Source organism: Burkholderia sp. E168m22, from assembly GCF_001319805.1.
Classification (GTDB): Bacteria; Pseudomonadota; Gammaproteobacteria; order Burkholderiales; family Burkholderiaceae; genus Burkholderia; species Burkholderia orbicola.
The window spans coordinates 1-106,380 of sequence record NZ_BBSK01000019.1 but is presented as its reverse complement, the minus strand read 5'-3'; the positions used below and the strand labels follow the sequence as shown (position 1 = coordinate 106,380).

At 64.6% G+C, this 106,380-nt stretch carries 132 protein-coding genes, 5 tRNA genes and 1 pseudogene (1 of these 138 only partly in view); 51 read left to right on the top strand and 87 right to left on the bottom strand.

Annotated elements, in window-relative coordinates:
- A protein-coding gene (locus tag AP428_RS05545) for a LysR family transcriptional regulator (RefSeq protein WP_054927814.1) crosses the window boundary here: on the bottom strand, positions 1 to 412 show its 5' end (the start). Its footprint begins 542 nt before the window's first position; only the first 412 of its 954 coding nucleotides appear in the window; it begins with the start codon at positions 410 to 412; its stop codon lies off the left edge, out of view.
- A gap of 163 nt (positions 413 to 575) precedes the next feature.
- Between AP428_RS05545 and AP428_RS05540 the strand changes: the two genes are divergently transcribed.
- Both AP428_RS05540 and AP428_RS05535 read left to right on the top strand, forming a co-directional pair.
- Complete coding sequence (locus tag AP428_RS05540) at positions 576 to 1,997, top strand: M20 family metallopeptidase (RefSeq protein ID WP_054927793.1); 1,422 nt, start codon at positions 576 to 578, stop codon at positions 1,995 to 1,997.
- Between the two features lie 36 nt (positions 1,998 to 2,033).
- Positions 2,034 to 3,320, top strand: coding sequence for an MFS transporter (locus tag AP428_RS05535; RefSeq protein WP_054927792.1), 1,287 nt, complete (start codon positions 2,034 to 2,036; stop codon positions 3,318 to 3,320).
- A 97-nt stretch (positions 3,321 to 3,417) separates the two neighbouring features.
- Here the strand turns inward: AP428_RS05535 and AP428_RS05530 are convergent, their stop codons facing one another.
- From AP428_RS05530 to AP428_RS05520, 3 genes are all read right to left on the bottom strand, one after another.
- Positions 3,418 to 4,470, bottom strand: a complete 1,053-nt coding sequence (locus tag AP428_RS05530) for an NADP(H)-dependent aldo-keto reductase (protein WP_054927791.1) — start codon at positions 4,468 to 4,470, stop codon at positions 3,418 to 3,420.
- A 148-nt stretch (positions 4,471 to 4,618) separates the two neighbouring features.
- Entirely contained in the window at positions 4,619 to 5,056 is a 438-nt protein-coding gene (locus tag AP428_RS05525; RefSeq protein WP_011545334.1) for a PaaI family thioesterase, read from the bottom strand.
- 204 nt (positions 5,057 to 5,260) lie between these two features.
- Positions 5,261 to 6,313 carry an RNA-guided endonuclease TnpB family protein gene (locus AP428_RS05520; RefSeq protein WP_054927790.1) on the bottom strand — a complete coding sequence of 351 codons (1,053 nt, stop codon included), beginning with the start codon at positions 6,311 to 6,313 and terminating at the stop codon, positions 5,261 to 5,263.
- Positions 6,314 to 6,405: 92 nt separating this feature from the next.
- Here AP428_RS05520 and AP428_RS05515 point away from each other — a divergent pair, with 92 nt between their 5' ends.
- Entirely contained in the window at positions 6,406 to 6,894 is a 489-nt protein-coding gene (locus tag AP428_RS05515; protein WP_054927789.1) for a helix-turn-helix domain-containing protein, read from the top strand.
- 331 nt (positions 6,895 to 7,225) lie between these two features.
- Positions 7,226 to 7,849, top strand: coding sequence for a phospholipase D family protein (locus tag AP428_RS05510; protein ID WP_054927788.1), 624 nt, complete (start codon positions 7,226 to 7,228; stop codon positions 7,847 to 7,849).
- Between the two features lie 144 nt (positions 7,850 to 7,993).
- Here AP428_RS05510 and AP428_RS05505 read toward each other — a convergent pair whose 3' ends face one another.
- The 5 genes from AP428_RS05505 to AP428_RS05490 form a co-directional block, all read right to left on the bottom strand.
- Positions 7,994 to 8,221 (bottom strand): hypothetical protein, encoded by a 228-nt coding sequence (locus AP428_RS05505; protein ID WP_011545331.1) that lies wholly within the window; start codon positions 8,219 to 8,221, stop codon positions 7,994 to 7,996.
- Between the two features lie 444 nt (positions 8,222 to 8,665).
- Positions 8,666 to 9,139 (bottom strand): VOC family protein, encoded by a 474-nt coding sequence (locus tag AP428_RS05500; protein WP_054927787.1) that lies wholly within the window; start codon positions 9,137 to 9,139, stop codon positions 8,666 to 8,668.
- 160 nt (positions 9,140 to 9,299) lie between these two features.
- Positions 9,300 to 9,842, bottom strand: a complete 543-nt coding sequence (locus AP428_RS05495) for a hypothetical protein (protein WP_054927786.1) — start codon at positions 9,840 to 9,842, stop codon at positions 9,300 to 9,302.
- 103 nt (positions 9,843 to 9,945) lie between these two features.
- Positions 9,946 to 10,194, bottom strand: coding sequence for a hypothetical protein (locus tag AP428_RS34720; protein ID WP_082409318.1), 249 nt, complete (start codon positions 10,192 to 10,194; stop codon positions 9,946 to 9,948).
- Between the two features lie 40 nt (positions 10,195 to 10,234).
- Entirely contained in the window at positions 10,235 to 10,543 is a 309-nt protein-coding gene (locus AP428_RS05490) for a hypothetical protein (protein WP_011545327.1), read from the bottom strand.
- A gap of 190 nt (positions 10,544 to 10,733) precedes the next feature.
- Here AP428_RS05490 and AP428_RS05485 point away from each other — a divergent pair, with 190 nt between their 5' ends.
- Positions 10,734 to 11,477 (top strand): DUF695 domain-containing protein, encoded by a 744-nt coding sequence (locus tag AP428_RS05485; RefSeq protein WP_011545326.1) that lies wholly within the window; start codon positions 10,734 to 10,736, stop codon positions 11,475 to 11,477.
- A gap of 768 nt (positions 11,478 to 12,245) precedes the next feature.
- Here the strand turns inward: AP428_RS05485 and AP428_RS05480 are convergent.
- Positions 12,246 to 12,641, bottom strand: a complete 396-nt coding sequence (locus AP428_RS05480) for a hypothetical protein (RefSeq protein ID WP_054927785.1) — start codon at positions 12,639 to 12,641, stop codon at positions 12,246 to 12,248.
- A gap of 301 nt (positions 12,642 to 12,942) precedes the next feature.
- Between AP428_RS05480 and AP428_RS05475 the strand changes: the two genes are divergently transcribed.
- Complete coding sequence (locus tag AP428_RS05475; RefSeq protein ID WP_054927784.1) at positions 12,943 to 13,407, top strand: hypothetical protein; 465 nt, start codon at positions 12,943 to 12,945, stop codon at positions 13,405 to 13,407.
- Positions 13,408 to 13,499: 92 nt separating this feature from the next.
- Here the strand turns inward: AP428_RS05475 and AP428_RS05470 are convergent, their stop codons facing one another.
- Positions 13,500 to 14,015 carry a GNAT family N-acetyltransferase gene (locus AP428_RS05470; RefSeq protein WP_054927783.1) on the bottom strand — a complete coding sequence of 172 codons (516 nt, stop codon included), beginning with the start codon at positions 14,013 to 14,015 and terminating at the stop codon, positions 13,500 to 13,502.
- A gap of 1,205 nt (positions 14,016 to 15,220) precedes the next feature.
- On the opposite strand from AP428_RS05470, the gene AP428_RS36630 reads away from it, so the two are divergent.
- On the top strand, positions 15,221 to 16,381 hold the full coding sequence (locus tag AP428_RS36630; protein ID WP_156349307.1) for a hypothetical protein: 1,161 nt from the start codon (positions 15,221 to 15,223) through the stop codon (positions 16,379 to 16,381).
- Between the two features lie 31 nt (positions 16,382 to 16,412).
- Here AP428_RS36630 and AP428_RS05460 read toward each other — a convergent pair whose 3' ends face one another.
- Positions 16,413 to 17,102, bottom strand: a complete 690-nt coding sequence (locus AP428_RS05460; RefSeq protein WP_054927781.1) for an SOS response-associated peptidase family protein — start codon at positions 17,100 to 17,102, stop codon at positions 16,413 to 16,415.
- Positions 17,103 to 17,154: 52 nt separating this feature from the next.
- Here AP428_RS05460 and AP428_RS05455 point away from each other — a divergent pair, with 52 nt between their 5' ends.
- On the top strand, positions 17,155 to 17,646 hold the full coding sequence (locus AP428_RS05455; RefSeq protein WP_054927780.1) for a hypothetical protein: 492 nt from the start codon (positions 17,155 to 17,157) through the stop codon (positions 17,644 to 17,646).
- A gap of 83 nt (positions 17,647 to 17,729) precedes the next feature.
- Complete coding sequence (locus AP428_RS05450) at positions 17,730 to 18,119, top strand: hypothetical protein (RefSeq protein ID WP_054927779.1); 390 nt, start codon at positions 17,730 to 17,732, stop codon at positions 18,117 to 18,119.
- 28 nt (positions 18,120 to 18,147) lie between these two features.
- On the opposite strand, the gene AP428_RS05445 is transcribed toward AP428_RS05450, so the two are convergent.
- From AP428_RS05445 to AP428_RS05380, 14 genes are all read right to left on the bottom strand, one after another.
- Positions 18,148 to 18,348 carry a hypothetical protein gene (locus AP428_RS05445; RefSeq protein ID WP_054927778.1) on the bottom strand — a complete coding sequence of 67 codons (201 nt, stop codon included), beginning with the start codon at positions 18,346 to 18,348 and terminating at the stop codon, positions 18,148 to 18,150.
- A 52-nt stretch (positions 18,349 to 18,400) separates the two neighbouring features.
- Positions 18,401 to 19,027, bottom strand: coding sequence for an alpha/beta fold hydrolase (locus AP428_RS05440; RefSeq protein WP_054927777.1), 627 nt, complete (start codon positions 19,025 to 19,027; stop codon positions 18,401 to 18,403).
- Positions 19,024 to 19,488: a hypothetical protein gene (locus tag AP428_RS05435; protein WP_054927776.1), complete on the bottom strand. Its 465-nt coding sequence runs from the start codon at positions 19,486 to 19,488 to the stop codon at positions 19,024 to 19,026. Before AP428_RS05435 ends, AP428_RS05440 begins: the two co-directional genes overlap by 4 nt.
- A 42-nt stretch (positions 19,489 to 19,530) precedes the next feature.
- Positions 19,531 to 19,725 carry a hypothetical protein gene (locus AP428_RS05430; protein WP_054927775.1) on the bottom strand — a complete coding sequence of 65 codons (195 nt, stop codon included), beginning with the start codon at positions 19,723 to 19,725 and terminating at the stop codon, positions 19,531 to 19,533.
- A 2-nt stretch (positions 19,726 to 19,727) separates the two neighbouring features.
- The gene (locus AP428_RS05425) at positions 19,728 to 20,360 is read right to left on the bottom strand and encodes a hypothetical protein (protein ID WP_054927774.1); all 633 of its coding nucleotides are present in this window, start codon (positions 20,358 to 20,360) and stop codon (positions 19,728 to 19,730) included.
- A 77-nt stretch (positions 20,361 to 20,437) separates the two neighbouring features.
- Positions 20,438 to 21,004, bottom strand: coding sequence for a lysozyme (locus tag AP428_RS05420; RefSeq protein ID WP_054927773.1), 567 nt, complete (start codon positions 21,002 to 21,004; stop codon positions 20,438 to 20,440).
- 2 nt (positions 21,005 to 21,006) lie between these two features.
- Positions 21,007 to 21,435 (bottom strand): hypothetical protein, encoded by a 429-nt coding sequence (locus AP428_RS37115; protein WP_054927772.1) that lies wholly within the window; start codon positions 21,433 to 21,435, stop codon positions 21,007 to 21,009.
- A gap of 61 nt (positions 21,436 to 21,496) precedes the next feature.
- The gene (locus AP428_RS05410; RefSeq protein ID WP_054927771.1) at positions 21,497 to 23,341 is read right to left on the bottom strand and encodes a hypothetical protein; all 1,845 of its coding nucleotides are present in this window, start codon (positions 23,339 to 23,341) and stop codon (positions 21,497 to 21,499) included.
- A 7-nt stretch (positions 23,342 to 23,348) separates the two neighbouring features.
- The gene (locus tag AP428_RS05405; RefSeq protein ID WP_054927770.1) at positions 23,349 to 23,894 is read right to left on the bottom strand and encodes a DUF4376 domain-containing protein; all 546 of its coding nucleotides are present in this window, start codon (positions 23,892 to 23,894) and stop codon (positions 23,349 to 23,351) included.
- An 8-nt stretch (positions 23,895 to 23,902) separates the two neighbouring features.
- Positions 23,903 to 25,000 (bottom strand): hypothetical protein, encoded by a 1,098-nt coding sequence (locus AP428_RS37110; protein WP_054927769.1) that lies wholly within the window; start codon positions 24,998 to 25,000, stop codon positions 23,903 to 23,905.
- A 21-nt stretch (positions 25,001 to 25,021) separates the two neighbouring features.
- Positions 25,022 to 25,738 carry a DUF2612 domain-containing protein gene (locus AP428_RS05395; protein WP_054927768.1) on the bottom strand — a complete coding sequence of 239 codons (717 nt, stop codon included), beginning with the start codon at positions 25,736 to 25,738 and terminating at the stop codon, positions 25,022 to 25,024.
- 2 nt (positions 25,739 to 25,740) lie between these two features.
- Complete coding sequence (locus tag AP428_RS05390) at positions 25,741 to 26,928, bottom strand: baseplate J/gp47 family protein (RefSeq protein ID WP_054927767.1); 1,188 nt, start codon at positions 26,926 to 26,928, stop codon at positions 25,741 to 25,743.
- Entirely contained in the window at positions 26,925 to 27,275 is a 351-nt protein-coding gene (locus AP428_RS05385) for a hypothetical protein (RefSeq protein WP_054927766.1), read from the bottom strand. Before AP428_RS05385 ends, AP428_RS05390 begins: the two co-directional genes overlap by 4 nt.
- A gap of 7 nt (positions 27,276 to 27,282) precedes the next feature.
- Positions 27,283 to 28,014 (bottom strand): Gp138 family membrane-puncturing spike protein, encoded by a 732-nt coding sequence (locus AP428_RS05380; RefSeq protein ID WP_054927765.1) that lies wholly within the window; start codon positions 28,012 to 28,014, stop codon positions 27,283 to 27,285.
- Between the two features lie 14 nt (positions 28,015 to 28,028).
- Here AP428_RS05380 and AP428_RS36620 point away from each other — a divergent pair, with 14 nt between their 5' ends.
- Positions 28,029 to 28,394 carry a hypothetical protein gene (locus AP428_RS36620; protein WP_156349305.1) on the top strand — a complete coding sequence of 122 codons (366 nt, stop codon included), beginning with the start codon at positions 28,029 to 28,031 and terminating at the stop codon, positions 28,392 to 28,394.
- Here AP428_RS36620 and AP428_RS05375 read toward each other — a convergent pair.
- The 23 genes and pseudogenes from AP428_RS05375 to AP428_RS05270 form a co-directional block, all read right to left on the bottom strand.
- Positions 28,391 to 29,356 carry a hypothetical protein gene (locus AP428_RS05375; protein WP_054927764.1) on the bottom strand — a complete coding sequence of 322 codons (966 nt, stop codon included), beginning with the start codon at positions 29,354 to 29,356 and terminating at the stop codon, positions 28,391 to 28,393. The two genes, AP428_RS36620 and AP428_RS05375, sit on opposite strands and share 4 nt — an antisense overlap.
- A 180-nt stretch (positions 29,357 to 29,536) precedes the next feature.
- The gene (locus AP428_RS05370) at positions 29,537 to 30,052 is read right to left on the bottom strand and encodes a hypothetical protein (RefSeq protein ID WP_054927763.1); all 516 of its coding nucleotides are present in this window, start codon (positions 30,050 to 30,052) and stop codon (positions 29,537 to 29,539) included.
- A 12-nt stretch (positions 30,053 to 30,064) separates the two neighbouring features.
- On the bottom strand, positions 30,065 to 30,379 hold the full coding sequence (locus AP428_RS05365; RefSeq protein WP_054927762.1) for a hypothetical protein: 315 nt from the start codon (positions 30,377 to 30,379) through the stop codon (positions 30,065 to 30,067).
- 4 nt (positions 30,380 to 30,383) lie between these two features.
- The gene (locus AP428_RS05360) at positions 30,384 to 30,983 is read right to left on the bottom strand and encodes a phage baseplate protein (RefSeq protein WP_054927761.1); all 600 of its coding nucleotides are present in this window, start codon (positions 30,981 to 30,983) and stop codon (positions 30,384 to 30,386) included.
- The gene (locus tag AP428_RS05355) at positions 30,980 to 32,779 is read right to left on the bottom strand and encodes a glycoside hydrolase family 73 protein (protein WP_054927760.1); all 1,800 of its coding nucleotides are present in this window, start codon (positions 32,777 to 32,779) and stop codon (positions 30,980 to 30,982) included. Before AP428_RS05355 ends, AP428_RS05360 begins: the two co-directional genes overlap by 4 nt.
- Positions 32,772 to 32,903 (bottom strand): hypothetical protein, encoded by a 132-nt coding sequence (locus AP428_RS37645; protein ID WP_269434007.1) that lies wholly within the window; start codon positions 32,901 to 32,903, stop codon positions 32,772 to 32,774. Before AP428_RS37645 ends, AP428_RS05355 begins: the two co-directional genes overlap by 8 nt.
- Positions 32,904 to 32,953: 50 nt before the next feature.
- On the bottom strand, positions 32,954 to 33,406 hold the full coding sequence (locus tag AP428_RS05350) for a phage tail assembly chaperone (protein ID WP_054927759.1): 453 nt from the start codon (positions 33,404 to 33,406) through the stop codon (positions 32,954 to 32,956).
- A gap of 2 nt (positions 33,407 to 33,408) precedes the next feature.
- Positions 33,409 to 33,835, bottom strand: a pseudogene (locus tag AP428_RS05345) (phage protein).
- A gap of 15 nt (positions 33,836 to 33,850) precedes the next feature.
- Positions 33,851 to 35,662, bottom strand: coding sequence for a DUF3383 domain-containing protein (locus tag AP428_RS05340; protein WP_054927758.1), 1,812 nt, complete (start codon positions 35,660 to 35,662; stop codon positions 33,851 to 33,853).
- Between the two features lie 9 nt (positions 35,663 to 35,671).
- Positions 35,672 to 36,262 carry an LIC_12616 family protein gene (locus tag AP428_RS05335; RefSeq protein ID WP_054927757.1) on the bottom strand — a complete coding sequence of 197 codons (591 nt, stop codon included), beginning with the start codon at positions 36,260 to 36,262 and terminating at the stop codon, positions 35,672 to 35,674.
- Between the two features lie 4 nt (positions 36,263 to 36,266).
- Positions 36,267 to 36,638: a hypothetical protein gene (locus AP428_RS05330; RefSeq protein ID WP_054927756.1), complete on the bottom strand. Its 372-nt coding sequence runs from the start codon at positions 36,636 to 36,638 to the stop codon at positions 36,267 to 36,269.
- A 58-nt stretch (positions 36,639 to 36,696) separates the two neighbouring features.
- On the bottom strand, positions 36,697 to 37,281 hold the full coding sequence (locus AP428_RS05325) for a hypothetical protein (RefSeq protein WP_054927755.1): 585 nt from the start codon (positions 37,279 to 37,281) through the stop codon (positions 36,697 to 36,699).
- Positions 37,282 to 37,302: 21 nt separating this feature from the next.
- Positions 37,303 to 37,686, bottom strand: a complete 384-nt coding sequence (locus AP428_RS05320; RefSeq protein ID WP_054927754.1) for a DUF4054 domain-containing protein — start codon at positions 37,684 to 37,686, stop codon at positions 37,303 to 37,305.
- Between the two features lie 62 nt (positions 37,687 to 37,748).
- On the bottom strand, positions 37,749 to 38,234 hold the full coding sequence (locus tag AP428_RS05315) for a hypothetical protein (protein WP_054927753.1): 486 nt from the start codon (positions 38,232 to 38,234) through the stop codon (positions 37,749 to 37,751).
- Between the two features lies 1 nt (position 38,235).
- Entirely contained in the window at positions 38,236 to 39,336 is a 1,101-nt protein-coding gene (locus AP428_RS05310) for a DUF2184 domain-containing protein (protein ID WP_054927752.1), read from the bottom strand.
- Positions 39,337 to 39,407: 71 nt separating this feature from the next.
- Complete coding sequence (locus AP428_RS05305; protein ID WP_054927751.1) at positions 39,408 to 39,914, bottom strand: hypothetical protein; 507 nt, start codon at positions 39,912 to 39,914, stop codon at positions 39,408 to 39,410.
- Positions 39,915 to 39,923: 9 nt separating this feature from the next.
- The gene (locus tag AP428_RS05300) at positions 39,924 to 41,393 is read right to left on the bottom strand and encodes a DUF2213 domain-containing protein (RefSeq protein ID WP_054927750.1); all 1,470 of its coding nucleotides are present in this window, start codon (positions 41,391 to 41,393) and stop codon (positions 39,924 to 39,926) included.
- Positions 41,394 to 41,407: 14 nt separating this feature from the next.
- The gene (locus AP428_RS05295) at positions 41,408 to 41,701 is read right to left on the bottom strand and encodes a DUF6527 family protein (RefSeq protein WP_054927749.1); all 294 of its coding nucleotides are present in this window, start codon (positions 41,699 to 41,701) and stop codon (positions 41,408 to 41,410) included.
- 2 nt (positions 41,702 to 41,703) lie between these two features.
- Entirely contained in the window at positions 41,704 to 42,459 is a 756-nt protein-coding gene (locus AP428_RS05290) for a phage minor head protein (protein ID WP_054927748.1), read from the bottom strand.
- A complete protein-coding gene (locus AP428_RS05285; RefSeq protein ID WP_054927747.1) occupies positions 42,456 to 43,931 on the bottom strand; it encodes a DUF1073 domain-containing protein in 1,476 nt (491 codons plus the stop codon). Before AP428_RS05285 ends, AP428_RS05290 begins: the two co-directional genes overlap by 4 nt.
- A gap of 21 nt (positions 43,932 to 43,952) precedes the next feature.
- Positions 43,953 to 45,506, bottom strand: a complete 1,554-nt coding sequence (gene terL, locus AP428_RS05280; RefSeq protein WP_054927746.1) for a phage terminase large subunit — start codon at positions 45,504 to 45,506, stop codon at positions 43,953 to 43,955.
- A complete protein-coding gene (locus AP428_RS05275; protein ID WP_054927745.1) occupies positions 45,457 to 45,936 on the bottom strand; it encodes a DUF2280 domain-containing protein in 480 nt (159 codons plus the stop codon). Before AP428_RS05275 ends, terL begins: the two co-directional genes overlap by 50 nt.
- Before the next feature lie 18 nt (positions 45,937 to 45,954).
- Positions 45,955 to 46,614, bottom strand: coding sequence for a putative metallopeptidase (locus tag AP428_RS05270; protein WP_054927744.1), 660 nt, complete (start codon positions 46,612 to 46,614; stop codon positions 45,955 to 45,957).
- 195 nt (positions 46,615 to 46,809) lie between these two features.
- On the opposite strand from AP428_RS05270, the gene AP428_RS36615 reads away from it, so the two are divergent.
- Entirely contained in the window at positions 46,810 to 46,992 is a 183-nt protein-coding gene (locus AP428_RS36615) for a hypothetical protein (RefSeq protein WP_156349303.1), read from the top strand.
- A gap of 152 nt (positions 46,993 to 47,144) precedes the next feature.
- On the opposite strand, the gene AP428_RS05265 is transcribed toward AP428_RS36615, so the two are convergent.
- From AP428_RS05265 to AP428_RS05220, 10 genes are read right to left on the bottom strand one after another with little or no spacing between them, the layout of a single operon-like run.
- Entirely contained in the window at positions 47,145 to 47,753 is a 609-nt protein-coding gene (locus AP428_RS05265; protein ID WP_156349302.1) for a hypothetical protein, read from the bottom strand.
- A 47-nt stretch (positions 47,754 to 47,800) separates the two neighbouring features.
- Positions 47,801 to 48,127, bottom strand: coding sequence for a hypothetical protein (locus AP428_RS05260; protein ID WP_054927742.1), 327 nt, complete (start codon positions 48,125 to 48,127; stop codon positions 47,801 to 47,803).
- 11 nt (positions 48,128 to 48,138) lie between these two features.
- Entirely contained in the window at positions 48,139 to 48,609 is a 471-nt protein-coding gene (locus AP428_RS05255; protein WP_054927741.1) for a RusA family crossover junction endodeoxyribonuclease, read from the bottom strand.
- A complete protein-coding gene (locus AP428_RS36610; RefSeq protein ID WP_156349301.1) occupies positions 48,606 to 48,914 on the bottom strand; it encodes a hypothetical protein in 309 nt (102 codons plus the stop codon). Before AP428_RS36610 ends, AP428_RS05255 begins: the two co-directional genes overlap by 4 nt.
- Positions 48,911 to 49,171, bottom strand: a complete 261-nt coding sequence (locus tag AP428_RS05245) for a hypothetical protein (RefSeq protein WP_054927739.1) — start codon at positions 49,169 to 49,171, stop codon at positions 48,911 to 48,913. Before AP428_RS05245 ends, AP428_RS36610 begins: the two co-directional genes overlap by 4 nt.
- Entirely contained in the window at positions 49,168 to 50,268 is a 1,101-nt protein-coding gene (locus AP428_RS37105) for a DUF1376 domain-containing protein (RefSeq protein WP_197285584.1), read from the bottom strand. The genes AP428_RS05245 and AP428_RS37105 overlap by 4 nt, the downstream gene beginning before the upstream one ends.
- Positions 50,265 to 51,239 (bottom strand): phosphoadenosine phosphosulfate reductase family protein, encoded by a 975-nt coding sequence (locus tag AP428_RS05235; RefSeq protein WP_197285583.1) that lies wholly within the window; start codon positions 51,237 to 51,239, stop codon positions 50,265 to 50,267. Before AP428_RS05235 ends, AP428_RS37105 begins: the two co-directional genes overlap by 4 nt.
- A complete protein-coding gene (locus tag AP428_RS05230) occupies positions 51,236 to 51,706 on the bottom strand; it encodes an XF1762 family protein (protein ID WP_054927737.1) in 471 nt (156 codons plus the stop codon). Before AP428_RS05230 ends, AP428_RS05235 begins: the two co-directional genes overlap by 4 nt.
- Positions 51,706 to 52,563, bottom strand: a complete 858-nt coding sequence (locus AP428_RS05225) for a DNA adenine methylase (protein ID WP_054927736.1) — start codon at positions 52,561 to 52,563, stop codon at positions 51,706 to 51,708. The genes AP428_RS05230 and AP428_RS05225 overlap by 1 nt, the downstream gene beginning before the upstream one ends.
- A complete protein-coding gene (locus AP428_RS05220) occupies positions 52,563 to 53,432 on the bottom strand; it encodes a hypothetical protein (RefSeq protein WP_054927735.1) in 870 nt (289 codons plus the stop codon). Before AP428_RS05220 ends, AP428_RS05225 begins: the two co-directional genes overlap by 1 nt.
- Positions 53,433 to 53,473: 41 nt before the next feature.
- On the opposite strand from AP428_RS05220, the gene AP428_RS05215 reads away from it, so the two are divergent.
- Positions 53,474 to 53,995, top strand: a complete 522-nt coding sequence (locus AP428_RS05215) for a hypothetical protein (RefSeq protein ID WP_054927734.1) — start codon at positions 53,474 to 53,476, stop codon at positions 53,993 to 53,995.
- A gap of 116 nt (positions 53,996 to 54,111) precedes the next feature.
- Here the strand turns inward: AP428_RS05215 and AP428_RS05210 are convergent, their stop codons facing one another.
- A complete protein-coding gene (locus tag AP428_RS05210; RefSeq protein WP_082409314.1) occupies positions 54,112 to 54,336 on the bottom strand; it encodes a hypothetical protein in 225 nt (74 codons plus the stop codon).
- Positions 54,333 to 54,707, bottom strand: coding sequence for a hypothetical protein (locus tag AP428_RS05205; protein ID WP_054927733.1), 375 nt, complete (start codon positions 54,705 to 54,707; stop codon positions 54,333 to 54,335). The genes AP428_RS05210 and AP428_RS05205 overlap by 4 nt, the downstream gene beginning before the upstream one ends.
- Before the next feature lie 166 nt (positions 54,708 to 54,873).
- On the opposite strand from AP428_RS05205, the gene AP428_RS05200 reads away from it, so the two are divergent.
- Positions 54,874 to 55,104 carry a hypothetical protein gene (locus AP428_RS05200; RefSeq protein ID WP_054927732.1) on the top strand — a complete coding sequence of 77 codons (231 nt, stop codon included), beginning with the start codon at positions 54,874 to 54,876 and terminating at the stop codon, positions 55,102 to 55,104.
- 195 nt (positions 55,105 to 55,299) lie between these two features.
- On the opposite strand, the gene AP428_RS05195 is transcribed toward AP428_RS05200, so the two are convergent.
- Positions 55,300 to 55,542, bottom strand: coding sequence for a YdaS family helix-turn-helix protein (locus AP428_RS05195; protein ID WP_054927731.1), 243 nt, complete (start codon positions 55,540 to 55,542; stop codon positions 55,300 to 55,302).
- 85 nt (positions 55,543 to 55,627) lie between these two features.
- Between AP428_RS05195 and AP428_RS05190 the strand changes: the two genes are divergently transcribed.
- The 11 genes from AP428_RS05190 to AP428_RS05145 all read left to right on the top strand — a co-directional run bounded on the left by AP428_RS05190 (position 55,628) and on the right by AP428_RS05145 (position 64,724).
- The gene (locus AP428_RS05190) at positions 55,628 to 56,344 is read left to right on the top strand and encodes a hypothetical protein (RefSeq protein ID WP_156349300.1); all 717 of its coding nucleotides are present in this window, start codon (positions 55,628 to 55,630) and stop codon (positions 56,342 to 56,344) included.
- Between the two features lie 873 nt (positions 56,345 to 57,217).
- Positions 57,218 to 57,655: a hypothetical protein gene (locus AP428_RS05185; protein WP_231691680.1), complete on the top strand. Its 438-nt coding sequence runs from the start codon at positions 57,218 to 57,220 to the stop codon at positions 57,653 to 57,655.
- Positions 57,656 to 57,781: 126 nt separating this feature from the next.
- Positions 57,782 to 58,096, top strand: coding sequence for a hypothetical protein (locus AP428_RS34705; RefSeq protein ID WP_082409312.1), 315 nt, complete (start codon positions 57,782 to 57,784; stop codon positions 58,094 to 58,096).
- A complete protein-coding gene (locus AP428_RS05175; protein ID WP_054927810.1) occupies positions 58,096 to 58,278 on the top strand; it encodes a hypothetical protein in 183 nt (60 codons plus the stop codon). Before AP428_RS34705 ends, AP428_RS05175 begins: the two co-directional genes overlap by 1 nt.
- 261 nt (positions 58,279 to 58,539) lie before the next feature.
- Positions 58,540 to 58,839, top strand: coding sequence for a KTSC domain-containing protein (locus tag AP428_RS05170; RefSeq protein ID WP_054927729.1), 300 nt, complete (start codon positions 58,540 to 58,542; stop codon positions 58,837 to 58,839).
- A complete protein-coding gene (locus AP428_RS05165; protein WP_054927728.1) occupies positions 58,836 to 59,645 on the top strand; it encodes a PD-(D/E)XK nuclease family protein in 810 nt (269 codons plus the stop codon). The genes AP428_RS05170 and AP428_RS05165 overlap by 4 nt, the downstream gene beginning before the upstream one ends.
- A gap of 6 nt (positions 59,646 to 59,651) precedes the next feature.
- A complete protein-coding gene (locus AP428_RS34700) occupies positions 59,652 to 60,131 on the top strand; it encodes an HNH endonuclease (RefSeq protein WP_082409310.1) in 480 nt (159 codons plus the stop codon).
- A 20-nt stretch (positions 60,132 to 60,151) separates the two neighbouring features.
- A complete protein-coding gene (locus tag AP428_RS05160) occupies positions 60,152 to 61,429 on the top strand; it encodes a hypothetical protein (RefSeq protein ID WP_054927727.1) in 1,278 nt (425 codons plus the stop codon).
- Positions 61,430 to 61,459: 30 nt separating this feature from the next.
- Positions 61,460 to 62,341 carry a DNA translocase FtsK gene (locus tag AP428_RS05155; protein WP_054927726.1) on the top strand — a complete coding sequence of 294 codons (882 nt, stop codon included), beginning with the start codon at positions 61,460 to 61,462 and terminating at the stop codon, positions 62,339 to 62,341.
- Complete coding sequence (locus tag AP428_RS05150; RefSeq protein ID WP_054927725.1) at positions 62,338 to 64,104, top strand: AAA family ATPase; 1,767 nt, start codon at positions 62,338 to 62,340, stop codon at positions 64,102 to 64,104. Before AP428_RS05155 ends, AP428_RS05150 begins: the two co-directional genes overlap by 4 nt.
- 53 nt (positions 64,105 to 64,157) lie before the next feature.
- On the top strand, positions 64,158 to 64,724 hold the full coding sequence (locus AP428_RS05145) for a 1-pyrroline-5-carboxylate dehydrogenase (RefSeq protein ID WP_231691679.1): 567 nt from the start codon (positions 64,158 to 64,160) through the stop codon (positions 64,722 to 64,724).
- Positions 64,725 to 64,837: 113 nt separating this feature from the next.
- Here AP428_RS05145 and AP428_RS05140 read toward each other — a convergent pair whose 3' ends face one another.
- Positions 64,838 to 65,458, bottom strand: a complete 621-nt coding sequence (locus AP428_RS05140; protein ID WP_054927723.1) for a hypothetical protein — start codon at positions 65,456 to 65,458, stop codon at positions 64,838 to 64,840.
- 169 nt (positions 65,459 to 65,627) lie between these two features.
- Complete coding sequence (locus AP428_RS05135) at positions 65,628 to 65,963, bottom strand: hypothetical protein (protein ID WP_054927722.1); 336 nt, start codon at positions 65,961 to 65,963, stop codon at positions 65,628 to 65,630.
- 163 nt (positions 65,964 to 66,126) lie between these two features.
- On the opposite strand from AP428_RS05135, the gene AP428_RS05130 reads away from it, so the two are divergent.
- Positions 66,127 to 68,028 carry a DNA cytosine methyltransferase gene (locus AP428_RS05130; protein ID WP_054927721.1) on the top strand — a complete coding sequence of 634 codons (1,902 nt, stop codon included), beginning with the start codon at positions 66,127 to 66,129 and terminating at the stop codon, positions 68,026 to 68,028.
- Between the two features lie 282 nt (positions 68,029 to 68,310).
- Here the strand turns inward: AP428_RS05130 and AP428_RS05125 are convergent, their stop codons facing one another.
- Positions 68,311 to 68,547 (bottom strand): hypothetical protein, encoded by a 237-nt coding sequence (locus AP428_RS05125; RefSeq protein WP_054927720.1) that lies wholly within the window; start codon positions 68,545 to 68,547, stop codon positions 68,311 to 68,313.
- A gap of 74 nt (positions 68,548 to 68,621) precedes the next feature.
- Here AP428_RS05125 and AP428_RS37370 point away from each other — a divergent pair, with 74 nt between their 5' ends.
- From AP428_RS37370 to AP428_RS05100, 5 genes are read left to right on the top strand one after another with little or no spacing between them, the layout of a single operon-like run.
- Entirely contained in the window at positions 68,622 to 69,872 is a 1,251-nt protein-coding gene (locus AP428_RS37370) for a hypothetical protein (RefSeq protein ID WP_231691678.1), read from the top strand.
- Entirely contained in the window at positions 69,862 to 70,179 is a 318-nt protein-coding gene (locus AP428_RS05115; protein WP_054927719.1) for a hypothetical protein, read from the top strand. The genes AP428_RS37370 and AP428_RS05115 overlap by 11 nt, the downstream gene beginning before the upstream one ends.
- Positions 70,179 to 70,412 carry a hypothetical protein gene (locus AP428_RS05110; RefSeq protein ID WP_054927718.1) on the top strand — a complete coding sequence of 78 codons (234 nt, stop codon included), beginning with the start codon at positions 70,179 to 70,181 and terminating at the stop codon, positions 70,410 to 70,412. Before AP428_RS05115 ends, AP428_RS05110 begins: the two co-directional genes overlap by 1 nt.
- Positions 70,406 to 70,591: a hypothetical protein gene (locus AP428_RS05105; RefSeq protein ID WP_054927717.1), complete on the top strand. Its 186-nt coding sequence runs from the start codon at positions 70,406 to 70,408 to the stop codon at positions 70,589 to 70,591. Before AP428_RS05110 ends, AP428_RS05105 begins: the two co-directional genes overlap by 7 nt.
- A complete protein-coding gene (locus AP428_RS05100; protein ID WP_054927716.1) occupies positions 70,588 to 70,827 on the top strand; it encodes a hypothetical protein in 240 nt (79 codons plus the stop codon). Before AP428_RS05105 ends, AP428_RS05100 begins: the two co-directional genes overlap by 4 nt.
- 42 nt (positions 70,828 to 70,869) lie before the next feature.
- On the opposite strand, the gene AP428_RS37780 is transcribed toward AP428_RS05100, so the two are convergent.
- Both AP428_RS37780 and AP428_RS05095 read right to left on the bottom strand, forming a co-directional pair.
- A complete protein-coding gene (locus tag AP428_RS37780) occupies positions 70,870 to 71,103 on the bottom strand; it encodes a DUF6566 family protein (protein ID WP_374105017.1) in 234 nt (77 codons plus the stop codon).
- 48 nt (positions 71,104 to 71,151) lie between these two features.
- Positions 71,152 to 71,361, bottom strand: a complete 210-nt coding sequence (locus tag AP428_RS05095; RefSeq protein WP_023474754.1) for a hypothetical protein — start codon at positions 71,359 to 71,361, stop codon at positions 71,152 to 71,154.
- A gap of 35 nt (positions 71,362 to 71,396) precedes the next feature.
- Between AP428_RS05095 and AP428_RS05090 the strand changes: the two genes are divergently transcribed.
- The 4 genes from AP428_RS05090 to AP428_RS05075 are packed head-to-tail and all read left to right on the top strand — an operon-like array spanning position 71,397 to position 74,486.
- The gene (locus AP428_RS05090) at positions 71,397 to 72,431 is read left to right on the top strand and encodes a phage Gp37/Gp68 family protein (RefSeq protein WP_054927715.1); all 1,035 of its coding nucleotides are present in this window, start codon (positions 71,397 to 71,399) and stop codon (positions 72,429 to 72,431) included.
- On the top strand, positions 72,428 to 73,126 hold the full coding sequence (locus AP428_RS05085; RefSeq protein WP_054927714.1) for a hypothetical protein: 699 nt from the start codon (positions 72,428 to 72,430) through the stop codon (positions 73,124 to 73,126). Before AP428_RS05090 ends, AP428_RS05085 begins: the two co-directional genes overlap by 4 nt.
- The gene (locus AP428_RS05080) at positions 73,123 to 73,362 is read left to right on the top strand and encodes a DUF4224 domain-containing protein (protein ID WP_054927713.1); all 240 of its coding nucleotides are present in this window, start codon (positions 73,123 to 73,125) and stop codon (positions 73,360 to 73,362) included. The genes AP428_RS05085 and AP428_RS05080 overlap by 4 nt, the downstream gene beginning before the upstream one ends.
- Positions 73,363 to 73,364: 2 nt before the next feature.
- Positions 73,365 to 74,486, top strand: coding sequence for a hypothetical protein (locus tag AP428_RS05075; protein ID WP_054927712.1), 1,122 nt, complete (start codon positions 73,365 to 73,367; stop codon positions 74,484 to 74,486).
- 27 nt (positions 74,487 to 74,513) lie between these two features.
- On the opposite strand, the gene AP428_RS36595 is transcribed toward AP428_RS05075, so the two are convergent.
- The 11 genes from AP428_RS36595 to ssuD all read right to left on the bottom strand — a co-directional run bounded on the left by AP428_RS36595 (position 74,514) and on the right by ssuD (position 82,239).
- Positions 74,514 to 75,299, bottom strand: a complete 786-nt coding sequence (locus AP428_RS36595) for a hypothetical protein (RefSeq protein WP_156349299.1) — start codon at positions 75,297 to 75,299, stop codon at positions 74,514 to 74,516.
- Complete coding sequence (locus AP428_RS05065; RefSeq protein WP_146123782.1) at positions 75,283 to 75,612, bottom strand: hypothetical protein; 330 nt, start codon at positions 75,610 to 75,612, stop codon at positions 75,283 to 75,285. The genes AP428_RS36595 and AP428_RS05065 overlap by 17 nt, the downstream gene beginning before the upstream one ends.
- Positions 75,590 to 76,783, bottom strand: a complete 1,194-nt coding sequence (locus AP428_RS05060) for a hypothetical protein (RefSeq protein WP_054927709.1) — start codon at positions 76,781 to 76,783, stop codon at positions 75,590 to 75,592. Before AP428_RS05060 ends, AP428_RS05065 begins: the two co-directional genes overlap by 23 nt.
- A gap of 355 nt (positions 76,784 to 77,138) precedes the next feature.
- Positions 77,139 to 77,214: transfer RNA gene (locus AP428_RS05055), tRNA-His, on the bottom strand.
- A gap of 54 nt (positions 77,215 to 77,268) precedes the next feature.
- The gene (dusA, locus tag AP428_RS05050) at positions 77,269 to 78,255 is read right to left on the bottom strand and encodes a tRNA dihydrouridine(20/20a) synthase DusA (protein ID WP_054927708.1); all 987 of its coding nucleotides are present in this window, start codon (positions 78,253 to 78,255) and stop codon (positions 77,269 to 77,271) included.
- 128 nt (positions 78,256 to 78,383) lie between these two features.
- Entirely contained in the window at positions 78,384 to 78,629 is a 246-nt protein-coding gene (locus AP428_RS05045) for a hypothetical protein (protein WP_054927707.1), read from the bottom strand.
- A gap of 53 nt (positions 78,630 to 78,682) precedes the next feature.
- Positions 78,683 to 78,880 (bottom strand): hypothetical protein, encoded by a 198-nt coding sequence (locus AP428_RS05040; protein WP_011545313.1) that lies wholly within the window; start codon positions 78,878 to 78,880, stop codon positions 78,683 to 78,685.
- 143 nt (positions 78,881 to 79,023) lie between these two features.
- Positions 79,024 to 79,239, bottom strand: a complete 216-nt coding sequence (locus tag AP428_RS05035) for a molybdopterin-binding protein (protein ID WP_006476104.1) — start codon at positions 79,237 to 79,239, stop codon at positions 79,024 to 79,026.
- Between the two features lie 57 nt (positions 79,240 to 79,296).
- On the bottom strand, positions 79,297 to 80,256 hold the full coding sequence (locus tag AP428_RS05030; protein WP_054927706.1) for an ATP-binding cassette domain-containing protein: 960 nt from the start codon (positions 80,254 to 80,256) through the stop codon (positions 79,297 to 79,299).
- Positions 80,253 to 81,065, bottom strand: coding sequence for an aliphatic sulfonate ABC transporter permease SsuC (ssuC, locus tag AP428_RS05025; protein ID WP_012328410.1), 813 nt, complete (start codon positions 81,063 to 81,065; stop codon positions 80,253 to 80,255). Before ssuC ends, AP428_RS05030 begins: the two co-directional genes overlap by 4 nt.
- Before the next feature lie 16 nt (positions 81,066 to 81,081).
- Complete coding sequence (gene ssuD, locus AP428_RS05020) at positions 81,082 to 82,239, bottom strand: FMNH2-dependent alkanesulfonate monooxygenase (RefSeq protein WP_012328409.1); 1,158 nt, start codon at positions 82,237 to 82,239, stop codon at positions 81,082 to 81,084.
- Positions 82,240 to 82,580: 341 nt separating this feature from the next.
- On the opposite strand from ssuD, the gene AP428_RS05015 reads away from it, so the two are divergent.
- Positions 82,581 to 83,009: a hypothetical protein gene (locus AP428_RS05015; RefSeq protein WP_006484223.1), complete on the top strand. Its 429-nt coding sequence runs from the start codon at positions 82,581 to 82,583 to the stop codon at positions 83,007 to 83,009.
- A gap of 134 nt (positions 83,010 to 83,143) precedes the next feature.
- On the opposite strand, the gene AP428_RS05010 is transcribed toward AP428_RS05015, so the two are convergent.
- Genes AP428_RS05010 through AP428_RS05000 form a run of 3 tightly spaced genes read right to left on the bottom strand, consistent with a single transcriptional unit; the run spans position 83,144 to position 85,160 of the window.
- Positions 83,144 to 84,289 carry an enoyl-CoA hydratase/isomerase family protein gene (locus AP428_RS05010; RefSeq protein ID WP_054927809.1) on the bottom strand — a complete coding sequence of 382 codons (1,146 nt, stop codon included), beginning with the start codon at positions 84,287 to 84,289 and terminating at the stop codon, positions 83,144 to 83,146.
- A gap of 31 nt (positions 84,290 to 84,320) precedes the next feature.
- Complete coding sequence (locus AP428_RS05005) at positions 84,321 to 84,653, bottom strand: multidrug efflux SMR transporter (protein WP_372237126.1); 333 nt, start codon at positions 84,651 to 84,653, stop codon at positions 84,321 to 84,323.
- A 9-nt stretch (positions 84,654 to 84,662) separates the two neighbouring features.
- Positions 84,663 to 85,160: a heme-degrading domain-containing protein gene (locus AP428_RS05000; RefSeq protein WP_054927705.1), complete on the bottom strand. Its 498-nt coding sequence runs from the start codon at positions 85,158 to 85,160 to the stop codon at positions 84,663 to 84,665.
- 197 nt (positions 85,161 to 85,357) lie between these two features.
- On the opposite strand from AP428_RS05000, the gene AP428_RS04995 reads away from it, so the two are divergent.
- The 7 genes from AP428_RS04995 to AP428_RS04965 all read left to right on the top strand — a co-directional run bounded on the left by AP428_RS04995 (position 85,358) and on the right by AP428_RS04965 (position 90,658).
- Positions 85,358 to 85,434: transfer RNA gene (locus AP428_RS04995), tRNA-Met, on the top strand.
- A 194-nt stretch (positions 85,435 to 85,628) separates the two neighbouring features.
- Positions 85,629 to 86,174 (top strand): NUDIX hydrolase, encoded by a 546-nt coding sequence (locus tag AP428_RS04990; RefSeq protein ID WP_006476111.1) that lies wholly within the window; start codon positions 85,629 to 85,631, stop codon positions 86,172 to 86,174.
- Positions 86,175 to 86,185: 11 nt separating this feature from the next.
- Complete coding sequence (gene aat / locus AP428_RS04985; protein WP_006476112.1) at positions 86,186 to 86,950, top strand: leucyl/phenylalanyl-tRNA--protein transferase; 765 nt, start codon at positions 86,186 to 86,188, stop codon at positions 86,948 to 86,950.
- A 33-nt stretch (positions 86,951 to 86,983) separates the two neighbouring features.
- A complete protein-coding gene (locus AP428_RS04980) occupies positions 86,984 to 87,814 on the top strand; it encodes an arginyltransferase (RefSeq protein WP_006476113.1) in 831 nt (276 codons plus the stop codon).
- Between the two features lie 98 nt (positions 87,815 to 87,912).
- Positions 87,913 to 88,950, top strand: a complete 1,038-nt coding sequence (locus AP428_RS04975; protein WP_027807358.1) for a quinone-dependent dihydroorotate dehydrogenase — start codon at positions 87,913 to 87,915, stop codon at positions 88,948 to 88,950.
- Between the two features lie 98 nt (positions 88,951 to 89,048).
- Positions 89,049 to 89,843, top strand: coding sequence for a cystine ABC transporter substrate-binding protein (locus AP428_RS04970; protein ID WP_006476115.1), 795 nt, complete (start codon positions 89,049 to 89,051; stop codon positions 89,841 to 89,843).
- A 122-nt stretch (positions 89,844 to 89,965) separates the two neighbouring features.
- Entirely contained in the window at positions 89,966 to 90,658 is a 693-nt protein-coding gene (locus AP428_RS04965; RefSeq protein WP_012328406.1) for an amino acid ABC transporter permease, read from the top strand.
- Between the two features lie 55 nt (positions 90,659 to 90,713).
- Here AP428_RS04965 and AP428_RS04960 read toward each other — a convergent pair whose 3' ends face one another.
- The 6 genes from AP428_RS04960 to rnr all read right to left on the bottom strand — a co-directional run bounded on the left by AP428_RS04960 (position 90,714) and on the right by rnr (position 97,976).
- Positions 90,714 to 91,700: a Gfo/Idh/MocA family protein gene (locus AP428_RS04960; RefSeq protein ID WP_054927704.1), complete on the bottom strand. Its 987-nt coding sequence runs from the start codon at positions 91,698 to 91,700 to the stop codon at positions 90,714 to 90,716.
- A gap of 101 nt (positions 91,701 to 91,801) precedes the next feature.
- Positions 91,802 to 92,518, bottom strand: a complete 717-nt coding sequence (locus tag AP428_RS04955; protein ID WP_006476118.1) for a FadR/GntR family transcriptional regulator — start codon at positions 92,516 to 92,518, stop codon at positions 91,802 to 91,804.
- A 282-nt stretch (positions 92,519 to 92,800) separates the two neighbouring features.
- A complete protein-coding gene (gene rpiA, locus AP428_RS04950; RefSeq protein WP_006476119.1) occupies positions 92,801 to 93,496 on the bottom strand; it encodes a ribose-5-phosphate isomerase RpiA in 696 nt (231 codons plus the stop codon).
- A 92-nt stretch (positions 93,497 to 93,588) separates the two neighbouring features.
- A complete protein-coding gene (locus tag AP428_RS04945) occupies positions 93,589 to 94,461 on the bottom strand; it encodes an N-acetylmuramoyl-L-alanine amidase (protein WP_054927703.1) in 873 nt (290 codons plus the stop codon).
- 133 nt (positions 94,462 to 94,594) lie between these two features.
- On the bottom strand, positions 94,595 to 95,338 hold the full coding sequence (gene rlmB, locus AP428_RS04940) for a 23S rRNA (guanosine(2251)-2'-O)-methyltransferase RlmB (RefSeq protein ID WP_023474772.1): 744 nt from the start codon (positions 95,336 to 95,338) through the stop codon (positions 94,595 to 94,597).
- A gap of 148 nt (positions 95,339 to 95,486) precedes the next feature.
- The gene (gene rnr / locus AP428_RS04935; RefSeq protein ID WP_054927702.1) at positions 95,487 to 97,976 is read right to left on the bottom strand and encodes a ribonuclease R; all 2,490 of its coding nucleotides are present in this window, start codon (positions 97,974 to 97,976) and stop codon (positions 95,487 to 95,489) included.
- A gap of 249 nt (positions 97,977 to 98,225) precedes the next feature.
- Between rnr and AP428_RS04930 the strand changes: the two genes are divergently transcribed.
- The 9 genes from AP428_RS04930 to AP428_RS04890 form a co-directional block, all read left to right on the top strand.
- Positions 98,226 to 98,312 (top strand) — tRNA-Leu (locus AP428_RS04930).
- Positions 98,313 to 98,499: 187 nt separating this feature from the next.
- Positions 98,500 to 99,489: an aliphatic sulfonate ABC transporter substrate-binding protein gene (locus tag AP428_RS04925; protein ID WP_011545299.1), complete on the top strand. Its 990-nt coding sequence runs from the start codon at positions 98,500 to 98,502 to the stop codon at positions 99,487 to 99,489.
- Positions 99,490 to 99,600: 111 nt separating this feature from the next.
- Positions 99,601 to 99,687, top strand: a tRNA-Leu gene (locus tag AP428_RS04920).
- 262 nt (positions 99,688 to 99,949) lie between these two features.
- A tRNA-Leu gene (locus AP428_RS04915) sits at positions 99,950 to 100,036 on the top strand.
- Positions 100,037 to 100,483: 447 nt separating this feature from the next.
- The gene (locus AP428_RS04910; protein WP_054927808.1) at positions 100,484 to 101,731 is read left to right on the top strand and encodes an ROK family protein; all 1,248 of its coding nucleotides are present in this window, start codon (positions 100,484 to 100,486) and stop codon (positions 101,729 to 101,731) included.
- Positions 101,718 to 103,271 carry a sugar ABC transporter ATP-binding protein gene (locus AP428_RS04905; RefSeq protein WP_054927701.1) on the top strand — a complete coding sequence of 518 codons (1,554 nt, stop codon included), beginning with the start codon at positions 101,718 to 101,720 and terminating at the stop codon, positions 103,269 to 103,271. Before AP428_RS04910 ends, AP428_RS04905 begins: the two co-directional genes overlap by 14 nt.
- 43 nt (positions 103,272 to 103,314) lie before the next feature.
- On the top strand, positions 103,315 to 104,352 hold the full coding sequence (locus AP428_RS04900) for a ribose ABC transporter permease (protein WP_054927700.1): 1,038 nt from the start codon (positions 103,315 to 103,317) through the stop codon (positions 104,350 to 104,352).
- A gap of 86 nt (positions 104,353 to 104,438) precedes the next feature.
- Positions 104,439 to 105,383 carry an ABC transporter substrate-binding protein gene (locus AP428_RS04895; protein ID WP_023474777.1) on the top strand — a complete coding sequence of 315 codons (945 nt, stop codon included), beginning with the start codon at positions 104,439 to 104,441 and terminating at the stop codon, positions 105,381 to 105,383.
- A 133-nt stretch (positions 105,384 to 105,516) separates the two neighbouring features.
- On the top strand, positions 105,517 to 106,380 hold an 864-nt coding region (locus AP428_RS04890), incomplete at its 3' end, for a carbohydrate kinase (RefSeq protein WP_054927807.1).

The window sequence follows — 106,380 nt, the reverse complement described above, 5'->3', positions numbered from 1 at the left end:
GGGTCGCGTCCGCTGGCGACACGACCCACACGATGAAATCGACGCCCGGGTGGCGGGCCTTGAAGCTCCCGAGCACGCCGGGCAGGAAATCGATCGCGAACCCTTCCGAGCACGCGATCTTCAGCAGGCTGCCGTGCAGCGCGTCGAGCCCGCCGATGTCCTTCATCACGTGCTCGGCCTCCAGCAGGCTGCGCTGCGCGAACGCCAGCAATCGCTCGCCGGCTTCAGACAACGCCATCCCGCGCGGGCGCCGCTCGAACAGCGGCGCGCCGAGCTCGCTCTCCAGCTTCGCGATCTGGCGGCTGATCGCCGACACGGCCACGTGCAGCCGCGCCGACGCGTCGCTGATCGAGCCGGTACGCGCCACCTCGACGAAATACCGCAGTGCCAGGCCATGCAGGAAAGCCGCCATCGTCGTGTCTCCGCGCCGCATCCGGCCGCGCTGCTTTGCCTTTTTGGCAAAGAAAGGTTCGAAATTCGATCATTGTGACAAAAAAACCGGCTTTCTAGAATCGATCGCACTTCACGTTGCCTGCGCGGCCCGCGCACGGCGAACCCGACCGAGGAGACCCGATTTGAGCCGTACCGCCGCCATCCAGCACGCGCTGAACCAGTTCGAGTCCGGTGCGTTCTTCACGACCCTGAGCCGCCGCGTCGGCCTGCGCACCGAAAGCCAGGACCGCGGCAACGAAGCCGCGCTGCGCGCCTACCTGACCGACGAGATCGCGCCGGAGGCCGGCCGCCTCGGTTTCACGTCGCGCATCGTCGACAACCCCGTCGACGGCGGCGGGCCGTTCCTGCTCGCATCGCGCCACGAAGACGACGCGCTGCCGACCGTGCTGATCTACGGCCACGGCGACGTCGTGCGCGGCTACGACGCGCAGTGGCGCGCGCCGCTGTCGCCGTGGACGCTGACGGCCGACGGCGACCGCTGGTACGGCCGCGGCAGCGCCGACAACAAGGGCCAGCACACGATCAACCTGGCCGCGCTGGCGAGCGTGCTTCACGCACGCGGCGGCCGGCTCGGCTTCAACGCGAAGCTGCTGATCGAGATGGGCGAGGAAACCGGCTCGCCGGGCCTCGACGCGCTGTGCCGCCGGGAGCGCGACGCGCTCGCGGCCGACGTGCTGATCGCGTCCGACGGCCCGCGCATCGCCGCCACGCGCCCCACGGTATTCCTCGGCTCGCGCGGCGCGGTCAACTTCAAGCTGAGCCTGCGCGCCCGCGACGGCGCGCATCACTCCGGCAACTGGGGCGGACTGCTGCGCAACCCGGCGATCGTGCTCGCGCATGCGCTCGCGAGCCTCGTCGACGCGCGCGGCGCGATTCGCGTCGCGGGGCTGCGCCCGCCGCCGATCCCGGCCGCGGTGCGCGACGCGCTCGCCGATCTGTCGGTCGGCGGCGGCCCCGGCGACCCGGCGCTCGACGCCGACTGGGGCGAGCCCGGCCTGTCCGCGGCCGAGCGCGTGTTCGGCTGGAATACGCTCGAGATCCTCGCGTTCAAGGCCGGCAATCCGGAGCATCCCGTCAACGCCATCCCGCCCGCCGCGTATGCGCACTGCCAGTTGCGCTTCGTCGTCGGCACCGACTGGGAAGCGCTGCAGGCGCACCTGCGCGCGCACCTCGATGCGCACGGCTTCGCCGACGTCGAGATCGACGTCGAACGCGGCGCACCGGCGACGCGCGTGCCGCCGGACGATCCGTGGGTGCGCTGGGCCGTCGCGTCGCTCGCGCGCACCACCGGCAAGAAGCCCGCGATCCTGCCGAATCTCGGCGGCACGCTGCCGAACGACGTGTTCGCCGACACGCTCGGGCTGCCGACGCTGTGGGTGCCGCACTCGTACCCGGCGTGCTCGCAGCACGCGCCCGACGAGCACCTGCTCGCGAGCGTCGTCAGCGAGGGGCTGCAGATGATGGCCGGCCTCTTCTGGGATCTCGGCGACGACGCGCCGCCCGTTCGCCGCGCGGCATCCGCCGCGGCCGGCGCCGCCCTGTAACGCGCTTCGCCCCTTTTCACGGGACCTGCACACACGATGAATACGACCACCCTGACCTCGCAGGACGCCGCGCGCCCCAGCGCCGCGAAGATCCGGCGCATCATCTTCGCGGCGTCGATCGGCAACGCACTCGAATGGTTCGACCTGATCGTCTACGGCTTCTTCGCGGTGACGATCGCCAAGCTGTTCTTCCCGGCCACGAGCGAAGCGACGTCGCTGATGCTGACGCTCGGCACGTTCGGCCTGTCCTACCTGATCCGGCCGATCGGCGGCTTCGTGCTCGGCGCGTACGCGGACCGCGCGGGCCGCAAGGCGTCGCTGCTGCTGTCGATCGCGATGATGATGGCCGGCACGCTGCTGATCGCGCTGATGCCGACCTACGCATCGATCGGCATTCTCGCGCCGCTCGGGATCATGCTGTCGCGGCTGATGCAGGGCTTTTCCGCCGGCGGCGAATTCGCGAGTTCGACCGCGTTTCTCGTCGAGCACGCGCCGCAGCGGCGCGGCTTCATGTCGAGCTGGCAGTTCGCGAGCCAGGGCCTCGCGACGTTGCTCGCGTCGGGCTTCGGCGCGCTGCTGACGGCCACGCTGACCACCGCGCAACTCGAAAGCTGGGGCTGGCGCGTGCCGTTCCTGTTCGGCCTCGCGATCGGCCCTGTCGGGCTGTACATCCGTCGCTACGTCGACGAAGGCGTCGAGTTCAAGACGCAGGCGCGCTCCGAAGCGCCGGTGCGCGAACTGTTCGCGGATCAGAAGATGCGGCTGCTGCTGTCGGTCGGCGCGCTCGTGATCTCGACCGCGATCAACTACATGATCCTGTATATGCCGACCTACGCGATCAAGCAGCTCGGGCTGCCCGCATCGACCGGTTTCGCGGCGACGCTCGCGACCGGCTTCGTGCTGACGCTCGTCACGCCGGTCGTCGGCCATCTGTCCGACAGCACCGGGCGAATCCGCATGATGGCGGTCGCGGCCGTGCTGATGCTCCTGACCGTGTGGCCGACGTTCGCCTGGCTCACGCGCCACGCGTCGTTCGCGACGATGCTCGCCGCACTGGTCTGGATCGGCGCGCTGAAGGCGATGTACTGCGGCGCGCTGCCGGCGCTGATGGCCGAACTGTTCCCGTCGCAGACGCGCGCCACCGGGCTCGCGGTCAGCTACAACACCGGCGTCACGCTGTTCGGCGGCTTCGCGCCGTTCGTCATCACCTGGCTGATCAGCACGACCGGCAACCGGCTGTCGCCGGCGCTCTATCTGATGGGATGTGCGCTACTGAGCCTCGCCGCGCTGTTCGTCGCGCGCACGCGGCTGAAAATGCGCTGACGCGAGAAACGGCGGCGCAGCAAGGCGCCGCCGAAACCGCCGGACTCGGTGCGACTCGGCCCGTCGCGGCATCGCTGCCGCGCGGGCCGCGCGCCGTTTACGGCGCCGGGTTCGGCTGCCGTTCGTGCAATGCGTCGATCTCGGCAAGGATCTCGTCGGACAGCGTCACGTCGACGCTGCCGATGTTTTCCTTCAACTGCTCGAGCGACGTCGCGCCGACCAGGTTGCTGCGCACGAACGGGCGGCTGTTGACGAACGCGAGCGCCAGTTGCGCGGGCGACAGCCCGTGACGCTGCGCGAGTGCGACGTAACGCGACGTCGCCTCGACGGCCTGCGGCTTGCTGTAGCGCTGGAAGCGCTCGAACAGCGTGATCCGCGCGCCGGCCGGACGCGCGCCGTTCTCGTATTTGCCCGACAGCCAGCCAAATGCGAGCGGCGAATACGCGAGCAGGCCGACGCCGTCGCGATGCGTGAACTCCGACAGCCCGTTCTCGAACGTGCGGTTCAGCAGGCTGTACGGATTCTGGATGCTCGCGATACGCGGCAGCCCGAGCCGCTCGGTCGCGCGCAGGAACTGCGCGACACCCCATGGCGTTTCGTTCGACACGCCGATCGCGCGCACCTTGCCGGCCTTCACGAATTCCGCGAGCACACCGAGCGTTTCCTCGATCGGCACCGTGTACGCGTCGTCGACCCACGGATACGCGGGACGGCCGAAGGTGGTCGTGCTGCGATCGGGCCAATGCAGCTGGTAAAGATCGACGTAGTCGGTCTGCAGGCGCTTGAGGCTGCCGTCGAGCGCTTCGGTCAGGTTCTTGCGGTCGAACTGGTTGCCCTCGCCGCGAATATGACGCGGATTGTGCGGCTGCCGCGCCGGCCCGGCGATCTTCGTCGCGAGCACGATGCGGTCGCGCTGCGCGCGATGCTGCGCGATCCAGGTGCCGATGTACTGCTCGGTGCGGCCCTGCGTGTCGGGCTTCGGCGGCACCGGATACATCTCCGCGGCATCGATCAGCGTCACGCCGTGTCCGAGCGCGTAGTCGATCTGCTCGTGCGCGTCGCGCTCCGAATTCTGCTCGCCCCACGTCATCGTGCCGAGACCGATCAGGCTGACCTCGATGCCCGAATCGCCGAGTGTGCGGTATTCCATGCTGTTCCTGTCGCGTCAGTGGAAAGCAGGAACGCTATCACATTGAAGCCACTGCTTCAGATGGGCCCCGCGCACGCTTACAAGCGGCCTTCGGCGCTGCTCCCCACGCTCACGCGCCCGCCCGGACGGGGGGTGTCGCCTCCTCCCGTCACTGCGGCCGCTGGATGAAGCAGGTCGCCGACGCGTGCGCGACGATCTTGTCGTCCGGCGTCTTCAGCGTGCCCTCCGCGACGCCCAGCGAACGCGACAGGTGAATTACGCGCCCTTCCGCGATCAGCTCGACGTCGCGCGGCACGGGCCGCAGCATCTTCACGTGCAGATCGACGGTGCCGTAACCGACGCCCGCGTCGAGCATCGAATGCACCGCGCACCCGGTGACCGAATCGAGCACCGTCGCGGCGAACCCGCCGTGCACACCGCCCAACGGGTTCAGGTGCCGGCCGTCCGCCCGCGCCGAAAACTTCACGTAACCGAGCTCGACGTCGAGCGGACGCATCGGGATCGTCTCGGAAATCGATGCCAAGGGCGCGTCGCCCGACACGGCGGCACGCAGCAGGTCGAGGCCAGACAGGGAAAGCGGGTTCATCGGGTTGTCTCCGGGTTGAAAGCGCGTCGCCGCGCGAGTAAGTTCTAAATTGGAACTCATTATTGTCAGCGATGCCGGCCGTTGTCAACGCGGCCGCGCCCGTTGCGACCGAAGGCGGGTTCTATAATCGAACCCGCTATTTCGCTGAACCGCCGCACGACCGCCGCAAGAGGCAAGAGACTCGACGTTGACGTCCTCCTCTTCCTAAAGGGAGAGGATTCCCACACCTGGCGATGCACGTCCGCATCGGAGAATGTTCAACGCAGCGTTGATATCACGATCATGCTCGACACCACAGTCACTGCAGGCCCATTCGCTTACTCGCAGTCCCGCGATACCTTTCGGCCGCGTCGTGCTGTCTTTCGATCCGCACGCCGAACAGGACTGGGTAGAACCGCTTTCGTCGACTTCCTCGAACGTCGCTCCGTGCGCGATCGCTTTGTAGCGGAGCGTGTTTCGGAAGGACGACCAGGACGCGTCGTAGACACTTTTCGCCATCCTGGTTCTGGCAAGTTTTGCGGCCGACACGTTGCCGACCGCGATGTAATCGAAACGCCGCACCAGATCGAGCGCGAGCTTATGCTGGAAGTCGGCGCGGGCATTCGCGATCTTGGCGTGCAGCTTCGCGATATGCCGCTTGTGCTTTCGCGCCCGTTGCGCTTTCGCCAGCTTTTCCGCCGCTCGTCGGCCGAATCGGTCATTGGGCAGCTTTTCTCCGGTCGAAAGTGTGGCGAAGTCTTTCAGGCCGAGATCGATGCCGACGCCGGAACGGATCGGGCGGACCTGCACATCGGGCATCTCGATCACGATGTTGAGAAACCAGTTGCCGCGTGCATCCTGCGCAAAGTTGGTGCCGTCCTTGATCTTGCCTTCGGGAAGCGGTCGACTGTTGAACACGCGAAACGTGTTGCCGGCGAAACGGAACGCGTCCCCCTCGCGCTTCAGGTCACGCCCCTTCAGCGGCACCCAGCCGAGCGACTTCCTGCCGCGATAACGCAGGTAAGGGCGTCGGCGCTGACTGCGCGACTTCGCATATTGCTCGCACGTCGCGTTGATCGTGCCGGAGTGAATACCGAGTTCCTTGCTGCTCCCCGTCGTCAGCACGTTCAGGTCGAATCCCGTCGGCCACTTCTTGCTCCACTTCAGCGCGTGCTTCTGCGTGTCGTTGCAGAAGTTCCAGACGTAGTTCACCGCGCGGCTCTGCTTGTTAAGCAGTCCGTTGAGCGACTTCACCCGGTAGCGGTAGACAAGAATCATGCCGGTGATCCTAACCCGTGGAAGAAGCTGCCTGTCAACAGCGGCGCTCCTTTCCTCCCCGTCCTGAACGACTGGGTTTCTCGGAGCAACTGATGAAATGGGATGACATCGGCACGCTGAACTGTTCGGTCGCACGCACGCTCGCCGTGCTCGGCGACCGCTGGACCATGCTGATCCTGCGCAACGCATTCCTCGGCTGCCGCCGCTTCGACGCGTTCCAGGCCCAGCTTGGCCTGACGCGCCACGTGCTGGCCGAACGGCTCGCGCGGCTCGTCGACGAAGGCGTGCTCGTCAAGCGCGCGTATCAGGAACGCCCGCCGCGCTTCGAGTACCGGCTGACGGAAAAGGGCCTCGACCTCTATCCGGCCCTGCTCGCGCTGATGGCATGGGGCGATCGCTGGAAGGACGACGGCCAAGGGCCGCCGGTGCAATTGCGCCACCGGGCCTGCGGGCAACTGATGCACGCGGTCACCGTATGCTCGGCGTGCGGCGAACCGCTCGACGCACGCGACGTGCAGCCCGAGCCGGGGCCCGGATGGATTGCGTCCGACGGGACCGAGGTGTCCGCATCCACGGATTGACGATACGTTGCGCGCGGATGTCGTTCGGACGCGCCTGCTAGAGATACGTTTGGGCCACGAGCCGCATCGAGTGGCAGTCCGCCCGCCGGGGCACGCATCGTTCGCACGTCCGTGCGCTGCAACGGCAAACGCAATCGCCTGCCATCGCCGGCACTATCGCTGTGCGTTGATCGCCCGCTCGCCCGCACCGGCTGCATAACGCAACTTTGCGTCACCCTGTCCACCGCTGCCAATCCCTGCGCACGCCCTCGCTTCGCATCCACACGTGACCGGGCCGCCACGCGTGCGTTACACTCACGGCCCGCTGTCTCGAAATTATTCGCTGTCCAAGATGTTGTCGCGCAATCGCCTCGCTGCCGCCTGTCTCGCCGCTTCCCTGCTCGCCACCCCGTTCGCCGCCTTCGGCAAGACGCAAAGCGAATCGCTGCTCCAGCAAGCGATCGATCTCGTGTCGCGATGGCTGCCGGCTCCCACTCACGAAGCACCTGCGACCCAGGCCGTCGAATCGGCCTTCTCGCCGGACGGCGGCGCCGAGGCGCTCGTACTGAAAGCGATCGGCGCGGCGCGCAGCTCGATCCGGGTTGCCGCCTACTCGTTCACGTCGCCGCCCGTCACGCGTGCATTGCTTGCCGCCAAGCGCCGCGGCGTCAATGTCGCGGTGGTCGTCGACGACAAGGGCAACCGCGCGAAGAACAGCAAGCAGGCACTGAACCTGCTCGTCAACGCGGGCATTCCGACGCGCACGATCGACACCTATGCGATCCATCACGACAAGTACCTCGTGATCGACGCCGAGCACGTCGAAACGGGTTCGTTCAACTACAGCGCGTCGGCAGCCAGCCGCAATTCCGAGAACGTCGTCGTGGTCTGGAACAATCCGCAACTCGCGTCGCGCTACCTCACGCACTGGCAAAGCCGCTTCGACCAAGGCACGCCGTACCGCTCCAGCTACTGACGCGCGACACGCGCTCGCCGACCCACCGCTCACATTCGCGTCACCGTGTTGCAGATGATCGGCGAGCATGGCGCGATGTTCAATTCGGCCGAATGGCCAGTGCGCCGCGTCGCGAAGCGACCGTCACGCGCGACGACGCCGCGTTCAATGAATGTCAGGCACCCGCCCCGTTGCTGCGCCGGCATGCGCGCTCGACACACAGCGGTTCGCGTGCCCGCCCACACCGCTGGCCGAATTCGCCGACGAGCCTTGGTCGCCCATCGGCAGCACGCTGCGCACGCAATCGGTGCTGAACATCAGCGTGTTCTGAACCAGCGGGTAAATGAGATACAGCGCAAACGCGAGATAGCCCGCGTACAGAATTCGAACCATGGTGCGATGGGAGGCGATGAATGATTGGTCTCGTCCTGTTTACGGCGTGGCGACGCGCACCTTGAGGTATCGGCTGCCCGATTCCGCATCGGGACGAAACACGGGCCGATGACACCCGCTTCTTACCGCATCTTCAACGACGCTCACGAACCCGATCGCCGCCGCGGCGGGACGTGCAGCGAGGCGACGCATCGAGCCATGCGCAACACTGTTCGACGTACGAACCATGACCAACCTGGCCGATGGGACAAGAGACAAGGCTCACGCAAATCGCACCGAAACCGGCCGACGACGCGGCTCGGTCGGGCACGTTGCCGATGATCCCGCACGCCATCGCACCGTCGCCGACCGGCTAACATCGGCGATCGCCGGATGGGCGAACACAGGCCGCGCGGCAGGACGGCCGGCGCATGGCCCGCGGACGAGCCAGGCCGGCGCGCCGGATCAACTGCCGCAGGGCGGCGCGCTGGCCATTGCGTCCGCGATCTGCTCGGGCGTCAGGTCGCGCTGATGCGTCGCCAGCGACCAGCGATGCCCGAACGGATCCTCGACCTGCCCGTAACGGTCGCCCCAGAACATGTCGGCGGCCGGAATCGTGACCGTCGCGCCGGCTTCGACCGCCTTCGCGATCGCCGCATCGGTGTCCGGCACGTACAGATGCAGGCAGACGGGCGTGCCTTTCAGCGCCTTCGGCCCCAGCGCACCGTGCTCCGGCATTTCGTCCACCAGCATCAGCGTCGAATCGCCAATCGCGAGGCACGCATGCGCGAGCCGGCCGTCGGGCATCGCGAGGCGAAACTGTTCGATCGCATTGAATGCACGCTTATAGAAATCAATGGCCGCGGTTGCACCCGCACAGATCAGATGTGGGGTCAGCGTGCGCATCCCTTCCGGAATCGGCTTGACGGACGTGGGCATGGTGTCGCTCCTTCAGTCGGTTGTCGTATCGAAAATCGGGACGGACGCGCGATGCGCACGCCTCCGATGCTACGACGGACGACGCCGACGGAAATCGACACGGTGCCCAGGATTTTTTTGTTCGCCTGACTGATGAGGGCGCAGGACGCCGCATCGGGCGTCATCGGCCCGTTCGGTCGGCCGGTTCGTCCGGCAGGCCGAATTGACGGCGGCAGGCTTCCAGCAACGCGGCCACCGCGTCGAGCGGAAGATCGGCAAATCGCGCGATCGGCAGCATCACGCCGCCCGGCACCTTCGTGCGCGACGAATAGGTAGAGAACTGATAGCCGATGTAACGATTACCGGCGATGCTGACGATCCGGAATTCCGTGACCTCACGCCATGGCGTGACGGGTTTTTCGCGCGCGGAGCCGATCAGCCGGAAGCCCGTCTCGTCGACCTGCAGCGCGAGCTTGCGCCGCGACGAGACGAACAACGCGGCACTGGCCAGCGCCAGCAACACGGCCAGCGCCGCTACCGGCCAGAGCGTCGGGGCGGCCACATAACCGCACACGGTCGCTGCGGCCAGCCCAGCACACACGACCGCTCTGTTTTTCAGGCTCCGGCTGTCGACTGCCAGCGTGACCGGCAACGAACCGGTGACCGTTCCCGCGACCGGATCGACGTGCCAGCCGGAATCCGTCATTTCGTGTGCGTCGTTCATTTCACGCGGGCTCGTGTCGACGGCCGTCGGTTCCTCAATGTGGGCACGATGTCGGGATGCCAATCCCGATGTCGCGAATCACGCGCCGTTGCGCCGACGTCGGTCAATTGCATACCTTGACGGTACCGTTGGTCGTGCATTGCCCGATGGCCCAGTGGCTCTGCCCAGCCAGACGAGGCGCGACGCCCATACCGCGAATCGGCGCGGCCGGCGGCGACGAGGCGGGAACGGTCGCCGACGCGGTCTCGGGCGACGGTTGCACGGGCGACGGCCCGGACGCGGTCTGGCAGGCGCCAAGCGTCAGACAGAGCGCAAATGCCAGCGGGGCGATGGCGAATCTGGAGAGAATCATGGGTACGCTCGCGCGATTCGTTTTGAGTAACGGCCCGCAGTCAGATCTGCGGCAGATCGCGCAACGTGCGCGACTCACTCGTTGCATCGATGTCGAGTTCGATGCCTTCGGACGCATCGCGATACAGCACGCGTTTCAGCCTGGGGCCGATTGCGGTGGTGTCCGATGCCGAGAAGATCGCGCGGACATCGTTACCGGACGCGAGCGCGCGCGCCACGTCCGCCACCGGGGCCTCGCGGGGCGTCGCCGCCCACGAGCGATCGGCCGGGTTCACGGCCGCCCAGCGCACGTGCGTCACGCGCGCGCTGAGCGGATCGATTCGGACACCATTCACCGCAAACGTCGACATCGGCATCTCCCTTGAATTTTTGCGGCCGGCCGCATGCATGCGGCGCGCGGCGCGCTGCGACCAACCCGGATCTCGCCCGCGCGGCGCGCACGGCCTGCGATCGCGTGCGCTGCTTCGGCCAACGCGATTTTCGATGATACATTGGGACGCTTTGCAACCGTCAACAGACGATCGTGTACGGGAGAAACACATGAGCGACGCCTGGGGAACCTTCCCTGCCAGAATGGGCGACCATCAGGCTTTCATCAGCTTCAACCACGGCTTCGCGGAAATCGCCGAAGGAGATCCGCGCACGTCGCTGCTCAGCGTGCGGGTCCCCTTTGCGCATCCGTCGCCTGAAGGGCTGCCGACCGGCGACGAATTCGCCGATCTCGCGAAGATCGAGGATCTGCTCGACGCCGCGATCATCGCGAAAGGCGGCGTGCAGGTCGGCCGCATCACCGTCGACGGCAACCGGGATTTTCTTTTCTACGTGCCGTTCGACGAAGAGGCAGCCGCGGAAATCGTCGACTCGCTGGCCGACCAGACGACCTATGCGCTCCAGTACGCCCACCAGGACGATCCGGACAAGACGACATACTGGCAGACGCTCTACCCGACCGACGACGACTGGCAGATCATGCGCGACATGCGCACGCTGGATGCGCTGCGGCAGCAAGGCGACGCACCGGACGTGAGCCGGCGCGTGATGCACTGGGCATACTTCCCCGACCCGAGCGACGCGCACCAGTTCGCGGACTGGGCCGAAGCGAAAGGCTATCCGGTCGAATCGGTCGCGCCAACCGAAGACGGCAAGTCGGCGGTGCGGTTTTCGCACGAAGGCACGCTCGCGCTCGCCGACATCACGCGCCATACGGTCGCGCTCAGTCGCGAGGTACGCGCGCTCGGCGGGAACTACGACGGATGGGAAACCAGCGTCGAACAGGCAGGTTGAGCGGAGTGCGTGCCGGTTGCGCGTGATGTGACGTCACGCATGCGACGCAAAAAACATCCCGGCAGCGTTGTTACGCGCCGCCGGGATCAAGGCATCGCCGGCAACAACCGGCGATGGGCCTGAGGGTTCGCTCAGGCACGAGGAAAGCAATTCGTACGGATCGGGCGAACGGATGTCGGGGTGCGAACGAGTGCCGTCGCGCAGCCCGCCGAACGCCTGTCCGGTTCCGCCGACGCAACCTTCCGGCGTCGAGGGGCAAAAAGCCCCCGCTCCTGCGCGAGCGAGCGGGGAAATGGTTGACCGGGCCGGGGAAGAACGGTCAACCGGTCAAATTGTGATCGCGGGTCGCGCGACGGTCTGTGCGGCAACTCACCCTTTAGTGACAACGTGACGGCAACCGGCAGGCTCGCGTCCCGGCGCATATCGTCATGATTCAAGCCCGACGCGTTGCCTGTCGGTCTCGTTGACGAGGAACCGGTCGCGAGTTTCTTCGTATCCGCCGTCTTCGGACCGCATCGCAGTACAACCTGTCAGGCCGGCGGCAGTCGTCATTGCGACGGCCATCGACAGCGTTCTTTTTTCATTTCTGGTGTTTTATTTTGTATTAATTCAAGTGGAATTTTCAGGCCCGGGCGCAGTTTCCGGTAAGTCGCGAGTATTGTCAAAGCAGGATTATTCTATTTTTTCATACCAGGCGATTTCCACTCCGTTTTTTGTGCAGAATTTCGCGCACACAATGATCTGCGTCACGAAAACGCGCATTCTTCGCTACGACGAGCCACTGCAAAACCAGTCGGCAACCCAAGCGATCCAGTCGAGATTGCTGACGATTTCAATGGCGGCATCGCCGACGATTCCGGCTGTCGACGAATCTGTCGCCACCGTCCCGGTTACCATCGCGCTCGCCGTCGCAATTCCGGTCGATACGACGGGCCTCGGATCGGCAAGCTGCTCCAGCCACGCGACGATATTGGCGCGTGCGTCTTCTTCATCGGCGAAATCATTGCGCGCCAGAAACCGATCGGACACGATCCACGCGAGCGTCTTGCTTCGCGTCTCGGATTCGAGCTGCCTGTCGACAACGACGGTACGACCGGACTCCGTGATTTCGAGCGTCGCGGTGAAACGGTAATCGAGATATTCGATCTCGAGTTTCGACGACATGGTTTCTCCGCTCAATCCGCCCTCTCAATTTTTATGATACCCGGCGCCTGACGCGCTTCGCGACACTGTGTGAATCTTGTGTGAATTTCACTCGGGGCGCCATTCTCGCTGGCGTTATCGCGATATTCTCGCGAATTGTCGATATGGCCGGTCGACGTATGACCGCCCTCATTTTTTGCCACCCTTTCGATGGCGCCGTCAGCCGCTCCGTTTTCCTGTTTCCGGTATCGACCTGCTCCGCAGTCGTCATCGCGCTGCTAAACTCGAATCACAAAGACCGCTTGCGCCACCAGAGGAAATCATGACGCTCGCTCACGCACGACAAAGCGGCGTAGATATCTGGATCGTCCAGCTTCCCGGACACGCTCCCTATGCCTACACGCACCTCAAGCGGGTATTCTCGTCCGACGACTCTCGACATCGGGTCGTGACGATCGACCTGAAGAAACTGCTGGCCTGCGCCGACCGCGACACCACCGACTATGTGCTGCCGTCGGTTCAGTACTGGGCGCCTGGAAAGGCCGCGGGCATTCGCGAATTCCTCGATCCGAGCCGGGAGCGGATTCCAGACATGCCGTTCATCACGTTTCGCGAGACGAGAACGCGGACATTGCTCGGCATTCCCGGCCTGTCGAAAATCGGCGTCGCATCGTTCCGTAACGGCCAGCATCGCGCGCGCTATCTCGCGCATGCCGGTGCGACGATCTTGCCCGTCGAAATCCACGAGACCGAAGCCGATTTGCTTGTGCGGTATTGCGGCGAGTGACGGCAAAGTCCGGGCGGCTTTCACCTACCGCTTCCATTGCGGCCAGGCGCAGGCGCACTCGCTTGCCGTCGCTACATCGAACCGGCAAGCATTCAAGCCTGGATCGCATAAATCCGGTCGCTGACTTCCGTCTGGCCGATGCGGCTGGTTTCGACACCGGCCAATTGCCAGCCGTTGTGTTCGTAGAACCCGATCGCACGCACGTTGCCCTCCAGCACCTGCAGATGGACCTTGTCCACGCCGATCGACCGGGCCCACGCGCGAACGGCTTCGATCATGCGCTTGCCCGTGCCGCCGCCGTGATGCGAAGGATGGACGTGCAGGCAGTCGAGCAACGCACCAAGCGCCGGGTCGACGGGGCGTTCGGCGCTGACGAAGCCGACCGGCTCGCCATTCGACTCGGCAATCAGTACGAGGCCCCACTCGTTCGCGTTTCTATCGAAGTATTTGCGCCACCGGACCGCATGTTCCGTCGGCACCTCGTCGGACAGATAGCTGGCCGGAAGGATATGGCTATAGGCGGTTTGCCAGCTCAGCGTGTGCAGGCGAGCGATGTGGTTCGCGTCGTGGGGCGTGGCCGCGCGCAGTGTGGTCCGGGTGTCCGGCATCGGTTGCAACTCCTTCTGCGGGTTCTCTTGATCGACAGGTGTCGTCGCAAAATATACCGTGCTTTGCGAGATGCATTTCGCAGGGGCTCGTTGCTGGGAGGTCGGTACGCGGGCAAAAAAAATCCCGACACCTTCTCCGGTCGTCGGGATCGAACGGCCCTGCAAAGCATGAGGGCACGAGGAAGGTCACACATTACACGCATGCAAGACTGTTGCGCTTTGTCGGTTTGTGCCAAACCTCTGTTCGATTCCGCCAATCAATCTGTTATGAACGGGCGTAAACGAAAAAAGCCTGCCCGCGTTTTGCGCGAGCAGGCAAGAAAACGGATCAGCATTCGAGGCACGAGGGCTGTCCAGGAAAGATAACGGCACGGCGCAGGGGAACCTTAGGCGGGAAAGGAAGCGTTGCGGGTAAACTGGTACGAACGTTGTCGGCGCAACGACAAGGAAACGCGAAACGAAGCAGGCCTAGGCCTTCTTCGGCATCACATTGCAGATGCCGGACAAGCGGTGGTATCGGCCGATACCACCGCACGAACACGCGCCCGATTTCGACACCCGCCCTCGTTGCTTCGTCTGATTTCCGATATTCGGTATCGAAGTCATATCGCCACGGCGACTCGATTCCGTCTTTACTAACCAGAACGTTCGGCGTCCACATGCTGCCCGACACCGGCTGCACGGACTCGACGATGATTTCGTAACCATCGAATTCCTCGCCATTGCATTTGATTCTCTTGTGCAGAGGGTGTCCCCTTACATGCACTTGATGTTGCTGTCGCGCAGCGCGCTTTACGCAATCGCTCTTTTGAAGCGCAAGGCCAAAATGGCATCGCGATTGTTTCGTTGAATACGGGGATGCCACTTCGTTAAAAACGCCGTGACCAAGACACACGACAGCTGTGTCCAAACGCCAGAAAGCAAAAAGCCCGGTTCATCGAACCGGGCTTTTTGCTTGAATTTGTTGGGGTGGCTGATGGGACTCGAACCCACGACGACAGGAATCACAATCCTTATACATTTTTGTTATATTTCATGGGGTTGCAGAGGAACATTGGAACATATGACGCCGTGAGCACCTTCTCTGGCGTAGCGCGACTTCCTCATCTTCCAGAGAAATTTCCCTCATACCGAGGTTGCGGACTCTGCGGTCATTTTTTCTGTAGGGTACAGTGGCAGCATCCAGTGCCACCGAGAAGTAGAAAATGACTTTAATTGTCGGCCGCGTGCACGACGGACAAGCTTACATGTTGGGTGACACCGCGTTAACGTGTTCCAGGGGTTCGAACGCCAATCCGATACTTCAGGGTTGTCTAAAACAATATATCGTCTCGGACACCATCGCCATAGGATTCGCCGGAAATCAGCCACAATTCGAAGAAGATGTGCGCCGCTATTTGGAGTGCAGCAAGGTAGACGCGATAGTTTCAATCGCCACGGAGAGCCAGCGCGCGGGAAAAGACTATGAGTTGATGGTCATCGAGATCGGCCGCCCCCATCTTTACTTGGTCAAAGATGGTCAGGTAACGGAATCACCCGCGGGGTTCGTTGGGGACCCGGTAGCGTTCAAGGCATTCCAGGCGGCATTTCACGCCCGGGAGACAAGTACAGAGGTGCTTGAGCCCAATAAAGCGACCATGCAGTTTCTCAGATTGCCTGAGCCCGTCCAAGGTGACCTTTATTCACGTCTGTTCGACTCACTGCGCAGCGTCATAACTGATCCGAAAATTCCCAGCGTAGGCGGCATCGTCGTTCCACTGTGTTCAGACAGCGGAAATTTTCGCTATATTAATTACGCGGACGTTACTTCAGACCCGCTATATCTCGAAGAGTGGGGTCCAGAACCGAAACCAATCGGATTCGGCACCGATAAGGGGGGCGGTTACGCGATGGAGTTCGGGGATGATCGACCAAGAGGAGGCACGGGGCGCAACATAGGCATTTATTTTCTGCAGGGCGGATTCGGCGCGGCTTTTCCGGACACGTCGAGTCGACTTCGGTCACCCCACCTCGTAAGGGCCCCGAATCCAGCCTATTGGACATTGAATACCGAACGTTTGCTCGGGCAGGGCATCGCGTCCAGCTTTTTGACCAGTGACCACTGCGGATTCGCCGGAGAAGAGCTACTCCAACTAGAGCGCTGGCAGGACGCTGACTTTGTCTATCAACTTCGCGACAATCTCAGCGATTTCGCTGAGCGCCCTGAGCTCCTGGAACGTTATGTTGTCGGGCGTTGCATTGCAAAGTTTAACAATGACAAACAAATTCTAGCCATTACCGAACTGGCTGAATTCACGAAAACGCATATGCCCTCTGCGCTCGCACAACAACACCTAGAGCGAATGCTGGCGGCACGTGTGGGCTAGTTCACCGGTGGGTTTACCGCGCATCATTTCGCTAAGTAAGCGTAATTTTCTGTAGCGCCTCGGCTACCATTTCCTCGGACGGATAAAGCTGCAGCATCGCCCGCGCAGCCTCAACGTTCGACGTCGTCAGCCATTCTTCCCAATCGGCCGGCCGTAGGATCACGACCGACCGTTTCTCGTCGCCGGGCCGATGCATGTGCTTCATGATCGGGTGGTCGTCACCGTTGACCGTGATCATCGCCATGGTGTGCTGCTCAGTGCCGCCCGGGCGCTGCAGCGTGCGCCAGATGCCGGCGACGCATAGCGGCCGCCAGCCGGCCAGCCCGATCCGGTATCGGATGTGCTTGCCCGTCTCCCAGTTCGGTTCATAGATCCATTTCGCCGGAATCAGGCAGCGGCGCCCAGCACGCCACGCCGGCCCGTACAGCGGCGACTTCCCGAGGTTGTCGTCGCGCACGTTCATCGTGCTACGGATGATCGGCGGCTTACGGCCCTGCTCCTTCGCCTTCTCGACGTTGGCCTTCTGGAGCGCGCGCGGCCAGAAGCCGAAGTTGGCGATCAGCGGCTTGAGCTGCCCATCGACGAAGCCCACGATGGGCGCGTCGTAGTCCTGGTAGATCTCGGGCTTCCACGGCGTCCAGCGGTATAGATCGCGGAAGTGGTCGATTTTGAGCTCGCTCAGGCCCGGATCTTCGCCCGGCGCGACGTAGTTCGTGCACATCGCCGTCCCCTATTTTCGATCTTGACGGCCCCATCTTACCTCGGGATACACTGTGTTTTTATACAGTATTTCTGCCGTGATCAAGCCACAGTGGGCCTACATCTGGGAGTACGGATTCCAAGGCGAGAAGAACCGCCTGAGGACCCCGGTCGAGCTCACCAAACGCGAATTTGAGCACTGGATCGACGAAGACCCGCGATCGGTGTTCCTCGGTACATCCGCACCGATCGAGGCGACCAGGATCGATCGCAACCGCGTTCCCCTGACGGATCCACGATTCAAGCTGCGACCGGAGGTGCCCGAATTCGATGCCCCGACCGACGCCGAGCTGCGCACTCTGTGGCGCGAGTACACGGACCTTCAGGTGCGGTGGTTAATCCTCGAAATCCGTGCGCTGAGGAAGTCACTCGAGCGCATCGAGGACTGGTACCTCTACACCGACAAGAACGTCGCGAACAAAGGCGACCTTGCCGGCGCGCAGGGCCAGTTGTATCGGCTGATGCATCTGCTGCGCGACGAGATGCGGCGGGCCAGGATGCGGTAGTGCGGGGCTTTACGGGGCTCGGACGATCGCGCGATAGCGACGCACCTGTGGCATTCTGAACGTTCGTCGCACTGGAGGCCGACATGCGCACAATTGCGGAAGAATTCAGCGATTCCGACGACGACTGGTTTGGCATCGCCTCAGCGCAAGACCGGAAGGACGGCCATTCGCTGCGGGCGTACCTGCTGCGTTACGCGGACCGCATCCCGGAACACCATGTCGTCGTGAACGTCGAGCTAGTGCTACGAACGCAGTACCCGCCTCGCGGCGTTCGTCCCCCGTACCTGATCGTCACCCACTTCGATCCGGGGCACTCGACTGACGTGCGGCTTACATGGAAGCGCAACGTCGAGGAACTCCGGTTCGATTCCAAGACCACGTACGTCGAATGCGGATACGACATTTTCGACTCGTTCAGCGACGTCACGATGGACCTGACCGCGCGCGGATTCTACCTCGAGCCGATCAACTAGCCCCTACCGCTCCCGGCACCGCCTGCGGTCACGTTGGCCGCTCGACCAAGCTCACCCGCCAGTCCCCGCCGAATTCGAACATCGGGGCCTCAACCATATCGACGCCCCAGAAGTTCGTGAACGGCTTGATGTCCGGCATGCAATACCAGTGCGCACGTCCGTCGGCATCCATGGCCCACCAGCGAGCGGTCTTCGGGGCCACTTTCCAGTCGATCTCAGGTTTGTCCATGACAGCCTCCGTCACCCAGACGACGGAAGTCTAGTAGATCAACCTATCGGCGTCAGCGCGTCGTAGTCGCGCTCGCATTGTCGGTCGGTGATTCGATTTCGGCGAGCGCTGTAATTACTCGCGCGACCGCGTGATCGATCACATTCGGGAAAGGCAGCGCCGCACGACCGATCGGCCGAATCGCGCCGGCGTGATGCCAGTCCGGCGGCAGGTCCGGCACGATGTCGTTCCCGTTCTTGTAAAGGCAGAGCTGCACCTGCGCGAGGAGTGCCGCGACACTGCCGTTCGTGCTCACCCGCGGCGGCTCGAAGCCGTAGACCGCCGCCGGCGGGTTGCCGCCGACCACCATCGCCGACGCGGCCATGATCGCGATCGCGGCGCCGAGCGAGTGCCCGACGAGCGTCACCGGCCGGCCATCGATCGCCGCAAGCACGTCGACGGCGATTGCGCCCCACGCCTTCCAGAATCCGTGATGCACCTGGCCGATGCCGATCACGTCGATCGGGTGGGCATCCAAGTCGGCCGCCACACAATCGAGGTTGTCGGTTCCCGGAAAGGCGACGACCAGGCCGCCGGCGGTCTGCCGCACGATCGCGCGCGACGCGCTGTCCGCTTTGCCGATGTCTGGCTTCGCGGAATACGCCTCCTGGGCGAGCAGCGCGTAGTCGCGTGGGGTCATTGCAGAGGCGCGCCCGCGAGAGGCGTCGACGCGGCGGCCGGCGCAGGCGCCGCCGGGGTGCTGTAGACCGCCAGCCAGTTCGACAGCGCGATCGACGCAGCGCCGAGCGCGAGGCGAATCGATGCCTGCGCGGCGGGATCGATCGGCAGCATGCCGACCAGGCCGATCGCTTGCGGGATCAGCGTGTTCACGAGCGACTGTGCGCTCGTCGGGTCGAGCGCCTTCGCGGCCGAACAGATCTCACCGTTGTCCGCGGCGAGCTGCTTCAGGTTCGCATCGTTCGGCAGAGACGCGCTCAGGTCGAGTAGCGTCGGCTGCACGACCGCGCAGGCCTGCGCGACCTGCACCTTGGCGTTCGCCGCCAGATCGGCAAGTTTTTGTTGCTGGGCCGTCGTGCAGCCGGCGGCGACGATGAGGGCGGACGCAACGATACCTGCCGCGAGCGGCATGAGCTTTTTCATGGGGCTTCCTTCGGGAGTGGTGCCGCGGTGCGCGGCTGGCGGTTACTGCTGAGTGGTGGCTTGCGGGAAGAAGCGATTGACGATGGCATGACCCAGCGTGATCAAACCGGCCGCGAGCTGCAGCTGCGCGTCGAGCGGGATCTTCACGCCCATCGCCGATGCAGCCCAATCGATGAGCGGGACGAACGACGATGCGGTGAACGTGACAGCACCGGTTTGCAGAATGGATTTCGGCATGACTACTCCTTCTGGTCTTGGACGAGCTCGTCCGGGGTGAAGACGAACCCGGCCTTGCGCGGGAACGCCTGGAACACGAAGGTCGGGAATGACCGGTGATGGATACCGTGCGTCGGCGACCGGTGGAACTTGGCCGAGAGCGGCAGCATGTTCGTCATCGCGTCGACGAAGGTTTCGGGCTTCGCGGGATCGAATGCATGCCAGTCGAAGCCGCGCAGCTCGACGAGCTTGCAGACGAGCCACAGGAACGATTCCTCGACCGGATACAGTTCTTTCGTCGGCCTGTCGGTCGCCGGGTCAAGTACGGGCAGCTCCTTGACGTCGCCCAGCGCGACGCCGCGCACGATGACCCAGTCGATCGCGTCGGAGTCCGCCCACTCGCAGAACAGGTGGTGATATTCCGGGTCAGGCTGGCCGCTGATCGAGCAGCGCAGGCCGGCCGCGTGGCCTTCCTTCTTCGTGCGCCGGAACGTCGCAGATTCGGTGCGCGGCGGATGGTCCGGGTAGTACTCGATTTCGACGTCCGTCACACGCACGGCGTGCTCACCGGCGATCTTCGGAAGGCTGGCGAGGCCCTCGGCCGTGCACTTCTCGCAGCGGTGCTCGAGCGCAACGCCATGGCTGCATCTGGTCATGTCTGGTCCGGAAACGAAAAAGCCCGGCGCGCGGCCGGGCTGGATTGCGAAATTTCGAAAAATCGAAAACTGGTACGTCAGACCACGCCGAGCGCCTTCTTGCACGACCCCCAGAGCGCCAGCCGGTCGGCTATTCCGTTCGGCGTGGCCGCCGAGCGCGGATTGCCGAGGTTGATCGCTCGAGTGATCGACAGAAAGTCGCCGGCGTCGGCGAATGCGCTCAACGCGTTGTCGGCCCAGAATTGCGCCGACACTTCGGCCGCGACGCTGGGCTGCGAGATCTGATCGGGGTTACCCTCGAGGTCGACGCCGATCTTCTGTCCCATCACGCGGAAGTTGTAGCGGCCGGTGATACCAATCAGACCGCCTGCGCGAAAATTGAACCCGTCGCCAGGCTGCGTATTGCCGAGGGCTTTCGCCTTCGCGGAGGGCGGCTCGTACGTGAGCTGTGTGGGTGTCGGCCCCCAGATCTCGCGTAGCCATTGAAACCGGCCGGATTCATGCCCGCACTGCGCCAGAAACGCGGCCTGCCGCGCGGGTGAATCGATCGCATACAGCGCCATCGCGGCCGACAGCGGGTCGGCCCACAGCGTCGCGCGCGCGAGCGGAATCTGCAGCGCAGCGGAAAGAGTTTGTGGTGTCATGGTCATCCCAGAAGCAGTTTCACGACGGCGCTCGCCCAATCGGGGATGGGTTCGTGTCGGATGTAGCGAAAGACGATCACACCGACCGTGCCGAACGCGAGCGTCGGGCCGGCGACGTGTCTCACGAGAAATCGCCAGGCATCGGCGAGGCGGCACAACGCACGCACCACGCGCGCGCCGCCCTCCCATGTGTCAACCATGGATTGCGTATTCGCCTGGATCGATTTCGTATCCGCTCGAAGGTCAGCCATCTCGGCGACGAGCGTATCGATCTTCTCGTCCTGCTGTTGAAGGTGCACATCCTGCTGTTGCAGGTGAGCCTTCACCTGTTCGTCGCTCGCGTCGATACGCCGCTCAAGCCGTGAGAAACGCTTCTCTCCTGCACGGAAGCGCTCTTCGACGCGCGCGTTCCCCGATACGTTGTCGGTCATTCATCCCCCGGAAAAGAAAAAGGCCGCCTCGAGGGCGACCATTGGCTCTGAGCAGGTTGTGCTAATTCCCCGCGCACATGTAATAGATCGAATCGTTTGCCGATCCGGTAAGCGCGAACTGCGATCCCGAGGTGTTAGAAATCTTCACGGGATTCGCGCCGGTCGAATCATTTGCCGAGCACACATAGCTCGTCGCAGAGCTGAAAACAGCAGATCCGCTGAGCGTTACCGTTGCACTTCCAGAACTCAGCGTCGATGTGCCGTTGACCATGTGCGGGGCATTCACTGCAGCGCCCGAGCTGGTATAGAGAGGCATGGCGCCCGTCGTCGATGCGGTGATGGAACCGTTCACGGCAAGACCATCGTTGATGTTGACGAGACCGCTCGACCGCACGATCCCGATCGGGCTATCGATGAACACCCCCGAGTCAGAATATCGAGATATGCTGAAATTCGTTCCAGCATTTCCTCCTGTCTCAGCCTGAGAAGTTCCGTACGCGGCCCAGCGATTCGACCCGTTCGTCTGAAAGTACACCGGCCGCGACGCGCCGGCCGCCGCGCTGATATTCGCAACCGGTGTCGTGACCTGGCCCGGCAACGTGGTCTGAGAGAACGTGTTGAGCGTCCCGATGCCGACGCTTCCGTTGAAAAAATTGGACAGCGTCGGCGTGCCGCTGGGATAGGCCAGCGTCCCAGGGCTGATGATCGTGTTGTCGTGACCAGCCGACGCGGCAAATGCGTAGCTCGTGCCGGGGGTATAGACGAACGTGCCACCGATCCACGTATTTCCCCATGCATTGGCCGTGTCGATTTTTACGTTGGCGACCGCGTTCACTTCATGGTCGATCCCCATGAAGATGTTGCCCGAGATCGTGCCGGTGCCGGCGCCTCCTGCCGTCAGATGGTAGCCATTGTCAGCATAGGTGCCGGAACCGCCAGCCCATACATTGAAGGCCCCTGCGTTTATCTGCCACGCGTCCCCGTGCCCGTTGTTCGCGGCGATGACGGCGAAGAAGTGCGTGTTCAGTACATAGTTGACCTGAATCGCGTTGGCGAGCGCCGACGTGCTGTTGTTTCCGACCCAGATGTTTCGGAATTCGAATTCATTCAACGCATCGCTGAAATCGGTCTTTCCCAGCTGAAGCGCAGTCCCAGCAAGGTTTGTCTTGATGCCGAAATTGCAGAATGTCGAATAGAATGCGCCGCCGCCGGCGTTGCCCGTGTCGATGATCTGAAGCGCCGGCGAGGTCGTGACCGAGGTCATATCCAGCATTGCTGAATACTGGCCGGCACCGCAGATATAGATTCCCTTCGGGGAAATCGAGGCAAGATCGATCGTCTGCGGCGACGTGATCTTGTATGTGCCAGCGGGGATCTCGCCGCGCTTGCCCGTCATCTTGACGGCGGCAACGAAGTTCGTCCACGCCGTGGTGCTATCGAGCGTGTTGGTAGGGTCCGCGCCGAAGTCCAACAGGCTGATCGTGTCCTGCAACTTCGACGCGAGCGAGCGCGCGACACTGCCGGTAGACCCCTGCAAATACTGCAGGCTGCCAGTGGCGCCGACAGCACTCGTCGCCCCCGTGCCACCGCTCGAGAACCCCAGGGGCGCTGAAAACGACGGCGCAGTCGTCACGGTCAAGCCGTTGAGGGTGGCAGATCCCGTGGTACTGAGCGTCGCAAACGAGCCCGTGCTGGCGGACACCGCATTGGTCGCCGTGACGCTCGGCACGGTCAACGGTCCGGTCATGCTGCCGCCCGTCAGCGGCAACATGCTCTGGAAGGCGTTGTTCAGTTGGGCTGCGGTCAGGACCTGTCCGGGGATAAAACCCGGAACCTGCGCGAAGGAAGGCGCAGCCGCGACCGCGAACAGCACGATCAGTCGCATCACCGCGTAGAAGATCTTCATGCCGATTTCACCAAATGATCGATTGGACATCTTCAACGGTAGCCGCTTCGTCGATCTGCGACTTGAGGGCCTCCTTCTTCTGGAAGGCGGCCCACCCTTGGGAAAGCATTGCTTGATACAGCCCGCGCAGATCGCCCAGGGTGAAGGGCACCTTCGTGTTGCTGGCCGATACCCAATAGAAACCCGCCGGAACATCGCCGGCCAGGCCATAGCCCTGCGTCGCCTGCATCAGCGTATTCTGGCTTGCGCCATCGGCGTCGAACATATCCGTCACGCCACCAGACGTTTCGAACGAAACGGGCTGCTGAACAAACGCGTTGTACGAGGCCTTGATCAGTGACTGTTGCGCGGCCTTCGCGTTTTCGAGCGACAACACCGGGGCTGCGTTCGGCAGGACGTCGGTACCGTTCCAGATCGCGCCATACGGCGCCGCGACCGCCGCACGGTACTGATCCTCTGTGACCTCGATGGCGCCCTTCGGCGCCTCTTCCCACGACGGAAATGCAAGGCAGCCGGCGATAATGCCGTCAGATTCGACCAGGTAGTAATTCATCTAGATCCTCAATTTGCCGAAAGGACAGCCTGCACGTTGAGCGTCGCCTGCGTGACGACGCCGTTCCACGAGCCGCCCGCCTGGTTGACCGATTGCGTCAACGTGATCGCCTGTCCAGCCGAATACGGTCCCATGATCAGCATGTCGTCGAAGCTTTGCGTGGTGCCCGTCGAATTGACGCCCGAGCCGAGCCACCCCGCCGCCGCGACAGTCGAAGTCCCGTCGTTGATTTGACTCGCGAAGTTCTGGAACCCCGTCGAAGCAGACTGCTGCTGAACCACAAAATGCGAGCGCACGATCAGCCGATACTTTGCACCCGGGTTCCCGGCCGGAAGAGAAACGTTGACCGACTGAATGTTGGAAGTGGAATTGTTGGTGAGGCCAACGCTCAGCGACGGGCTGTAGGTCGACCAGTAACCGCCCGACGCACGCACTTTGTTCATCGAGTGCGCGGAGCCACCTACAACGTCCCATTCCTGGTTCGTGGGAGTGCCGCGCCACAAAACCTTGAGGCTCTCGCCGGGCTGAATCACGAAAGGCTGAACCTGCCCATTGGCGGCAATGTAGTCGCCGCCTTGGGTCGCGATCGTGAGCGTCGAGCCGCCGTCGTTGTAGAGGTCGAGAATTTGCCCGACCTTCATCGTAGAACCGAGCGGAAGCGTGAACGTCACAGCCCCGGTCGCATAGTTTTGAACTGCGAAGTTCGCCACCGCATTCGTGAGGACCTGGCTGGCGTTGTACGCAACGAAACCGGCATAGCCGCCCACCTGCGCCAACTGAGCTGCGTGGCTCGGTTGAGTCGCGGCCGCGACGCTGAAGGTTTGCGTGTTGTCGCCATTCAGGGCCGCCGACGACTTCAGCAAATTCGCGAGCAGCGTGGCGGTTGTTCCGTCATCGATGGCGTCCTGTCCGGTCCGCGCGTTGATGAACGCGCCGAGGACTGCTGCCATGACACTGGACTGCCGCCACGCCTTGTTGCATGCGGCCGACTGAGCCGTTCCAGACTGGAAGCCCTGGGCGATCGCAGCCAGCGCAGCATATGCCGCCTGGGAGAGGACATTGGCCCCCGCGCCGGAAGCGAACGGAAGAAAATCGTTCTGAGGCATGTAATCTCCAATGGGAATTTTTTATGCGAGACCAGACTGGTCCGTGATGAAGGTGTAATCGAGAAGGTTTTGAGCAGTCAGCGTCGGCGCCGACCACGAGCCAACATCGAATCCGGACACGTACTGATTCTCGACGTCGAACCCAAAAATTGGCGTTCCATCCAACGACGAGAAGGCATAGTTCACGCGCACCGCCTCGGGCTTCAACGACAGAAAGCCCTTTTGCAGAAGCGCCGCATACAGTGCTGACGGTTGCTTGCCTGCGACGCAAATCGTGATCGACATGTCGCAGTTGTCTTGGATGAACACGAACGTCCCCGGCGGGGCGAGAGATTCCAGAATCTCACCTGCGCTGTCGGGCGTGCTATCCCAATGATTCGCAGCGATCTTCGCGCGAAGCACCATGAGGTACGTTTCGTCGTCCAGCGAAACGAGCCCAGTATCAGGATCGTATGGACCTTTCCATACACCCTGATCGAACCCCAGACCATCGACGTCGAACGAAAAATACACACCGATCAGCGGCGTGTTGATCTGCCGGGCGATGCCTATCCACTCGCCATCGACGTCGAGCTGGTCGCCAACAGCCGAGTCGAGATCGAACAATGCAGGCATGCCGCCGAGCACGTTCATCAGATCGACCAGCGGCGCCGACAGCATCTCGATCATGGCCACGAACTTCGGCTTGTCACTATGCTCGGACGTGATCAGCGCCGTGTAATCGTCCAGTTTGGCCATGCTTACCCCGTCGTGATCATTACCTGGTCGGCCGTGCACGAGGCCGATTCGTTGAACAGGAGCGCGACATCGGGCGCGCCAACGCCGCGCGGGCCGGTCAGGGTCAAACTCTCGATCCTGAACGTGCTGCCCCCCGGAATCGACTTCGCCGCGGCAATGCAGTTGTCCCATTCGACAGCCTGCGCATCACCGCCGCCGATCGCCACGCCAGTGATATACGCGGCGATCGCCGCCTGCATCGCGGCGCCGATCGAGCTCGTATATCCGGTCAGAGCTCGAATCGCCACGACGGCCGAGATCGGCGCGTCGGTCGGCCGGAAGAAGTGAATGGGGACCGGCATCCCGTAGCGGTTCGTCGTGACGATCGTCGTCGTTCCGAACGTGCCGCCGCCGGGCGTCTTCTTCACCGCGATCGCGTTCGCAATCGCCGTTGCGTCGCCGCCCTCGACGACCAGCGAAATCGAGTGCGACGGGATGCCGTTCGCATCGGTCCAGCTCGTGTCGTTCTCGTACGGCGCGTAGCGCGTCACGCCCGGCAGGTTTGCGACTGCGCCGACGATCCCATCGAGCACCGTTTGCGACGGGAGCGCCGTCGATACGGTCTGGCGCTGCCGAAGCGCGGCATCGGGTTCGACCGGCGCGCCGACGGCGGCGTCGGCCGGGTTCGTCACCGTCTGCCAGCCGCGCGTCGGTGTGCCGATCTGGTCGATCGTGCCGGCCAGCGCGGCGATCGCGCCGATCGTCGTGCACGTCGCCGTAACCGTGATCACGCCGGCCGGCGGAATCGTTACGGTAGCCGGAAGCGCCCACTGGTTGTTGTTGCCGTCCTTCACGATCCCGTTCGTGATCGTCGTGCCAGCCTGGCCGCTCAGCGTCACATCGGCACTCGAATACGACGCTGCTTCGCGCTGGATCCCGTTGATCTTGACGTTGCTCGACAGCGCGGCGCCGACCGCCTTGGCCGGGCTGAACGAGTTATAAATCCCGATCGACACCGCGTTGCAGTCGGCGATCGCCTGAGCGAACACGGCGAGCAGCTGACCGTCCTGGCTGTCCGGATCGATGTAGACGTCCGTCCCATAGATCGCCTGGTACTTCGCCTGGAAGTACGCGTAGATGTCCGCATAAGTCGGCGCAGTTATGCCGCTCGCGCTGATGGTCGGCGCGACAGTGGTGAGCGTCGTCGTCACAGGGTCGTCTCGAAGGTGATGGGGCCGTAGATCGTCGTGATCGTCGCGGTGACGGTCAGCTTGCGGGTCGTGCTGTCCAGCGAGCTCGCATACGCGGTAATCTCGGTGACCCCAGTCGTGCCGAGGATGCATGCGCGGATCGCCGCGTCGGCGGTGCCCTGCGTGTTCTTCCCGATCACGGCCGGCCAATCCATGCCAACCGTCGTATCGAGGAACCACTCGCCACGAATCAGTCGCAGACGCGTGATCACGGCCTGCGCGACGGCGTCCGGCGAGTTCACGAGGAAGTCGTTCGCCGACCCGCCGAAGACGTAGTCGTCGTCAGCGTCGAGTTTTCGGTATCGCATGGGTGTCTCAGTTGACCGGTCCGGTATTGCCGCCCTGTGCGTCCGGGTGCGTGTGGGTATCGTCGACGCGCTTGCCGTTCGCGGTGATCTGGCCGATCACGTTGATGACGCCGTTGAATGCCGCGGCCGCGGCGCTTCCGACCATGCCGCCGACGAAGGTCAGAAGGCCCGTAATCGACACGGCCGCCGAGAACGTCGAGAGCGGCGCGACGACGTCGAAGCCGCCCGGCGCGACGATCCTGACCTTCTGCAACGTCGGGTTCAGATCGATGTACGTCGCGCCATCGTCGCTGCGCAGCTGCGCGGACGTCGCGCTGATGCCCGGGAGCGCGCGCGGGCGCGAGCGCACGCCGACCAGCGCGAATCCGTCAGCGAGCGAATGCGTCCGCGATTCAGCCTGCTCCTGCACGCCGCCCGACTGCCACCAGGCATCGATGCAGCGCGAGGCGAACACCACTAGGCACTCGTCGCCGGCGGCGATCGGGAACGTCGCCGTGACGCCGCCGCCGCCCTGCCAGACGACTGGGCAATCGGTCAGCAACGGAAACGGCGACGTGCTTATCGTCCCATCCTCGTTCCGAATCGAGTCCTTCGTGCCCAGTTGTACGGATACCGTCATCGCGGTCGGGTCTAACGATTCGACCGTTCCAGGAAGCGCTGTCCAGACTTCGGTTAATCTTGCACCGATGGCATGCTTCAACGCCTCCAACTCGTCGTCGGTTCGTTCGCGTCTATCCATGGGGAATCAAAAAAATGAAGAAGCTCGTTTTGCTGGCGATGCTGGTATCCGTAACTGCATCAGCCCGCGAGGCATATATCCAGCTTCCGTGGGATACGGAGGTTGGCGCAGTTGTGGAAGTGAAATATGGAGAGATTCTCTATACAAAGGAAAAATGCACACTTCCCTTGGTTCACGCAAAAACAATGCACCGCTACGAATATCTCGGGGGTGCTGAACACGACATTGGGTGTTGGGCTAACACATTGAGCGGAAAGGCTTTGATCGTGACATCGGACGGCGAGACCAGCGACAGCACCGTACCCACCCTCTTCCTCGTTGATATTCGCCCGGACAATTCTGCGAAGGTTCTAGCAAAACCAACACTGAAAAGGTACTAACCGAATCTTTTTATTGCATCTTCTGGAGCAACACGCAGATTGTTGGTAATCGATTTGGCGATCGATGTAGCGTCAGCGGCCAAACATAGGGCATCGCTATACCAATCTTTCCCGCGCGTGTCACCGCGATGATTTACCGACATCAGATAGTAGAAGCCATCCGAATCGATCTTGTTTTCTAACTGCGCTCGTGTTTGAGCCGGCTGGTCGTTGATGTTCAGGCTGTACTGATACTGCTGAATACTGGCATTGTTGAGGTGCACCAGACCGCCGATCTTCAGGCTCGGGTTCAGTAGCGTCTGGAAACTGATGCCGTTGATCATCTGCACCGGCCAGCCCACCATGCCGGTCTTCGAGTTGATCTCAGGGATGTCGTACGGCGCGTACGACGTTTCCGGGATCATGATCACCTTGCCGTCCTGGATGCTCCAAACTGTTTGCGTCGCGCGCGCGACACCGCGCAACACGTCCCGAGCTAAGCTGAAAATCGGTTTCCCGCGCGGCAATGGGTTGCTCGGCAGCGGCGCGATGTAACCTGCCGTGACGCCATACGGCGCCATCGCCTGCAGCGCAACATTGACCTGATCCTGATATGTCGAGCCAGCCGCGAGCGTCTGGATCACCTTCGCGAAGCAGTAGGCCGAATCACCGTCCGCCGCGAGCACGTTCAGGAATGTGTCGGTCGGATTATCTCGGCCGCGCCACACCTGCTTGATCTGTCCATCGAAGATGATCGAGAAGTTACCGGGGTAGCCGGCCTGAATCACCATGCGCGTGAACTCGTTCTTGACGCGCTTCGATGTGTTGTCGGACAGATTGTAGATCTGGACGAGCGCTGAATTCGGTGTTTCCCGATCACCTCGCTTGATGTCGAACTTGACTCGCAGGTCCGAGAAGTTGAGCGAGTCGCCCGAGTCATGACCGATAATGAGCGAAAACTTCCGTCCGAACTGTTCAGCCATCGCGTCCACCAACAAAAAAGCCCCGCCGAAGCGGGGCCCTTCCCAACTCTGGTATGTTTACTGGCTCCTACACCTTAACCACACCAGAGACCATGGCTACATCGAACAACAAGCAGCCGGTACCTCGACCACAACCGGAGCCGATTTACAAAGGCCCGCATCCAACCCGGGACGGCGCAATCAAGCAGCCGCCGCGAAACATTCCCACACCTTCCACGCCATCGAAGCCGCGATAAAGACCGCCGGACTGAAGATCGCGAACTTCCGTGCCCGATTCAGCCGTTCGGCGTATTGGGCATTTCTTTTTGCGGTCCGCGAGATTCGCTCCTGCAGGCTGAGCAGCTCGCACTGCCGCAGATATTCGAATGTGTCGTCGGGCGCATCCAGATTTTTCGGATCGTTGTAGACCTGGTCAATCGTGGACACCATCAGGCATTTCGTCGTGATGTACCAGCTCGTGAATAGCAACCACGCGGTAAAAGCACTCGCTCCTACGGGAAGCCACGACCAGTGGTGAGCGTCGATCGCTTTGGCGGCATAAGCGAGTCCGCCGCCCATTCCCGCCAATGTAATCGTCAAGGTCGTTGACGCCTCCTTGATGAGGTAATCCGCGCAGGCATGCTGCGTCTTCATATTCTCAATGCCGGCTTTTTCGATCCAGTCGAGTCGGTCTTTCAGGTCGGTATCGTCGCTCATTCAGGTTCTGCCTCAATCGGTGACCCAATATACCTTACTACCTACACCCAGATCGTCGAACGTCGGAATTTCGTCCGGATCTGCCGCGCCCTGCACCCATAGGCGGCCACCGAAACCGAGATACGCATACTGTCCGAGTAGGTCGGTTCCCGTCACCAATGGGATGCCGCTGACCAGAGGATTGCCGCTCGCATCCGCGACGTCGAGGATCCAGCCAGCGCCCCAAGCCTCGCGGTACTGGATCGTCATCTGGTAGTCGATGCCGCTCAGCGTCAGCGTGAACGTCTGCGGATCTGGCGTCAGCGGAATTTCGAGATAGGTCGTCATCAGTTCACCATGATCCGGCGGGAACCGATCCTCCCGGGGCCGGCGTTGCCGGCGCGGCGGACTTCACTCCGGCATTCTGCGTCTCGGCAGTGGCTGCGGGATTCGCCTGGTTGTCGCGCGGCGGCAGCTTCGTCGCCTGCGTGCTCACGATGGTCACCTGCTTCAGCGTCGCCGTGACCATCAGGGCGGCGCTCGTCTTCCGATCGGTGACGGTCGATAGCCCCTGGATCAGCATGTTCGAGTACTTCCGGCGCGTTGTGACGACGTCGATCCGCTCGCGGTTCGCCTGCATCTGCAGCAGCTTGCTGTAAATCGCGTCGACATACGTGCCGGTCGCCATCGTGTTCGCGCCCTTCGGATCGAACGAGACGACCGCGGCCCCGAGCAATGCCGAGTAGTCGGCGTTGCTCCAGCCGCATTTGATGATGAGCTCGCGCGGCCGCATGTACGCATGATCGTTGATCGGTGCGCCATCCTCGACCGGCTGCTCGGTGATCATGAGGTTGTCGCTGTACACCTCCTCGACGATGGCCGAGATCGTGATGCTGCCGATCTTCTTGCTGCCGACCAGCGTGACATCGAGGATGTCAGAGATGCTTGTCATCCTCCCAGCCCTCCCGCATATCGGATCGTCTCGTTGGCCACGTTCTGCTGCTCACGCGCCACCGACCGGGCGGTAGCATCCGGGTCGGCGTTGCCGCGCACCTCGATCCGTACATCCTGCTTCACCTCGATGTGCGTCTGGCGATCACGATCGCCGGGCGAAAGCGGTGTCCACTGCGAACCCTGCAGCATGCCTCGCATGATCCTCTTCAGATTCTCGCCGTACTTCGAATCCGTCGCATACACGCCCGTCAGCGCATCAGCGAATGCGAATGGGTCGTCGAGGTGCGCGCGTGCTTTCGAGTACGGCTTGCCCTTCGCCAGCAAGTTCGCGTGTGCCGTGAAAGCGTCTGCCATGGACTCATAGTCTGCGAAGCGCTGCACCATCTTCACGCGCTTCCCGTTCACCTCCTCATGCGTGACAACGTCGGTGCCCGCTTCGCCCTTTCTCGCCTTGATGCCGAACGGGTTGTTCTTCCCGGACATCTTCTTGCCCCAGCCGCTCTCCTGAGCCCACTGTGCGAACGTAACGAGCGCGGGAATACCCGATCGGGCTTCGGATTCCTTCGACGCGGCGATCGCGTCAGCAATGCGCTGCGCCGCTGTGCTCGGCGGGGCGTTAGCGGCCGCCGGTTGACCAGCTGCGATAGGAGGCGACGCCCGTGTCGCGTCACCGGCAGACGTAGCCTGCCCCTGTTTCGATCCAGGTCCATCGATCGTTGGACCAAGCGCTTGCCGTCGCTTCAGCTCTTCGTCCTCACCTCGGTTCAGCCCTTCGCTGTGGAACAGCAGACCGAGTGCGCCGGCCCGTCCGAGTAGTCGGCCGCCCCACGGCAACAACCGTGCCAGTAGGCCGGCGCGCCCCGCCACCGCCGCGCCTGTAGCTGCAGCGCCGACCTCCGCAGCGGCTCCCGTCGCGGCCGTGTCGGCTGCGGTTGCGGCAGCGGACTCTGCGGCCGCTGCCGCGGCTGTTGCGGCCGCCTTCTCGACGCCGACGCCCAGCGCGCGCCCGACTGCCGCCTGCACGATCTTCTTCGTGGCCAACGCGGTCAGGAGGCCTCCACCCAGCGTCGCGCCCGTCTCAATGCCGAAGGTGCCGACGGTACCGAACGTCCCTTCCATGCCGCTCTGGAGATGGCGCAGCGCGCTCATCAGGCTGTGCCCGCCGTTGTTCGCCGTGTCGACGCCGCTCCGCGCGTAATCCCCCTTCGCTCGATCGTACGATTGCTGGTATGCCTGATCGCGCATACCCAGCATGTAATTTTCGTCGATGCCGAGCTGCTGCGCGTACTGCGCGCCCAACCACACCGGCTTCTTCGCCATCGCCTTGCCGATGTCGTTGACGATATCGACGGTATCGCGAAGTTGCCCGTTCGCATCGCGAGTCTGCACGCCGAGCGAGCCGATATAGCTCTCTCCGGCCGGGTTGTTGCGCATGAAGCGAGCAACGTTCTCGATACTGCTCTGCGCCTGGTCAGCGCTCACGCCAACGTCCTGAGCTGCGTTCGCGACAGCCTTCAGGCTGCTCGCCGCGGCGCCGGTCCGGCGCGACGCGAAGTGCAGATTCTCCAGCTTCTGGGCGAAATCGACCGTGCGCGCGGCCACAAACGCGGTCGCGCCGACGAACGCCGCGGCCATCGTGATCGCCGACTTCCCAGCTTTCACCTGGGCCTTGTCGAGTTCCTCCGTTTTCTTGGTCGCGCCCTCGACGCCGTCCCGGAATTTCTTCTCCTGATCGACGTCGATCTTGAAGCCCAGTCCGACCAGAAATTCGCGGATGACGGATGACTCAGCCATTCTTGCTTTCCTGTCTGCGGCGCGCGGCCGCCTCATTGTCCGCCCGAACGGCGAGCGAGTCGTTCATCAGGGCGATGTCGGCCAGGCCGAGTTTCCCGTCGAGCAGCGACTCGTATAGACACATCTGCGCATGCACGGGCGCCAGTAACCAGTCCTCGCCGCCGGGCAGCGACTTTATCCAGCTGGTGTCGCCTCGCGAGGGCTGCTCGCCAGACCGGTAAGCAGCCCTTGAATAAAAGGCCCGAGGTTCTCCATGATCACGTAGCCGGTGAGCGTCAGCATCGTGCCCACGTCGATGTCATCGAACATGCAGACGTCCTGCGTCGGCGACCAGACGCGGGCCCAGCCCGCGCCATGATGCCGCTCGACGACACGCATGCAGGCGCCGACGACGTATTCCGCGTCGTCGTCCTTCATACGCGACAGCGCGTCCATCACCGGCTCGATCGATGACGCGAGCAGCTTCAGGTTCTTCGTGAGCGGCACGTCGGACGATTGCATGTCGAGGTACGACCGGATCAGCGGCGGCAGCACGGTCGCGATGCGGCGGCTCACGTGGAACTGCTGCATCGCGTTCATGCGGCCGAGCTGATACCGCTGGCCGCCAACTTCCTTTTCCGTTGCCATGGTCAGTACGTCCCGAGCAGGCTGTCGATCTTGATCGAATCGAAGATCCATTCGACGATGTCGCCGTCCTTCGCGTAGCGCAGGTCCGGCGCCTTCTTGAACGCGCAGCTGCGCGCCGTGATGACGTCGCCGGCGGCCGTCTGCGAGACCTCGATCAGGTTCTTGCCCCAGAGGGCGCTCGACAGCGACTGCGCGTCGTACATCGCCATCAGCTTGGCGTTGACGGGCGCAGTCTTCAGGTAACGCAGCGTCACCTGGCCGGACTTGTCGGCGTGCAGGCTCGTCGGAACCGATCGTCATCGTGTTCTTGTCGCCAGCGCGCGTGATCACGATGCCTTCCTCGGCCGTAGCTTCGCCGTAGCCGAGCGAGAACACGCCCGTCGGCCCGACGATCGTCGCCGTGACGTCCACAAAGCTATAGGTGCTCATGGTGTTTTTCTTCCTTTACCGGTTGACGGTGAGCGCGATGTCGACGTCGCCGATCGCGCCCGCCTCCTTCGCCGCGACCTGGAACGACACGGACTTGCGGGCCTCGCGATCCGCCTGCGATTGCGACGAAATGGGCGGTGCGTACACGTAGTAGCCCTTCGACAGCGTCTGCCCCTGCACGATGGCGCCGAAGCCGGCCGAGTTCCAGACGCCCGGCGCGAGGTAGCCGTTCGTCACGGCCTGATCGCACACCGACGAGATCGCGCCGGCGATCAGCGCGTTGCCCGCGTCCGTCTGCGGAATCTTCGTGGGGCTCTGGTACTGCAGGTTGTAGACCTCCGTCTGCACCGCGTTCTTGAACCAGATCGCGTTGTAGATCGAGTCGACGAAGATGCCGCTGGGCGTGACGCCGTACTGCACGATCGCGGTGTTGTTCTGGTACGCCGCGAAGACGTTGCAGTTCTTCGCCTGCAGCGCGTTGGCCTGCGACGTCGACAGCGTTTCGGCGACGATGCCCGGCTCCTGCTTGTAGTCCATCGTGATCGTCGTGCTGTTGCCGTTGAAATCGACGGTCAGCAGACGGCCGAGGAACGAGCTGATCGCGTACGGGCTCGCGCTCGAGTACTGGATCACCGAATACTGGTAGTCGAGCGCCTTCAGGCGACTCGCCAGATCGGTCGTCACCGTCGAGTCCAGCGTCTGCGGGTTCTGGGTCGTGATCCCGTAGATATGTGCCTGATCGGCCTCGATCATCGCTGCAACCGCGACATGCTGATCGTCCGTCACCGCGGTGTCCGCGAACTCGATTCCGAGAAACTTGTTCGCGAAGCGATCGAGGAAGATCGCGACCGCGTCCGTCGGCTGCTCTGCCGAGATCCCGCTCACCGGCGGCGACGCGAGCGCGCTCGTCAGGCCGAGCATCGCGGATACGTCGGTGCCGGCACCGGGTGCGGTGGCATAGCTGACCGTCGATGCCGCGACGCCGCCGGCGAGCGTGGCGCCCGACAGCGTGATGGCGGTGCTCGACTTCGCGAGCGTGATAGCGTTGCCGGCGTTGCCCAATGCGATCGCGGTGACGGTCGTGACGGCACCGACCGTCGCGTAGCTGCACTGCGACAGGTTGGCGTCCACCGAAGCGGCGAGGAACGCCTGCAGGTTGGCAGCCGTGGCCGCGGCGTTCGCCCCGATCAGCACCTGGCTGCCAGCCGGCGCGGCCGCGACGAACGTCACGGCGGTGCCGTTGATCGTGACCGTGTCGTTTGCCGCGGGATTCGCCGTCAACGTGATCGTGCCGCTCGCGGCCGCGCCGATCCCACTCGACTTGCTCGTCACCTGGAATTGGCTGCCCGTCCACACGACCGTCGCGTACGACGCCAGTGCCGCCTGCACGATCGAGGCCACGCCGTTCAGGTTCGACACGCCCGAGAAGTTCAGCGCGGACACGTTGCGCGCGGTGCCGTCGATCGTGATGTTGAACGCGCCGTTCGTGATCGCCTGCCACAGCGCGAGCGCCTGCTGCGCCGTCGACAGCACGCCGCCGCGCAGAGAGCCCGACGTCGCCGTCTTCGCCCAGCGGCCGATGCATACGCTTTGGGGCTTCGGCGTCTGGCCGAAGTACAGCGCGGCAGCGGAGTACTCCGGCGCCGCGGTGCCGTAGTCGGACGCAACATCGGTGATTCCGGCATACGAGCGCATCCGCTCGTTCGTGTCGATCACCGTCGATGCGCCCAGAATGAGCGCGGTGTTCAGGTTGGCGCCCTGCGCCGCGAGCGCCGCGAGGCTGAGCGTCACGTTGATGCGACGCGATACCGGCAGTCCGTTGGACATGCTGATCCCCTACAGGTTGACGTTTATGGTGGATGTGACCGGCGGCGACGCGTCTGTCGTCGTCGACGCCTGCACGGACTTCAGGTTCAGGACCGCGTAGGTGCGCGTGACCTTGCGGCGCAGCGTCACGGTCATGTCGTAGCGCCGCACCCATTGCTGGTTGACGAGATCCGGCGCCGGGCGAATCGCCCCGACGCCGACGAACGCCATGTCCTGCAGCTGGAGCTGCTCGCGGTTCTGCGGGACTGCGAGGCCGTCGGCGAGGCGCTGCGCGTATCCCTTCCCGCTCGGCCCGTAGAACGTGCACATCACGTCGATGTCTTGATGCCGGATGTACGTGTCGTGCCCATCTCCCGCGCCGTCGTGTTGGATCACGGGCCCTGCGTCCGGCTCTTGTTCTTGCACGCCGAACGCACACCAGTTCACGGTCGGCTCGGGCTGCTTCGGCACGGTCTGCTGCCAGCGCGGCCGTACGAGGTCCGCCGGAAGAGCCGTGATGCCCGCGATCAGGTCGTGGACCAGATCGTCGAGTGCATCGTCCTCGGACGGCGGCGTATCGACGGCTGGCGCCAGGTATCCGCCTGTCGAGCTGTCGGTCATGGCGTCATCCCGAAAGAGGCTTCAGATCGCACGTCGCGCAAACGAAGCCGCGGCCGAAGTGCGAGTAGTCGTTCACGTTGACGACGGTGTATGTGCGTCCGGCCCACACGACTTCGTCGGCGTCGTAAGCCGCGCTCCCGTCGATCAGCCGGAACATCGTGTGCAGGGTGATCGAGCCGATGATTCGGCTGCCGTCCGCGTTGCGATGCAGGATGTCGCCCTTGTCGCTCGTCACGACGGCCGCGAACGGCGTTGAGGCGGCAGTGTTCTGCGCGCGGCCGTGGTCGTCGACTGTCTGCGTCATGCGATTGCAGAGCAGCCCGGTATCCATGAAATCGGGATCGAGCAGGACATCGGTTACGTCGAGAAACGCCATGCGCGACTCCAATGCAAAAGGGCCGCACAACGCGGCCCATCGGGTATGAGGTGTGGTGTTACTTCTTCCGGCGTCGCACCACGTAGGTGATCGACTTCAAATACTCGCCGGTGTTGATCAGCGGGATGATGCCGGCAGCCGACTGGATCTCGGACAGGCTCATGCCGGCCGCTTGCGCGCCGGCATCGATCAACGCGGCGTAGTCCTTCTCGGCCTTGCGCGGCCCCTTCGTGCGGCGCTGCCGGTACCGATTCGCCACGGTCGACGGCGCGAGCGGCGGCGGTACGCTGTTCCTGATCGTCAGCCGGACCGACGACACGGCCAGCGTGCCAGCTGCATGAAGCTGCTGATCGACCTTCTCGAGCTTGCCGTCGAGCGCCGCGCCGACGCCGCGCTGCAATTGCACGGTCACGGCCGGCAGCGCGTGTTCGACGCCCGGCACGAGGTGCGGCCGCGCCGGCACGTTGTTCGCCGGAGAACCGGTCTCCATGATGTAGCCGATTTCCGCGTTGCTGATCGGCTCTCCCTCATCCTTGCGGCCGGCCGTGATGTCGGGCACGCCGACCAGCACCTGTTGCTGGACGAGCGAGCTGATCGATTTCAAGACCGCGTCGACGTTGTCCATCGTCATCTTCACGACCATGGCGACCTCGACCTTTGTTTCCTAAATCTGCAATCCACCTGCACCCATCGACAGCGCGAGCGTGTAGTAGCGAACGCCATACATCGTGCTGTTCCAGAATCCGGCGCCGTCCAGCGTTACCGCGCCCGTGTCCTGGCTCGCGCTGACCTTGTCGACGGACTTGGACGTCTGCGGGCCGATGACCTGGCCGGGGACGCCGCCCACCGCCGCGGTATTCTGGTCGCGCATCCCGATCGCAAGGTGGTGTGCGGTGACCAAGCCGATGCCGATATCGGTCAGCTCCATCCACCGCAGCGGGTTCACCAGCGACACAGCCACCGTCAACCAGATCTGGACGACAGGGTCCGGATACCGAACCGTGTCACCGAATTCAGGAAACGTTTGACGAAACTGAGCGATGTCCACTGGTCACCTGTTCGATTGTGGGAACGGCGGCGGCCGATTTGCGGCGCGCCGCCGGAAGGCAATTATGCCTTCTTCCCGTTGCCGCGCTGGGCGCCGGCTTCCGACGAGGAAGCCTTCTGAGCGGCTTCGAAAGCCGCGACGCGCTCGTCGAGTTCACGCGCCCGCGCGGCATGCTCCTGCTCACGCGCAACGATCGCCGCCTCGCGCCCGTCGAGCTCGCCCGCGCGCGCGTCGAGATCCTTGCCGAATGTCTCGAGCTCGGCACGCATCTCGGCGAGGCGGGCAGCCTCTTTCGAGGCATCTTCGCGCGCGGACGCCAGTTGCGCGGCCTGCGCTTCCAGTGCCGCGCGCGCCGCGGCGAGTTCTGCTCCGTCGGCCGGCGCGACGGCGGCCGTCGGCGTCGCGTCGCCCGGCTCGCGCGTGTGGTGCTTCACGTACCAGTGCGCAGCAACGGGTTCCGGGAAATCGCGCTCGCCGGCCGGGAAATGCTCCAGCGCGCCGTCGTCGTGCCGGAGCGTGAACGGGGTATGGACGTAGAGCTTCGGCATGTCAGATCCCGTCCCGGTAAGCCGCCGTCACGCCGTAGCGCCACTCGATCTGGCCCAGACGCGACCAGTAGGTCGTGATCTGGAACAGCGAGCGGTATTCCAGCGGCGTGCGTTGCAGGTCGGTCATCGGGTACTGGACGTACTTCTTGTCGCTGTTGTATGCGACCATCCGGTCCACCGTGCCGAGCGTGCCCGGCGTACCGCCGACGCCGGCGCCGATCAGCCACTTCAGCGGCAGAATCTCGAGCTTCACGCCCTGCTGCGTGCAGATGTTGTTCTCGAGCAGGTAGGTCAGGATCGACTTGTTGCCGGCCGAGCTGATGACCTGCGACGCGACCCAGCCGAGCTGCGCCGGCGGCAGCATGAGGCGATTCGGCTTGACCTTCCAGCCGGACGCCTGCCATGCCGACGTGAGGATCTCGTTGACGTCGGCGAGGATCTCGTCCGGCGTCTTCGTCGTCCACTGCGGCGTGCCCTTCGCGCCATTCGGAACGTTCGTCACGCTCGCGACCGCGCCGTTCGAGTTCACCAGCCCCGTGAAGCCGAGCTGCGGATCGCCGAAATACACGATCTGGTCGATGTCCATGTTCCGCTTGAGGTTCATGGCGTCGACTTTCTGGCCGTCGATCGGCGTGCCCAGCTTTTGCGACTTGACCAGCTCGGGCACCGTGTACTTGACTTCGGCACCCCAGAGGCGCATCGGCTGCGGCGTCTTGCCGATATCGACCGACGGGCCCGGCAGGGCGTTGCCTTCGTTCGAAATCCAGTTCAGGCCGTTCGGGTTGATGCCGCCGCTCATGCCGTAGGCCGAGTTCGTGAACGACGCGATTTCGTCCGCCGCCGAGACGTCCGAGCGGATGTAGACGTCGCGCGACCACGTGTATTCGACGAGCGGCTCGTTCAGCGTCTGGTCCAGGCGCTCGAGCTGACCGACCAGGAACGCGCCGGTCGAGTCGATCGTCTGCTGGTCGTAGGTCATCATGCCGTCGGCGGTGCGCGCGCGAATCAACCGGCGCGTCGCGTCTGCCACGGCCGCCGACATCGAGGCCGCCAAGAGCGGCGCCCCGGCCCGGCGCAGGTGCTTCAGTTCGGACATGTCCATTCAATGGCTCCAGAAATGCAAAAGCCCCGCGTCAGCGGGGCTCAGGTGAAGCGCTGTGTCAGCGCCGGGGATCAGATGTTGACGGCGATCTCGGTGATGCCGTAGGTGTCGCCGGGGCCCGTGAAATACCAGCTCGCGGGCATCGCGACGGTGTTGGTGCCATCGGCCGCCGCCTCGAAACCACCGAGGGGCTTCCCGGCAGCGGCCGCCGCGACGCGCAGATAGACCGTGCCACCTTTCGTGGCCGGGGTCGTACCGCCGAGCGCGACGTTGACGTATCCGCGCTTGAGCACGTCGGTCACGCCGCTGGCCGGCGGCGTCGAGATGCCGAGCGGATCGGTACCGTTGCCCTGGATCGGGTACGGGCGCAGGTTCACACCGTAGACCAGCGCCGCGGTGTCGGCCGCATTGTTGATCGGCTGGATCTTGCCGTTGACGAGCTTCACGGCCACGCCGAACACCGTCGGGGGCGCCGCCGAGTCGATCTGCTGCGGCTCGATCGTCGCGACTTCGGCGCGCTGGAGGTCGCCGGCAAAGCCAGCCGGCATGCGGAAGGTATAGGCTTGCAACGAGGGCATGTCGGCTCCTTACTTGTGGGTCGCCCAGAATTCGGCGTGAATCTGGTTGATGTCCTTTTTCTCCGGCTGATTTGCGTCGCCGGTCCGTTGGGTCGTGATGCCCGAGTTCTTGCTGCGCACGAGCGCGGCCGCCGCATTGAAGTAGCCGGCCACGACGGCGCAAGGCAATCCCGAGGGGTCCACGCCGCCGAGCACCGACTTCACCGTCTCGGCGTTCTCGTTGTCGAGTGCCGCGCGCAGCGCGCGCCGGCGCAGCACGCAGAGCGAATCGGTCGTCTTCTTGCGGATCGCCTTCGCGTCGAACGTCGGCAGGCGCACGCCGGGCGCGAGGATTTCGGCGAGGGACAGCGCTTGCTTGAACTCGTCGGCCAGATCCTTGCTGTCGCCAGTCTTCATTCCGCCCTTGTCGTCGCCGCCGCCTTCGCCATCGCCAGTGAGCATGGCGTCGTCGTCATCGTCGTCGCCGAGGCCATCGCCGTCGCCCGTTGCCGCGCCGCCGGTCTCGAGCTTCGTCACCCGCGCGACCACCGCATCGACCTTGCCGTCCACCGCTTTGATCGCATCGAGTACCTGCTGCAGCGCACCCGCGCCGCCGGCACCCGCCGAATCGTCATCGCCAGTAGCGGCGACGGCCGGTTTCGCCTCGGCAGTGCCGGGCATGTGGATGTGGATCTGCGGCTGGCCGTCGCCGGGCTCGTCGCCTTCGTCGCCGGTCATCTCGCCCGCGACCTGCTCGAACGCGTCGGAATCGCGCGTCATGAACGCCTTGCGCAGCTTCTCCATGAGCGTCGACTGCGCGGGCTTCTTCTTCGTTGCCATGCTGGAATCTCCTGTCGGGAGTAGGTTGGGACTGCTATCCCCGATCGAACAGACCGGGCCACAGCGGGCGTTCTTCACGAGTGCGACGTGGTTCCCCACGATCGTCACCTGTCGCGCCCGCCCCGGCGCGATTTGCTCGTAGTCGGCGTCGTAGCCGTTGCTGACTTCCGTCAGGTCTTTCGACTGCACGCGGCGAATCGCCTCGGCATCGGTGATCAGCAGGTCGGCCAGCATCAGGTCGGCCTGCGCGCCCTCGCCGCGGCGCACGTTTCGCACGGTGCCGCGCGCGACCGACATGTAGTTGGCGGGCGTCACGAAATCCGACGGATGGTTGATCGTGACCGGCTTGCCCTCGAAGCTCGCGAGCGTCTCGGGACTGAACAGCACATCCGCGGTGCGCTCCGCGACGATGATTCCGTCTTTCGCCTCCAGCTCGGGGAGTTCGCTGTACACGTAGTCCTGCGAGCCGATCCGCGCGATAGGCACGGCCTCGCAGAGCAGGAAGCCCTCCGGCGTCATCGACTGGCGCTCGCCGATCTGCTCGGTCGTGTACATCCCCGAAGCGGTCACGCCGTCACGGGTTCGGGCGCGCGCCGGCGCCGCGTGCGTGCCGCCGCACGTGCACGCGTGGTCGGCCGTTCGAAAGCGGAAGAGTTTCATCGGTCTCTGGCGGGTCAATCGACCCAATCGGGGATGTCAGCGGTTTGGCCCGCGAGCGGATGGGTGCTGTCGGCACAGAACTGGATGCGCCCATCGGTGATGAACGAGTGGCAGACGTGTTCGGCGCCATCGGGCAGGTCATACGAGACGCGCAGCGACGGGGAAAACGTCGGCGCGTCGAGGCTACCGTTCCACTGCCACCGAGCCGGATGCTGCGCCGCGCAGCCGACCGGATAGATGACGTGGAGATCCCCGCACGGGCATTCGAACAGCAGCGAACCCAGCGCGGTCAGGTGCATCTTCGGCATGGTCAATCCCCGATGATCGGTTCGGCCCAGCAGCGGCAATTCCAGATGCAGCCCGGGTGGAACCGCATGTAGACGCCGTTCTCCTCGACCTCGGGCGGCTCGTCCCAGGAACAGACCTTTCCCTCCATCTCGCGATGACCGGGCCGCACGGCGCCGTCGCCGCTGGTGCGCCAGATGTAGTGCGTGCCGCCGATGCCGCGCGCCCGCGCCTCGGTCAGCACCGTCGACGCGCGCGACACCTCGGTGCGCGCGATCATCGTGGCGCGGCTGGCTGCGACCTCGCCCGAGGCGGTGATCATCTTCGCGATCTCGCTCGAGCGGGTGCTGTCGACCAGGCCTTCCAGCGTCAGCTTGTGCACGCGGTCCGCGGCCTCGCGCGGAATCGACGTGATCAGCGTCACCTGCTCGGCCATGAGCTGGCGAAGCGTCTCGCCGGTCGGCGCGTTCTGGATCTCGTCGCGCAGCGCGCGCGACATGTCGGCCGCGCGCTGCATCCACGCCTGTTCGTCGCGCCGGCTCAGATCAGCGAGCATGCGCGCCGCCGTCGACTCGGCCCACGGCGCAAGCGCATCCGCATAGCGGCGCAGCAGTTCCTCGATCGTCGGTGCGAAGGACGCATCGCCCGGCGGGAAGCCTTTCACCAGGACGCCGACCTGATCAGCGATTTTGCGCAGCTGCGTGCCGTACTGCTGCTCGGGCACGGTCAGCCGGACCGGGTTTTTCTTCCGGTCACGCTTTCGGTCGAGGGTGAGAATCATGAGCGTCGGAACAGGCGGCGAATCAGCGAATCGCCGGTGCGTGCCGCCGGCGACGGCAGTGCTCCGCCGCCAGGCAGCGACGTTTCGATCGTCGGCGGCTCGGGCAACTGCTCGTCGGCCTCGGCTTGCTCGATCGACTCGTCGGAGATGTCGCCAAACATGCCCGTGTCCGGCGAGGACGCTTTCAGCTCGCGCATGCCTTGGCTGCGCGTGATCAGGTCGGCGTCGACTGCCTTCGTGACCGAGTCGACCGTCTTGTTGCCGATCTCAGCCTTCTCGGCGGCGGTCATCTCCTGCAGCGGTCGAAACTCGTAGCTGAAGTCTTCCGGCAACTGCTGACCGACCGTCGAACGGCTCACCACGTCTATCAGCACGTGCAGCGGGTTCCGAAACTTCCGCTCCTGCCGCGCGTGCACCTTCTCGTGGTACAGCTGACGTGATCCCTCGCCGGTATCGCTCAGGCCGGCCGGCTGCTGCCCGAACAGGCGGTCGAGCGGAATGCCGGTCGCGCCGCTGAGCTGCATCGCGAACTGCAGCAGCACGTCCGGCAGCCCACTGAACGAGAACTGATGCGTCTGGAACGTATCCTCGCCGTCGACCAGCGTGAGGCCCTCGTTCGTCTGCGCGAAGCGGATCATCTCGACCTGCTTCATCAGCCCGGCGAGCGCCGGGCCGCCCTGCGCGATGATCTGGCGCAAGTCCTTCACGCTCAGCGTCCGGAGGTGCGCCTTGTAGACGAGCTGGCCGATACCGACGGTCGCGCTGTCGAACGCAATCAGTCGATCCCACATCGGCTCAAGGATCGACAGTCCCCATCCGTTTTCGCTGATGCGCTGGTAGAACGGCAGCGCTTCGCCATCCAGCCGTATGACGCGCGAGTAATGGATGCGGCCCTGCGGCAGCCCGATAGCCGACGGCAACACGTCGTAGAACTTCGGCATGCCAAGATGCGGCCCGAACTCGGTCACCGTCTCGCCGACCGGCGGCGCCACCATCCAGCGATCGAGCACCAACAGGCCCTTGAACTGCCCTCTCCCGATCGTCTCGACGCGCAGCGGTGTCGACATGTCCTGGCCGTCGATCAGCATCACCGCGATCGCGCCGCCGTACAGCTGGGCCCACTTCCCGGTGTCGCAGAGCTGGTCCCAGATCGCGAGGCGAGTCATCGCCGTCTCGATCTTCGTGACGTCGGTCGGGTCGAGCCCGGACATCTCAATGCCCTTGCGGGTCATGTCTTCCGGGATCGCATCGACGGCCGCGCGCACGATCCACGACCCACGGTATGCCGCCTCGAGCCAGATCCGGTTGCGGCTCTGGTATGTGAGCGTGTACTGCGAGGCCGACGACTGATTGTCGGCGCCCCAACCGAGCCGTGCCTGGAAGTTGGCGAACGAGTCGGCCGTGCGCATGCCTACGGCCGCCGCGCCGGGCGTCGGCGTCGACGGCCGGGTCTGCGGTTTCTTTCGCGACATTCTGGGTTGGTCCGGTGGTGCTCAGCCGGCGAGCCGCTCCCAGACCGACAGGTCTCGAGCAACTCCCAGCATGTCGTTGATGGCATCGACCATGGGGTCGATCTGGTCGTCGTGCATGTGCGTGTCGTCCGCGGTGAACGAGTCACACTCGGCGACGAAGTCGCTCACCCAGTCGGCCTCGGACGGGATTGCGACGTTGCCGGAATCGATATGGCTCACGACATCCATGACGCGCGTCAGCTTGTCCTTCACGCGCTCGATACCCTCGATCGGGATGCCGCCGGCCGCCTGAATGTCCTGAATCAGCCCGGTACCGCTGGACTTGTCCTCGACCTTCATCTGGCGCAGCACCGGCGCGCCCGGGTCGCCGGCGCCGATCGCGTTGTGCTTGTTCCAGAAGTCGAGCGCGCGCTGCTTCAGCTCCGGCGCCTTCCACTTTCCGCGGACCAGGTCGATCAGGTACAGACGGTTGTCGTAGCCCAGCCCCCAGCACTCGAACACGCTGTAGTCGTTCCGCTCTTCTGTCTTCTGCGCGGTATCCGCGAATATTTTCCGGTACTGGAGCTGCGGCAGTGCGCCGTAGCGCAGGAACTTGCCGCTCTGGATGATGCCGCCGCCCAACGGCGACGGCCGCTGCATGTACTGGCCGTTGAACACGTACGCGTCGGCCTTCTCGGACGCGAGCAGTTCGTGCAGCGGTTCCTTGTACGACCAGTAGCTGTACCGGCCGTCCGCGTCCCGCTCGTCGCACTCGACGCGCTCGCGGATGTGCGCCGGCAGCTTCGCGACGTACTCGTCCGTGATCAGCGCCGGGATCTCGATGAACTCCCACTCGCCCGGCAGCTTTCCGGACTTGATGAAGCCCGTAGGGTCTTCCTCGGCCAGCCGCTGCATGATCACGATGATCGGCGTGTCCGGATTCGCACGTCGGCTCTTCACGGTCGACTGCAGCTTGCGGTTCGCCTTGTCGCGGTTCGTCTTGCTGTACGCGTCCTCGACCTTCAGCGGATCGTCGATGATCAGCGCGCCTTGCCAGCCTTCGGCCATGTGGCCGGCTCGGAAGCCGGTGATCTGACCGCCGAGCGAAACGGCGTACACGCCGCCGGCTTTCTTCCCGTCGAGGAGCACGTTCCAGCGCTTTTTCGACTTCGCGTCGTCAGCCACCTTCAGCGGCCATAGCGCCTGGTACTCATCGGATGCGACGATGTCGCGCGCCGTCTCGCTGTTCAGCAGCGCGAGGTCGTCCGAATACGAGATGTGCAGGAACCGCGCGCGCGGGTTCAGCGCGAGGCCGCGAGCAATCAGGTTGATCGCGACCAGCTCGGTCTTCGACGAGCCCGGCGGCACGTTGATGACGACGTTCTTCAGCGTGCCGTCGATCACGCGCTGCACCGTGTCGGCGATCAGCACGTGGTGCCAGTTGACGCGGAACTTGATCGCCTGGCGATGCTTGAAAAAGTACCGGCTGAAAAACAGGTGATCCCGCTCGCACTTCGCCTTTAGGACAGCCCGCTCGATGGCGGGGTCAATACTCGTCTTCGAGCTTGGCGACGGCGGCTGCGACCTGGCTTTCATCGACGACGACCGTCCTGTTCTCGATCGGGCCGCCGTTCTCCCCAGTGTGTTCGAGGCGGCGCCGGTTCGTGTAGGCGTCGCCGGATTCCTTCGCAGCCTGTTCAAGCAGCTGCGCCATCAGCGGCAGATTGTTGCGTCGCTCCGCTTCCGCGACGGCACGGTCGAGCGCGCGCAGGCGCACGGCACGGTGCGACACGCCGATGCGCGATGTGTCGTTGAGGAACTCCTCGCGCGTGCGCTCGAAGATCTCGCGGTACTTCTTGCTGAGCGTCGATCCGGCGCGCTTCGTCGGGTCGTAGCGCTCGCACTGCTGCGGCGACACCTCGACGCCGAACTCTTCCCGCACGGCCTTCGCGGTGCGCGAGATCGTGTCGAAGCACGCCAGCGACTGCACGATGAACACCTTGATCGCGTCGGGAAGTGCTGCCATAGCGGGAAAACGTTCGGGTTATGCGGCCCGCAGGATGCAGGTGCCGCAGGCGCGGGCGATATCGACGTGGCCGATCTCGGGCGCGCGCCGCGCGGCGTCGACCAGCTTCGCGGTATCGCCCGCGCCGCCGGCCACGCCGTAGCGCCGGACAATGCCGACGAACTCCTCGACGTCGTGCCCGCGGATGCCGAGCTTCGGCATGCCGTCCTTCGTGAAGGCCGGCGCGCCGAACTCGTCGGTGCGCTGGCCGATGTGATACAGCTCGTGCTCGACGAGCGCACACCACTGCAGGTCGTTGCACTCGCGCGCGTCGTGCGCGTCGAGCGTGATCAGGAACGCCGGCACGCGGCCGAACCATTCGAGGAACTGCTGTTCCTGCCGGGCGCGCTGCCACCCGCCGGCGCGGATCGTCACCTCTTCGCACTGGCCGACGACGCGCCGCATCTGGCGCACGTTCTCGACGGCCGCCCAGAGGTAGGCGACGTCGGCATCGACCAGGTGCTGGTGATCAGGGTTATGCAGCGGTGCGCCCTCGCGGAGGAGCGTGTCGTTCACCCACTCAGCAACGCCGTCGGCCGGCACGATGCGCCGGATCCAGTTCGAGTCGTCGAAGAGGATGTCGGGGGGTGCCGGGCGAGATACTGGTAACGCATTCGCTATCGCGGCAGATCTGCTCATCTTGTGATATCTGCAGTTTGATTCGAATAATGAAACACTCGATTCAATTCCGCCAATTTTATTCAAATAGCGAAATTATTAAGATAATTCAACGGCGTTGACTTAAATCACTCGATTAACGCAATATCCTCATGGCCGCGTGCTGGGAACGCGGTCACGGACAATCGTCTAATAAACGCAAACAGGAGAGCATTAATGACTACCGCACGAGCAACCGAACAGGCCGTCGAACTCGTCAAAACAGCACTCGCATCCGGGTTGGTCGCACCAGCCACCGGTGACCGGTGGTTCACTGACCCTGCCAAAAATGGAGAGCAACTCGGACAATTTATCGGCGCAACCGTGGCCAAGATCGCTAAGGAAATAGACGCCCTGTAGAAATGGGTGACTTAAATTCGGATTAGATCCTGCCGACCGAGTAAAAAACCCGCTGGCCTGTCGGCTCAGCGGGCTTTGGTCGCAACTCTGCAATCTGGCGAAAATCTATACCCTGTCCGCCACAATAGCAAGGGGAATTTTCGCCGTACCCCTTACGCCTCAACGGCCTCCGCGATCGTTACGTTGTTTCGCTCGAAGAGCGGGGTCAGCCGCTTCACGGCCTGGTGCTCCAGCTCGGCGAGCCGCTTCCGGATGATCTGCGCGTTCCGCTCGAGCGTCCGGACCGTGATGTGCGTCTCCTCGGAAATTTCCCGATACGACAGGCCGTCCTGGCGCAGCCGCGCCTGCGAGTGCCCCGCGATCAGCGCCATGATCGCCTTGCCGTTCGTCACCGTGAGCGACGGCCGCAGGTACGTCCGCATCTCGACCAGCGCCCGCTTCCACTCGGCCGATGGCGGGATTCCCGGGTCTGCCGCGCGCGTGGCGCTCGCCGGCCGCGCCGGCATGCCGCAGGCATAGCGGAGCCACACCGCGTTGCGTTCCGGCTTCAGCAGGTGATCCCGCACCGCGCCGACGACCATCGCGCACTGGGCCCGGATTTCGTCACCGCTCAGCCCGTCGAAGTTGATCGTCCCCGACGAGGTGCCGTACAGGTAGTCGAGAAATTCAGCCTGGCGCGTGCTGAGACGGCCGACCGATTCGAGGATCTGGATCAGCGCCAGGCGGAACTGCTGTTTCTGCCGCGGCGGCAGCGACGTCACGAGAAAGCTGACGTGCAGCGCCTGCTGCGTGTTCTCGAAGATGGCGATCACCGGCCACCCCGCGTCATCATCGCAAGCGCCTGGCGCGTGTCGAGCTCGGCCATGTAGCCCGTCAGGTTGCTCGTGAAGTCCGGCCGGATGCGCGTGTCGACGTGCGTGCCCGGCGAGCGGCTCGTGCCCGCGAGCGAGTACATCCGGCCGCGATTCTCGGAATGGCAGTCTAGCCGCGCCAGCGCGACGTCGAGCGACAGCAGCTGGCGCACCGACGAAACGGGGTGCTTCAAGCGGCGTGCGAGGTCGTGCGCCGAGTACCGGACGCCGGGCTTCATCTTCCCGATCATCTCGTTGATGGTGAGTTTGCATTTTGCTTTCAATGCCCCGCTCCTTATGCTGACTTCAGATTCAACTCGATCGCCTCGATGCGCACGCCCGGCGTGCGCGCGTAGCGCTTCGACACCCAGAGGTCGACGACCTGGCCGTCGTCGACGTACACCACCCCGTTCATGCCGTCCTTCAACGCCTTTACAACGTTGTCGGCGTCCGGCTTCTTCGTCGCTCCGATGGCGCCGGCGGCCGCCTCGCCCTGTCGCTTGTTCGACCAGCTCGCCGGGATCGGCAGACCGATGTGCACGATCAGGCGGATCGGGCCGGCGTACGGCGCGGCGCTGCACATCGCCGCGCGGGCGGCCATCTTCACAAGGTTCTCGTAGCGCTCGGATTCCTCGGGCGTGTGCGTCCGCACGATGCCGTTGCGGCGCGAGAAACGCGGCCGCCCCTTCGCGACCGGTTTGCCCGGAACGACGAACTCGACGCGCTGCGCGATCGGCGAGGCCGCGATGAGGGACTGTTGCGTCATACCCGACCCCACGGCTTGAACGCACGCCACAGGCGAGTTATCCATGGGCCAGTCGCGGCGAGCTCATCCTCGGCGATCTGCGGCGCGAGTTCGAAAAGCGCGCCGCCGGGCCCGCAAGGCGCAAACTTGTCGCGCATCGCCTTGCATGTCGGAAGCCAGCCGTTGATCGGGTCGCGCAACATTGCACCTTCCGGATTTCGGCAAACGCGCTGCAACGTGGGCGGCGGATCGACGTAACCGAACCGGCAATCGGCGCAAACCAGCACGGGGCCATCCGAATCCTTGAAGCGAGTCGAATCGTTCATGCCGTCACCTCGTCGCTCACGTTGTCCGTCACCGGCACGCCGCTGATCGGGCGCAGCCACGCATCGGGAATCCATCCGGCCTTCAGCTCGCACGGCTGAAACGTGAGAACGTCCGTCCCCGGGATCGGCGTCGGTGCCTCGACGTACCAGCAGAAGCCGAGGTGCAGGTAATCGCCGTATGGCGCCTTCACCTCGACGATGCGGTCGCGGGCTTTGCCGCGCGTGATCACGGCCATGTCGCCGACTTTGCAGTTCATCGCCCTTCCCCCATCAGTACGCCGGCCGCGACGGGCCCGGCAGTGTTGCGAAATGCGCGGTTGTGCTCGTCCCACCACGGGCCGTCGCCGGCCGCGTCGAACACGCGCAGCTTGAAATCGAACGGAGGTTCGTCGCGGCCCTGCTCGATGCCGAGCGTGCCGCCGTGCTCGACGATGCCGGTCCACGAGCGCCACCAGTCGCCGACGGTGCGCGCTCCTGTCGCTGGCTTCGCGGCGCGCGCGGCGAGCAGGTCGCCGAGGATCAGCTCGAGCAAGCCGAGGTTCAGCGGCTGCTCGGAGCGCTCGCGCTCCCGGCGCTTGCGCCCCGTGGCGATGGCCGCGCGGAGGTCGTCGGCCGTCACGCCGCGGCCGGGCCAACCGGCCAACCGCGCGTCATCGGCGGCGAAGCCGACGCCCGACGAGCGAAGGATTTCGACGAAAGCGGCGGCGGCGATCGGCGGTTCGTCGCCTACTGCCTGTGCTGTGCCGCCGCCGCTTAGGTTTACGTTTACTTCTCCCTCTCCTTCTCTCTTGCGATCGGGGGGCGATGCTTTAGGTGATCGGGGGGCGATCGGGTCGGGATCGCGCTGCGAATCGGCCACGATGTCTTTCACCTGCTTTTTCCGGAGCCATTCCGATTGGGGGGCGACGCCTTTCAGCAGTTGCGCGGCCTCGACAACCTGCTTGCGAACGGCGACTGTGTCGATCTCGATCCCCCATCGCTTGGCGTTGCCGACTGAGCCCGACAGGCTGCTCGTGAGCTTCGATAGCCACGCCTCCAGCACCTTCTCGGCGGCGACCGGGTGATACAGGCGACCGTCGGCGCACTTCACCCACCCGCGCAGCGCGTGTTCCTTCACACGCTTCCAGTTCTTCGACTGGGACAGATGGCCGAGCATGCGGTCGTCTGCCGGCAGGCTCGCGGCCGGAATCTGATGCCAGCTTTCGAGCCACAACGTGATTGCGGCCGCACGCTCGTCGCCGGTGCCAAGGATCCACGTCTCAGACGTCAACAGACGCTTCACCTCGAGCGGCATGAACGGGAAATCGCGGAGGTTGCAGTCCGCTGGGGTGAGAGGATTCGGGAGCTGATTCATTCGCACAATCCGTACGCCGAAGCGCATGCGGTCGCCGGCTCGGCGTCCGCGAGTAGGTCGTATTGGCGGCCGCCGCGCGTCGTTTTCGACCACTCGACGACCTGATGCACAGTTGTGGCTTGGCCGGCGTGCCCCGTCGTGCCCATGTGGAAAAATGAAACAGGGCTCAACGGTCGACACACCTCCGAAACGAGGCGCTCCCACGCGGCGATGCGCTCGACGTGCTCGGGAAAGCGGCGCGCGATTTCGCGCAGTTCGAGCTTCCCTGCGTTGATGCAGGGCATGCAGCCGACGCGCGTCATGCCTTCGCGGTACAGCGGATTCGCGGCGACGCCGGCTGACGCGTGCGCCTCGAATACGTCGGAGACGTTCCAACGCAGGATCGGACGGAACACCGCGTAGCAGCCACCGCGCCATTCATATTGCGGAAGCCACCGGCGAGCCTCGCTCTCGTCTGCACGCACGCCCTGCCAAGATTCGACGAAATAGCCCTCGTCGATCAGGCCGATCGCGTACTCGGTCAACGGGTTGCGCTTCAGGTACTCGGTGCAGAACTGGCGCTTCCGGGACGGGAAGCCGCCCCGCACCATGCAAAGATCGAGGAACGGGTTTCCGGTCGGGTGCAGCAGGTCGAGTGCACGCGCCGCCGCCTCTGGCGTCCAGGCGTACATGAACTCGCGCCTTCCGTAGACGGCCGACTCCGGCACGCCGGCCGCGATCTGCGCGAGGTTCGCGCGCTTCGTCGCGAACTCGTCGGCGAAGTCGGCGCGCACCATATCGACGGTAATGCCGAGCGCGCGCGGCAGGTATTCAAGCGCGTACTCGTACGTCGACTCGTGCTCGTTGCCGGTGTCGGCGAACACGGCGCGGACGCTCTCGCGACCGTGCAGCTCGAGTGCGACCAGCAGCGTCGCGGTGCTGTCCTTCCCGCCCGACAGCGAGACAACGTGAAGGGTCTGGCGATCGGTCACGAAGCCTCCCAAAGCAGCTTCTGCCCGCGCAGGTGCGCCGCCGTGTCGACGCGCGGCCGCGCGGGCGTGTTCCAGTTGCCGCCACCGCGCGCGCCGACCAGATGCCAGCCGGCGCCGCGGAGACTTGCGCCGCCCTCGGCCGGCAGCGTGTAGGTGATGAGTCGCGCGTAACCGAGCGCGCGGGCCGCGCGCCACGCGGCGCCGTATAGCATCGAGCAGGCATTGCGCGTGCCGTCGGTGCAGCAGCGCGTCACCTCGAGCGTCCAGCCGTCATCGTTGCCACGCGCGACCGGGCGGCCGACGATCGCAACGCCGCAGATGCCTGTGCAGTCGGCTCGGCCCATCAGCATGTCGTCGGCGACCGCGATGCTGAACTTGTGGCCGACGACAGGCGCGTGATGCCGGTGATGCTCAGCGACGAATACGTTCGCTTCTTCGAGCGAGATCGGGACGATGACCATGCCCATCAGATCAACCTCCCCTGCGCGCGCTCGGTATCGAGCGCCGCGGAGCACGCAGGATTCACCCAGACCACCTCGGTCCGAGCGCGACCACCGTCCGCCTGATGCCGGCGCTCAAACCGCTCCCAATCCGGATACAGTTCCTCGTCGTATAGCGGGCTCGGATAACCGGACAGCACCACCATGCCGCGAACCGCGCGTAGTACTGCCGCGAGCGCGCTGTGATCGTCGTCAGTCATTTCGTGGCGGTAACCGTGCGTGCTCGAACTGCGGCCGGCCAGCGACGAGCGAGTGCTGTGCGCATACGGCGGGTCGACATAGAACAGGGTGGATTCCGCGTCGAGCCGAGCCACTACCTCGAGCGCGTTTCTGTTTTCGATGACGACGCCCTGCAGGCGCCGCGTGAACGCTGGGATCGCATCAGACCAGGTGGCCCATTCGTAGGCTGGCAGGACGCGCCCGTCCGTCAGTTTCGAGCGGAAGCCGGTTCGGCAACTGCGCGTGGCACTGTCGCTGCCGTGGCCCATGAACGAGCGCACGATCAGCTTGTGGGCGGCGTCCATCTCGTCGGCCGCCGGCTCGTAGGACCAGTCAAACTCGTCGCGTGCGAACGGCGTCAGCGCGCAGCGCCGCTGCAGTTCGAGCGCGCGGTCGACATCGCGCAGAATGCGAAAGATATTGACGATGTTCCCGTCGAGGTCGTTGTAGCATTCCGCGCCGACGCGATCCTTCAAAAGCAGGACTGATCCAGCGCCGCCGAACGGCTCGACATAGCAGGAGTGCGCAGGGAAAAACGACATGATCCAGGGGGCGAGTCGGAACTTGCCGCCGTGGTAGCGCAGAACGGGGCGAGTGACGGCCATCACGCAACCTCCCGCGCGATGTGCGGCAGCGGCTCGGCAGCCGATTCGATCGCAACCTGGATGCGCTCCAGCTGCTGACGGAGTCGCTTGACCTCGGGATCGATGCTGACCCGGCGCGCGGCCTGTTTGCAGGCGCTGGCGATCTCCCACGCGCCGGCGCTTGCCGGCAGCCCAAGCGCACGCGCGAGCTCGCCGCGCGCGCTGTCGATTTGCATCGCGTCGCGCTCCGCATGCTCCTTCGCCCGATCGAGGATCAGCCGCCGCTCCTTTTCCGCCTCTTCGGCCAGGTTATCGAGCCGCTCGGTGGCGACCTTCAGTCGGCGTTCCGCATGCAGCTGGTCCCGCACGGCATCCGCGACAATGTCGCCGAAGCGCGCGCGCAGCTTCTTTTCGAGCGTCCATTCATTGCAGAGACCCGCGCGCAGCTGCTCGTGGTTTTGATCCGCGAGCCGCGCCATGCCGTCGATGATCAGCTTGATCCACGCGTCGCGCGGCAGGTTCTCCATGTTCTTCAGTGTCGGGCCCTTCAGCGAGCGCCAGCCGTCCGGGCCGCGCACGATCAGGCCGCAGCCGGCCGGAATGTCCTCTTTCTTCAGCAGCCCGACCGGCGCGGCGAAGATCACGCCGGCGGCGAAGCGCAGGTACGACGTCCACTTGCCGGCCGTCACGTCACGCCGGAAGTCGCCGACGCTGATCTTGCATTCGTACGCGACCGGCTGGAAGCGCGCGAACGAGCACGGCACGGTGTAGACGTCCGGCCGCGGCGAGCCCGCCGGCCCGAGTTGCATGTCGGTCCATACGAGGCGATCGGATGCGCCGCGAAGATGCGCGGCGAGATCCTTGGCGAGGTCATCGTGCGCCCAGTTCATGCGAACTCCCCACTCACGCAAGCTTCCGCCGCCAGTGCGCTATGATGGTTTCGCTGCGGGCGTGGGTGGCCCATTTCACGACGGGGAACAAGATGCCGATCATGACTATCACGGCAGCTATTGCCGGCCTGAAGAACGCTGTCGATCTTGCAAAGGCAGCAGTCGCAGCTCGCGATGAACTGAAACTCGCCGAGATGCAACAGTCGATCAATGATCGCGTGATCGACGTCCAAAATGCAGCGCTGGCGTTGCAGGAAAAGCAAGCGGCCGCTCGTGACGAGATCGATCAGCTCAAGGAATCTTTGCGAGAAGCCAAGCAAGATGTCGCGGCATTGCGAGTGGAGCGCGAAGACCGAAGCCGTTACAAACTCGTCAGCCTTTGTCTCAACGGCGTTGCGTACGAGTACATGGGCGCGCCAGACGAAACGAAGCACTTCCTTTGCCAGCCCTGTTTCGACGGACCGGAAAAGCGAAAAGCGAGCTTGCGATACTCCCCTCGATACGAATACTTCGCAGAGACATGGACGTGTCCCGTCTGCACAACCGTTATACGTGGGAAGTGAAGACACTCGAGCGAGCACTCGGCGCCATGACGCGTCGAGTCTCTCCGCAGGAATGAGTGCCAGCAGCGCTTTCTCCGCGCCTCCGCTATCGAACGACAAGCTCTTGAACGGGCGAGTCAGCACGAGCCGCCCTCCTTCTTGTTGCTGTCGATCGGCGCCGCCTCGGGACGCACGCGCTCGAGCATCCAGAGCTGGTCGGCCCGGAACGCGAGGTAGTCCTGCGGGGGATCGCGGAAGATGAAAAGGTGCTTTTCCTCGACGAGGCCGAGGTAGGTCATCGGACGCCCGAGCTTGCGGGCGAAGTGCTTGCCGACGTCGCGCTGGCTGAGAGTCAGCGTCATGCCGCCACCTGCCGCTGGCCGAACGCCTGCTGGACGAACTCGCCGATCGCCTGCTGGCTGAGCCGGCGGTATTCCTCGATCGCCTTGCGCTCCTGGATCGCGAGCCACTGGCGCGGGTAGTCGCAGCCCGTGAACATGCAGAACAGGTGCAGCTTCGTCGCGTTGAACGGCCGGCGCCCGGCGATGACGTCGTTGAAATGCGGATAGTGAATCCCGCAGTTGCGTGCGAGCGTCTTGCGATCGAAGCGCCGGAGCCCGAGCTCGAGCGCGTGCGCGAGGCAGTCCTCGAAGCTCATCGCTTCGATCTCCGCGTCCGGCAGCGTAGCCGCCTGCACCCACGGCGCGAACATCCTGAATTCGGTCTGGTTCATACGAAAAATCAATCGTTACCCAGTTGGTTACCCACTTGCTTACCCAGTTGGCGCCGGGGCGAAATAAAGGCCAGGACAACACCTGGCCGAATGCAAAAGATGCGAACCGCCGCTATGCGAGAATCGAAGCTCTCTACTTCCTCAACCACCACACGACGGGGTTCGCATGACCATCAGCAACGACGAAATCAACTTCAAGGACTACGCGTACAAAATCGACCTTGCGACACAAGGCGGCCTATCTGTCATGCGCACCATTGCGCTGAAAAATGGAGAATCGGTTTCCTTGAACGTGAAAGTCGACAGCAAAGAAAACTCCGACCTGAAGGCGATCAACGAGAATTCGATTCGTCGCGCTATCGAAATCCTTCAGGCGTTCCTGCCGAAGGAAGCGTGATCGGCTGCCCGAAGGTATTGAACGCGTTTGGCTCGCGGCCGCACCAACCGGCGCCCCTGCCCTCGACGCCCTCGAGCTTGATGGTCACGACATGGTCGTATCGGACCTCGTACGTCCCGATCGAGCGGCGACGAGCACGCTTGCCGCTCGACGGCTTTCGCCCGAGCCGAACCGGCCGGAACGTGCGGATTTTTTTCATGCTCCCTCCTTCGCCGGCTCGAGCAGTTCGGGCCAAACGCGCTTGATTACCTCTACCGGAAACATCTCCACACGCGTGACTTGACCACCCGTCTCGCGTTCGATCGGCCTGCCAAACGGAATCGGGATGGGACGCTCGCCACTTGCCCAGCGGCTAACGTCGGATGCGTGCGCGTCGATTGCACGGCAGAGAGCCGTAAGTCGGCCGCGCTCGGCGGAAAGGTAGGTTTTCAGGTCCATGGACGAAATATAGCGATTCGCTAAACCAATGGCAATAGCGAATCGCACATTCCAAGCTTTAGCGTTTTGCTATTGAATGCGCCACATGAAGACGAACAACGAGATCCGCCGATCCAACCTTGTGATCGCGATTGAACGGTTTGGAACCGCCAAGCAGCTGGCCGAAGCCGCGGACGTATCGACGGCTTACCTAAGTCAGGTCAAGAATCGCCAACCCGATAGCAAGACGGGCAAACCGAAATACATGGGTGATGAGGTCGCGCGCAAAATCGAGTCAGCGCTAGGCGAGGCACCCGGATGGATGGATAAGGACCATTCCGCGCCAATGGGGGATCCTGACTTGTATGTGCGCGCGAGCAACCTGAGACGCTGGCTCGATGTGAGTCGGCCTGACATAGATCGCCTCAGGGAAAAGTACTTTGACCTTGTCGACCACGTCGACATCGACCCTGACCTCGCACGCCAAATTGAAGCAGACTTTGGCGAACCACCGGGAAGCCTTGATAAGCGAGACCTTGCACAACATGTCGCCTCTATCGCGTGGAAGGTTCCAGTTGCAGCGGGCGCCACAGCAGCAGACCGGCAGACAATAGAACCCCCTGTCAACCAAGAACAGCCCTCCAGGTCTGCTCGCTACACCCCATCCCCCGCTGCGCGCGCTCTCCTCGACGCCGTAATTGCCGCGGACAAACTCGGCATCACGCCCGAGTTCCTCGACTCGATCAGGGCCGCCGTTACGCACTTTGCGATGTCGAATTTGCGCGGCGACGGCACGTTCGATGTTGAGGACGAGTCCCACTGATTGGCGTCAAATTCCAGTCATACATCAATGCCCGCGTGCAAACGCGGTTCTCTCCGGTCGCCACATCACGTGCCACCACGCCGGCGCCCAACAGCTCGGTGAGCCAGTCATGGCGTCCTTCGACGCATCGCTCCACGATGCGCACGAGCATGCCGATGCGTTCCGGAATTCGGCATTTCGTAACGATCGCAAGATCCCCTGGTCGGCACCTCAATTTCACTCCCCCAACTTGTTCCACATGGCCGCCTTATGACTTTTCTGACGAATACTGTATGAACATACAGTAGTCTGCCAAAAAGAGAAGTCGAACACAATAAGGTCAGCACCAAAAAGTTTCGCGCATAGCTAAATTGTCGCTTGCGCTTGATTTAGCTTTTCGCTATATTTTCTCTCAACGCAGCGACATCCTCTGCGCCACCGCCCCAAGCGGATCGCTCTCTAACAATCGAAGGTAAGCCGGGACCGCACACGCGGAGCAACCGGCCGGCGCGATCAGCGTCGTGAGTCAGGACGGACGCTGCGGAAGACCGCAGCGGCAAGCAATACTCGAGTGAACCTGACACGAGACAGCCAGCAACACGTGACCGATGGCTTCGTAATCGGCACAAACCTCGCGCGGCCCGGAGCCGGCACGGCCGGGAGTAGCCGGGCGCGCGAGTGATGCAGTCTCATGGAGCCGGAATGCGCAGGCTGATGCGCACCTGGCGTAGCTGCCAGAGTCCCAATGCCGGAGATCAGCGCCGGCCCGGCTCCATGAGACTGTTCCAAAACAGCTCTGACTGGTGGCGGTTCTTCTTCCGAGGCGTCACCAGTGAGAGCTGCGCATGCAGCGTTGCAGTTCAAGACTGATATTTGATTTGCAATCCTATTTAAATGGAGGGCGCGATGCACACTCCTCGAACCCATCACAACAATGTCCGCAAGCTGCCCGCGCGGGTCGACCGACAAGCCGACCAGCTGCAGACCGCGGCGGATGACGCAGCGCTGGCGCGCGACGAGCGCAATGAAGCGATCGCCGAGCGCGTCACGTTCGACGTGCTGCCGTTCTCGACCGAGCAAATCGCCGTGCTCGACGCTGCGCTGCGTCGCGGCTACATCGAGGACGTGTACGAGGTCTGGAACACCTGCCAAGACGTCCTCAAGGCCGAAATCGCGCGGCGCATCGCGGCCGCCGACCTCGCGGCTGTCGCGCCGCGCTTCGCGATGACGTGCTGCTCGTCGTGCGGCGCCGAGCTCGGCCCGGGAAACGCCGGCATCAGCAGCTGCGCAGACCACCGCGCGCCCGCGCCGCGCCTCTTTCGCGGGGTCTGACATGGCCCGCTTCGTTATCGGCGCGCTCGCGCTGCTCGCCCTCTGGCTTGTCGTCGAGATCGCCCACGCGATCAAGCGCTGGAACGACGATGAGCACCATCGGCACTGACCACATCGAGAGACCACATGGACAAGATCATGCATACACGCGGGCCGTTCCACGTCAGCGGTACCGGTCGAAATCTGCACATCGGATCGCTGCATTCGCCGATGGTCCTTGCCTCGCTGAACGAAGTGCATATCGATACGCCGGCGAACGCTCAGTTGTTCGCCGCAGCGCCCGACCTCGCTACGGCTCTGCGCCTGGTCGCCTCGAAAACCGTGCTCACTTCGGGCATCCGCGCTGTCGTCGACGCCGCGCTCGACAAGGCCGGCTATTCGGCACCCGTGCCGGTCACCGATCCCGTGTGGCATATGCGCGTCTGCGGGGAGGGTCTGTGATGCGCACGCTTTCTGTCTACCGGCCAGCAGCCGACAACGCGCTGCTGCGCACCGCCGCGCGCGCGCCGCGCATGCGGCGGGCTATCGAGGCCAGTGCGTGGATGGCCGCCTACGGCGTCGCGATCGCTGGCCTCTGGTACGGCTCGCTCATCGCCGGCCCCTACTTGCGGAGCCTCGGATGACACCGTTCGATTATCTCGGCGCCCCTTCTCGATCGCATCTTCAAATGGAACCCCATAGCCGGATATCTTGCTGCGCTCGCGATCGCAGCACTCTGCACGTTGATTCTCGCCAATCTCAACGCTGACGGGACAACTGCTGCGACGTACTTCATGGCGCGCACGTAAGCCTCGCTTCCAGTCTCACCGCTACCACCAACTGCCGGCAACCACATGTCTGGCGCGCCTCGTCACGCCAGCAGCCTCCCCTTTCAGGAGCCCCGCATGAAAACCATCGACACCCAACCCGTCGAGTCGTCGCAGATCCATAGCATCGGGTACGACGCCGAAACCGAAACGCTCGCGGTCCGCTTCAAGGATCGCAAGACGAATGCGCCGACGTCGCTGTACCACTACACCGGCTTCACGCAGGCGAACTTCGACGCGCTGAAGGGCGCCGACTCGCTCGGCTCGCACTTCTACAAGCACATCAAGCCGTTCCCCGACCGCTTCCCGTACGTGTGCATCGAGAAGATGCCGGCACCGGCCGCCGACATCGATGCCGAAACCGCAGGTGCGGCATGACTCCCTCGGTCTATACCGTGCGCGCATCGAGCTGGGGCGCACTGTTTGAATGCGCCTACAGGTGGGAGGCAATCCACCTCCTGAAGATGCGCAACGTCGTCGGTCTGCGCGCCGCGCTCGGCACCGCGATCCACGCTGGCACGGCCGCTTATGACCAGAGCGTGCTCGATGGCTCTGGCCTGACCGTCGACGACGCGGCCGGAGCATTCGTCGACAAGCTGCACGACCCGTCGAACGAGTACAACCCGGCGAGCGACGATCTCAACCTGAAGGAAGCCGAGCGCATCGGCATCTCGCTCACGACGAAGTACTGCCTCGAGATCACGCCGCGCTACGACTTCGTCGCCGTCGAGATGGAAACGAAACCGCTCGATATCGACTGTGGCGGCGGGATCGTGATCCGCCTCACCGGAACCATGGACCGCGCGCGCGTCCGCCGAACGGCACTCGGCCCGGGCATCGCCGACCTCAAGAGCGGTTCGAAGGCTGTCGCCCAGGGTGTCGCCGTCACGAAGGGCCACGGCCCGCAGATCGGCACCTACGAGATGCTCTACGAGCACACGACCGGCGAGTTGATCGCCGACACGGCCGAGATCATCGGGCTCAAGACGAAGGGCACGCCAGAGGTCGCGACCGCCACGGTCAAGAACGCCAAGCGCGTGATGCTCGGCACCGAGGAAACGCCGGGACTGATCCAGTTCGCTGCGGACATGTTCCGATCCGGTCGCTTCTACCCCAATCCGAAATCTCTCCTCTGTGACCGTAAGTACTGTCCCCGCTACGGCACATGCACATTTCATGAGTGAGTGGCGATGGCACGCGACTTCGATTCCTTCTTATGCGTCGTGTCGTCCGGTTGCATCGAATGGACTGGGGTAACGGTCAAGTCGAACGGCAGTAAAGCGCACCGTTACGGGCGCTACACCATCGGCGGAAAGAAACATCTCGCGCATCGGTTCGCTTATGAGCGCGCAAACGGGCCGATCCCGGCCGGGCTGATGGTCCTGCACCGTTGCGACAACCCTAAGTGCTGCAACGTGAACCATCTGTTCCTCGGCACCCACCTCGACAACATGGCGGATATGCGAGCCAAGGGACGAGGCAATAAAAAACCTCCTCCTATGGGCTCCGGCCCGAGTGCATCCAAAGCGAAGTTGACGGAGGCCGACGTCAGAGAAATTCGCCGAGCTCGCGCCGAAGGCATAACGACGGTCGAGCTTTCCCGCCGCTTCAATGTGCACCACTCCGTCATCAGCCGCGCGGCTCGCGGGGTGAGCTACTCCAACGTCTGAACTCAACCTGGAATTCACCCATGTCCACGCCCACCACCCTGGAATCTGTCCGCTCGCCGCTCCCGCGCGAGGCCAATTTGCCCGCCGTCACGCCCGGCTTCGGCTCGTTGCAGTCGTTCGAGCTCATGCAACGCGCTGCGAACCTGCTTGCGTCGTCAACGCTCGTGCCCGCTGCGTACCGCAAGGTAATCGAAAAAACCAACCGCTACGGCGAGGTCACCGAATCGCGTGAGAACCCGAATGCGCTCGCGAACGCCGTCGTTGCGCTGAACATGGCGCAACGCATGGGCGCAGACCCGCTGATGGTGATGCAGAACCTGTACATCGTCGAAGGGCGACCGTCCTGGTCGTCGCAGTGGATCATCGCGGCCGTGAACGGTTGCGGCCGATTCTCGCCGCTGCGCTTCGACATCCGCAAGCTCGGCCGGAAAACCGTGCCCTACGTGACGTTCGAATGGAGCGGCCCGAGCGGGAATCGTTCTCGCACCGAGAAACGCCAGGACGTCGAGATCGAGGATATCGAGTGTATCGCTTGGGCGCTCGAGCGCGGAACCGACACACGCCTCGAATCGCCGCCCGTATCGATCGAGCTCGCAGTGAAGGAAGGCTGGTACACGAAGAATGGCAGCAAGTGGCAGACGATGCCCGAAGTGATGCTTCGGTACCGCAGTGCATCGTTCTTTGGAAAGCTATACGCGCCCGAGCTGCTGATGGGCCTGACGACTGTCGAAGAGGCAGCAGACATCGTGGACGTCAACCCGGACGGTTCGTACTCGGTCAATCGCACGACTCTCGACGAGATGCGCGGCGGCCGCACGCAGCAAGCCGAAGAAGTCGGCCGCGCAACGCAATCCGATCCGCAGCCGGGTTGGCAGCATGGCGCGTACGACGCTGCGCGTGACCCTTCGCAGACGGTACGCCAACCGCATACCACTCCGACCATGACCGACACCCGCGAGACGACGACCTCCACGCAAGCAGATCCCATCGACGACGAGGACGGCCCGCAGGAGGATGACGGCCATAGCCAAGGCGGTTTCGACTTCGACGTCGCAGGCCTGGTGCGCGGCATCCGCGAGGACATCGAGTCGGCCAAGACCCCCGAGGATCTCGACCTCGCGCGCAGCGCGATCGCCGGTGTGCCGGATGAAACCGCCAAGGCCGAATTGAATGCCCTCGCCTCGGCGCGCATGCGCGCCATTACGGCGGCAGCCGAACAGGCTGCCGCCGGCAAGGCAACCGTTCAATCGACCGCGCCGGCCGGCCGCCGCCCTCGCAATCCGATCAACGCCGACTAACGCGCGACTGCCGCCGCCAAGGATTTCAACATGACCGACAAGAACGTCCTCCAGATGACCGCCGACAGCATCGGCAAAGACCTGCTTTCCGCGCTGGTGACCGAAATGAAACTGATGCCCGATATCTGGGTGAAGCTGTCCGAGAAAAAGCAGAACGACGTCATCGACCGCCTGCGGGCGCGCGTCGAGCACAACGTGAAGATGGCGACGCACCTGATCGCGAGCGATGGCCGCATCGTCGTCCAGGGTGACCTCGACCAGATCACGATCAAAGACGGCGTCAAGGCGGTCGTGAAATTCGGCGGCTCTCAGCCGAACCTGCACGAGCTCTACGAAGCCAGCGGGAAAACCGTTCTGGTCGTCGTCGCAAACCCGGGCGAGCACACCGGCGGCATGGACGAGATCCGCGGCGAATCGGATCAGCGCGGTTTCGACCTCGGCCGCGAGTACACCAACCAGGACGGCGACGGCATGGACGGCGACAAGCCCGATAGCGACGTCGTCGACGCCGAGTTCCGCGAGGTGCCGAAGCTCGGCGACGGCCCGACCCAGGCGCAGCTCGACGAACAGCATCAGGCTGGCCGGCAGGCGGCCGCCGAAGGCAAGCCCGAGAGCGAATGCCCCGTGATGGCCGGCGAGCTGTGCATCGCCTGGGTGAAGGGCTGGAAGGAGTGGCACGAGGAACAAGCCGCGTCCGGCAACGAGGATCCGCTGTACGCCCAAGTCGAAGCGTTCGTGATCGAGCAGCAGAAGGTCACGATCTCGAGCGTCCAGCGCCAGTTCAAGATCAGCTACAACCGCGCCGCGCGCCTGGTCGAGCTGCTCGAAACCAAGGGCGTCGTCAGTGCGATGGATTCGGACGGCGGCCGCACGGTACTGCGGCCGCGTGGACCCCAAGGAGAAGCAGCGTGAAAATCACCGACATCTACGTCGCGAACGTGCTCGGTATCCGCACGGCGGATATCCGGCTCGCGAAGCCCGTCACCCTCTTCACCGGCCCGAACGGCGCCGGCAAGAGCAGCCTGCAGGAAGCCGTGCGCATGGCGCTCACCGGTGATACCGTGCGCGTTGCGCTGAAGAAGGAATACGGCTCGCTCGTCACCGAGGGAGCCGACGGCGGCCAGATCGTGGTCGCGTGCGGCGAGCAGGCGAACAGCGTCATGCTGCCGTCCGGCAAGCTGAAGCGCGAGCTCGCCGAGGATCCACGCCTTCCGCTGGTGCTCGACGCGCAGCGGTTCGCGCACCTCGGCGCCGCCGAGCGTCGTGCGTTCCTGTACGACCTGATGGGCGTAAAAATCGGCGTCGACGAAATGCGCGCCCGGCTGCTGGACAAGCTCAGGCTGCGCGCCGAGGCGGTACCAGCGCCGGCCGCCGCACGGCTCGCAGCGATCACGCCGATGTTGCGCGCCGGCTTCGAAGCGGCGCAGAAGGAAGCCACCGACCGCGCGCGCGGCGCGAAGCAGTCGTGGCGCAACGCGACCGGCGAGACGTACGGCAGCCAGAAGGGAGCGACCTGGCGCCCGGCACTGGTCGAATTCGACGAGGCAGCATTGCGGAAGCTCACGGGCGACCGCGCGGCGCTCGACGACCGGATTGGCGAACTGCAGCAGCAGATCGGCGCGGCCGACGCGGCGGACACCGCGGCACGTACGCGCGCATCGAAAATCGCCGATCTGCGCACGCGCGCCGCCGGTTACGCGAAGGCGGTCGAGCTCGCGCAGATCGCCGACGAGCAGGTTGCAGAATTCCTGCCCAAGGTCGAAGCGCTTCGAGTGCGCGCCGGCGCGGCACCGGCCGGCACCGAATGTTCGTGCCCCGAGTGCGGCGCCCTCCTGCGCTACCTCAACGGCGTCCTGTCGGCGGCGGCCACAGCCGGTGCGCGCGACGCTGAGGCGGCCGCGAAGCTGCCCGAGTACGAGCAGGGCCTGAAGACGCTGCAAAACGCGGCCGCGAATCGCAAACGCGACGTCGAAGCGGCAGATGCGGCCGCGACGCAGCTGCGCGCACTCGAAGACGACGCGGAGGACAGCGGCGCGGCCGCCGCACGCGAGAGCGGCGACGCCGCGCGTTCGGAGCTGGCCGACCTCCAGCGCCGCCGCAAGCAGCTCGACACCGACATCGCGACGCTCCGCGAAATCGAACGGCGCGCCGCCGGCGCGGCCGATCTGGCGAAGCAGGCCGCGGCGCTGCACGACGACGTCGCTGCGTACGAGGCGATCGCCGACGCCCTCGCGCCGAACGGCATCCCGGCCGACCTGCTCAGCGAAGCGCTCACGCCGATGAACGAGCGCCTGACCGACCTCGCCAAGATGTCCGAATGGGCCGACGTGACGATCACGCCCGAGATGGAAGTCCTCGCCGACGGCCGCGCGTACGCCCTGCTGTCCGAATCGGAGCGCTGGCGCGTCGACGCGCACATCGCTGCGGCGATCAGCCACTTCTCGGGCCTGAAGCTGCTCGTGCTCGATCGCGCCGACGTCCTGGTCGGCCCGGAGCGCGACCGACTGCTCTACTGGCTCGACGATCTCGCGTACAGCGACCAGATCGACACGGCGCTCGTGTTCATGAGCCTGAAAACGCCGCCCGGCGGCCTGCCCGAAGCCATCGAAGCTTTCTGGGTCGAGGACGGTCAGGTCGCGCCGGCCGCGCAGCACGCAATACGGGAGGCAGCGTGAGAGAGGACATCGAGAAGTATCTCGCCGAGACGTCGGAAGCCACCGCGAAGGCCGTGGCGACCGGAACCGGGCTCCCGCAGCTCGACGTCACGAAGGAGCTGAACCGCATGCTCGGCGAGGCGATCGTCGAGCGTGAGAAGCGTGCCGGCGGCGGCAACGAGTACGTGTACTGGCTCGCGCGCGCAGCGAAGCCGGCCACGCCGACCAGCGACTCACCGGCCGCCGCCGCAGCGCCGAAGCTGGTATCGGTCGGCCTGGTCGAGAGGTCTCTGGATCCGAACGCCCGCGTCATCGACGTCGCGCAGATCATCGAAGGCCTGCGCGCCGAAGTCGAGCGCCTCACCGCCGAGCGCGACGCCGCGCAGCAAAAAGCCGACACCTGGCGTGCGAATACCGCGGCGCTCGAGGCGCGCATCGACGAGCTGACACTCGGCCCGGTCGGCGCACGCGCGCCGCTGTTCGTGACGGTCGGCAGGTATTGCAAGCCGAAACGTCACACGTCGCTCGAGAAAGCCCAGCGACGTGGCAGCGCACTCGTGCGCAGCGAGAAGGAATCCGAGGTGCTTGTGCTCGAACCGGTCGGCCGGATCGTGCGCGGTACCGAATGGATGCCCCGCTGATCCTGTGGCTCAAGAGCCTTGGCGTGCTTGTCGTAGCGCTCCTAGCCCACGCGACCACCCAGGAATGGAATGAATCCGCGGACTGCATAAGCATCGACTGCCCAGCGGCGGATTCAAAGATGCATTCGGCGCTTATCAGTGAAATGTCCAGGGCAAACTTCTTCGACGCGATTCCACATATGAGTGCTGATATGTGCGCAGCGGTCGTGGAATTTAGCGAAGTCTCGCCTATGTTTCAAAACAAACTCATCGCCTTTTAGATGACCATCTTCTTCGAAGATACGCGAACAAAATGTCGCTGTTCTGCGCAGTTCCAACAGCATTTCCATCTCCCCAAGTGTTACCACATTAATAACGGGTAACGACGCAACAAGCTCGGCGATCGAACGAAATTCGCCGGCCGCGTCGGGATAGATGGTCCGCTCGCACAAATTCGACTTCTCGAAGTTCGTCAATATGCACATTTGCTCGAGCTCTGCCGCGATGTGGTGCAACGCCAGCAAATCCGCCGCCTGGATAACTGATTCTTCACGAGCTTTGCGCTTCTGATCCGCGAGGATCGTATATCGCGCAACTCCGAAGGCCGCAATTACCGCGAAGATTCCGCCAACCGCCTGCACCCATGCGGCCCAGCTGGCAGCGTCCAAACGCTTCCAGTCGACTACGTTGTATCCGGCTATGCCGACCATCGCACACATCACAACCACCGCGTACTTAAACAGACCGCGTTCCATCGCACCCCCGTTTGTTTTGGTGCGAATCGTAGCATTTGGACTGCATGCATATCGGCGGCGCCCGGCTACCCATTGTCGCCTGCCTTGCAGGGGCTATCGCCGCACTGCAAGCCAAGAATCCGCGCGAATCGAGCGCACGCCGCTCCCTCGTGTCAGTGAGTTAGACCTGTCAGGCAAAGCGATTCATCACAAACCAGGCGGCCGCACCACCCGCGACCTCTGACCAGAATTTGACCTTCAAGGCGTTGTAAACGATGTCACTGTCATACCGAAGCATTTGCATCTCAAGTTGCTTCTCGAAACCGCCCCAATGCCACTGTGCAAAGTGATAGAGCTCCGGAGACAAGACAAGCACGAACGCGACCGCGAGAGCCACCGGGACCTTCCACTCGTCATACGTCAGGTTGGCAGTGATCAGCCATACCGGGATAAACGCGAGTCCGTACACGAAAAATCCCGTCATCGCTACGTCTGTGTACATCGACAAGAGCTCGAAGAAATTCACATCACCTCCGCCAAATCCGGCATATCGGCTGCATTTCAATATTCTTTAGACAAATAGAGTACCCAATCTATTCCCTTCTCAGCCGCGCAAATTCCGTTGCCTCGGATGCGCGGCTTTTTTGTGGGCGGCCAGCAAGGCGCCCATTTTTTTCATTCCGACATCTATGAACGTTCAGCGCGTCTACAACAGCTTCGGTTTCTGCTGCGGCCTCGGCGGCGGTGCAAAGGGATTCACCAAAGCAACTTCTCGCGTCGGCAACATGACCGCGACGTGGCGGTGCATCGGCGGCATCGACAACGATCCGGCGGCCGCGCGCGACTTCGAAACGCTGGTCGGCACGCCGTGCACGGTCATGGACCTGTTCACGCGCGAGCAGTACACCGCGTTTCACGGCGTCGAGCCGCCGGCCGGCTGGCGCGAGGCCACGCCCGAAGACGTGCGGCGCGCCGCCGGCTACCAGCATCCGCACTGCGTGTTCATCTCGTCGCCGTGCAAGGGCGCGTCCGGCTTGCTGTCGGAGACGCTCAGCCGCACGCCGAAGTACCAGGCACTCAACGAGCTGACGCTGCGCTGCGTCTGGCTGATGTGCGAGGCATGGAAGGACGACCCGGTCGAGCTGATCGTGTTCGAGAACGTGCCCCGGCTCGCGACGCGCGGCCGCCACCTGCTCGACCAGATCGGCCAGCTGTTCCAGCACTACGGCTATGCCAAGAACGAGACGACGCACGACTGCGGCGTGATCGCCGGCCTCGCGCAGAGCCGCAAGCGATTCCTGCTCGTCGCGCGGCACACGGAGAAAGTGCCGGCATGCTTGTACGAGCCGCCCGTCAAGCGCCTGCAGGGCGTCGGCACGCTGCTCGGCCGCATGCCCCTGCCGGGCGACGTCGAGGCCGCCGGCCCGATGCACCGCGTGCCGTCGCTGCAGTGGAAAACGTGGGTGCGCCTCGCGTTCGTCGAGGCGGGCAGCGACTGGCGCAGCTTGAACAAGCTCGCGGTCGAGAACGGCCACCTGCGCGACTACCTGATCGTGCCCGAGCGCCGCGGCGGCCACCTTGGGGTCGTCGACTGGGACGAGCCGGCCGGGACCGTTGCTGGCGAGTCGCTGCCGACGAATGGCGCCTTCAGCGTCGCCGATCCGCGCGGCCCGGCCGACGCCGCGCAATACCAGCAGTACGGCGTACTCGACTGGAACGACCACGCCGGCACGATCACCGGCCAGAAGTCGCCCGGGCAAGGCACCTTCAGCGTCGCGGACCCGCGTCATCAGGGCCCGGCAAAGCACAACAATGAATTCCGGATCGTGCCGTGGCTCGACGCCGCCGGCGCGGTCACCAGCGCGCACGGCACCGGCCAGTGCGTGCAGGATCCTCGTCCGCCGGCCGGGCCGCTGTTCAGCAAGTACAAGGTGACGGAATGGGCCGGCCATGCCGGCACGGTAATCGGCGGGGACGACCAGGGCGCATACTCGGTCGCCGATCCGCGTGCAAGCACCGGCTTCGAAGGCGCGGGCAAGTACCGCGTGACCGGCTTCGACGAGTCGGCCGGCACCGTCATCGCACGCAGCGACAGCGGCCAAGGCGCATTCGCGGTTGCCGACCCGCGCCCGGGTATGCGCCGCGAGCGCGGCGACGCGTACCTGACCGGCGGCCACTACGGCGTCGTCGGCTGGGACCAGCACAGCGGCGCGGTGTCGGCGGCCGCCGGCCACGACAACGGCCGCTGGTCCGTCGCCGATCCGCGCATGCCCGCGGCGAACGAGAAGACCGTCGCCGTGATCCGCGCGCTCGATGGCACGTGGCACCGGCCGTTCACAACGCTCGAGCTGGCCGTCCTGCAATCGCTCATCGAGCCGGAGGAGTATCTCGAACTCGACGGACTTTCCGACCAGGCGTGGCGCGAGCGCATCGGTAATGCCGTGCCGCCCGACGCCGCGCAGGCGATCGCCGAAGCGATGGGCACCACGCTGCTGCTCGCCGAATCCGGCGAGACGTTCCAGCTTTCGTCGACACCAGTCTGGGTGCGCCCGGTCGCCATCGCGCTGACCGTCGCGCCGCAGACCTTCTAGAACGGAGGCACCTGATGCCCTGCACCCCGTTTCGCCTTCCCGGCGGCATCTCCGGAATCATCTGCACGCGCGGTCGTAAGCGCTCTCACCGCTGCTCGGTCGACGGCTGCAACGCGCCGAGCAGCTTCCAATGCGATTACCAGACGAAGCCAGGTAAGACGTGCGATCGGCACCTGTGCGCGGTCCATGCGCATCTGGTCGGAGCTGATACCCACTTCTGCCCTACGCATCTCTCGGAGTCGAGCGGCAAAAAGCAGGGCGACCTATTCGCATAAGTGACACTCAATCGGGCGGCCCAAGCAAGACGTCAATCGCAGCCTGCCCCGCGATCTCAGCGACGAGATATGCCCAGCGTCGGGTGAACGGGCCATTTCGAATCTGTATTCGGTGTCCGCGCGCTCCAAGGATACCGAGATTGTCATGCCCTTTTATCTGGAACGTGACGTCATACATGTCCTGAGCGGACGGGGTCAGTTGCACATCAATTTCGAAACCGCGGTACTCGATTGTCCGCTGCATGACTACCTCCGCTATTCGAGTTAGAGGCTAGCACGAATACAAAACAAGCGTTCCGACGTCCAGAGGACCACACCATGACCACCGAAAATAGCCGCGCTGATGCGCTGACGCCTGACGAGCGCGAAGTACTCGAACACGCAGCTGGCTTCCTGCATACGAAAGCAGCAACGGCACTCCGGAAGATTCTCGCCGCACCCCCTGCCTTGCATCCCGCAGCAGCGCCGATCCCATACGACGGGTTGACCGAGGAATTTGTCGACGAGGTCGCGCGCCTCTGTAACGATGCACCCGGTAGCAGGAACGCCGTTTATGCCGCGCTTGTCAACTGCAATGCGGTAATCGTGCCGCAGGGTAAAACCGCACCTTCGCCGGCGGACGAGCGAGCGGCGTTCGAGGCGTGGTATCGCCGCGAGTTCTCGACATCCTATCCGGGTCGCGACATGGACCGCGTCCTTGAATGCACGGAAAACGACCCGTATAACCCGTGGCGGCGCTACTGGGTGGGTTGGCAAGCCCGCGCCGCCTCAGCCAAGGAGACGGCGGCGGAAGGGGCGGCGTTCCAGGCGCGCGTGCAACCGTGGATGCTGGCCTGCTTCGGCGCCGAGATCTCGGCCGATGTGCTGGAGCGCAATCACCGATTCTTCGAAGAGGCCGGCGAACTCGTGCAGGCATGCGGCATGACGCGCGAGGAAGCGCATGCACTGGTCGACTACACCTGGTCACGGCCGGTCGGCGAGCCGCCGCAGGAAGTCGGCGGCGTCATGGTCACGCTCGCCGCGCTCTGCCTTGCGAACGGACTGGACATGCACGCGGCCGGCGAAACGGAACTGGCGCGCATCAACGTGCCCGAGACGATCGCGAAGATCCGCGCGAAGCAGGCGGCGAAGCCGAAGCACTCGCCGCTTCCCGAAGCAATCCGCTCGCCCGCTATGGCGGCGGAAGCGGTGGCGCGAGTCGAAGAGACCTCCGTCGGACCGAAACTGTTCGTGAACGACGTGTTGGTGTACTGGTGGCTCGGTTGCATGCATGACGAAAAAGTCAAAGAAATCGCGCGAAAGATCAATGCCGCCGCGCAGCCCGCGCAGGCATCGTACGACGGCAACCACGTCGAGAACCACTGCCCCGAGTGCAGCCAGTACGAAAGCGAGTGCGAGTGCGCTCAGGCAGACGCTCGGGTCGGGCTGACGGACGAACGCATTCTCGAAGAGTTCGTCCGCAAGGGCTTCAATGTCTATGACCTCGACGGCGTTGCCATCAGGCCGCTCGGCCGTGCCTCAATCGAGGTTGTCCGCGCCCTTCTCCAAGGAGCCAACCATGCCGAATGACAACGTGCTGACGGACAATTTCCGCGGCGACAATGCGCAGCTCGTCCGCAGCATCGAAGCGCTGCTTGAACTCGACGCAGAAGGCGCACTGGTTCCGCATGGTGTCGGCGGCCACGCACGCGCCCTTCTCTCGGCCGCAGCAATACGTCTCGCCGCCCATCCGGGCCAGCCGGAGCCGCGCGCCGAGGTGACGGACGAGGACATCATCACCGCATGCGATGCGCACGGAATCACTCTCCCTGTTGAGGCGCTCGAAGCAGCAACCGCGCTCGTCAATCACTTCGGCGCGCGCGCAGGAGGTGCGTGATGCGTACGACCTTCGAATTCACTCGCGGCTATGCCGCTGGCCGCGCGAAGGAACGAGCGATCGTCGCCGAACGCGATGCCGATGCGCATCAGGCGCTGGCGATGGTCCTGCGACTCGGGCGCGCCATCGAATCCAGCAGTCAGGAAAAGATCGTCGGCCTCACCAGCCCGGAGCGCGAGATCGTCGACTTCTACCGCGCGCATACGGCCCGCACCGGAGACGCCGCATGCTGACCGACGTCGAAGTGTTCGCGATCCGCGCGGCCGGGCTGCCCGCAGACCTACGCGAGAAGTTGTATCCGGAGCTGGCGCCGCGCTGCTCGGCCTGCGACGGAACGGGGGACGTCCACGACGCGACCGGCGAGTGGCGCGGCGTGTGCACCGCCTGCACCGAGTCAGGAGACCCATCATGAGCAAGTACGAGAAGCTCGACGCGCTGATCCTCGCGTCGATCGATGAATTTCCGAAGAAATTCGCAGCCGTCAACACCGGCGCAGTGCGTGAAGAAAGCGAGCGACTCGCGCGAGAAGAATGTCGGCCGAACACGTTCGGCGAAGTCGTGGGCTGGCGCATCGTCGACCGGCGGCTTCAGGCCGTGCGCAAGACCGGGACGATCCGCTCGACGTCGAAAGGATGGGTGCGAGCGTGACGATCGCAAGCGACACGCTGCCGGAGACGGAGCCGATAGCTACTATCGGTTGATATTGCGGATGATGTTTCGCCCAAGCTCAACACCTGCTAGCTTCGCCTCTTGCGCAGTGGCGTATGAATTGTCTGAATCATCCCGCCGCGGAAGCACCGGTTCTCCGTCTCTGTAGATCTGCACGCTCAGAACCCAAGAGCTATCAGGCGCCGGCTGCTCGCAATCGACGACAATTTGATAGCCATCGAACTCGTCAATGAAGTGCTCAATACCTCTGCGCATCTTGAACCCCACGAAACTGATTGATTTTTGCGCGAGTGCTCACGGCACTTAAGCGTACCGCGTCAGCCACTCTTCGGAAAACTGCTTCGCATAGGCGACTGCTTCGGCCTCGGTGTCGAATTCGCCGAGTTTCCGAAATGCCGCCTCGCGGCTGAATCCCACCTTCGTCACTTCGACCTGCGCGGCGAACTTGCCGTCGTCGGTCGGGCGTGGCGTGCAATTCATCTCGTACCCACGCATCAGGAAAACCGTCTTCATCTGGTGCTCGCTGGAAAAATCCAAGGAATCGTAGCATGAGCGAGAAGAGCAGAATCGAATGGACCGATTCGACATTCAATCCGTGGGAGGGCTGTGCGAAGGTCGGCCCTGGCTGTGACCACTGCTACGCCGAGTCGCGCAACGCGCGTTTCGCGGGCGGCACAGCCGTAAACTGGGGCCACGGCGCGCCGCGGCGCCGCACGTCGCCCGCGAACTGGCGGAAGCCGCTCGCCTGGGAAGCGGCGCATGCCGAGTTCTTCGCCGCGCACGGCCGGCGCCAGCGCGTGTTCTGCGCGTCGCTCGCCGATGTATTCGATAACGCGGTGGATCCGAGCTGGCGCGAAGACCTGTTCGCCTTGATTCGCTGCACGCCGAACCTGGACTGGTTGCTGCTGACCAAGCGCATCGGCAATGTGCCGGCGATGGTGTCGATCATTTCCGGCTGGCTGCCAGATAACGTCTGGCTTGGCGCAACGATCGTCAACCAGGCCGAGGCCGATCGCGACATCCCGAAGCTGCTCGCGGTACCGGCGCACGTGCGCTTCCTCTCGATGGAGCCGCTGCTCGGGCCGGTCACCATCCGAAGTTGGTTGACGCCGCATTGCGAGCGCCACCCTGGTCCGCTGGAGTCTGACGGGAAGTGTGAGGTTTGTGAGGGCCGGGGCATATGGGGGATCGCCGACGACGCAGAGCTGCAGGAGCACGAGAGGGCACCTATCCGCGAGGGAGTGGACTGGGTCATCGCCGGCGGTGAAAGCGGCCCCAACGCGAGGCCGATGCATCCCGACTGGGCCCTTTCGCTGCGCGACCAGTGCGCGGCCTACGGCGTGCCGTTCCTGTTCAAGCAATGGGGCGAATGGCGCGAGCCGGCCGCCGGCGAACGCTACAACACGACGATGGGTCGCGCGCAGCGCGTGCCGGCATTCATCGTCTCGAAGACCGGCACTGTTCATTGCTTCGAGAACGACCAGACGCGCGATGGCGGCCGCACGATGCTGCGTGTCGGCAAGCGCGCCGCCGGCCGGCTGCTCGACGGCCGCACGCACGACGAATTCCCGGAGGCACGATGAAAGAACGCCCTATCCTGTTCAGCGGCCCGATGGTGCGCGCAATACTCGAAGGCCGGAAGACGCAAACCCGCCGCATCATCAAACTGCCGCACCATAACCCGCTCGGTGTGTGGGAACCGACGACCGCCGGCGGCGGCTCGGTGAAATATGCCGGCGGAACGCCCGCGCCGGAGCTGGCCGCGATCTGGCACACACGCACCGGTGAATGTTACGTCTGCCCGCATGGCGACGTCGGTGACCGTCTGTGGGTGCGCGAAACGCATGAGGTGCGCCGCATCGGCACCGAGACGTTCGAAGGCAGCCGACCGACACGCCGCTATGCCGGAATCGCGTACCAGGCCGACGACGGCCGCGCCGAAGTCGACATCGACCTCAACACGTTCCAGGCGCTCGACGCCAAGGAATCGCGCGGCTGGACGCCGTCCATCCACATGCCGCGCTGGGCGTCGCGCATCACGCTCGAGATCACCGGCGTGCGCGCCGAGCGCCTCCAGAGCATCAGCGAATCGGACGCGCGCGACGAAGGCGTGACGATCGCCGACCACCACATGCGCGGCTACAGTGCCGGCGCGTTCCGGCCGCCGAGCATCCGCGCATTCCACGACCTGTGGGACAGCCTGAATGCCGCGCGCGGGCACGGCTGGGACACGAACCCATGGGTATGGGTCGTGGCATTTCGAAGGATCAAATCATGAGCCTCTATCTCACCATGCTGGAGCTTGCTGAGCTGGTCGGCTGCAAGCCGCGCAGCCATGCCTGCATGAAGCGCTGGCTCGAGCGCAATCACTGGCCGTTCGCCGTCAACATCGCCGGCGTGCCGCTCGTCGCGCGCGAGTACTACGACGCGCGCATGAACGGCACCGCACCCGCAACGCCCGCGCGCCGGCACCGCGCCGCCGCATCGGAAGAACCCAACTTCGCCGCGCTGTGATCATGATCGGACGACGCAAACGGCCGGATGGGTTGCCCTTCCGGCTCTACGCCCATTACGGGAAACACAAGGTCAGCTTCGGCTACAAGCTGCCAAATGGCAGATGGGCATTCCGCCTGTCGGCCCCGGCCCACAACAAGGAAGCTCTCGCCGAGATCCGCAAGCAGGCGATCGAGCGCGCGGAGGCGCTGAACGGGAACGCGATCGAGCCGGGAACGGTCGAGGCACTCGTCGCGCGGTACTTCGAGTGGCAGGACGGCCTGCCGCACACCGACGAGCGGCGCAAGGCCCAGTCCACGCTCGACGAGAACCGCGTCGAGTCGAAGCGCCTGGTCAAGGTCTTCGGGAAGATGGCGCCGGCGGCCATCAAGCCGAAGCACGTCTACGGCTACCTCGACAAGCGGGCGCAGCTCGGCGCTCCAGCGAAGGCGAACAAGGAAATCGCCCTGCTGTCCGCGGTGCTCGAGTATGGCCGGCGCCGCGGCGAGCTCGAAACGAACCCATGCCGCGGCATCGAGTACAACCCGACGCGGCCGCGCCAGCGGTATGTGACGCAGGATGAAATCGATCTCGCGGTCGAGGTCGCGCGGTCACGGCGAAGCGTCGGCGACCAGCATCCCAGCTCGGCATACCTGATTCTCGCGCTGTGCGTTCAGGCCGCGTATCTGACCGTCAGCCGGCCGACCGAGATGCGGGAACTACACCGCCAGAGCATCAAACCAGAAGGCGTCGAGGTGCCGATCGGGAAACGGAAGGCCGGCGAGCAGCAGCGTGTGAAGCTCGTGCTGTGGTCGCCCGAACTGAAGGCCGTAATCGAGGAGGCGCTCGCGCTCCAGCGCACGTCGAGCGTGCACGTGTTCGGAAATACCGCCGGCCAGGTGTACACGCGCAGCGGATGGAACACGAACTGGTCGCGGCTGATGGGCTATTGCGAGAAGGAAGCGAAGGCGCGCGGCGTGCCGTTCGAGCGGTTCGCGCTGAGGGACATGCGGCCGGCCGCCGTGACCGATCGCCAGGAGGAAGGGGACGATCGGATTATCGACGCGACGGGTCATGCCGATGAACGCATGGTTCGAAAGACTTACGATCGGCGCCGGCAGAGGAAGGTACGTGCTACGCGATAGCCATGGAGCCGGCTGCCCGTGCCAATATTACTTCACACCTGCTTGATAATTGCGCACCAACTGAAGCATTTCGTTGAGCTTCCGCTGGATGGTTTCTGCCGCTTTCGCGTGTGCCTCAACTGGACCGCCAGCGGCGTTCATCTGGGCGTTCCGGTTGGCCGCACAGTACGTAATGATTGCGTCCTCAACGTCATCGAAATGCGCGCTTACGTCATCGTAGAGTTCTGTTTTCAGCAGACCGAGAGCGAACAGATTCGTCGAATGTAATGCGTGATCCTTCTGATACTTCTGCAGGTAAGTATCGATGTCCAACACTGAATAGTTGGACGCGCAACAATCCGGCGGCAACCCTGCGACGCTCTCCAGTAGAAATTTCACCACTGGCTCGATCGCGATCGGACTCACTACCTTGCGCAGCCAGTAGTCGTCGGTAATGGACTGACGCCGAACCTTTGCATCCTTTCGGAAGGTATAGACCCCCAGGCCGCCGGATAGCAAAAAGGCGAGCGTAGAGACAAGCATGGGATACCACTTGTCGATCGACAACCCGGAATTCGCACGCGCATCGCTCGCCGCCTTCTCGGCAGAAGCAATCGTTTGAAGCGAGTCAGCAATGCGGCTGGCAACTGGATCGCTGACGGCAGCCGATGCTTCGCTGGCTACCCCCGCTTGAGTCGCACTGGTGCGCGCCCGATGTGATCCCGTGTGATGATGGCTCGCTGCAAGAACTGTCGGTGCCTGCGTGATACAGATGACACAGGCGGCAACAAACGCAACCCGCGGCATCCTCAGGTGTTCAGTTCGCTTCGTCAAAGAGGCTCTTTTTCTGAAGTGCTCGTGCAACGCACGCGTCGACGACGTCGCGGAACAACGTCGAAGCGTTGAAGTGGTACTTGTCGTAGAAAGCCTCGCGGCTGCCCAAGCGAACCACGCTCCTCCCGAACAGCCCGAGAATGAACGAACTGCTGATGGAATACGTAGATTCCGGGATGTTTACCTCGACGACGGCGTCAGCTCGATCCATGTCGTCGACGTGCAGCTCCCTGCGAAGCTGTTCCCCGCGCGGTCTGCCGGTGAACACCGGCCCTTGTAATGCTCCGAAGTCAATCACCATTGGCTTGCTCATTTGACTTCCCTCCCAAAGCGACGGTACTTCCAGCACTAAGGGGAAAGCGAATGCTTATGACGGTGCCTGGAAAGGCGAGCGACCCGAGCGACCTTACGTACGCTGGGTCGGGACGCTTATGCAACGTATTTTCAGCGTTGAACGCGATCACTTTACCACGACCGGGCGACTCTTTGAGTCGATACTTCCCGTCGAACAGTAGGTATGTGCTGCCCGACAGGATACACATTCGGGCCCCATTTCCGCCATCCGACGCGCATTCCTCGCACATTTTCTGAAAAAACTCGATCAATTCCACGGTACCTTGCCCGCGGGTGTCGAACTCGTCGCGATTCTTGCTGCTTACATTTGCTTGCATTGCAATCACAGTAAGCAAGTCTCGGGCCCGCCACTTGCGGTCGAACAACTTCGGCCCCTGGTGCAGCCACAAGAACGGCTGAATCTGGCGCCACGTATAGCTCTGCCGATCCAACGCATTCATCGTATCAGCAATCGACGAGCCAAAATTGAAGATCGCGATCTCACAGGTCGGACGTGGGAGCTTGTTGTCTAGATACCCGACAATCGTCCAATCGACGAACCCTGCATGATCCTCGGCATTGCCGAGGATCTCTCCGATATATGCCCCAAGCACCTGCCGAGCCACCCGCGTAAGCTGGCGATTGTTGTCCTGCAAGCAACTGTTGATATGATCGACGAATCCGGATGCCGCACGTGACTTAACGTCGGCCTCAGCTACATCAGACGGCATATCGTAGTGCCGCTTTCGCCTCTCAAAGACGCGGATACCCTCTTGCTCGTGTTCGTCAGCAATTTCATGACGGACGTCCAAGTGCTTCACGATGCCAAGCGATTTGATGAATCGCTTGACTGACACGTCATTAGGATAGCGTCCGGAAAAGCGAAGCATCGCGCCGCTCTGCCTGGCCTCAAGCTTCATTTCGCTTGCGATCATATCCAGCAGTGAGTTGGCGGCTAGGTCGTAGATTTTCAAGCGGCTCTGATCGAACTGAAGCCGACGCACCCGGTACAACCGGGTCACCTTGGCGAATCCCAAAATCAGCTTAAGCGCTGACTCAGGATCGTCCAAGATTGAAAAGACCTCAGGAATTTCAAGAGCCGTGCGGCGCCGATCATACTTCACAGTCGGCTTAAACGCGTCTGCCATCATCCTAATGATTCGGCTGCTGTCGCCGAACCGCAAGGCACGGAGCCGTCTGGCCTCGACCACCTTTCTTTGGCGCTTCGTTTCGCGCCAGCGCCTGCGCTCCGCCTTTCGTAGACGCTTTTCTGACAGCAGTTGATCAACTTCTAAGGTAAGCGCCACACTTCCCCCGATCTCTTTTTTTGGTTTTGCTTTGTCTCACTGACTCTGAGAACAACTGCCTTAGCGTTTGCCGATCCAGAATGCAATAAAGCCCGCTACAAGGCGGGCTTTATTTTCACTCATCTTCCAAGTTTTGGAATTTCATCTTCCAAAACTTGTAACACGTCAGCTTGTTTCTGCTGCAAGTGCTTGAATTTGTTGGGGTGGCTGATGGGACTCGAACCCACGACGACAGGAATCACAATCCTGGACTCTACCAACTGAGCTACAGCCACCACTGATACTGCTTGCTTCGTTTCGCTGTTTTGTTTCAGCAGCGAAGAACAAGATTATACGAACACTTTTGAATCTTGCAAAGCCTTTTTTTCAAAAAATTCTTCGGCCTCGTTCAGATACGCGCGAGCCTCGTCGAACACGGCCAGATCGCCGCGTGCGAGCTTCTTGTTGTCGGACAGCACGCGACGCCAGCCACGTGCGCCCGGCATCCCGCGATACAGCCCGAGTGCATGCCGCACGATCGCGCCGAGGTAGGTTCCGCGCTTCAGTTCAGCCGCGCAGTATTCGATCAGTTGCGCTTCGGCCTCTTCGCGCGTCGGCACCGCTGCGGTCGACCCGTAGAAGCGCGCATCGACCTCCGCCAACACGTACGGGTTGTGATACGCCTCGCGCCCGAGCATCACGCCGTCGACGTGCTCGAGATGCTGCGCGACTTCGTCGAGCGTCGTGATACCGCCGTTGATCACGATCTCCAGCGACGGAAAATCGTGCTTCAACCGATACGCATAGTCGTACTTGAGCGGCGGGATCTCGCGATTCTCCTTCGGCGACAGCCCCTTCAGGATCGCGTTGCGGGCATGCACGACGAACGTTTCGCAACCCGCCTCGGCCACCGTGCCGACGAAGTCGCGCACGAACGCGTAATCCTCGACCGCATCGACACCGATCCGATGCTTGACCGTCACCGGCACCGACACCGCATCGCGCATCGCCCGCACACAGTCGGCGACGAGCTGCGGCTCGTTCATCAGACACGCACCGAACGCGCCGCGCTGCACGCGCTCGGACGGACACCCGCAATTCAGGTTGATTTCGTCGTAGCCCCACTGCTCGCCGAGTTTCGCCGCGCGCGCGAGGTCGTCCCGCTCGCTGCCGCCCAGTTGCAGCGCGACTGGCGATTCGCTTGGCGTGAACGCGAGATGCCGCTGGGCATCGCCGAACAGCAGCGCACCCGTCGTGATCATCTCCGTATACAGCCACGTATTGCGCGTCAGCGTGCGGTGGAACGAACGGCAATGGCGGTCCGTCCAGTCGAGCATTGGCGCGACGGATACACGGCGGGGAGGAAGCGAGGACGAAACGGACATGGATTCGGGTACAGGCCAGGCGGCACGGGAACAACCGGGTATTTTACCGTAATACCGGCCCTTCCCGCCCGACCCGCGCGCTATCGATCGCCCAGTTCCGCATCGACCGCCCGGCGCGCCTCGTCGAACACGCGCTCGATCACGCGCCGTTCGGTGAGCAGCATCCCGTCGATCTTGACCAGCCGCCAGTCGATCCGCACGGCATCGCCCTGCAGCACGCGATAGTGCGCATGCTCGCCGTCCCAGACCTGCTCGGTCTTCACCTCGATCTCGAAACCGCGGTACGGCTCGCTGAAATCGCCGAGGTCGCTGCCTCTCGGTTCCATCGCACGCTCCGTGGCGACGCGGCCAGGCCGCCTACGCGGCCGGCGCCGCGCGCTCAATCGTATTCGTCGGACAAAAATGACCGGCCATCGGCCGTCAGGTCGACCCGGTCGGCCGCCGCCTGATAGATCAGCCCGTCATTCAGCAACGCGTAGACGACGTCGTCGAATGCGGCGGGAACCGGCCGGCTATCGCCGAACTGGTCGATCCATTTCAGCGCCTCGATGGCTTCGGGGGAAAGGATGGGGGTCATGCGTTGGCCTCCGGCATCGGTGTCGTTCCATCCTAGCACTTCGTCCGGAAGTCGAATACCGAGGCAAACGCGCTGCGCGAATGCAATGCGGCGCCGCCGGGCACACTGCCCGCCGACGCCGCATGGGGGCGCGACCCGCGCGCTCAGAGACGCGCGATCGAGACTTCCGTGGACTTCACGAGCGCGACGACTTCGGCGCCGACCTTCAGTTCGAGTTCGTCCACCGAACGGGTGGTGATCACCGACGTGACGATGCCGAACGGCGTCTCGACGTCGACTTCGGAGACCACGGACCCGCGAATGATCTCCTTGACCTTGCCCTTGAACTGGTTTCGTACGTTGATTGCAGTGATGCTCATCGGGATGATCGCTCCGAAGAAAAAAGTCTCAGAACGGGCGGCCGGAGCCGCCCGGAATTAAACGGCCCAGCGGATCCGCCCGACCGGTCGAACCTTGTCTGCTTCATGCTTGGCGTCGTGATCGGCCGCGCCGGGGCCGCCGGCGAGCACGCGTTTCAGCACGCGATCCTCCAGCGCCGCGAAGGCGGCCGACGCGCGGGCACGCGGCCGGTCGAGCGGCACCGCCTGGTCGAGCGCCACGCGCCCCTGCTCGATCAACAGGATGCGGTCGCCGAGCGCGACGGCCTCCTGCACGTCGTGCGTGACGAGCAGCGCAGTGAACCGATGCTCGCGCCACAGGCGCTCGATCAGCGCATGCATCTCGATGCGGGTAAGCGCATCCAGCGCGCCAAGCGGCTCGTCGAGCAGCAGCAGTTGCGGCCGGTGCACGAGCGCGCGGGCCAGTGCGACGCGCTGCCGCTGGCCGCCCGACAGTTGCGCGGGCCAGTCGTTCGCGCGTTCCAGCAGCCCGACTTCGTCCAGCACCGCGCGGGCCTGGTCGCGCGCACCGCGGCCGAGACCCAGCATCACGTTCTGCAGCACGGTCTTCCACGGCAGCAGGCGCGCATCCTGGTACATGATCCGTGTATCGAGCACGCCGCCGCCCTCGCCGCGCGTCACGAGCGCGCCGCTGCTCGGCTGCTCCAGCCCCGCGACGAGACGCAGCAGCGTCGATTTCCCGCAGCCGCTGCGGCCGACGATCGCGACGAAGCTGCCGCGCGCGATGCCGAGCTCGACGTTGTCGAGCACCGTGCGCGCGCCGAAGCGCTTGCTGACGCCCGACAGCGTGACCGCGTCGTCGGGTGCCGTACCGCCCGCTCGCCGCCGCGCGAGCGGTACGACCGATGCGCTGCCATCATGTTCGAGGATCGCCGCGTCACGCGCATCGCTGTCCGCGACGCGGGCCTGCGCCAGTTCGGCCTCGAGGTCTGCGCCGGCGAGCGGGCCGTAGGCGGCCGCCGAAGTCGTCGCATTCATGCCTTTGCTCCTGATTGATAGGCGGGGTGCCAGCGCAGCGTCACGCGCTCGATCCATTTCGCCAGCACATCGGCCAGCTTGCCGAGCACCGCGTACAGCAGGATGCCGACCACCACCACGTCGGTTTGCAGGAATTCACGCGCGTTCATCGTCATGTAGCCGATGCCCGACTGCGCGGAGATCGTTTCCGCGACGATCAGCATCACCCACATCAGGCCGAGCGCGAAACGCACGCCGACGAGGATCGACGGCAATGCGCCGGGCAGGATCACGTCGCGGTACAGCGCGAAGCCGCGCACACCGTAGCTCTTCGCCATCTCGATCAGGTTCGCGTCGACCGAGCGAATCCCGTGATACGTATTGATGTAGACGGGAAAGAACACGCCAAGCGCGACGAGGAACAGCTTCGCCTTCTCGTCGATGCCGAACCACAGGATCACGAGCGGGATCATCGCGAGCGCCGGGATGTTGCGGATCATCTGGATCGTCGAGTCGAGCGCGACCTCGGCGGCCTTCGACAGCCCGGTCGCAAGCCCCAGCGCAAGGCCGACGCCACCGCCGATCGCGAAGCCGAACAGCGCGCGCCACGTGCTCACTTTCACGTTCGCCCACATTTCGCCCGACGTCACGAGCGACCAGGCGGCGCGCACGACGGCCACCGGCTCGGGCAGCACGCGGGTCGACAGCCAGCCGGTGCGCGCACCGACTTCCCACACCACCAGCAACGCGAGCGGCACGAGCCACGGCGCGACGCCGCGCCACGCGCGGGCGGCCACGGCAGCGCCCGTCGTCGACGTTTTCGTTGTCATCGCAAGCCTCCGTCGCTCAGCTCTGGCTCGTCTTCGGCAGATAGTTGTTGCCGACGATCTCGCCGAACGGCCCCGACAGCGGACCAGCCGCCTTCTTGACGCCCTCGCCCTTGATCAGCGGGAACACGAGTTCCGCGAAGCGATACGACTCCTCGAGGTGCGGATAGCCGGACAGGATGAACGTCTCGATGCCGAGATCCGCGTATTCGCGCATCCGTTCCGCGACCTGCTCGGGATTGCCGACGAGCGCCGTGCCGGCGCCGCCGCGCACGAGCCCCACGCCGGCCCACAGGTTCGGATACACCTCGAGCGCCTCGCGGCCGCCACGCTTGCCGCCGTGCAGCGCGGCCATCCGGCGCTGGCCTTCCGAATCCATGTTCGCGAACGCCTTCTGCGCCCGCGCGATCGTGTCGTCGTCGAGCCGGCTGATCAGCCGATCGGCGTCACGCCATGCCTCGTCCTCGGTCTCGCGCACGATCACGTGCAGGCGGATGCCGAACTTGATCTTGCGGCCGCGCGCGTCGGCACGGGCGCGGATGTCGGCGATCTTCTTCGCGACGGCCTCGGGCGGCTCGCCCCAGGTCAGATAGGTATCGATGTGATCGGCGGCGATCGCGTGAGCGGCCGGCGACGAGCCGCCGAACCACAGCGGCGGATGCGGATGCTGGACGGGCGGATAAAGCGCCTTGCCGCCTTTCGACTGCAGGTGCTTGCCGATGTAGTCGAACCCTTCGTTGTCGTGCGATGCGGCGAGCAGCCCGCGCCAGATGTTCAGGAAATCGTCGGTGATCTCGTAGCGCGTGTCGTGATCGGCGAAGAGGCCGTCACCCTCGAGCTCGGCCGCATCGCCACCCGTGACGACGTTGATCAGCAGGCGGCCGCCCGACAGACGGTCGAAGGTCGCGGCCATCCGCGCGGCGAGCCCCGGCGAAGCGATGCCGGGACGCACGGCGACCAGGAATTTCAGGCGCTGCGTCGCCGGAATGAGGCTCGATGCGACGACCCACGCATCCTCGCAGGAACGGCCGGTCGGCAGCAGCACGCCGTCGTAGCCGAGCGTATCCGCCGCCACGGCGACCTGCTTGAAGTAATCGTAGTCCGCGGCGCGCGCGCCTTCGGCCGTGCCGAGATAGCGGCTGTCGCCATGCGTGGGGATAAACCAGAACACATTCATCTGCTGCTCCTGCTTGACTGTCACTGCCGAAATTTGAAAAAAACGTCGCCCTGCTCGCGTCGCGGAGGAGCGGCGCATGCATGGTATGCATTCGAATCGGGATGGCTCGCCGGTCAGGCCGTGCAGCGGACGAGGACGCGATCGCACGGCTGTTTCTGAGGAATCAGTCTAGGGATCGGTACAGGGCTTTGGAACGATTTTTTTGAGCTTAGGTTTTCCGCTTTCGTGATTAGCACGACGCTGGAGCGAATATCGCCGCGGCCGGGCCCTATAATGGCGCACCTATCCGAATAACTCCGCGCATACGGCTTCGGCCGTGCGCGCCTGCGGTGCACTCATCGATGCAGAAAGTCATCCTGCCCTTCCTGTCCGGCTTCCTGGCCGCACTGTTCTTCCGCGAGGCCACGCTCGCCCTCCTCCACACGGCCGACCTGATCGCCGCAACCGGCTTCTCGACACAACCGTTCGCGCCGCTCGGCATTCCTGAATTTGTCGCGAATGCGCTGATCAGCGCGTGCTGCGCAATTCCGATGGCGTGGTTGTTGCGCGTGTCGCCGGAACGCGAAGCATCGTGGATCGGCGCGCTCGTGTTCGGCGGTATCGTGCTGACGGCCGCCCGCGTGTTCGCGATCGATCCGCTGCGCGGCATCTGGCCGTCGGGCAACATGATGCCCGTGCTCGCGGCCGGCTTCGCGGCGAACGCGGTATGGGGCTTCGGCGCGCTCGTGTTCATGCGCGCCTTCATGTCGGACGACGCGGGCGACGAGTAACGCCGGCGCGGGCGACGCGCCCTTCGGGCCCGGACCGGCCGACGTCCATGAAAAAGGCCGCGTGCATCGTACACGCGGCCTTTTCGTTTCTTCGCCGCGCATCGATCCTTCCGCGCGAATCAGCCTGATCGACGTCAGTCCTTCAACTGGCGCAGCGGATGCGTGTCGGGCGTCCACGGGCTGTCGAACATCGCGAGCACGTCGGCGCGCCCGACGTCGGCGGCCGACTTAAAGCGCCACACCGGCTGGTGATCCTTGTCGACGATCAGCGCGCGCACGCCTTCGATCACGTCGCCGCGTGCGAAGGTCGAGCGCGTGAGATCGAGATCGCGCCGCAGGCAATCGGCCATCGTCGCGCCGCGCGCGCGTTCGACGACTTCGAGCGACACGGCCATCGACAGCGGCGACAGCTGCTCGCGCATCGCGTGGGTCGCCTTCTCGACCCACCCGTCGACCGCCGCGCAATCCGGCTCGGCGTCGAGCGACGCGAGGATCGCGTTGAGGTCGGGCTGCGCGAAATGCCGGTCGATCCCGGTGCGCGCGTCGGCGAGCGCCGACGTGTCCGGCGTCGGCACGACCTTGTGCGCGGCGGCCGCGTCGGTCACGCACGCGACGGCCTGCGCACCGCTGTCGATGCGCGTGCCGCGCAGCGTGTCGAGCAGCGCCGGCAGCGCGGCATCGGGCAGATAGACGTCGGCGAGTTGCGCGTACAGCGCGCCGGCCGCGTCGAGCGTCGCGCCGGTCACCGCGAGATAGCGGCCGATCGCGCCGGGCGTGCGCGCGAGAAACCAGCTCATCCCGACGTCCGGAAACAGGCCGATGCGCGTTTCGGGCATCGCCATCTTCGTCGAGTCGGTCACGACGCGCAGGCCGCCCGTATGCCGCGCCGCCTGCGAAATCCCCATGCCGCCGCCCATCACGACGCCGTGCATCAGCGCGATGTACGGCTTCGGATACGTGAAGATCGCATGGTTCAGCGTGTACTCCTCGATGAAGAACGTGTCGACTGCATCGCGGTCGCCGCGCTGCCACGCGTCGTGGAAGAAGCGCACGTCGCCGCCCGCGCAGAATGCGCGCGGGTGCGGGCTGTGCACCACGACCGCGACGACGTCGGGATCCTCGCGCCACGCGTCGAGCGCCTGCTGCATCAGCCGGATCATGCCGACCGACAGCGCATTCAGCGCCTTCGGCCGGTTCAGTTCGAGAAAGCCGATGCGGTTCGCGACATACGCGCGCACGTCGGGCTGGGTGGATTCGGCGGCGGAAAGGGAATCGGTCATGAAGGTCATCCGGCAAACGGCGGTCGCACGCTCAGTGCGCCTGCATCTTCGAGAACAGGTTCAGCACGACGACGCCCGCGATGATCAGCCCGAGGCCGATCACCGCCGGCACGTCCGGCACCTGGCGATAGAGCAGCATCGCGACGAGCGTGATCAGCACGATGCCGGCACCCGACCAGACTGCATAGATGATGCCGACGGGCATCGTGCGCAACGTGAGCGACAGGCAGTAGAACGCGACGCCGTAACCGGCGACGACGAGCACGGACGGCCCCAAGCGCGTGAAGCCGTCCGCCGCGCGCAGCGCGGACGTGCCGATCACTTCCGCGACGATCGCGATCGCGAGCCATGCGTAACCGGGCAATTGCATCGCTCAGCTCCTTGCGAGGGCCAGTACCGCGTAGTCGTGACCGAGCTCCTCACACAGCGCCTCGACGACGAACTCGTGGTCCGCACGCTGCGGCAACCCGGACGCGGTGATCGAGCCGATCACGCCGGCACCGGCCACGGTCAGCGGAAACGAGCCGCCGTGCGACGCATACTCGGCGACCGGCATCCCGTGCTTGTCCGCGAGCGTCGCGCCAGCCTGCTGCATGCGCAGGCCGATCGCATACGAACTGCGGCGAAAATGCGCGACGACGTTGCGCTTGCGGCGCACCCAGTCGGCATTGTCGGGCGTGGCTCCAGCGAGCGCCGCATAGAACAGCGGCTGGCCGAACGTGACGATGTCGATCGCGATCGCATGGCCTCGCGACGTCGCGAGCGCATGCATCCGGTTGCCGAGCGCCCACGCGCGGGTCGGGTCGAAATGGGGAAACACGAGCGCCTGTTCCTGCGCGCCGATCGATTGCAGATCGTGAGCGATGTCCATGAATCCGTCGATGCAGTAATGAGAGTCGCAACGGCGCCGATGCGAGCGCGCAGGGCCGCTGCCGGGATGACGACACAAACCGCTCGATTCTAGCGCACGTGCCTTCCCGTACCGGCCCCACCCGCGCTCGTCATGCGATTGTCAGAAAACACTTGCACGCATTCGGGTTAGCCCATATAATTCATTTCTTCGACGGACGCGGGGTGGAGCAGTCTGGCAGCTCGTCGGGCTCATAACCCGAAGGTCGTAGGTTCAAATCCTACCCCCGCAACCAACCGTCCAGAATTTCGCAAAAAGCCCGGCTTCGCGCCGGGCTTTTTGTTTTTACGCGTCCGGGCGCCGCGCCCTCTTCGCTCGCGCGCCACCCGCGCACCCACCGTTTCGCACGACACGCCGCCCCATGCGCAGGCGTTCGAGAATGCCGCGGCCCGGTGATACACTCGCATCACCTCGTCCCTTCCATTCGACATGAAATTCTGCTCCGTCTGCGGTCACGAAGTCCTCGCGCGCATTCCTCCGGGTGACAACCGCGAGCGCTTCGTCTGCGATCACTGCGGCACGATCCACTATCAGAATCCGCGCAACGTCGTCGGCACGGTGCCGGTCTGGGGCGACCAGATCCTGCTGTGCCGCCGCGCGATCGAACCGCGCTACGGATTCTGGACGCTGCCGGCGGGCTTCATGGAAATGGGCGAGACGACCGCGGAAGCCGCCGCGCGCGAAACGCTCGAGGAAGCCGGCGCGCGCGTCGAGGTGCAGAACCTGTTCACGCTGCTCAACGTGCCGCACGTGCACCAGGTCCACCTGTTCTATCTTGCGCGGCTCACCGATCCGGGTTTCGAAGCCGGCGAGGAAAGCCTCGAAGTGAAACTGTTCGACGAAGCCGACATCCCGTGGGACGAGATCGCGTTCCCGACCGTCAGCCAGACCCTGCGCTTCTTCTTCGCGGATCGCGCCGCCGGCGACTACGGCGTGCACACCGGCGACATCTTCCGCTCGCTGCGCAACGGCTGAGCCCCGCACCCATGGTTCCCTGGCTCGGCCCGGACGATCCGTTTCCGTCCATCGAACGCGCGCTCGGTCCCGCGACCGGGGCGCCCGGGCTGCTCGCCGCGAGCGCCGACCTGCTGCCGTCGCGGCTCATCGACGCCTACCTGCGCGGCATCTTCCCGTGGTACTCGGACGGCCAGCCGGTGCTGTGGTGGAGCCCCGACCCGCGCATGATCCTCGTGCCGGCCGAATTCAAGGTATCGCCGTCGCTGCGCAAGACGCTGAAGCGCGTGCTACGCGCGCCGGAATGGGAAGTGCGCGTCGATCACGATTTTGCCGGCGTGATGCGGGCATGCGCCCAGGCGCCGCGCCGCGGGCAGCGCGGCACGTGGATCACCGCCGAGATCATCGACGCCTATACGTCGCTCTACCGCTCCGGCAACGCGCACAGCATCGAGACGTGGCACGACGGACGCCGTGTCGGCGGCCTGTACGGCGTGTCGTTCGGCCGGATGTTTTTCGGCGAGTCGATGTATGCGGACGTGACCGATGCGTCGAAAATCGCGCTGGCCGCGCTCATCGCGCACCTTCGCGAGCAGGGGCTGGAGATGATAGACTGCCAGCAGAATACGTCGCATCTAGCGTCGCTCGGCGGCCGCGAGATCGCACGCAAGGCCTTTGTCGCTCACGTGCGCAGCGCGGTAGCCGAACCGCCGATTCCGTGGCAGTTCGACAAGCGCGTGCTCGCCGCGCTGACGAGCCCCGCCGAAACGGCGGCGCCCACCGGGACCGAGCGCTAGCGCGGCACTCCTTCCCTGCATCGAGAGCTGCCCATGACTCACCCGACTGAGCTGCCGCTTTCACCGCTTTCGGCGCTGCAATTCTATGCAACGGCGCCCTATCCGTGCAGCTATCTGGACGGCCGCATCGCGCGCTCGCAAGTCGCGACGCCGAGCCACCTGATCAATTCCGACATCTACACCGAGCTCGTGAAGGCCGGCTTCCGCCGCTCGGGCGTCTTCACGTACCGCCCGTACTGCGACGGCTGCCGCGCCTGCGTGCCGGTGCGCGTGCCGGTCGGCGAGTTCGCGCCGACGCGCACGCAGCGCAGGATGTGGAAGCGGCACCGCGCGCTGGTCGCGACAGTCTCGCCGCTGCACTACGACGAAGAGCACTACGCGCTCTACATGCGCTACCAGTCCGCGCGCCACGCAGGCGGCGGCATGGATCGCGACAGCCGCGACCAGTACGAACAATTCCTGCTGCAAAGCCGGATCAACTCGCGCCTCGTCGAATTCCGCGACCTCGACGCACCGGGCGGCGAACCCGGCAAGCTGCGGATGGTCAGCATGATCGACATCCTCGGCGACGGGCTGTCGTCGGTCTATACGTTCTTCGAGCCGGATGACCGGCACACGAGCTACGGCACCTACAACATCCTGTGGCAGATCGAGCAGGCGAAGAGCCTCGGGCTGCCCTACGTGTACCTCGGCTACTGGATCCGCGAGAGCCCGAAGATGGCCTACAAGGCGAACTTCCACCCGCTCGAAGGGCTGATCGACGGCCGCTGGAAGACGCTCGATCCGGAACGGATCGACCTGCCGCCCGTCGACGCGGCGCTGGCGCGCGCGCCCTTGCCGGGCGGGCATTCCGGCTCGGGCTGACGCGCGCCGCGGCGGCTACGAAGCAAAGCGCGCCCGTGCAGCGCAACTCCCGGTAAAATAGCCGGTTGTCATTCATTCCGGCTGTCCGCCCAACTCCCGTGTTCAGTTCCCTCTACCCGCTGGCCCGCGCATCCCTGTTCAAAATGGATGCGGAAGACGCTCACCACCTTACGTTGCGCGCGCTCGGCGCGGCCGGTCGCACGGGCCTCGCCTGTGCGCTGTCGGCCCGCGTGCCCGACGCGCCGCGCACCGTGATGGGGCTCACGTTCCGCAACCCGGTCGGCCTCGCGGCCGGCCTCGACAAGGACGGCGCGGCCATCGACGGCCTCGCGGCGCTCGGCTTCGGCTTCATCGAGGTCGGCACGGTCACGCCGCGCCCGCAACCCGGCAACCCGCGCCCGCGGATGTTCCGGCTGCCGCAGGCCGAGGCGCTGATCAACCGGATGGGCTTCAACAACCACGGCGTCGACCAGTTCGTGAAGAACGTCCAGGCCGCCCGCTATCGCGGCATCCTCGGCCTGAACATCGGCAAGAACGCCGACACGCCGATCGAACGCGCCGCCGAGGATTACCTGTACTGCCTCGAGCGCGTGTACCCGTTCGCGAGCTACGTGACGATCAACATCTCGTCGCCGAACACGAAGAACCTGCGCCAGTTGCAGGGCGCGGGCGAGCTCGACGCACTGCTCGCCGCGCTGAAAGACAAGCAGCAGCGCCTGGCCGATCTGCACGGCAAGCTCGTGCCGCTCGCGCTGAAGATCGCGCCCGATCTCGACGACGAACAGGTCAAGGAAATCGGCGATACGCTGCTGCGTCACAAGATCGAAGCGGTGATCGCCACCAATACGACGCTGTCGCGCGCGGCCGTCCAGGGCCTGCCGCACGCGGACGAAGCCGGCGGCCTGTCGGGCCGCCCGGTGTTCGACGCGTCGAACGAAGTGATCCGCAAGCTGCATGCGGAAGTCGGCAACGACGTGCCGATCATCGGCGTCGGCGGCATTTTCTCGGGCGAGGACGCCCGTGCGAAGCTGGCGGCCGGCGCGGCGCTCGTCCAGCTCTATACCGGCTTTATCTATCGCGGCCCGGCACTCGTATCCGAATGCGTGAAGGCGATCGCCCGCGAACGCAGCGCGTAATATAGTCATAAACAAACTGTATTTAATTATTGATAGCGTTTTTGCTATCATCGGCTTCACGATCAGAATCATTGACCCGGACAGGGCAAGGACACACGATGAAATTTTCGCTGCTGAAGAAGTTGCTGGTTGCCGGCGTGATCGGCACGTCGTTCGCCGCGGCGACCGCGCACGCGGCCGACCTCCTCGACCAGGTCAAGCAACGCGGCACGCTGCGCGTCGGCCTCGAGGGTACGTTCCCGCCGTTCAACTCGAAGAGCCCGCAAGGCGAGCTCGTCGGCTTCGACGTCGACATCGCAAAGGCCGTCGCCGCGAAGCTCGGCGTGAAGGCCGAGTTCGTGACGACCGAATGGAGCGGCATCATCGCGGGCCTGCAGGCCGGCAAGTTCGACGTGATCGCCAACCAGGTCGGTATCACCGACAAGCGCAAGGAAACGCTCGACTTCTCGCCGGCGTACACGTACTCGTCCGCGCAGCTGATCCAGCGCAAGGACGACACGCGCCAGTTCAAGTCGCTGGAAGACCTGAAGGGCAAGAAGCTCGGCGTCGCGCTCGGCACGAACTACATGGACATGGCGAAATCGGTGCCGGGCATCGACGTGAAGACGTACCCGGGCGCGCCCGAGTACCTGCGCGATCTCGCGGCCGGCCGCCTCGACGCGGCGCTCAACGACCGCCTGATGCTCGCGTACCTGACGAAGAATTCGCAGCTGCCGCTGCGCCCGGGCGCGAACGTCGGTTCGGCGAACCCGTCGGGCATCCCGTTCAAGAAGGGCAACCCGAAGTTCCAGAAGGCGATCGACGACGCGATGGCGCAACTCGAGGCCGACGGCACGTTCACGAAGATCTCCGACAAGTGGTTCGGCATCGACGTGACGAAACCGATCAAGTAAGCACGCCTGCATTTCCCGCCTGACGGCGGGCCGGAAAGGGCGGCATCCGCAACGATGCCGCCCTTTGTTTTATCGGCCCGGTTTATGATTGCGCTTTCGCGCACGCATTCGATTCGCACTCCATGTCGACAACGTCCCTGCTCGTCCAATCGCTGCCGGTGCTCGCCCAGGGCGCCGTCCTGACCGTCAAGTTCGCCGTGCTGTCGATGGTGTTCGGCTTGCTTGGCGCCGTCGTGCTCGCGATGATGGGCATCCGGCAGAGCGAAGCGCTCGACGGCTTCGAGCGCATCTGGGTCAACGCGCTCGCGTGGCTGGCACGCGCGTACGTGAGCCTGATGCGCGGCACGCCGCTGCTCGTGCAGATCTTCGTCATCTATTACGGGCTGCCGAGCCTCGGCATCTCGCTCGATCCGACGCCGGCCGGCGTCATCGCGCTGTCCGCGAACGTCGCGGCCTACATGTCGGAAAGCATGCGCGGCGCGATCAACGGGATCGCGCGCGGCCAGTGGCTCGCCGCCTACAGCCTCGGGCTGTCGTGGGGGCAGACGCTCCGCTACGTGATCGGCCCGCAGGCGCTGCGCATCGCGGTGCCGAGCCTGTCGAACAGCCTGATCAGCCTGATCAAGGACACGTCGCTCGTGTCCGTGATCACCGTGACCGAACTGCTGCGCAGCGCGCAGGAAGTGATCGCGGCGACCTATCAGCCGCTGCCGCTCTATCTCGCCGCCGCGGCCGTGTACTGGGTCCTGTGCCAGATCCTCGAATGGGTGCAGCGCTGGTACGAAAAGCGCCTGTCGCTGCCGTCGCGGCACTGAGCCGCGCCGTTGCGCCGGGCCGCGGTCCCGGCGCCCGCCTTCCCGCCTGTTCCGTCTATTCGCCCGAATAACGCACACCGAGCACGGCGCGCGCCGCATCGGTCATCGCGATCATCTGCCGCGAATGGTCGTGCGTCATGATCGGGCTTTCGGTTTCGCCCGCGCGCAGCAGGTCGCAGAAATGCGCGGTTTCGTAGTTCAGCCCGCCGCCTTCGGCCCGCGCATCGAGTTCGACGGTACGCCCGTCCGCATAGCGGATCGTCGCGCGCTCGGGGTTCCACCACTTCTCGTGAATCGTCACGTGGCCGCCCGCCGCGGCGATCAGTGCATCGCCGCGCCCCATCACGTCGAGACCGCAAAAGAGCTGCGCGATCCCGCCGTTCGCATGCACGCTGTTCAGGCTCGCGAACAGGTCGACACCCGTCGCACCGACGCGGCCGAGCGTCTGCACGTCGCGCGCGGCGCCGAGCCAGTCGACGGCAAGAAACGCCTCGTAGATGCCGATGTCGAGCAACGCGCCGCCCGCACGATCGAGCCGATAGACGGAATGGTCCTCCGGCACCGACGACGATGCGCAGCCCGCCCGCACGAGCCGGATCTCGCCGATCGGATCGTCACGCAGGTGCGCACGCAATTGACGGTACAGCGGGAAGAATGGCGGCTTCATCGCCTCCATGAAGAGCAGCCCGGCATCGCGCGCGGCGTGCAGCACCGTGTCGAGTTGCGCGGCGTTCAGCGCCGCGGGTTTCTCGCACAGCACGGCCTTGCCGGCAGCCAGCGCGGCCAGCGTGTACTGCGCGTGACTGTCATGAAGCGTCGCGATGTAGACCGCGTCGATATCGCTCGCGAGGAGCGCGTCGAGGCTCGCGGCAGGCGTGCCGCCGTATGTCTCGCAGAAGGCGGCCGCTGCGTCGGCGCGGCGGGCCCAGGCGCCGGCGAGCGTGGCGGCCGGCACGTGGGCGAGGCTTTGCGCGAAGCGGCGCGCAATGCCGCCTGCACCGACGATGCCGAAGCGCACCGGGCGATGGTCGTTGTCGTTCATCCTGATCTTCCGTGTCGGTCGTATGACGGTAGCCGGCACGCTGCCGGCCGGCCGTCATGATAAACGGCCCGGCGGCACACGGATGAGCGACACGTGCCGCGTCAGGCACGCACCGGCACGTCGACCGAGAAATCGCGCGAAATCTCGTCCGCGCTGAAATCGATCAGCGCCAGCGACGCCGCTTCGGCTTCGCGCGGGTCGCGCCGCTCGATCGCATCGACGACCCGCGCATGCGCCTTCACCGCGATGTCGTGCGCGCCTTCCTTCTGCACGACGCGCGGATTCACGAGACGCACTGCTCCGCGCACGATCGCCGCCATCTGCTGGAAGAACTGGTTGCCGCTCGCCTGGACGATCCGCGTATGCAGCAGCTCGTCCGCCGTGTCGTAGCCGGGGTCGCCCGGCTGCAGCACCTTGAACGCGTCGAACGCTTCGCGAATGCCCGCAATGTCGGCCGCCGTCGCACGCACCGCCGCCTGCGCGGTCGCGCGTGGTTCGATCAGCATCCGGAATTCGATGACGTCGCGCATGAACTGCGGATCGGGCTTTGCCCGAAATCGCCAGCTCACGACGTCTTCGTCGATCATCCGCCAGTCGCGCATCGGCCGCACGCGCGTCCCGACTTTCGGACGCACGTCGAGCATGTCGCGCGCAAGCAACATCGATAACGCTTCCCGCATCACCGTGCGGCTCACATCGAACTCTTTCGACAGCACGTCCTGTGGCGGCAAGATGCCGCCGTACTTGTCTTCGACGATACCCGCGACAAGCCCATCCATCACTTTGGCGACCAGTGACCGGTCTTTGCCCTGCTCCATGACACCTCCCCGTGCGTCGATTTGCGAACACCTGCTCCGCAGTTCCGCCGGCCCTGGTTACTACTCTGTTCTTATGATCTATAAGTTGATGAGTTCGACGATATTTCGCTATCTGGTAAACACCTGACAGGGTTATCCCTCTTTTGAACGAGGTGATTTATACGGCTAAAAAAAAGGCCCGGGAAGCGCGCCGCGCCTGCCGGACCCCGGTTTCCACAAGATTTAACCATCCAATCCATGACGGCCGATACCGCGCCGTTACGGACTGCTTCTCATTCAGTTTTAGCCAGCCGGATAAACGATCGTTTCAACGCCGTTTTCCGTGCCAAGCAAGCACAGATTCGCGCCGCGTTCGGCGAACAGACCGACCGTCACGACGCCCGGCCATGCGTTCACCTGCGCTTCGAAACCGCGCGGATCGGCGATCTGCAGGCCCTTCACGTCGATGATCTCGTTGCCGTTGTCGGTGATGTAGGGCGCGCCGTCCTTCGTCACGCGCAGCACGGGCACGCCGCCGAGCGCGGTCACGCGCCGGCCGATCGCCGTGCGCGCCATCGGCACGACCTCGATCGGCAGCGGGAACGCGCCGAGCACCGGCACGCGCTTGCTGGCGTCCGCGATGCAGACGAACGTGTCGGCCACCGATGCGACGATCTTCTCGCGCGTCAGCGCGCCGCCGCCGCCCTTGATCATCGCGCCGCCGGCGTCGATCTCGTCGGCACCGTCGACGTACACCTGCAGCGACTCGATCTCGTTCAGGTCGAACACCTTGATGCCGTGCGATTTCAGGCGTTCGGTCGTCGCAATCGAGCTCGACACGGCGCCGCGATAGCGCGATTTGACGGCGGCGAGCGCGTCGATGAAGCAGTTGGCGGTCGAGCCGGTGCCGACACCGATCACGGCGCCTTCGGGCACGTTCTGGATCACGTAATCGGCGGCGGCCTGGCCGACGAGGCGTTTGAGTTCGTCTTGAGTCATGGCGTGGTAATGCTGCGGGATTGCGGAAAACCGCCAGTTTACCGGAGTCGGCGGACGTCCCCGCGTTTTTCGGCGTGCGCCGCGCCGCGTATTCAGGGTGTGTCGGCCGCCGGCGCGGGGTCCGCCGCTTGCGTGCCGGGGAAGTACTTGTCGAGCAGCGCCTGCGCGATCGCATCGCTTTCCGCGTCCGGATTGCCCGCGTAATCGGACGGCCGGAAATGCATCTGGAACGCCGCGAACACGCGCCGCGTACGCGTGTCGAGCACGCCGTCGGTCGGCACGTCGTAGCCGTAGCGCGCGAGCTTGAGCTGCAATTCGCGCACATCGACCGGCGCGTGCGGGTCGCGGCCCGCGAGCCGCGCGGCGACGGTCGCGTCGTCCGGCCATGCGCCGACGCCGGCTTGCGCGAGCGCATGCCACGGGAACAGCGGGCCGGGATCGATCTTGCGTTGAGGCGCGATATCGCTGTGCCCGACCACGCGCGTCGGCGGAATGCCGTAGCGCGCGACGATGTCCTTCGACAGGCGGGTCAGTGCGTCGACCTGTTCGGGCGAATATGGCTGCCAGGTGCGATGCTGCGGATCGAGCGGGCCGCGGTTCACGTTCTCGATGCCGATCGATACCGCGTTCAGTTCGGTCGTGCCCTGCCACTCGCTGACGCCCGCGTGCCACGCGCGCCGCACTTCCGGAACAAGCTGGTAGACGACGGGCATCCCGCGTTCGGCGCGCGGCTGCGGCGGGATGACGTAATGCACGCTGACCGAGTCGCCCGTCAACGTGCGCAGCGATTTCGTCTCGTCGCTTTCGGTGTAATGCATGACGAGAAAGCGGATCCGCGAATCGGCGCCGCGCGCGTGCAGGCTCGTGTCGGCGTAGTAGGTGCCGCGTTCGACGAGCGACGGCGACGTGCAGGCCGCCAGCAGGCCGAATACGGCGCAGCAGGCGCCAATACGAAACAGGGTCATCGGTCGCGGGTTCCGGAGAGCCGCGTGCCGCCTTGCATCGGGGCACGCGTCGTGCGGGTCATTCGACGCCCGCGCATCGCGCGCGGGACGGGCGGATCGGCCCCAGGTCAGCCCCGGGGTTCAGCCCGGAGGTTCAGCCCTTCACGCGCCGCTGGCGCACGGCTTCGTACAGGCAGACGCCGCTGGCGACCGATACGTTCAGGCTTTCCACGCTGCCGGCCATCGGGATGCTCATCACTTCGTCGCAGGTATCGCGCGTGAGCCGGCGCATGCCTTCGCCTTCCGCGCCCATCACGAGCGCGACCGGGCCGTCGAGCTTCGTTTCGTAGAGCGTCGCCGGCGCCTCGTCCGACGTGCCGATGATCCATACGCCCGCTTCCTTCAGCTCGCGCAGCGCGCGGGCGAGGTTCGTCACCGTGATGTACGGCACCGTGTCGGCCGCGCCGCTCGCCACCTTGGCCGCGGTCGCGTTCAGGCCGACCGCGCGGTCACGCGGTGCGATCACCGCATGTGCGCCGGCCGAATCGGCGACTCGCAGGCATGCGCCGAGGTTGTGCGGATCGGTGACACCGTCGAGCACGAGCAGCAGCGCGGGCCCGTTGATGCCGTCGAGCAGCTCGGAGAGGTTCTGCGCAAGCGGCATGTCCTCGACGCGTGCGACGACGCCCTGGTGACGCTCGGTATGCGCGAGGCCCCACAGGCGCGTTTCGTCGGCTGCGATCAGCCGCACGCCCGCTTCCTTCGCGGCGTGCAGGAAGTCCTGCATGCGGCGGTCGCGGCGCGTCTGGTCGTACAGCACCTCCGCCACCGTCGATGCATCGTGCCGCAAACGTGCGGTCACCGCATGAAAACCGTAAAGAACCTTCAGACGTGACATGACTGGAACAACCTTCGATCAAACGTGCGGCCGCGCGACGTGCGCAGCCGCGATCCATGGAAAAGGAAAGCGCCGCGTGGCCGGCCGATGACCGGTGACGCGGCGTCTCTCGATACTGCAGGGCGTGCGCGTACGCCGCCCCGAACACTCAATACTTCTTGCGGGCGCGCGCCTTCTTCGCAGTCGGCTTCGCGGGTGCGCCACCGCCGGCACCGCCGCTCTTCTTCTTCGCGGCGCCACGCGCGGCGCGCGCTTCCTGCACCGCGACGCTCGGCGCGCTCGCGGCCTTCTTGCGACGCGGCACGGTTTCCTCCACCGGCGGCAGCGCACGCACGCGCGGGCCATTGCCGCTGCCGTTGCCGTTGCGATCGATGCCGGCAGCTGGCGCGGGCGACGGACGCGGCGCCTTCACCGGCGTATCGCGCACGAGGCGGAAATCGATCTTGCGCGCATCGAGATCGACGCGGCTCACCTGCACGCGCACGCGATCCGACAGGCGATAGCGGATGCCCGTGCGTTCGCCGCGCAGCTCGTTCTTGATCTCGTCGTACTGGAAGTAGTCCGAGCCGAGTTCCGTCACGTGCACGAGCCCTTCGATGAACAGCGTGTCGAGCTGCACGAAGATGCCGAACGACGTCACGCCGTTCACCATCCCGCCATACTCCTCGCCGAGCTTGTCGCGCATGAAGTAGCACTTGAGCCACGCTTCGACGTCGCGCGACGCCTCGTCCGCACGGCGCTCGTTCGCCGAGCAGTGCAAGCCGAGCTCTTCCCAGATCGCCGTGTTCGAGCGCGAGCGGTTGCGCGCTTCGTCGTCGGCCTGCTGCATCGCGCGGGCGCGCGGCGACAGCGCGGTGTTCAGCTCGAAGCCTTCCGGCGCCTTCGGCGTGTACTTCTTGCCCGACAGGATCGCGTAGATCGCACGGTGCGTGAGCAGGTCCGGATAGCGGCGGATCGGGCTCGTGAAGTGCGCGTACGCCTCGTACGCGAGGCCGAAGTGACCGATGTTGTCCGGACTGTAGACCGCCTGCTGCATCGAGCGCAGCAGCATCGGCTGTAGCATCTGCGCGTCCGGCCGGTCGCGGATCTGCGCCATCAGCGCCGCGTAGTCGCTCGCATGCGGCTTGTCGCCGCCGCCGAGCGACAGGCCCATGCCGCGCAGGAACGCGCGCAGGTTCTCGAGCTTCTCCGGCGTCGGCCCCGCGTGCACGCGGTACAGGCCCGGATGCTTGTTGCGCTTCAGGAAATCGGCCGCGCAGACGTTCGCGGCCAGCATGCATTCCTCGATCAGCTTGTGCGCGTCGTTGCGCTGGCGCGGCACGATCTGCTCGATCTTGCCCTGCGAGTTGCAGACGATGTAGGTCTCGGTCGTGTCGAAGTCGATCGCACCGCGCTTTTGACGGGCGGCGAACAGCGACTTGTAGACGCCGTACAGATCCTGCAGGTGCGGCAGCAGATCGGCGCGGCGCGCGGCCTCCGGCCCCTTCGTGTTCGACAGCACGGCCGCGACTTCGGTGTACGTGAGGCGCGCCGCCGAATGGATCACGGCCGGGTAGAACTGGTAGGCCTTGATCTCGCCGCGCGCGGTGATCACCATGTCGCACGCGAGCACGCAGCGATCGACCTGCGGATTCAGCGAACAGAGGCCGTTCGACAGCTTCTCCGGCAGCATCGGAATCACGCGACGCGGGAAGTAGACCGACGTGCTGCGCTCGAGCGCGTCGGCGTCGAGCCCGCTACCCGGCTGTACGTAGTGCGACACGTCGGCGATCGCGACGATCAACCGGAAGCCGTCGCCGCGGCCGACCTTGACCGGCTCGCAGTAGACGGCATCGTCGAAGTCGCGGGCGTCCTCGCCGTCGATCGTCACGAGCGGCACGTCGCGCAGGTCGACGCGGAAACGCAGGTCGGCCGGGCGCACCTTGTCGGGCAGCGCCGCGGCTTCGTCGAGCGCCGGCTGGCTGAATTCGTGCGGCACGCCGTACTTGCGCACCGCGATTTCGATTTCCATGCCCGGATCGTCGATATCGCCGAGCACTTCGACGACACGGCCGAGCGGCTGCGAATGACGGCTCGGGAAATCGGTCAGTTCGACGACGACGACCTGCCCGACCTTCGCCTTCTTCACGTTCTGCGTGATCAGGATGTCGTGGCCGATGCGCTTGTCTTCCGGCGCGACGATCAGCGCACCGTTCTCGTTCAGCAGGCGACCGATTACGCGCTTGTTCGCGCGTTCGGTGACTTCGACGACGTGCCCTTCCGGCCGGCCGCGGCGATCGTAGCCGACGATCCGCGCGAGCACGCGGTCGTTGTGCATCACTTTCTGCATTTCGCCGTTCGGCAAGAACAGGTCGTCCTGGCCGTCGTCGCGAATCACGAACCCGTAGCCGTCGCGATGCCCCTGCACGCGACCGGCGACGAAATTCGACGGATGGGTCAACTGGTAGTGGCCACGCTTGTCGAGGCGGATCTGGCCGTCGCGCTCCATCGCGGCGACACGCCGGAAGAACCCCTCGCGCTCTTGACGCTTGATCGACAGGGCTTCTGCGATGTCGTTGGCGGCCAGCGGCGCGTCGCTCGTACGCAGCACGCCGAGAATCTCTTCACGGCTCGGAATGGGGTACGGATATTTGCTCAAGGGTTTGTCGATGATTGTTCTCGTTGCGTTGACTGATGGTGCACGGCATCAACATAGAGGTGTCCGTCAGACAGTTCTATATTGACGGCGGCGGGTCATTCTATCACCCGCCTGTGTCGCCAAAAGACGGGAATGCCGCCAGCACGCGCGGCGACGGCCTGTTTGCGATGCATCGCAAAAAAGTGTTGACAGGGTTAATTGGGGCGCTATAATTTCGCTTCTTTGCAGCAAGCAGCTACTGCAAAACGTGCCCAGGTGGCGGAATTGGTAGACGCACTAGGTTCAGGTCCTAGCGGTGGCAACATCGTGGAGGTTCGAGTCCTCTCCTGGGCACCACTTGATTTATAAAAAAGGTCGGCTTTTGCCGGCCTTTTTTCATTTCGGCGCTTGCATCGCGAGTGCCCGTCCTCGGCCCTTATGTCGGCCGCTCCGATCGATAGCAGAATTTATCGGTTATCAATCGCCCTCCCCGTTGTTACGTTAGCCGCCTCGCTTTCAACGCATCCAACGAGGAGCACCCCTCATGACGTCGATGAACCGCCGCGCATTCGCGCGCGCGATGCTGGCCGCGGGCCTCGCTGCCGCCGGTGTCCGCGCGCACGCCGAGAACGCGCCGGCCACGCTGCGCATCGGTTACCAGAAGTCGTCGACGCTGATCACGCTGCTCAAGACGCGCGGCACACTCGAGCAGGCGCTGACGCCGCTCGGCCTGCGCGTGTCATGGCATGAATTCGCGAGCGGATTGCCGCTGACCGAAGCGCTCAACGTCGGCGCCGTCGACTTCAGCGCGGACGTGGCCGATACGGTGCCGGTCTTCGCGCAGGCCGCGCATGCGCGTTTCGTGTACGTCGCGCAGGAGGCACCTTCGCCGAAGGCGCAGGCGATCGTCGTCAAGCAGGACAGCGCGCTGCGCACGCTCGCCGATCTCAACGGCCGGCGTATCGCGGTCACGAAGGCGGCCGGCAGCCACTACCTGCTGCTTGCCGCGCTCGCCCGCGCGAAGCTCGCGCCCGCCGACGTGGCGATCCATTACCTGACACCCGCGGACGGCCGCGCCGCGTTCGAGCGCGGCAGCGTCGACGCATGGATCACGTGGGATCCGTATGTCGCGTCGGTCGACCGGAATCCCGACGTACGGATTCTGGCCGACGGCGACGGACTCGCGTCGTACCAACGCTACTACCTCGCGTCGAGCAGTTTCGCCGCCGCGCGCCCCGATGTCATCCAGATCCTGTTCGACCAACTGTCGCAGGCCGGCGCTTGGCTACGCGACCATCCGCAGGAGGCCGCGAACACGCTCGCGCCGATCTGGGGGCTCGATGCCGCGACGATCGCACGTGCGAATGCGCGACGCAGCTATCTCGTCCGCGCGGTGGTCACGCAAAACTTCGGTGAACAGCAGAAGATCGCCGACACGTTCCTTGCGGCCGGGCTGCTGCCCGCCCGCGTCGATACGAGCCAGGCGCAGCGCTGGAATTTCACGACGAAGCGCGCGGAGCCGGTTGGCGCGTGACGGTCGGCGGCGCAAGGCGCGCAATATTTTTGCCGCTCCGGATGAAATTGTGTTGACAGACTTCGCCGGCACGCTACAATAGCGGTCTTCGCACTGCAGTAAGCGAAACGTGCCCAGGTGGCGGAATTGGTAGACGCACTAGGTTCAGGTCCTAGCGGTGGCAACATCGTGGAGGTTCGAGTCCTCTCCTGGGCACCATCTGTTTTCTAAAAAGGTCGGCTTTTGCCGGCCTTTTTTCATTGCCGGTGCACAAATCGATATGCGTGCTCGCGTCGACGCATTTACCCCGCCGACATCACACCGCACATCGATAAGGCGCGTCAGCCGTCACGGGCCATGCACTCGCCGGTTCGGCAATCAAGCCACCCAGATTGATATTTTCGTCCGCCCCTCAAATTCTGTTGACAGATTCTCCGGGCACGCTAGAATAGCGGTCTTCGCACTGCAGCAAGCGAAACGTGCCCAGGTGGCGGAATTGGTAGACGCACTAGGTTCAGGTCCTAGCGGTGGCAACATCGTGGAGGTTCGAGTCCTCTCCTGGGCACCACTTGATTTATAAAAAGGTCGGCTTTTGCCGGCCTTTTTTCATTTCGGCCCAGGAAGTAAAGCGCCTGCGCGCTTTGCGCGAGGACTCGAAAGGCTGCGCTTGCAAGCGCAGTCGGGGTCGCGCATGTGTGACCGAGTCCTCTCCTGGGCACCATCTGTTTTCTAAAAAGGTCGGCTTCTAGCCGGCCTTTTTTCATTTCCGGCCCCGGAATCGGACATGCTCGCGGAATTTCCGTATCGCGATCTATCCCCCTCTCATCGCCCCGCCCCGCAGTGCTTCGATCGGTTCAGCACCCTCATTCCTTCACTTCACTCCGCTCCGCACGAATCTCCCGTCGTAGAAAAACCGGGATTTCCCTAGGCTGACAGGCCGTCGCTCACGCGGTTAAATAAATCAACGTGATTTATTTAATGCGCCGCCGAACGGCGCACCATGGAAGGAGACGCCATGAGAAGCCCGCACTTCGGCCAGGGAAGCAATTCGGCCAACGTGCGCCGTTACAACGAGCGCCTGCTGCTGAAGACGCTGCGCCGCGCCGGCAGCGCGTCGAAGGCCGACCTCGCCCGTCTCGCGAACATGACGGGCACGGCGGTCGGCAGCATCATCGGGTCGCTCGCCGACGCGAAGCTGATCGAATTCGCTGGCCGCACCGAAGGCCAGCGTGGCCAGCCCGCTTCGCTGATCCGCGTCGATCCGCGCGGTGCGTTCGGCATCGGCGTCCATCTCGACCGGATGCGCATCGAGACGGCGCTCGTCAACTTCGCGGGCGACGTGCTCGGCCGCCGCTCGCACGACACGCTGCTTCCCCCGCCCGCCGACGTGCTCGAGATCGTGCGTCACGATATCGACGCGATGCAGGCCCTCCTCCCCGACCATGAACGCGCGCGCCTGACCGGCGTCGGCGTCGCGCAGCCGTACAACCTCGGCGCGTGGATGCGCGAGCTCGGCCTCGCGCCCGACACGTTCCGCGCGTGGGAAGACGTCGATTTCGCGGCCGACCTCGGCCGCACGCTGTCGCTGCCCGTCTTCGGCGAGAACGACGGCAACGCGGCCGCGATCGCCGAACTGTTCTACGGATACGGCCGGCAGTGCGACGACTTCGTCTACCTGTTCATCGGGCCGGCGATCGGCGGCGGCATCGCGATCGACGGCGACTGCCTGCGCGGCGTGACCGGCAATGCCGGCGACATCGCGGTGATTCCGGTGCCGCCGAGCCGGCTGGCCTCCGCGCCGCCGCCGCGCGGCCCGTGGGACATCCTGCTCGCACGCGCCTCGCTGCATGCGCTCGTGCGCCACCTGCGCCATCACGGCGAGACGGTCGAGAACCGCGCCGATCTCGAAGCCTGCATCGCCCGCGGCCTGCCGGCCGTCGACGAATGGATCGACGACTGCGTCGACGCGCTCGCACCGGCGCTGCGCGCGGTGCTGTGCGTGATCGACGCGCCGGTGGTCGTGCTCGACGCCGACACCGACGCGGGCCTGCTCGACGCGGTCACGACCCGCCTGCGCGCGGCGCTCGTGGCCACCGCGCCCGAGGCCCGCGGCACGCCCGTGCTCGTGCGCGGCACGTTCGGCGCCGACGCCGGCGCGATCGGCGCCGCCACGCTGCCGATGTTTTTCAACTTCTCCCCGCGGGCCGGCATCCTCAAGGGCGCCCGCACCGATTTGCAGGAGGTCCACCATGTCGCGTTCTGAGTCGCCCCGCCCGCTGCTCGAGATGCGCGGGATCAGCAAGACGTTCCCGGCCGTACGCGCGCTCGACAACGTCAGCCTGACCGTCTATCCGGGCGAAATCCATTCGCTGATGGGCGAGAACGGCGCGGGCAAATCGACGCTGATGAAGATCCTGTCGGGCGCCTACCGCGCCGACGCCGGCGGCGAGATCCTGATCGACGGCCAACGCATCGAGATCGACGGCCCGCTCGCCGCACGCGATGCCGGCGTCGCGGTGATCTACCAGGAGCTGTGCCTGTCGCCGAACCTGACCGTCGCGGAAAACATCTACGTCGGCCGCGAACTGCGCCGCGGCAACCGGCGCTGGGGCACGATCGACCGCGCGGCGATGGCGCGCGGCTGCCAGGACGTGCTCGCACGCCTGGGTGCCCCGTTCGGGCCCGACACGCTCGTCGACACGCTGTCGATCGCCGAACAGCAGCTCGTCGAAATCGCCCGCGCCGTGCATACCCGCGCCCGCATCCTCGTGATGGACGAGCCGACCACGCCGCTGTCGTCGCGCGAAACCGAACACCTGTTCCGCCTGATCCGCCAGTTGCGCGAGGAAGGCCTCGCGATCATCTACATCAGCCACCGGATGGCGGAGATCTACGAGCTGTCCGACCGCGTGTCGGTGCTGCGCGACGGCGCGTACGTCGGCACGCTGGAGCGCGCGTCGCTGTCGGCCGAGCGGCTCGTCGCGATGATGGTCGGCCGCGACATCTCCGGTTTCTACAAGAAGGAACACGCGCCGTACGACCCCGGCCACCTGCTGCTGTCGGTCCGCGACATCGCCGACGGCGCGCGCGTGCGCGGCTGCAGCCTCGACCTGCATGCCGGCGAAGTGCTCGGCATCGCAGGGCTCGTCGGCGCGGGCCGCACCGAGCTCGCGCGGCTGATCTTCGGGGCCGAACCACGCGTGCGCGGCGACGTGAAGCTGGGCGAGCGCACGTTCGGCGCGCACTCGCCGCGCGACGCGATCGACGCGGGCCTCGTCTACCTGACCGAGGACCGCAAGCGCCAGGGCCTGTTCCTCGACATGAGCGTGCGCGACAACATCAACATCTCGGTGTGCAACCGCGATGCGCGGCTCGGTGCGCTCGACCTCGCGCGCGGCGCCGAACGGGCGCGCGACGCCATCGCGTCACTGTCGATCCGGGTGCCGCACGCGAACGTCAACGTCGGCGCGCTGTCCGGCGGCAACCAGCAGAAAGTGCTGCTGTCGCGCCTGCTCGAGACGAAGCCGCGCGTGCTGATTCTCGACGAACCGACACGCGGCGTCGACATCGGCGCGAAATCCGAGATCTACCGGATCATCAACGAACTGGCCCGTGCCGGCGTGGGCGTCATCGTGATCTCGAGCGAACTGCCGGAAATCATCGGCGTCGCCGACCGCGTGCTCGTGATGCGCGAAGGCGAGATCGCAGGCGAACTCGGCGGCCACACGCATACGCCGATCACGCAGGAAGCAATCATCGCGCTCGCCACCGGCTCGCAGGCCGAACTGGCCGACGCGCACTGAGCGCCGCCCCTTTTCATTTCACTCTCACATTCAGGCTACCGAAATGATCAACCCGACCAAGCAGCGGAACCTCGCTTCCGCGACCGCCCACCCGGTCGCCAACCGTACGCCCCTGATGCGCGGCGCCGATCATCGCGCCCGCATGCAATCGCTGATCCGCACGGCCGGCATGCTGCCGGTGCTGCTGGTCCTGTGCGTCGGCTTCGGCTTCCTGACCGACGGCTTCTTTACGTTGCAGAACCTGTCGATCGTCACGCAGCAGGCGTCGATCAACATCGTGCTCGCCGCCGGCATGACGTTCGTGATCCTGACGGGCGGCATCGACCTGTCGGTCGGCTCGGTGCTCGCCGCCGCGGCCGTCGCGGCGCTCATCGCGTCGACCATTCCCGGCTGGGGCTGGCTCGGCGTGCCGTTCGCGCTCGTCGTCGGCCTCGTGTTCGGCGCGATCAACGGCGGGCTGATCTCGTTCCTGCGCCTGCCGCCGTTCATCGTCACGCTCGGCGCGATGACGGCCGTGCGCGGCATCGCGCGCCTGATCGGCAACGACACGACCGTGTTCAACCCGCAACTGCCGTTCGCGTTCATCGGCAACGGCTCGATCCTCGGCGTGCCGTGGCTCGTCGTGATCGCGTGCGCGGTGATCGCGATCTCGTGGTTCATCCTGCGCCGCACGGTGCTCGGGATGCGGATCTATTCGGTCGGCGGCAACCCGGAAGCCGCACGTCTGTCGGGCATCAACGTACGGGCGATCCAGATGTTCGTGTATGCGGCGTCGGGCCTGCTCGCCGGCCTCGGCGCGGTGATGTCGGCCGCGCGCCTGTATGCGGCCAACGGCCTGCAGCTCGGCCAGTCGTACGAGCTCGACGCGATCGCCGCGGTGATCCTCGGCGGCACGAGCTTCGTCGGCGGCGTCGGCTCGATCGTCGGCACGCTGATCGGCGCGCTGATCATCGCGGTGCTGACCAATGGGCTCGTGCTGCTCGGCGTGTCCGATATCTGGCAATACATCATCAAGGGGCTGGTGATCATCGGCGCGGTCGCGCTCGACCGCTATCGCCAGCGCGACTCGGCCCGTACTTGACTCCCTTCCCTCATCGTTCAACCATCGGCGCGCAGGCAGGTCCTCCTGCGCGCGTTCACCAACAGACCTCACGGAGACACAACGACATGTTCAAGCACACCGCCGCCCTGACCGCCGTCGCCTGCGCACTCGCCTTCGGCGCTGCCGCCGCCCATGCAGCCGACAAGCCGCTGAAATCGATCGGCGTCACGGTCGGCTCGCTCGGCAACCCGTACTTCGTCACGATCGTGAAAGGCGCCGAAGCGCGCGCGAAGCAGCTCAACCCGAATGCGAAAGTCACGGCCGTCTCGGCCGACTACGACCTGAACAAGCAGTTCACACAGATCGACAACTTCATCTCCGCGCACGTCGACATGATCCTGCTCAACGCGACCGACCCGAAGGCGATCGAGCCGGCGGTGAAGAAGGCGCAGGCGGCCGGCATCACGGTCGTCGCGGTGGACGTCGCGGCGGCCGGCGCGAACGCGACCGTGCAGACCAACAACGTGAAGGCCGGCGAACTCGCGTGCGACTACCTCGCGAAGAAGCTGAACGGCAAGGGCAACGTGATCATCGAGAACGGCCCGCAGGTGTCGGCCGTGATCGATCGCGTGAACGGCTGCAAGGCCGTGCTCGCGAAAAACGCCGGCATCAAGCTGCTGTCGAGCGACCAGGACGGCAAGGGCTCCCGCGAAGGCGGGATGAACGCGATGCAGGGCTACCTGACGCGCTTTCCGAAGCTCGACGGCGTGTTCACGATCAACGACCCGCAGGCGATCGGCAGCGATCTCGCGGCGAAACAGCTGAACCGCCCGAACATCGTGATCACGTCGGTCGACGGCGCGCCCGACATCGAGGTCGCACTCAAGTCGAACACGCTCGTGCAAGCGTCGTCGAGCCAGGACCCGTGGGCGATGGCGCAGCAAGCCGTCAACGTCGGCTACGGGATCATGAACGGCCAGAAGCCAGCCAATCCGATGATCCTGATCGAGCCGACGCTGATCACGCGCGACAACGTGAAGACCTACAAGGGCTGGAGCTCCCCGCGCTGATCACGCCGATCTCCCGCGAGGCCGGGCGGTGCCGGGCCGCGTCGCCGCGTGCGACGCCCCGCACCGCCCGGCTGTTCAGATTCAGATCAACCGCTGTACGGCCGCGCGCGATGCCGCGGCACAAGGTTTCCACATGACGACGACGTTTCCCCGCCTGATCGTGTTCGGCGAAGCGCTGACCGATTTCATCCGCGACGACGCGCAGCACTGGCACAGCGTCGCCGGCGGCTCGTGCTGGAACGTCGCGCGCGTCGGCGCGCGACTCGGCGTGCCGACGGCCTTCGCCGGTACGGTCAGCCGCGACACCTTCGGCGACGAGCTGATGCGCAAGAGCGCCGACGCGGGACTCGACATGCGTTTCATCCGGCAAGTCGACCGCGCACCGCTGCTCGCGATGGTCGTCTCGAAGCAGCCGCCCCACTATTTCTTCATCGGCGAAAACAGCGCCGATCTCGCGTTCGATCCGGCCGACTTGCCGGCCGGCGCGTTCGACGCGGCCGACATCGTGCACGTCGGCTCGCTGGGCGTCGTGCGCGAGCCGCTCGCGTCGCGCCTGATCGAACTCGCGCAGGCCGCACGGGCGGCCGGCAAGCGGATCTCGTTCGATCCGAACTTCCGTGCGCCGATGGCCGCGCCGTCGTATCGCGACACGCTGCGCCGGCTGACCGCGCTCGCCGACTGGATCAAGGTATCCGACGAGGATCTGCGCGGGCTGTTTCCCGAACTCGACGAAGCGGCCGCGCTCGCGCAGTTGCGTGCATGGGCGCCCGACGCGACGATGCTCGTCACGCGCGGCGCAGCCGGCATGCAGCTGCTGCATCGCGATACCGAGCTGTTCCAGCCGGCGTTTCCGGCCGAGGTGGCCGACACGGTCGGCTGCGGCGATGCGAGCATCGGCGGCTGGCTCGCGAGCCAGCTCGCCCGCCCCGAGGCATCGGCCGCCGAGCATCTGCGCTACGCGGCCGCGTGCGCGGCCGTCGCTTGTGAACATGCAGGC

What these genes read in the sequence shown, in the direction of transcription:
- AP428_RS05085 (WP_054927714.1), top strand. Translation starts at nt 72,428, where the DNA reads ATGAAAGAACGCCCTATCCTGTTCAGCGGCCCGATGGTGCGCGCAATA.
- AP428_RS05060 (WP_054927709.1), bottom strand. Translation starts at nt 76,783, where the DNA reads ATGATGGCAGACGCGTTTAAGCCGACTGTGAAGTATGATCGGCGCCGC.
- AP428_RS34720 (WP_082409318.1), bottom strand. Translation starts at nt 10,194, where the DNA reads ATGATTCTCTCCAGATTCGCCATCGCCCCGCTGGCATTTGCGCTCTGT.
- AP428_RS05445 (WP_054927778.1), bottom strand. Translation starts at nt 18,348, where the DNA reads ATGGACAAACCTGAGATCGACTGGAAAGTGGCCCCGAAGACCGCTCGC.
- rpiA (WP_006476119.1), bottom strand. Translation starts at nt 93,496, where the DNA reads ATGACTCAAGACGAACTCAAACGCCTCGTCGGCCAGGCCGCCGCCGAT.
- AP428_RS05425 (WP_054927774.1), bottom strand. Translation starts at nt 20,360, where the DNA reads ATGACCAGATGCAGCCATGGCGTTGCGCTCGAGCACCGCTGCGAGAAG.
- AP428_RS37645 (WP_269434007.1), bottom strand. Translation starts at nt 32,903, where the DNA reads ATGTGTCTATACGAGTCGCTGCTCGACGGGAAACTCGGCCTGGCCGAC.
- AP428_RS05140 (WP_054927723.1), bottom strand. Translation starts at nt 65,458, where the DNA reads ATGGAACGCGGTCTGTTTAAGTACGCGGTGGTTGTGATGTGTGCGATG.
- AP428_RS05215 (WP_054927734.1), top strand. Translation starts at nt 53,474, where the DNA reads ATGATGGTTTCGCTGCGGGCGTGGGTGGCCCATTTCACGACGGGGAAC.
- AP428_RS05255 (WP_054927741.1), bottom strand. Translation starts at nt 48,609, where the DNA reads ATGACGCAACAGTCCCTCATCGCGGCCTCGCCGATCGCGCAGCGCGTC.
- AP428_RS05360 (WP_054927761.1), bottom strand. Translation starts at nt 30,983, where the DNA reads ATGACAAGCATCTCTGACATCCTCGATGTCACGCTGGTCGGCAGCAAG.
- AP428_RS05015 (WP_006484223.1), top strand. Translation starts at nt 82,581, where the DNA reads ATGCAGAAAGTCATCCTGCCCTTCCTGTCCGGCTTCCTGGCCGCACTG.
- AP428_RS05535 (WP_054927792.1), top strand. Translation starts at nt 2,034, where the DNA reads ATGAATACGACCACCCTGACCTCGCAGGACGCCGCGCGCCCCAGCGCC.
- AP428_RS05125 (WP_054927720.1), bottom strand. Translation starts at nt 68,547, where the DNA reads ATGCAGCGGACAATCGAGTACCGCGGTTTCGAAATTGATGTGCAACTG.
- AP428_RS04980 (WP_006476113.1), top strand. Translation starts at nt 86,984, where the DNA reads ATGACTCACCCGACTGAGCTGCCGCTTTCACCGCTTTCGGCGCTGCAA.
- AP428_RS36610 (WP_156349301.1), bottom strand. Translation starts at nt 48,914, where the DNA reads ATGAACGATTCGACTCGCTTCAAGGATTCGGATGGCCCCGTGCTGGTT.
- AP428_RS04925 (WP_011545299.1), top strand. Translation starts at nt 98,500, where the DNA reads ATGACGTCGATGAACCGCCGCGCATTCGCGCGCGCGATGCTGGCCGCG.
- AP428_RS05495 (WP_054927786.1), bottom strand. Translation starts at nt 9,842, where the DNA reads ATGAACGACGCACACGAAATGACGGATTCCGGCTGGCACGTCGATCCG.
- AP428_RS34700 (WP_082409310.1), top strand. Translation starts at nt 59,652, where the DNA reads ATGGCACGCGACTTCGATTCCTTCTTATGCGTCGTGTCGTCCGGTTGC.
- terL (WP_054927746.1), bottom strand. Translation starts at nt 45,506, where the DNA reads ATGAAAGCCAGGTCGCAGCCGCCGTCGCCAAGCTCGAAGACGAGTATT.
- AP428_RS05520 (WP_054927790.1), bottom strand. Translation starts at nt 6,313, where the DNA reads ATGATTCTTGTCTACCGCTACCGGGTGAAGTCGCTCAACGGACTGCTT.
- AP428_RS05385 (WP_054927766.1), bottom strand. Translation starts at nt 27,275, where the DNA reads ATGCGATACCGAAAACTCGACGCTGACGACGACTACGTCTTCGGCGGG.
- AP428_RS05105 (WP_054927717.1), top strand. Translation starts at nt 70,406, where the DNA reads ATGCTGACCGACGTCGAAGTGTTCGCGATCCGCGCGGCCGGGCTGCCC.
- AP428_RS05155 (WP_054927726.1), top strand. Translation starts at nt 61,460, where the DNA reads ATGACCGACAAGAACGTCCTCCAGATGACCGCCGACAGCATCGGCAAA.
- ssuD (WP_012328409.1), bottom strand. Translation starts at nt 82,239, where the DNA reads ATGAATGTGTTCTGGTTTATCCCCACGCATGGCGACAGCCGCTATCTC.
- AP428_RS05470 (WP_054927783.1), bottom strand. Translation starts at nt 14,015, where the DNA reads ATGCCGGACACCCGGACCACACTGCGCGCGGCCACGCCCCACGACGCG.
- AP428_RS05310 (WP_054927752.1), bottom strand. Translation starts at nt 39,336, where the DNA reads ATGGACATGTCCGAACTGAAGCACCTGCGCCGGGCCGGGGCGCCGCTC.
- AP428_RS05480 (WP_054927785.1), bottom strand. Translation starts at nt 12,641, where the DNA reads ATGTCGTCGAAACTCGAGATCGAATATCTCGATTACCGTTTCACCGCG.
- AP428_RS05220 (WP_054927735.1), bottom strand. Translation starts at nt 53,432, where the DNA reads ATGAACTGGGCGCACGATGACCTCGCCAAGGATCTCGCCGCGCATCTT.
- AP428_RS05300 (WP_054927750.1), bottom strand. Translation starts at nt 41,393, where the DNA reads ATGAAACTCTTCCGCTTTCGAACGGCCGACCACGCGTGCACGTGCGGC.
- AP428_RS05000 (WP_054927705.1), bottom strand. Translation starts at nt 85,160, where the DNA reads ATGGACATCGCTCACGATCTGCAATCGATCGGCGCGCAGGAACAGGCG.
- AP428_RS05185 (WP_231691680.1), top strand. Translation starts at nt 57,218, where the DNA reads ATGGAGGGCGCGATGCACACTCCTCGAACCCATCACAACAATGTCCGC.
- AP428_RS05210 (WP_082409314.1), bottom strand. Translation starts at nt 54,336, where the DNA reads ATGACGCTGACTCTCAGCCAGCGCGACGTCGGCAAGCACTTCGCCCGC.
- dusA (WP_054927708.1), bottom strand. Translation starts at nt 78,255, where the DNA reads ATGCTCGACTGGACGGACCGCCATTGCCGTTCGTTCCACCGCACGCTG.
- AP428_RS37780 (WP_374105017.1), bottom strand. Translation starts at nt 71,103, where the DNA reads ATGCGCAGAGGTATTGAGCACTTCATTGACGAGTTCGATGGCTATCAA.
- AP428_RS05410 (WP_054927771.1), bottom strand. Translation starts at nt 23,341, where the DNA reads ATGAAGATCTTCTACGCGGTGATGCGACTGATCGTGCTGTTCGCGGTC.
- AP428_RS34705 (WP_082409312.1), top strand. Translation starts at nt 57,782, where the DNA reads ATGGACAAGATCATGCATACACGCGGGCCGTTCCACGTCAGCGGTACC.
- AP428_RS05190 (WP_156349300.1), top strand. Translation starts at nt 55,628, where the DNA reads ATGAAGACGAACAACGAGATCCGCCGATCCAACCTTGTGATCGCGATT.
- AP428_RS05510 (WP_054927788.1), top strand. Translation starts at nt 7,226, where the DNA reads ATGTTGTCGCGCAATCGCCTCGCTGCCGCCTGTCTCGCCGCTTCCCTG.
- AP428_RS36615 (WP_156349303.1), top strand. Translation starts at nt 46,810, where the DNA reads ATGACTACCGCACGAGCAACCGAACAGGCCGTCGAACTCGTCAAAACA.
- AP428_RS05525 (WP_011545334.1), bottom strand. Translation starts at nt 5,056, where the DNA reads ATGAACCCGCTTTCCCTGTCTGGCCTCGACCTGCTGCGTGCCGCCGTG.
- AP428_RS05395 (WP_054927768.1), bottom strand. Translation starts at nt 25,738, where the DNA reads ATGGCCAAACTGGACGATTACACGGCGCTGATCACGTCCGAGCATAGT.
- AP428_RS05340 (WP_054927758.1), bottom strand. Translation starts at nt 35,662, where the DNA reads ATGTCCAACGGACTGCCGGTATCGCGTCGCATCAACGTGACGCTCAGC.
- AP428_RS05450 (WP_054927779.1), top strand. Translation starts at nt 17,730, where the DNA reads ATGCGCACAATTGCGGAAGAATTCAGCGATTCCGACGACGACTGGTTT.
- AP428_RS05090 (WP_054927715.1), top strand. Translation starts at nt 71,397, where the DNA reads ATGAGCGAGAAGAGCAGAATCGAATGGACCGATTCGACATTCAATCCG.
- AP428_RS05420 (WP_054927773.1), bottom strand. Translation starts at nt 21,004, where the DNA reads ATGACACCACAAACTCTTTCCGCTGCGCTGCAGATTCCGCTCGCGCGC.
- AP428_RS05130 (WP_054927721.1), top strand. Translation starts at nt 66,127, where the DNA reads ATGAACGTTCAGCGCGTCTACAACAGCTTCGGTTTCTGCTGCGGCCTC.
- AP428_RS05355 (WP_054927760.1), bottom strand. Translation starts at nt 32,779, where the DNA reads ATGGCTGAGTCATCCGTCATCCGCGAATTTCTGGTCGGACTGGGCTTC.
- AP428_RS05330 (WP_054927756.1), bottom strand. Translation starts at nt 36,638, where the DNA reads ATGGCGTTTCTCGACGTAACCGATGTCCTGCTCGATCCCGATTTCATG.
- AP428_RS05110 (WP_054927718.1), top strand. Translation starts at nt 70,179, where the DNA reads ATGCGTACGACCTTCGAATTCACTCGCGGCTATGCCGCTGGCCGCGCG.
- AP428_RS04945 (WP_054927703.1), bottom strand. Translation starts at nt 94,461, where the DNA reads ATGACCCTGTTTCGTATTGGCGCCTGCTGCGCCGTATTCGGCCTGCTG.
- AP428_RS36620 (WP_156349305.1), top strand. Translation starts at nt 28,029, where the DNA reads ATGAAGAAGCTCGTTTTGCTGGCGATGCTGGTATCCGTAACTGCATCA.
- AP428_RS05305 (WP_054927751.1), bottom strand. Translation starts at nt 39,914, where the DNA reads ATGCCCTCGTTGCAAGCCTATACCTTCCGCATGCCGGCTGGCTTTGCC.
- AP428_RS05440 (WP_054927777.1), bottom strand. Translation starts at nt 19,027, where the DNA reads ATGACCCCACGCGACTACGCGCTGCTCGCCCAGGAGGCGTATTCCGCG.
- AP428_RS04895 (WP_023474777.1), top strand. Translation starts at nt 104,439, where the DNA reads ATGTTCAAGCACACCGCCGCCCTGACCGCCGTCGCCTGCGCACTCGCC.
- rlmB (WP_023474772.1), bottom strand. Translation starts at nt 95,338, where the DNA reads ATGTCACGTCTGAAGGTTCTTTACGGTTTTCATGCGGTGACCGCACGT.
- AP428_RS04905 (WP_054927701.1), top strand. Translation starts at nt 101,718, where the DNA reads ATGTCGCGTTCTGAGTCGCCCCGCCCGCTGCTCGAGATGCGCGGGATC.
- AP428_RS05335 (WP_054927757.1), bottom strand. Translation starts at nt 36,262, where the DNA reads ATGACCGACAGCTCGACAGGCGGATACCTGGCGCCAGCCGTCGATACG.
- AP428_RS05165 (WP_054927728.1), top strand. Translation starts at nt 58,836, where the DNA reads ATGACTCCCTCGGTCTATACCGTGCGCGCATCGAGCTGGGGCGCACTG.
- AP428_RS05435 (WP_054927776.1), bottom strand. Translation starts at nt 19,488, where the DNA reads ATGAAAAAGCTCATGCCGCTCGCGGCAGGTATCGTTGCGTCCGCCCTC.
- AP428_RS05380 (WP_054927765.1), bottom strand. Translation starts at nt 28,014, where the DNA reads ATGGATAGACGCGAACGAACCGACGACGAGTTGGAGGCGTTGAAGCAT.
- AP428_RS05045 (WP_054927707.1), bottom strand. Translation starts at nt 78,629, where the DNA reads ATGGAACCGAGAGGCAGCGACCTCGGCGATTTCAGCGAGCCGTACCGC.
- AP428_RS05475 (WP_054927784.1), top strand. Translation starts at nt 12,943, where the DNA reads ATGACGCTCGCTCACGCACGACAAAGCGGCGTAGATATCTGGATCGTC.
- AP428_RS05100 (WP_054927716.1), top strand. Translation starts at nt 70,588, where the DNA reads ATGAGCAAGTACGAGAAGCTCGACGCGCTGATCCTCGCGTCGATCGAT.
- AP428_RS37115 (WP_054927772.1), bottom strand. Translation starts at nt 21,435, where the DNA reads ATGACCGACAACGTATCGGGGAACGCGCGCGTCGAAGAGCGCTTCCGT.
- AP428_RS05370 (WP_054927763.1), bottom strand. Translation starts at nt 30,052, where the DNA reads ATGAGCGACGATACCGACCTGAAAGACCGACTCGACTGGATCGAAAAA.
- AP428_RS37370 (WP_231691678.1), top strand. Translation starts at nt 68,622, where the DNA reads ATGACCACCGAAAATAGCCGCGCTGATGCGCTGACGCCTGACGAGCGC.
- AP428_RS05075 (WP_054927712.1), top strand. Translation starts at nt 73,365, where the DNA reads ATGATCGGACGACGCAAACGGCCGGATGGGTTGCCCTTCCGGCTCTAC.
- AP428_RS05170 (WP_054927729.1), top strand. Translation starts at nt 58,540, where the DNA reads ATGAAAACCATCGACACCCAACCCGTCGAGTCGTCGCAGATCCATAGC.
- AP428_RS05505 (WP_011545331.1), bottom strand. Translation starts at nt 8,221, where the DNA reads ATGGTTCGAATTCTGTACGCGGGCTATCTCGCGTTTGCGCTGTATCTC.
- AP428_RS04965 (WP_012328406.1), top strand. Translation starts at nt 89,966, where the DNA reads ATGTCGACAACGTCCCTGCTCGTCCAATCGCTGCCGGTGCTCGCCCAG.
- AP428_RS05460 (WP_054927781.1), bottom strand. Translation starts at nt 17,102, where the DNA reads ATGTGCACGAACTACGTCGCGCCGGGCGAAGATCCGGGCCTGAGCGAG.
- aat (WP_006476112.1), top strand. Translation starts at nt 86,186, where the DNA reads ATGGTTCCCTGGCTCGGCCCGGACGATCCGTTTCCGTCCATCGAACGC.
- AP428_RS05160 (WP_054927727.1), top strand. Translation starts at nt 60,152, where the DNA reads ATGTCCACGCCCACCACCCTGGAATCTGTCCGCTCGCCGCTCCCGCGC.
- AP428_RS05430 (WP_054927775.1), bottom strand. Translation starts at nt 19,725, where the DNA reads ATGCCGAAATCCATTCTGCAAACCGGTGCTGTCACGTTCACCGCATCG.
- AP428_RS05515 (WP_054927789.1), top strand. Translation starts at nt 6,406, where the DNA reads ATGAAATGGGATGACATCGGCACGCTGAACTGTTCGGTCGCACGCACG.
- AP428_RS05315 (WP_054927753.1), bottom strand. Translation starts at nt 38,234, where the DNA reads ATGCCGAAGCTCTACGTCCATACCCCGTTCACGCTCCGGCACGACGAC.
- AP428_RS05010 (WP_054927809.1), bottom strand. Translation starts at nt 84,289, where the DNA reads ATGACCGATTCCCTTTCCGCCGCCGAATCCACCCAGCCCGACGTGCGC.
- AP428_RS05490 (WP_011545327.1), bottom strand. Translation starts at nt 10,543, where the DNA reads ATGTCGACGTTTGCGGTGAATGGTGTCCGAATCGATCCGCTCAGCGCG.
- AP428_RS04900 (WP_054927700.1), top strand. Translation starts at nt 103,315, where the DNA reads ATGATCAACCCGACCAAGCAGCGGAACCTCGCTTCCGCGACCGCCCAC.
- AP428_RS37110 (WP_054927769.1), bottom strand. Translation starts at nt 25,000, where the DNA reads ATGCCTCAGAACGATTTTCTTCCGTTCGCTTCCGGCGCGGGGGCCAAT.
- AP428_RS04990 (WP_006476111.1), top strand. Translation starts at nt 85,629, where the DNA reads ATGAAATTCTGCTCCGTCTGCGGTCACGAAGTCCTCGCGCGCATTCCT.
- AP428_RS05405 (WP_054927770.1), bottom strand. Translation starts at nt 23,894, where the DNA reads ATGAATTACTACCTGGTCGAATCTGACGGCATTATCGCCGGCTGCCTT.
- AP428_RS05035 (WP_006476104.1), bottom strand. Translation starts at nt 79,239, where the DNA reads ATGAGCATCACTGCAATCAACGTACGAAACCAGTTCAAGGGCAAGGTC.
- AP428_RS05080 (WP_054927713.1), top strand. Translation starts at nt 73,123, where the DNA reads ATGAGCCTCTATCTCACCATGCTGGAGCTTGCTGAGCTGGTCGGCTGC.
- AP428_RS04910 (WP_054927808.1), top strand. Translation starts at nt 100,484, where the DNA reads ATGAGAAGCCCGCACTTCGGCCAGGGAAGCAATTCGGCCAACGTGCGC.
- AP428_RS05275 (WP_054927745.1), bottom strand. Translation starts at nt 45,936, where the DNA reads ATGGCAGCACTTCCCGACGCGATCAAGGTGTTCATCGTGCAGTCGCTG.
- AP428_RS04970 (WP_006476115.1), top strand. Translation starts at nt 89,049, where the DNA reads ATGAAATTTTCGCTGCTGAAGAAGTTGCTGGTTGCCGGCGTGATCGGC.
- AP428_RS36630 (WP_156349307.1), top strand. Translation starts at nt 15,221, where the DNA reads ATGACTTTAATTGTCGGCCGCGTGCACGACGGACAAGCTTACATGTTG.
- AP428_RS05095 (WP_023474754.1), bottom strand. Translation starts at nt 71,361, where the DNA reads ATGAAGACGGTTTTCCTGATGCGTGGGTACGAGATGAATTGCACGCCA.
- AP428_RS05485 (WP_011545326.1), top strand. Translation starts at nt 10,734, where the DNA reads ATGAGCGACGCCTGGGGAACCTTCCCTGCCAGAATGGGCGACCATCAG.
- AP428_RS37105 (WP_197285584.1), bottom strand. Translation starts at nt 50,268, where the DNA reads ATGAATCAGCTCCCGAATCCTCTCACCCCAGCGGACTGCAACCTCCGC.
- AP428_RS05270 (WP_054927744.1), bottom strand. Translation starts at nt 46,614, where the DNA reads ATGAGCAGATCTGCCGCGATAGCGAATGCGTTACCAGTATCTCGCCCG.
- AP428_RS05285 (WP_054927747.1), bottom strand. Translation starts at nt 43,931, where the DNA reads ATGTCGCGAAAGAAACCGCAGACCCGGCCGTCGACGCCGACGCCCGGC.
- AP428_RS05295 (WP_054927749.1), bottom strand. Translation starts at nt 41,701, where the DNA reads ATGCCGAAGATGCACCTGACCGCGCTGGGTTCGCTGCTGTTCGAATGC.
- AP428_RS05245 (WP_054927739.1), bottom strand. Translation starts at nt 49,171, where the DNA reads ATGAACTGCAAAGTCGGCGACATGGCCGTGATCACGCGCGGCAAAGCC.
- AP428_RS05205 (WP_054927733.1), bottom strand. Translation starts at nt 54,707, where the DNA reads ATGAACCAGACCGAATTCAGGATGTTCGCGCCGTGGGTGCAGGCGGCT.
- AP428_RS05225 (WP_054927736.1), bottom strand. Translation starts at nt 52,563, where the DNA reads ATGGCCGTCACTCGCCCCGTTCTGCGCTACCACGGCGGCAAGTTCCGA.
- AP428_RS05040 (WP_011545313.1), bottom strand. Translation starts at nt 78,880, where the DNA reads ATGACCCCCATCCTTTCCCCCGAAGCCATCGAGGCGCTGAAATGGATC.
- AP428_RS05365 (WP_054927762.1), bottom strand. Translation starts at nt 30,379, where the DNA reads ATGACGACCTATCTCGAAATTCCGCTGACGCCAGATCCGCAGACGTTC.
- AP428_RS05030 (WP_054927706.1), bottom strand. Translation starts at nt 80,256, where the DNA reads ATGAATGCGACGACTTCGGCGGCCGCCTACGGCCCGCTCGCCGGCGCA.
- AP428_RS05325 (WP_054927755.1), bottom strand. Translation starts at nt 37,281, where the DNA reads ATGGTCGTGAAGATGACGATGGACAACGTCGACGCGGTCTTGAAATCG.
- AP428_RS05115 (WP_054927719.1), top strand. Translation starts at nt 69,862, where the DNA reads ATGCCGAATGACAACGTGCTGACGGACAATTTCCGCGGCGACAATGCG.
- AP428_RS05530 (WP_054927791.1), bottom strand. Translation starts at nt 4,470, where the DNA reads ATGGAATACCGCACACTCGGCGATTCGGGCATCGAGGTCAGCCTGATC.
- AP428_RS05065 (WP_146123782.1), bottom strand. Translation starts at nt 75,612, where the DNA reads ATGAGCAAGCCAATGGTGATTGACTTCGGAGCATTACAAGGGCCGGTG.
- AP428_RS05375 (WP_054927764.1), bottom strand. Translation starts at nt 29,356, where the DNA reads ATGGCTGAACAGTTCGGACGGAAGTTTTCGCTCATTATCGGTCATGAC.
- AP428_RS05350 (WP_054927759.1), bottom strand. Translation starts at nt 33,406, where the DNA reads ATGGCAACGGAAAAGGAAGTTGGCGGCCAGCGGTATCAGCTCGGCCGC.
- AP428_RS05230 (WP_054927737.1), bottom strand. Translation starts at nt 51,706, where the DNA reads ATGGGCATGGTCATCGTCCCGATCTCGCTCGAAGAAGCGAACGTATTC.
- AP428_RS05195 (WP_054927731.1), bottom strand. Translation starts at nt 55,542, where the DNA reads ATGGACCTGAAAACCTACCTTTCCGCCGAGCGCGGCCGACTTACGGCT.
- AP428_RS04960 (WP_054927704.1), bottom strand. Translation starts at nt 91,700, where the DNA reads ATGAACGACAACGACCATCGCCCGGTGCGCTTCGGCATCGTCGGTGCA.
- AP428_RS05175 (WP_054927810.1), top strand. Translation starts at nt 58,096, where the DNA reads ATGCGCACGCTTTCTGTCTACCGGCCAGCAGCCGACAACGCGCTGCTG.
- AP428_RS05290 (WP_054927748.1), bottom strand. Translation starts at nt 42,459, where the DNA reads ATGATTCTCACCCTCGACCGAAAGCGTGACCGGAAGAAAAACCCGGTC.
- AP428_RS05500 (WP_054927787.1), bottom strand. Translation starts at nt 9,139, where the DNA reads ATGCCCACGTCCGTCAAGCCGATTCCGGAAGGGATGCGCACGCTGACC.
- AP428_RS04955 (WP_006476118.1), bottom strand. Translation starts at nt 92,518, where the DNA reads ATGGAGCAGGGCAAAGACCGGTCACTGGTCGCCAAAGTGATGGATGGG.
- ssuC (WP_012328410.1), bottom strand. Translation starts at nt 81,065, where the DNA reads ATGACAACGAAAACGTCGACGACGGGCGCTGCCGTGGCCGCCCGCGCG.
- AP428_RS05200 (WP_054927732.1), top strand. Translation starts at nt 54,874, where the DNA reads ATGACCATCAGCAACGACGAAATCAACTTCAAGGACTACGCGTACAAA.